The sequence below is a fragment of the Kitasatospora sp. NPDC041917 genome (assembly GCF_055589745.1).
Genome location: NZ_JBVJBI010000030.1, coordinates 1 through 105,451, shown reverse-complemented (window position 1 = coordinate 105,451; position 105,451 = coordinate 1). Strand labels below are relative to the sequence as shown.

89 protein-coding genes, 1 rRNA gene and 6 pseudogenes are annotated in these 105,451 nt (G+C 74.8%); 57 read left to right on the top strand and 39 right to left on the bottom strand.

The features are described from left to right. Positions 1-67 (top strand): 5S ribosomal RNA (gene rrf, locus ACZ6EM_RS29415); the annotation flags it as partial. Positions 68-161: 94 nt separating this feature from the next. On the opposite strand, the gene pcp is transcribed toward rrf, so the two are convergent. The 5 genes from pcp to ACZ6EM_RS29390 all read right to left on the bottom strand — a co-directional run bounded on the left by pcp (position 162) and on the right by ACZ6EM_RS29390 (position 5,919). Continuing rightward, positions 162-845, bottom strand: a complete 684-nt coding sequence (gene pcp / locus ACZ6EM_RS29410; RefSeq protein WP_401047451.1) for a pyroglutamyl-peptidase I — start codon at positions 843-845, stop codon at positions 162-164. 154 nt (positions 846-999) lie between these two features. After that, positions 1,000-2,193, bottom strand: a complete 1,194-nt coding sequence (locus tag ACZ6EM_RS29405; RefSeq protein ID WP_465773627.1) for an alpha-hydroxy-acid oxidizing protein — start codon at positions 2,191-2,193, stop codon at positions 1,000-1,002. 168 nt (positions 2,194-2,361) lie between these two features. Next, positions 2,362-3,591 carry an MFS transporter gene (locus tag ACZ6EM_RS29400; RefSeq protein WP_465773626.1) on the bottom strand — a complete coding sequence of 410 codons (1,230 nt, stop codon included), beginning with the start codon at positions 3,589-3,591 and terminating at the stop codon, positions 2,362-2,364. 84 nt (positions 3,592-3,675) lie between these two features. Further along, positions 3,676-4,527 carry a MerR family transcriptional regulator gene (locus ACZ6EM_RS29395; protein WP_465773625.1) on the bottom strand — a complete coding sequence of 284 codons (852 nt, stop codon included), beginning with the start codon at positions 4,525-4,527 and terminating at the stop codon, positions 3,676-3,678. A 75-nt stretch (positions 4,528-4,602) separates the two neighbouring features. Beyond that, positions 4,603-5,919, bottom strand: coding sequence for an alpha/beta fold hydrolase (locus tag ACZ6EM_RS29390; protein ID WP_465773624.1), 1,317 nt, complete (start codon positions 5,917-5,919; stop codon positions 4,603-4,605). Between ACZ6EM_RS29390 and ACZ6EM_RS29385 the strand changes: the two are divergent. From ACZ6EM_RS29385 to ACZ6EM_RS29350, 8 genes and pseudogenes are all read left to right on the top strand, one after another. Next, positions 5,900-6,199, top strand: a pseudogene (locus ACZ6EM_RS29385) (HD domain-containing protein); the annotation flags it as partial. The gene ACZ6EM_RS29390 and the pseudogene ACZ6EM_RS29385 sit on opposite strands and share 20 nt — an antisense overlap. 121 nt (positions 6,200-6,320) lie before the next feature. After that, a complete protein-coding gene (locus ACZ6EM_RS29380) occupies positions 6,321-7,886 on the top strand; it encodes a DUF2079 domain-containing protein (protein WP_465773623.1) in 1,566 nt (521 codons plus the stop codon). A gap of 98 nt (positions 7,887-7,984) precedes the next feature. After that, positions 7,985-8,437 (top strand): GntR family transcriptional regulator, encoded by a 453-nt coding sequence (locus tag ACZ6EM_RS29375; protein WP_401047443.1) that lies wholly within the window; start codon positions 7,985-7,987, stop codon positions 8,435-8,437. A gap of 43 nt (positions 8,438-8,480) precedes the next feature. After that, positions 8,481-9,395, top strand: a complete 915-nt coding sequence (locus ACZ6EM_RS29370) for an ABC transporter ATP-binding protein (RefSeq protein WP_401047445.1) — start codon at positions 8,481-8,483, stop codon at positions 9,393-9,395. Continuing rightward, positions 9,392-10,387, top strand: coding sequence for a hypothetical protein (locus ACZ6EM_RS29365; RefSeq protein ID WP_401047448.1), 996 nt, complete (start codon positions 9,392-9,394; stop codon positions 10,385-10,387). The genes ACZ6EM_RS29370 and ACZ6EM_RS29365 overlap by 4 nt, the downstream gene beginning before the upstream one ends. A 30-nt stretch (positions 10,388-10,417) precedes the next feature. Beyond that, positions 10,418-10,864, top strand: a pseudogene (locus ACZ6EM_RS29360) (IS5 family transposase); the annotation flags it as partial. A gap of 145 nt (positions 10,865-11,009) precedes the next feature. After that, positions 11,010-18,575, top strand: a complete 7,566-nt coding sequence (locus ACZ6EM_RS29355; RefSeq protein ID WP_465773622.1) for a LamG-like jellyroll fold domain-containing protein — start codon at positions 11,010-11,012, stop codon at positions 18,573-18,575. A 240-nt stretch (positions 18,576-18,815) separates the two neighbouring features. After that, a complete protein-coding gene (locus ACZ6EM_RS29350; protein WP_401055114.1) occupies positions 18,816-18,947 on the top strand; it encodes a hypothetical protein in 132 nt (43 codons plus the stop codon). Positions 18,948-18,954: 7 nt separating this feature from the next. Here the strand turns inward: ACZ6EM_RS29350 and ACZ6EM_RS29345 are convergent. Continuing rightward, positions 18,955-19,050 (bottom strand): annotated as a pseudogene (locus ACZ6EM_RS29345) (IS5/IS1182 family transposase); the annotation flags it as partial. A 93-nt stretch (positions 19,051-19,143) separates the two neighbouring features. Beyond that, the gene (locus ACZ6EM_RS29340) at positions 19,144-19,419 is read right to left on the bottom strand and encodes an HNH endonuclease (protein WP_465773621.1); all 276 of its coding nucleotides are present in this window, start codon (positions 19,417-19,419) and stop codon (positions 19,144-19,146) included. Here ACZ6EM_RS29340 and ACZ6EM_RS29335 point away from each other — a divergent pair. Continuing rightward, positions 19,420-20,080: pseudogene (locus tag ACZ6EM_RS29335) on the top strand (C-terminal helicase domain-containing protein); the annotation flags it as partial. A gap of 93 nt (positions 20,081-20,173) precedes the next feature. On the opposite strand, the gene ACZ6EM_RS29330 reads toward ACZ6EM_RS29335, so the two are convergent. Further along, on the bottom strand, positions 20,174-20,830 hold the full coding sequence (locus tag ACZ6EM_RS29330) for a response regulator transcription factor (RefSeq protein ID WP_380551303.1): 657 nt from the start codon (positions 20,828-20,830) through the stop codon (positions 20,174-20,176). Beyond that, positions 20,818-22,200 carry a sensor histidine kinase gene (locus ACZ6EM_RS29325; RefSeq protein ID WP_465773620.1) on the bottom strand — a complete coding sequence of 461 codons (1,383 nt, stop codon included), beginning with the start codon at positions 22,198-22,200 and terminating at the stop codon, positions 20,818-20,820. The genes ACZ6EM_RS29330 and ACZ6EM_RS29325 overlap by 13 nt, the downstream gene beginning before the upstream one ends. Positions 22,201-22,357: 157 nt before the next feature. On the opposite strand from ACZ6EM_RS29325, the gene ACZ6EM_RS29320 reads away from it, so the two are divergent. Beyond that, on the top strand, positions 22,358-23,383 hold the full coding sequence (locus tag ACZ6EM_RS29320) for a hypothetical protein (RefSeq protein ID WP_401053864.1): 1,026 nt from the start codon (positions 22,358-22,360) through the stop codon (positions 23,381-23,383). 166 nt (positions 23,384-23,549) lie between these two features. On the opposite strand, the gene ACZ6EM_RS29315 is transcribed toward ACZ6EM_RS29320, so the two are convergent. From ACZ6EM_RS29315 to ACZ6EM_RS29305, 3 genes are all read right to left on the bottom strand, one after another. Continuing rightward, positions 23,550-24,302: an FAD:protein FMN transferase gene (locus ACZ6EM_RS29315; RefSeq protein ID WP_465773629.1), complete on the bottom strand. Its 753-nt coding sequence runs from the start codon at positions 24,300-24,302 to the stop codon at positions 23,550-23,552. Positions 24,303-24,333: 31 nt separating this feature from the next. Continuing rightward, positions 24,334-24,852, bottom strand: a complete 519-nt coding sequence (locus ACZ6EM_RS29310) for an FMN-binding protein (RefSeq protein WP_401053862.1) — start codon at positions 24,850-24,852, stop codon at positions 24,334-24,336. Positions 24,853-24,925: 73 nt separating this feature from the next. Next, positions 24,926-26,305, bottom strand: a complete 1,380-nt coding sequence (locus ACZ6EM_RS29305) for a ferredoxin reductase family protein (protein ID WP_465773619.1) — start codon at positions 26,303-26,305, stop codon at positions 24,926-24,928. A gap of 228 nt (positions 26,306-26,533) precedes the next feature. Here ACZ6EM_RS29305 and ACZ6EM_RS29300 point away from each other — a divergent pair, with 228 nt between their 5' ends. Both ACZ6EM_RS29300 and ACZ6EM_RS29295 read left to right on the top strand, forming a co-directional pair. Then, entirely contained in the window at positions 26,534-27,250 is a 717-nt protein-coding gene (locus tag ACZ6EM_RS29300) for a response regulator transcription factor (protein ID WP_401043526.1), read from the top strand. Continuing rightward, a complete protein-coding gene (locus ACZ6EM_RS29295; RefSeq protein WP_465773617.1) occupies positions 27,247-28,728 on the top strand; it encodes a sensor histidine kinase in 1,482 nt (493 codons plus the stop codon). Before ACZ6EM_RS29300 ends, ACZ6EM_RS29295 begins: the two co-directional genes overlap by 4 nt. Here ACZ6EM_RS29295 and ACZ6EM_RS29290 read toward each other — a convergent pair. Beyond that, positions 28,709-29,764, bottom strand: coding sequence for a GlxA family transcriptional regulator (locus ACZ6EM_RS29290; RefSeq protein WP_465773616.1), 1,056 nt, complete (start codon positions 29,762-29,764; stop codon positions 28,709-28,711). The two genes, ACZ6EM_RS29295 and ACZ6EM_RS29290, sit on opposite strands and share 20 nt — an antisense overlap. Before the next feature lie 152 nt (positions 29,765-29,916). Between ACZ6EM_RS29290 and ACZ6EM_RS29285 the strand changes: the two genes are divergently transcribed. Together ACZ6EM_RS29285 and uppS are read left to right on the top strand one after the other, a co-directional pair. Further along, positions 29,917-30,507 carry a cysteine hydrolase family protein gene (locus tag ACZ6EM_RS29285; protein WP_465773615.1) on the top strand — a complete coding sequence of 197 codons (591 nt, stop codon included), beginning with the start codon at positions 29,917-29,919 and terminating at the stop codon, positions 30,505-30,507. 215 nt (positions 30,508-30,722) lie between these two features. Continuing rightward, on the top strand, positions 30,723-32,579 hold the full coding sequence (gene uppS, locus ACZ6EM_RS29280; RefSeq protein WP_465773614.1) for a polyprenyl diphosphate synthase: 1,857 nt from the start codon (positions 30,723-30,725) through the stop codon (positions 32,577-32,579). On the opposite strand, the gene ACZ6EM_RS29275 is transcribed toward uppS, so the two are convergent. Further along, the gene (locus ACZ6EM_RS29275; protein WP_401043539.1) at positions 32,518-33,204 is read right to left on the bottom strand and encodes a hypothetical protein; all 687 of its coding nucleotides are present in this window, start codon (positions 33,202-33,204) and stop codon (positions 32,518-32,520) included. The genes uppS and ACZ6EM_RS29275 overlap by 62 nt on opposite strands. A gap of 380 nt (positions 33,205-33,584) precedes the next feature. Between ACZ6EM_RS29275 and ACZ6EM_RS29270 the strand changes: the two genes are divergently transcribed. The 4 genes from ACZ6EM_RS29270 to ACZ6EM_RS29255 are packed head-to-tail and all read left to right on the top strand — an operon-like array spanning position 33,585 to position 36,191. Next, entirely contained in the window at positions 33,585-34,364 is a 780-nt protein-coding gene (locus ACZ6EM_RS29270; RefSeq protein WP_465773613.1) for a DUF2071 domain-containing protein, read from the top strand. Continuing rightward, positions 34,361-35,218: a class I SAM-dependent methyltransferase gene (locus ACZ6EM_RS29265; RefSeq protein WP_465773612.1), complete on the top strand. Its 858-nt coding sequence runs from the start codon at positions 34,361-34,363 to the stop codon at positions 35,216-35,218. The genes ACZ6EM_RS29270 and ACZ6EM_RS29265 overlap by 4 nt, the downstream gene beginning before the upstream one ends. After that, complete coding sequence (locus ACZ6EM_RS29260; RefSeq protein ID WP_380551336.1) at positions 35,215-35,637, top strand: hypothetical protein; 423 nt, start codon at positions 35,215-35,217, stop codon at positions 35,635-35,637. The genes ACZ6EM_RS29265 and ACZ6EM_RS29260 overlap by 4 nt, the downstream gene beginning before the upstream one ends. Before the next feature lie 47 nt (positions 35,638-35,684). After that, entirely contained in the window at positions 35,685-36,191 is a 507-nt protein-coding gene (locus ACZ6EM_RS29255; RefSeq protein ID WP_401043547.1) for a hypothetical protein, read from the top strand. A gap of 128 nt (positions 36,192-36,319) precedes the next feature. Here the strand turns inward: ACZ6EM_RS29255 and ACZ6EM_RS29250 are convergent, their stop codons facing one another. After that, a complete protein-coding gene (locus ACZ6EM_RS29250) occupies positions 36,320-37,084 on the bottom strand; it encodes an alpha/beta hydrolase (RefSeq protein WP_359910819.1) in 765 nt (254 codons plus the stop codon). 201 nt (positions 37,085-37,285) lie between these two features. Here ACZ6EM_RS29250 and ACZ6EM_RS29245 point away from each other — a divergent pair, with 201 nt between their 5' ends. Further along, positions 37,286-38,092 carry a mechanosensitive ion channel family protein gene (locus ACZ6EM_RS29245; RefSeq protein ID WP_401043553.1) on the top strand — a complete coding sequence of 269 codons (807 nt, stop codon included), beginning with the start codon at positions 37,286-37,288 and terminating at the stop codon, positions 38,090-38,092. A 40-nt stretch (positions 38,093-38,132) separates the two neighbouring features. On the opposite strand, the gene ACZ6EM_RS29240 is transcribed toward ACZ6EM_RS29245, so the two are convergent. Further along, a complete protein-coding gene (locus ACZ6EM_RS29240; RefSeq protein WP_359910813.1) occupies positions 38,133-38,486 on the bottom strand; it encodes a DUF6401 family natural product biosynthesis protein in 354 nt (117 codons plus the stop codon). A gap of 163 nt (positions 38,487-38,649) precedes the next feature. Here ACZ6EM_RS29240 and ACZ6EM_RS29235 point away from each other — a divergent pair, with 163 nt between their 5' ends. The 3 genes from ACZ6EM_RS29235 (at position 38,650) to ACZ6EM_RS29225 (ending at position 41,478) form a co-directional block, all read left to right on the top strand. After that, on the top strand, positions 38,650-39,576 hold the full coding sequence (locus tag ACZ6EM_RS29235) for an LLM class F420-dependent oxidoreductase (RefSeq protein ID WP_401043555.1): 927 nt from the start codon (positions 38,650-38,652) through the stop codon (positions 39,574-39,576). A gap of 102 nt (positions 39,577-39,678) precedes the next feature. Next, on the top strand, positions 39,679-40,389 hold the full coding sequence (locus ACZ6EM_RS29230) for an AAA family ATPase (protein ID WP_452179282.1): 711 nt from the start codon (positions 39,679-39,681) through the stop codon (positions 40,387-40,389). A gap of 93 nt (positions 40,390-40,482) precedes the next feature. After that, entirely contained in the window at positions 40,483-41,478 is a 996-nt protein-coding gene (locus ACZ6EM_RS29225) for a zinc metalloprotease (RefSeq protein WP_452191303.1), read from the top strand. A 31-nt stretch (positions 41,479-41,509) separates the two neighbouring features. On the opposite strand, the gene ACZ6EM_RS29220 is transcribed toward ACZ6EM_RS29225, so the two are convergent. After that, positions 41,510-41,893, bottom strand: coding sequence for a hypothetical protein (locus tag ACZ6EM_RS29220; protein ID WP_452180802.1), 384 nt, complete (start codon positions 41,891-41,893; stop codon positions 41,510-41,512). A 147-nt stretch (positions 41,894-42,040) separates the two neighbouring features. Here ACZ6EM_RS29220 and ACZ6EM_RS29215 point away from each other — a divergent pair, with 147 nt between their 5' ends. Both ACZ6EM_RS29215 and ACZ6EM_RS29210 read left to right on the top strand, forming a co-directional pair. After that, positions 42,041-42,502, top strand: coding sequence for a universal stress protein (locus ACZ6EM_RS29215; RefSeq protein WP_359900206.1), 462 nt, complete (start codon positions 42,041-42,043; stop codon positions 42,500-42,502). A gap of 51 nt (positions 42,503-42,553) precedes the next feature. Next, on the top strand, positions 42,554-43,402 hold the full coding sequence (locus ACZ6EM_RS29210) for a DNA-formamidopyrimidine glycosylase family protein (protein ID WP_380553355.1): 849 nt from the start codon (positions 42,554-42,556) through the stop codon (positions 43,400-43,402). On the opposite strand, the gene ACZ6EM_RS29205 is transcribed toward ACZ6EM_RS29210, so the two are convergent. The 3 genes from ACZ6EM_RS29205 to ACZ6EM_RS29195 all read right to left on the bottom strand — a co-directional run bounded on the left by ACZ6EM_RS29205 (position 43,350) and on the right by ACZ6EM_RS29195 (position 45,936). Then, positions 43,350-43,985 carry a nucleoside/nucleotide kinase family protein gene (locus tag ACZ6EM_RS29205; RefSeq protein ID WP_452190402.1) on the bottom strand — a complete coding sequence of 212 codons (636 nt, stop codon included), beginning with the start codon at positions 43,983-43,985 and terminating at the stop codon, positions 43,350-43,352. The genes ACZ6EM_RS29210 and ACZ6EM_RS29205 overlap by 53 nt on opposite strands. A gap of 86 nt (positions 43,986-44,071) precedes the next feature. Beyond that, positions 44,072-45,409: an outer membrane protein assembly factor BamB family protein gene (locus ACZ6EM_RS29200; RefSeq protein ID WP_465773611.1), complete on the bottom strand. Its 1,338-nt coding sequence runs from the start codon at positions 45,407-45,409 to the stop codon at positions 44,072-44,074. A 200-nt stretch (positions 45,410-45,609) separates the two neighbouring features. Then, entirely contained in the window at positions 45,610-45,936 is a 327-nt protein-coding gene (locus tag ACZ6EM_RS29195) for a DUF4326 domain-containing protein (protein ID WP_387693495.1), read from the bottom strand. Between the two features lie 94 nt (positions 45,937-46,030). On the opposite strand from ACZ6EM_RS29195, the gene ACZ6EM_RS29190 reads away from it, so the two are divergent. The 7 genes from ACZ6EM_RS29190 to ACZ6EM_RS29160 all read left to right on the top strand — a co-directional run bounded on the left by ACZ6EM_RS29190 (position 46,031) and on the right by ACZ6EM_RS29160 (position 55,005). Beyond that, positions 46,031-48,562: a SpoIIE family protein phosphatase gene (locus tag ACZ6EM_RS29190; protein WP_465773610.1), complete on the top strand. Its 2,532-nt coding sequence runs from the start codon at positions 46,031-46,033 to the stop codon at positions 48,560-48,562. Positions 48,563-48,694: 132 nt separating this feature from the next. Continuing rightward, complete coding sequence (locus ACZ6EM_RS29185; RefSeq protein ID WP_465773609.1) at positions 48,695-50,362, top strand: sensor histidine kinase; 1,668 nt, start codon at positions 48,695-48,697, stop codon at positions 50,360-50,362. 148 nt (positions 50,363-50,510) lie between these two features. Beyond that, positions 50,511-51,179, top strand: a complete 669-nt coding sequence (locus ACZ6EM_RS29180; protein ID WP_465773628.1) for a response regulator transcription factor — start codon at positions 50,511-50,513, stop codon at positions 51,177-51,179. A gap of 556 nt (positions 51,180-51,735) precedes the next feature. Beyond that, entirely contained in the window at positions 51,736-52,491 is a 756-nt protein-coding gene (locus ACZ6EM_RS29175; RefSeq protein ID WP_401050148.1) for a transglycosylase family protein, read from the top strand. Between the two features lie 220 nt (positions 52,492-52,711). Continuing rightward, on the top strand, positions 52,712-53,389 hold the full coding sequence (locus tag ACZ6EM_RS29170) for a class I SAM-dependent methyltransferase (RefSeq protein ID WP_465773608.1): 678 nt from the start codon (positions 52,712-52,714) through the stop codon (positions 53,387-53,389). 140 nt (positions 53,390-53,529) lie between these two features. Then, a complete protein-coding gene (locus ACZ6EM_RS29165; protein ID WP_380547030.1) occupies positions 53,530-54,285 on the top strand; it encodes an SDR family NAD(P)-dependent oxidoreductase in 756 nt (251 codons plus the stop codon). 114 nt (positions 54,286-54,399) lie between these two features. Next, a complete protein-coding gene (locus ACZ6EM_RS29160; protein WP_452179331.1) occupies positions 54,400-55,005 on the top strand; it encodes a TIGR03086 family metal-binding protein in 606 nt (201 codons plus the stop codon). A 73-nt stretch (positions 55,006-55,078) separates the two neighbouring features. Here the strand turns inward: ACZ6EM_RS29160 and ACZ6EM_RS29155 are convergent, their stop codons facing one another. From ACZ6EM_RS29155 to ACZ6EM_RS29145, 3 genes are all read right to left on the bottom strand, one after another. Continuing rightward, positions 55,079-56,245, bottom strand: coding sequence for an alpha/beta hydrolase (locus tag ACZ6EM_RS29155; protein ID WP_465773607.1), 1,167 nt, complete (start codon positions 56,243-56,245; stop codon positions 55,079-55,081). A 128-nt stretch (positions 56,246-56,373) separates the two neighbouring features. Then, positions 56,374-56,841, bottom strand: coding sequence for a (2Fe-2S)-binding protein (locus tag ACZ6EM_RS29150; protein WP_359900229.1), 468 nt, complete (start codon positions 56,839-56,841; stop codon positions 56,374-56,376). 44 nt (positions 56,842-56,885) lie between these two features. Continuing rightward, the gene (locus ACZ6EM_RS29145) at positions 56,886-58,895 is read right to left on the bottom strand and encodes a xanthine dehydrogenase family protein molybdopterin-binding subunit (protein ID WP_465773606.1); all 2,010 of its coding nucleotides are present in this window, start codon (positions 58,893-58,895) and stop codon (positions 56,886-56,888) included. Positions 58,896-59,798: 903 nt separating this feature from the next. Here ACZ6EM_RS29145 and ACZ6EM_RS29140 point away from each other — a divergent pair. From ACZ6EM_RS29140 to ACZ6EM_RS29125, 4 genes are all read left to right on the top strand, one after another. Then, the gene (locus ACZ6EM_RS29140; RefSeq protein ID WP_465773605.1) at positions 59,799-61,073 is read left to right on the top strand and encodes an MFS transporter; all 1,275 of its coding nucleotides are present in this window, start codon (positions 59,799-59,801) and stop codon (positions 61,071-61,073) included. A 161-nt stretch (positions 61,074-61,234) separates the two neighbouring features. Beyond that, complete coding sequence (locus ACZ6EM_RS29135; protein ID WP_465773604.1) at positions 61,235-62,041, top strand: Mut7-C RNAse domain-containing protein; 807 nt, start codon at positions 61,235-61,237, stop codon at positions 62,039-62,041. A 95-nt stretch (positions 62,042-62,136) separates the two neighbouring features. Further along, positions 62,137-62,262, top strand: a complete 126-nt coding sequence (locus ACZ6EM_RS29130) for a hypothetical protein (RefSeq protein WP_452179337.1) — start codon at positions 62,137-62,139, stop codon at positions 62,260-62,262. Beyond that, a complete protein-coding gene (locus ACZ6EM_RS29125; RefSeq protein ID WP_465773603.1) occupies positions 62,259-64,136 on the top strand; it encodes a CocE/NonD family hydrolase in 1,878 nt (625 codons plus the stop codon). The genes ACZ6EM_RS29130 and ACZ6EM_RS29125 overlap by 4 nt, the downstream gene beginning before the upstream one ends. Before the next feature lie 82 nt (positions 64,137-64,218). Here ACZ6EM_RS29125 and ACZ6EM_RS29120 read toward each other — a convergent pair whose 3' ends face one another. Further along, positions 64,219-65,295, bottom strand: coding sequence for a restriction endonuclease (locus ACZ6EM_RS29120; RefSeq protein WP_380547047.1), 1,077 nt, complete (start codon positions 65,293-65,295; stop codon positions 64,219-64,221). A gap of 316 nt (positions 65,296-65,611) precedes the next feature. Between ACZ6EM_RS29120 and ACZ6EM_RS29115 the strand changes: the two genes are divergently transcribed. Further along, a complete protein-coding gene (locus tag ACZ6EM_RS29115) occupies positions 65,612-66,112 on the top strand; it encodes an inorganic diphosphatase (RefSeq protein WP_359900243.1) in 501 nt (166 codons plus the stop codon). 52 nt (positions 66,113-66,164) lie between these two features. Here the strand turns inward: ACZ6EM_RS29115 and ACZ6EM_RS29110 are convergent, their stop codons facing one another. Then, positions 66,165-67,424, bottom strand: a complete 1,260-nt coding sequence (locus tag ACZ6EM_RS29110; protein WP_465773602.1) for a pyroglutamyl peptidase — start codon at positions 67,422-67,424, stop codon at positions 66,165-66,167. Positions 67,425-67,707: 283 nt separating this feature from the next. Between ACZ6EM_RS29110 and ACZ6EM_RS29105 the strand changes: the two are divergent. After that, positions 67,708-68,259: pseudogene (locus ACZ6EM_RS29105) on the top strand (TerD family protein); the annotation flags it as partial. Between the two features lie 643 nt (positions 68,260-68,902). Beyond that, positions 68,903-69,517, top strand: a complete 615-nt coding sequence (locus ACZ6EM_RS29100) for an SUKH-4 family immunity protein (protein WP_465773601.1) — start codon at positions 68,903-68,905, stop codon at positions 69,515-69,517. Between the two features lie 110 nt (positions 69,518-69,627). On the opposite strand, the gene ACZ6EM_RS29095 is transcribed toward ACZ6EM_RS29100, so the two are convergent. Continuing rightward, positions 69,628-70,263, bottom strand: coding sequence for a TetR/AcrR family transcriptional regulator (locus tag ACZ6EM_RS29095; protein WP_401052402.1), 636 nt, complete (start codon positions 70,261-70,263; stop codon positions 69,628-69,630). A gap of 117 nt (positions 70,264-70,380) precedes the next feature. Between ACZ6EM_RS29095 and ACZ6EM_RS29090 the strand changes: the two genes are divergently transcribed. Next, positions 70,381-71,418 carry an aldo/keto reductase gene (locus tag ACZ6EM_RS29090; RefSeq protein WP_401052404.1) on the top strand — a complete coding sequence of 346 codons (1,038 nt, stop codon included), beginning with the start codon at positions 70,381-70,383 and terminating at the stop codon, positions 71,416-71,418. Positions 71,419-71,586: 168 nt separating this feature from the next. Here the strand turns inward: ACZ6EM_RS29090 and ACZ6EM_RS29085 are convergent, their stop codons facing one another. Further along, positions 71,587-72,561 carry an NAD-dependent epimerase/dehydratase family protein gene (locus tag ACZ6EM_RS29085; protein ID WP_465773600.1) on the bottom strand — a complete coding sequence of 325 codons (975 nt, stop codon included), beginning with the start codon at positions 72,559-72,561 and terminating at the stop codon, positions 71,587-71,589. Positions 72,562-73,050: 489 nt separating this feature from the next. On the opposite strand from ACZ6EM_RS29085, the gene ACZ6EM_RS29080 reads away from it, so the two are divergent. The 7 genes from ACZ6EM_RS29080 (at position 73,051) to ACZ6EM_RS29050 (ending at position 82,092) form a co-directional block, all read left to right on the top strand. Beyond that, the gene (locus ACZ6EM_RS29080) at positions 73,051-75,714 is read left to right on the top strand and encodes an SdrD B-like domain-containing protein (RefSeq protein ID WP_465773599.1); all 2,664 of its coding nucleotides are present in this window, start codon (positions 73,051-73,053) and stop codon (positions 75,712-75,714) included. A 118-nt stretch (positions 75,715-75,832) separates the two neighbouring features. Continuing rightward, a complete protein-coding gene (locus ACZ6EM_RS29075) occupies positions 75,833-76,642 on the top strand; it encodes a hypothetical protein (protein WP_465773598.1) in 810 nt (269 codons plus the stop codon). A 193-nt stretch (positions 76,643-76,835) separates the two neighbouring features. Next, complete coding sequence (locus tag ACZ6EM_RS29070; RefSeq protein WP_401051175.1) at positions 76,836-77,726, top strand: ABC transporter substrate-binding protein; 891 nt, start codon at positions 76,836-76,838, stop codon at positions 77,724-77,726. 31 nt (positions 77,727-77,757) lie between these two features. Next, positions 77,758-78,777: an amino acid ABC transporter permease gene (locus ACZ6EM_RS29065; protein WP_465773597.1), complete on the top strand. Its 1,020-nt coding sequence runs from the start codon at positions 77,758-77,760 to the stop codon at positions 78,775-78,777. Then, positions 78,774-79,574: an amino acid ABC transporter ATP-binding protein gene (locus ACZ6EM_RS29060; RefSeq protein WP_387693519.1), complete on the top strand. Its 801-nt coding sequence runs from the start codon at positions 78,774-78,776 to the stop codon at positions 79,572-79,574. The genes ACZ6EM_RS29065 and ACZ6EM_RS29060 overlap by 4 nt, the downstream gene beginning before the upstream one ends. A 29-nt stretch (positions 79,575-79,603) precedes the next feature. After that, the gene (locus ACZ6EM_RS29055) at positions 79,604-81,232 is read left to right on the top strand and encodes an N-acyl-D-amino-acid deacylase family protein (protein WP_401051168.1); all 1,629 of its coding nucleotides are present in this window, start codon (positions 79,604-79,606) and stop codon (positions 81,230-81,232) included. Beyond that, positions 81,229-82,092 carry a serine hydrolase gene (locus ACZ6EM_RS29050; RefSeq protein WP_465773596.1) on the top strand — a complete coding sequence of 288 codons (864 nt, stop codon included), beginning with the start codon at positions 81,229-81,231 and terminating at the stop codon, positions 82,090-82,092. The genes ACZ6EM_RS29055 and ACZ6EM_RS29050 overlap by 4 nt, the downstream gene beginning before the upstream one ends. Positions 82,093-82,176: 84 nt before the next feature. On the opposite strand, the gene ACZ6EM_RS29045 is transcribed toward ACZ6EM_RS29050, so the two are convergent. From ACZ6EM_RS29045 to lysA, 3 genes are all read right to left on the bottom strand, one after another. Next, positions 82,177-82,350, bottom strand: coding sequence for a hypothetical protein (locus tag ACZ6EM_RS29045; RefSeq protein ID WP_465773595.1), 174 nt, complete (start codon positions 82,348-82,350; stop codon positions 82,177-82,179). A 113-nt stretch (positions 82,351-82,463) separates the two neighbouring features. Next, a complete protein-coding gene (locus tag ACZ6EM_RS29040; protein WP_401052081.1) occupies positions 82,464-83,390 on the bottom strand; it encodes a LysR family transcriptional regulator in 927 nt (308 codons plus the stop codon). Positions 83,391-83,399: 9 nt separating this feature from the next. After that, positions 83,400-84,746, bottom strand: a complete 1,347-nt coding sequence (lysA, locus tag ACZ6EM_RS29035) for a diaminopimelate decarboxylase (RefSeq protein ID WP_465773594.1) — start codon at positions 84,744-84,746, stop codon at positions 83,400-83,402. Between the two features lie 180 nt (positions 84,747-84,926). On the opposite strand from lysA, the gene ACZ6EM_RS29030 reads away from it, so the two are divergent. The 3 genes from ACZ6EM_RS29030 (at position 84,927) to ACZ6EM_RS29020 (ending at position 87,696) form a co-directional block, all read left to right on the top strand. Next, entirely contained in the window at positions 84,927-85,598 is a 672-nt protein-coding gene (locus ACZ6EM_RS29030) for a GntR family transcriptional regulator (protein WP_387693525.1), read from the top strand. Positions 85,599-85,702: 104 nt separating this feature from the next. Further along, a complete protein-coding gene (locus tag ACZ6EM_RS29025) occupies positions 85,703-86,962 on the top strand; it encodes an MFS transporter (protein WP_465773593.1) in 1,260 nt (419 codons plus the stop codon). 164 nt (positions 86,963-87,126) lie between these two features. Then, complete coding sequence (locus ACZ6EM_RS29020) at positions 87,127-87,696, top strand: Uma2 family endonuclease (protein WP_401052071.1); 570 nt, start codon at positions 87,127-87,129, stop codon at positions 87,694-87,696. 7 nt (positions 87,697-87,703) lie between these two features. Here ACZ6EM_RS29020 and ACZ6EM_RS29015 read toward each other — a convergent pair whose 3' ends face one another. After that, the gene (locus tag ACZ6EM_RS29015; RefSeq protein WP_465773592.1) at positions 87,704-89,770 is read right to left on the bottom strand and encodes an MDR family MFS transporter; all 2,067 of its coding nucleotides are present in this window, start codon (positions 89,768-89,770) and stop codon (positions 87,704-87,706) included. Between the two features lie 256 nt (positions 89,771-90,026). Between ACZ6EM_RS29015 and ACZ6EM_RS29010 the strand changes: the two genes are divergently transcribed. Together ACZ6EM_RS29010 and ACZ6EM_RS29005 are read left to right on the top strand one after the other, a co-directional pair. Next, positions 90,027-91,532, top strand: coding sequence for an MFS transporter (locus ACZ6EM_RS29010; RefSeq protein ID WP_465773591.1), 1,506 nt, complete (start codon positions 90,027-90,029; stop codon positions 91,530-91,532). After that, positions 91,529-92,170: a maleylpyruvate isomerase N-terminal domain-containing protein gene (locus ACZ6EM_RS29005; RefSeq protein ID WP_465773590.1), complete on the top strand. Its 642-nt coding sequence runs from the start codon at positions 91,529-91,531 to the stop codon at positions 92,168-92,170. Before ACZ6EM_RS29010 ends, ACZ6EM_RS29005 begins: the two co-directional genes overlap by 4 nt. An 88-nt stretch (positions 92,171-92,258) precedes the next feature. On the opposite strand, the gene ACZ6EM_RS29000 is transcribed toward ACZ6EM_RS29005, so the two are convergent. Continuing rightward, positions 92,259-93,155: an ABC-2 transporter permease gene (locus ACZ6EM_RS29000; RefSeq protein ID WP_465773589.1), complete on the bottom strand. Its 897-nt coding sequence runs from the start codon at positions 93,153-93,155 to the stop codon at positions 92,259-92,261. Then, positions 93,152-94,075 (bottom strand): ATP-binding cassette domain-containing protein, encoded by a 924-nt coding sequence (locus ACZ6EM_RS28995; protein WP_401049629.1) that lies wholly within the window; start codon positions 94,073-94,075, stop codon positions 93,152-93,154. The genes ACZ6EM_RS29000 and ACZ6EM_RS28995 overlap by 4 nt, the downstream gene beginning before the upstream one ends. 126 nt (positions 94,076-94,201) lie before the next feature. Here ACZ6EM_RS28995 and ACZ6EM_RS28990 point away from each other — a divergent pair, with 126 nt between their 5' ends. After that, positions 94,202-95,419, top strand: a complete 1,218-nt coding sequence (locus tag ACZ6EM_RS28990) for a sensor histidine kinase (protein ID WP_465773588.1) — start codon at positions 94,202-94,204, stop codon at positions 95,417-95,419. Positions 95,420-95,469: 50 nt separating this feature from the next. Further along, positions 95,470-96,111 carry a response regulator gene (locus ACZ6EM_RS28985; protein WP_401053574.1) on the top strand — a complete coding sequence of 214 codons (642 nt, stop codon included), beginning with the start codon at positions 95,470-95,472 and terminating at the stop codon, positions 96,109-96,111. Between the two features lie 111 nt (positions 96,112-96,222). Here the strand turns inward: ACZ6EM_RS28985 and ACZ6EM_RS28980 are convergent, their stop codons facing one another. Beyond that, positions 96,223-97,062, bottom strand: a complete 840-nt coding sequence (locus ACZ6EM_RS28980; protein ID WP_401053571.1) for an SAM-dependent methyltransferase — start codon at positions 97,060-97,062, stop codon at positions 96,223-96,225. A gap of 169 nt (positions 97,063-97,231) precedes the next feature. Continuing rightward, entirely contained in the window at positions 97,232-97,981 is a 750-nt protein-coding gene (locus tag ACZ6EM_RS28975) for a hypothetical protein (RefSeq protein ID WP_465773587.1), read from the bottom strand. A 504-nt stretch (positions 97,982-98,485) separates the two neighbouring features. On the opposite strand from ACZ6EM_RS28975, the gene ACZ6EM_RS28970 reads away from it, so the two are divergent. Then, positions 98,486-101,284, top strand: a complete 2,799-nt coding sequence (locus ACZ6EM_RS28970; protein ID WP_465773586.1) for a hypothetical protein — start codon at positions 98,486-98,488, stop codon at positions 101,282-101,284. A gap of 105 nt (positions 101,285-101,389) precedes the next feature. Here the strand turns inward: ACZ6EM_RS28970 and ACZ6EM_RS28965 are convergent, their stop codons facing one another. Further along, entirely contained in the window at positions 101,390-102,403 is a 1,014-nt protein-coding gene (locus tag ACZ6EM_RS28965; RefSeq protein WP_465773585.1) for a DUF1648 domain-containing protein, read from the bottom strand. Further along, positions 102,400-102,747 carry a GntR family transcriptional regulator gene (locus tag ACZ6EM_RS28960; protein ID WP_401054991.1) on the bottom strand — a complete coding sequence of 116 codons (348 nt, stop codon included), beginning with the start codon at positions 102,745-102,747 and terminating at the stop codon, positions 102,400-102,402. The genes ACZ6EM_RS28965 and ACZ6EM_RS28960 overlap by 4 nt, the downstream gene beginning before the upstream one ends. Before the next feature lie 522 nt (positions 102,748-103,269). On the opposite strand from ACZ6EM_RS28960, the gene ACZ6EM_RS28955 reads away from it, so the two are divergent. Together ACZ6EM_RS28955 and ACZ6EM_RS28950 are read left to right on the top strand one after the other, a co-directional pair. After that, a complete protein-coding gene (locus tag ACZ6EM_RS28955) occupies positions 103,270-103,746 on the top strand; it encodes a hypothetical protein (RefSeq protein WP_465773584.1) in 477 nt (158 codons plus the stop codon). A 358-nt stretch (positions 103,747-104,104) separates the two neighbouring features. Next, complete coding sequence (locus ACZ6EM_RS28950) at positions 104,105-104,413, top strand: hypothetical protein (RefSeq protein ID WP_401055902.1); 309 nt, start codon at positions 104,105-104,107, stop codon at positions 104,411-104,413. 3 nt (positions 104,414-104,416) lie between these two features. On the opposite strand, the gene ACZ6EM_RS28945 is transcribed toward ACZ6EM_RS28950, so the two are convergent. Together ACZ6EM_RS28945 and ACZ6EM_RS28940 are read right to left on the bottom strand one after the other, a co-directional pair. Beyond that, entirely contained in the window at positions 104,417-104,863 is a 447-nt protein-coding gene (locus ACZ6EM_RS28945; RefSeq protein WP_465773583.1) for a phage tail protein, read from the bottom strand. A gap of 123 nt (positions 104,864-104,986) precedes the next feature. Further along, positions 104,987-105,451, bottom strand: a pseudogene (locus ACZ6EM_RS28940) (IS5 family transposase); the annotation flags it as partial.

Below are 105,451 nucleotides of genomic sequence, written 5' to 3'. Positions count from 1 at the left end.
AGCTAAGCCTTACAGCGCCGATGGTACTGCAGGGGGGACCCTGTGGGAGAGTAGGACGCCGCCGAACAATTCTTCAGAAGAACCCCCATCCGGGACCCGGATGGGGGTTCTTCGCGTTTCCGGAAGTCTCCGGAAGTCTCCGGAACTCAGTTTCCGGGGAATCAGTTGCTCCGGCGGGACAGCCAGCTTCTTCGGCGCGGTGCCGCCACTGTGCCGACGGGCGGCAGGTGGAGGGTGGCCACGGCGCTGCGGATCAGGATGCGGACCCCCTCGGCGGCCGTCTCGGCCGACATCGAGGCGCTCTGCTCCCGGCCGGAGGCCTGGCTCGGCAGGTACGGAAGGCGCGCGAACCCGCCGCGCAGCTCCGGGCGTTCGGTGGCGATCAGGTGCGCCAGCCCGTAGAAGACGTGGTTGCAGAGGTGGGTGCCGGCGGTGTGCGAGACGGTGGCCGGGATCCCGGCCTGCTGGACCGCCTCCACGCAGGCCTTCACCGGCAGGGAGGAGAAGTACGCGGCCGGGCCGTCCGGTACGACCGGCTGGTCGAGCGGCTGGTTGCCCTTCCGGTCGGCTGTCCGGACGGCGTCGTCGAGGTTGATCGCCACCCGCTCGACCGTGAGGTCCGGCCGGTTGCCGCCCTGGCCGGTGGCGATGACCAGGTCCGGCTCGAACCGGGCCACCGCCCGGCGCAGTTCGGCGATCGAGTCGCCGAACGCCCAGGGCAGCCCGGCGAACTCCAGGGCCACCCCGGCCGGCGGACCGGCGGCGACCAGTCGGCCCGCCTCCAGGGACGAGTTCAGGGGATCGCGGCCGAACGGTTCGAAGGCGGTCAGCAGGACGCGGATGATGGCGGACCTCCGAGCGTGCGGGAACGTACGGACCCGATTTGTGCCGTTCGAGCGTAGGGCCGTCCCGAATGTCCCGGCAAGCCCCGCCGCTTTCCGGCGGACACGATGACCTGATTCCTCGTCGTGACCTGACTTCTCGTGACCTGAATTCTCGTCATGTGTGGCGCAGTGCGCCGTCCGCGCGGAGGGAGGCGAGGGTGGGGTAGCCGTCGACGGCCATCAGGAGGTCGGCCTCGGCGAGCAGGGAGCGCAGTACGTGGACGATGCCGTCGGTGCCCTCCAGGGCCAGGCCGTAGGCGTACGGGCGGCCGACGCCGACGGCGGTGGCGCCGAGGGCGAGGGCCTTGACGACGTCGGTGCCCGAGCGGACGCCTGAGTCGAAGAGGACGGGCAGGCCCTCGGCGGCTTCGACGACGCCGGGGAGGGCGTCGAGGGCGGCGAGTCCGCCGTTGGCCTGGCGGCCGCCGTGGTTGGAGCAGTAGATGCCGTCGACGCCGCCGTCCCTGGCGCGGCGGACGTCCTCGGGGTGGCAGATGCCCTTGAGGAGGATCGGCAGGTCGGTGAGCGAGCGCAGCCAGGGCAGGTCGTCCCAGGTCAGCGGGTTACCGAAGACGCCGGCCCACTCCAGGACGGTCGCCTGCGGGTCCTCCTCCGGGGCCTTGGCGAGGCGGGCGCGGAACACCGGGTCGGAGGTGTAGTTGGCCAGGCAGTGGCCGCGCAGCTGGGGGAAGTTGGCGGTCGCCAGGTCACGCGGGCGCCAGCCGGTGACCCAGGTGTCCAGGGTGACGACGATGCCCCGGTAGCCGGCGGCCTGCGCCCGGTGCACCAGGCTCTCGGCGAGCGCCCGGTCGGTGGGGGTGTAGAGCTGGAAGAAGCCGGGAGTGTCGCCGAACTCGGCGGCCACCCGCTCCAGCGGGTCGACCGTCAGCGTGGAGGCGACCATCGGCACACCGGTCCGGGCGGCGGCCCGGGCGGTGGCCAGGTCCCCGTGACCGTCCTGGGCGCACAGGCCGATCACCCCGATCGGAGCCATGAACAGCGGGGTCGGCAGCCGCATCCCGAACAGGTCCACCGAGAGGTCCCGTGTGCGCGCGCCGACCATCATCCGCGGCACCAGGCCCCACCGGCCGAAGGCGGCGACGTTCGCCCGCTGGGTGGACTCGTCGCCCGCCCCGCCCGCCACGTAGGAGAGCACGGAGGGCGCCAGCGCCGTGCTCGCCCGCGCCTCCAGGTCGGCGAAGGCCATCGGCATCGTCGGCAGCACGCCGCCGAGCCCGCGCAGATAGATCTCGTTCTGGTAGTCGCCGAACCGCCCCTGGAACGCCGGATCCATCCGCTGGCTGTCCATCCGTCGGCCGTCCTCTCGCCCTCGGCCGCCCGGGACCGTCCCGGCCGGCGGTGCCGTCCGCGGCTCCGTCGTACGGACGGACGGGCTGACGGCACCCCGGCATTCTCACCGCGGACGGAGCGGACGGCCAGGGCCCGGCCGGGGGTGTGTGTCACCGCGTCGGCCGTCTCACGGCGTCGGTTCGGGACGGACCCGGTGGCCGTACCGCCACACGGCGGCCGCGGCGAGCAGGGCGACCGTCCCGCCGAGCAGCATGACCGTGCCGGGCGAGGAGTGGTCCACCGCCAGGCCGCCGGCCAGCGCGCCGATCGAGAAGGCGGCCTGGAACGCCGAGGTGAAGACCACGCCGGCACCCTCCGGGGCGTGCGGGGCCGCGGCGAGGAACCAGCTGAGCGCGCAGACCGGGACGGCCCCGTAGGCCGTGCCCCAGAGCGCCAGCAGGACGGCGGCGCCCGGACCACCGGTGCCCAGCAGCGGCAGCAGCAGCGCCGCGGCGGCGAGCAGGACGGCCGCCGTGCCGAACACCGGACGCAGTGCCCCGGCCGCCCGGCCCCCGGCCAGGACGTTGCCGAGCAGTCCGGCGGCGCCGTAGAGGAGTAGCAGGGCGGTGATCAGGCCGGGGCCGGCGTGGGTGGTGCCGGCGAGGAACGGGGTGACGTAGGTGTAGCTGCCGAAGTGGGCCGGCACGATCAGGAAGGTCACCAGGACGCCGGTCCGGGTGCCCCGGCCGGCCAGCAGACCGCGCAGCACTCCCAGCCCGGTGACGGTGAGCGGGGGCAGCGGTGGCAGCGACCGCAGGAGGGCGGCCAGGGCGAGCAGGGTCAGCGCGGCCATCGCGAGGAAGGCCGTCCGCCAGCCGGCCAGGGAGGCGAGGAACACCCCCGCCGGGACGCCGAGCACCGAGCCGAGCGGGACGGCGGAGAAGATCACCGTGTTGGCCCGGGCCCGCCGGTCCTCCGGGACGAGGCGCGGGGCGAGCCCGGAACCGATCGACCAGAACGCCCCGATGACCAGGCCGAGGACGATCCGGGCGGCCAGTACCGCCCAGTAGGCGGGGGCGAAGGCGTTGAGCAGGTCCGCCAGGGTCAGCACCAGCAGCAGCGCGCAGAGCATGGTCCGCCGGTCCGCGCGCCGGGTCATGACGGTCACCAGGGGCGCGGCCACCGCGGCGACGATGCCCGGCAGGGTCATCATCAGCCCGGCCGTGCCGTCGGAGATCCGGAAGGTGGCGCCGATCGGGGTCAGCAGGCCGATCGGGAGGATCTCGGTGGTGACGATGGAGAACACGCCGGTCGTCACGGCGAGGACGGCGAGGGTGCCGCCGTCCCGGGGGCGCGGGCCCGGGGCGGTCGCGCCCGGGGTGGTCGGGGCTGGAGGGAGAGTGGTGCCGGTCGGCATGCCGGAGGTCCCGTCGCTGGGTGGTGGGTTCGTGACCCGAAGTCCAGCAGTACGAACGGGGGTTGGGCTGGCGTGAATCCGACGTCAACGCTTCCGTGCCGGGTCCGCGGCCCGGCCTTCCTCGGCGGCGGGGGGTTCTTCGGCGGCCCGTCCTTCCTCGGCGAGATGGTGGCCTTCGGCAGGACTGTGGCCTTCGGCGAGGCGGCGCTCTTCGGCGAGGCGGCGCTGCTTGGCGCGGTGGGCGAGCACGCCGAGGATGCGCTGCCAGGTCGGCGAGGCCTCGGCGAGCCGGGAGAAGATCACCGCCTGCTTGCCGGGCCGGCTGCTGTCCCGTCCGTGGGCGGCCTCCCAGGCGTCCAGGTCGTCGATCAGCCGGTCTACACGGGGGTCGTCCGGTTCCCAGTCGAGCGACTGGTCGCAGAGCAGGAACAGCCGCATCGTCTCGGCGTCGTCGAAGCTGGCGTTCTTCTCCCGGATGCCCCGGCGCATGGCCTCCGGGTCCAGGGCCTGGTGCAGGATCCAGGTGTCCCGTTCGAGCAGCACCGACCGCTCGCTGACCCCGAGCGCGCGCATCCGGTCCAGGATGGCGACCACCTCGGGCGGCAGTGCGAGCCGCTCGCCGCTCGCCAGGTCGGCGATCCGGCGGCGGTGCTCGGCGAGTTGGTCGATCCGGTGCCGCAGTTCGGCGTCGAGGTCGGTGATGGCGGCGGCGAACTCCTCCGGCTGCGCGTGCAGCAGCGCGTCGATCCGGGCCAGCGGCACCCCGGCGTCGGCGAGCGTCCTGATCCGGATGAGGTCCACCGCGGCCTGGGCGCTGTACCGGCGGTAGCCGGAGCGGTCGCGCTCGGGCTCGGGCAGCAGCCCGACCTGGTGGTAGTGGCGGACGGTGCGCACGGTCACGCCCGCGGTCGCGGCGAGTTGACCGATCGTCAGCACCGTCCGGCTCCGGTTCCGTTGAGGATTTGTGGCTGTGGCTGTGGCTGTGGCCGTGGCCGTGGCCGTGGCCGAAGTCTAGGCGCGGCCCGCCCGGTCCACGACATCGCGGATCGCCTGGACCACGACATCGGTCCGCTCGAAGACGAACTGGCTGTGGCCGGTGTCGGCGAGGAGGCGCTGCTCGCCGTTGGAGACCCTGGCCACCATGTCCGCGTACAGCCGCGTCTTGCCGTCGTGCATCGCCTGGAGGAGCTCCTCCGACATCAGCGCCTGCTGGCCGGGGTCGACGCCCAGCGGGGTGAGCGCGATCAGCGGGACGTCGGGGAGGTCCGCCCCGGCCCGCAGTTCGACGGCCAGCTCGGGCATCGAGGCGCGTTCGGCGATGCCGGCGTGGATCCAGCGCTCGCTCACGTGGTACTCGGTCACCGCGTCGCGGACGTCCGCCGGGTAGTCCACGAGCAGGTCCTCGCACAGCTGCCGGATGGCGGGGAGCGCCTGCCGCAGCTGCTCCTCGGTGGGCGACAGTTGTTGGGTGGCGGCCAGGCTCGCCTCGGCGGGCATGTAGTCGTCCCAGTCCCGGTGGAAGGCGTCCAGCCAGACCAGTCCGGCCACGTCCTGCGGGTACTGCTGGGCGAACCCGTGGGCGTACGCGCCGCCGAGCGAGTGCGCGACCAGGACGTACGGGCCGGGAACGCCCTGGGCGCACAGCAGTTCGCGCAGTTCGGCCGCGACCTCGGCGGCGGTGCGGGGCAGCGCGGCCTCGTCGCTGAAGCCGGTGCCGCCGCGGTCGTACACCACGGCGGTCGTGAACTGCGCGACCCCCTGCTGGACACCGAAGTAGTCCAGGCCGATGGCGCTGGCGCCGGGCAGGAGGACGACGGCGGGGCCGCCCGTTCCCTGGCGGTGCAGGTAGAGGCGGCGGCCGTCGACCTCCTGGAAACCGCCGACCGGGGGGTGGAGCGGGGCGGTGGAAGTGCTCTCGTTCGTCATGCGGCAAGCCTCCAACCCTGACGTAGCGTCAAGGTCAAGCGTTCGTCGCGGGGAGTCTGTCGGGTGCTCGGGTGCTCGGGTGCTCGGGTGCTCGGGTGCTCGGGTGGGCAGGTGCTCGGGTGGGCAGGTGCTCGGGTGCTCAGTTGGGCCGCTGGTCGTGGTGAAGCGGTTGCGGTACTCGGTGGGCGTGGTGCCCAGCCGGCGGGCGAAGGCGCGGCGCAGGGTCTCGTCGCTGCCCAGGCCGCTGAGCCGGGCGGCGGCGGTGATGCTGTGGCCGTCGAGGAGCAGCTGTCGGGCGCGGTCGAGGCGGACCCGCTCGACCCAGCGGGCCGGCGTGGTGTGCAGCTCGGCCTGGAAGAGCCGGGTCAGGTGGCGGGTGCTGACGGCGGTGGTGGCGGCCATCGCGGCGCCGGATATCGCCCTGGTCACCCGGGGCGTGGAGCTGGACGTGCTGGGGGTCGGCTACCACGCGATCTCCGCCGGGCAGCGGGCCGCTGTGGTCGCGGCGCATCCGCGGCCCGACTTCAAGAACCGCATCCTGGCCGCGTTCACCGAGGGTGTCGAAGGTCGCCCGGAAACGACCTTCGGCAACGTCAAGGCGGATGTGCTCGCCCACTTCGTGCCGGGCTTCGAGCGCGGCGACTTCGTGGAGGTGGTCAGGGGCTCCGAGTGGGCGGAGTGAGCCGGATCGGGGGTTCGGAGGGCAGCCCGAAGGCCCGGTCGGCGTCGGCTGGCCGGGTTTGACGGCGGGTCCGGCTTCCACCACCCTTCCACTAATCAAATAGTGAAAGGGTACTTTGCCGATGCCCGCTTCCGTCTCCCCGCCGCGAGCCCTGCTGTCCGCAGCCTCCGCGTCCCCCGTTCCCTCCGCTGCTTCCACCCCTTCCTCCCCTTCGGCCGCGACCACCTCGGCCCCGACCACCTCGGCCGCGACCACCTCGGCCGCGCCCTCCGCGCCCTCCGCCCGGTTCACGACCCTGCTGGCCCTGCTCACCCGCCGCCCCGCCGCGCTCGCCTGGGGCCTGGCGGCCGGGTTCGCCGCGCTCTACATCTGCGTCGCCGTCAACCGGCACCGGCGCGGCCTCACCAAGGCCTACGACCTGGGCATCTTCGAGCAGGCCGTCCGGGCGTACGCCCACGGGCAGGCGCCGATCGTGCCGCTCAAGGGGCCCGGCTACCACCTGCTCGGGGACCACTTCCACCCGCTGATCGCCGTCCTCGCCCCCGCCTACCGGGCCTTCCCGAGCCCGCTCACCCTCGTCGCCGCCCAGGCGCTGCTGATGGCGCTGGCCGTCGTCCCGCTGACCCGCTGGGCCCACGAGGTGGCCGGGGCGAGGGCGGCGCTGGTCGTCGGCTGCGCCACCGGGGCGTCCTGGGGGATCGTCCGGGCGGTGGCCGACGACTTCCACGAGATCGCCTTCGCCGTCCCGCTGCTCGCCTTCGCCGCCACCGCACTCGGCCGGCGCCGCCCGCTCGCCGCCGCGCTCTGGTCGCTGCCGCTGCTGCTGGTCAAGGAGGACCTGGGGCTGACGGTGGCCGCCGTCGGCGTCCTGATCGCCTGGCAGGCCCGGCGGGAGCGGCGCCGCAGCCCGCTGCCCGGGCTCGCCCTCGCCGTCGTCGGCCTCGCCGCGACCGTGCTCACCGTGCTCGTCGTGCTGCCGGCCTTCAACCCGAACGGGGGCTTCGACTACTGGCAGCAACTGGACGGCGGCGGGCAGGGCGGGCAGGCCTCGCTCCGGGCGCTGCCGCTGCGGCTCGGTTGGCCGCCGGTCAAGTGGCTGCTGCTGTTCCTGCTCGCCGCCACCGCCGGCTTCGCCGGTGTGCGTTCGCCGCTCCTCCTGCTCTGCGTGCCCACCCTCGCCTGGCGGCTGCTCTCGGCCAACCCGCACTACTGGGGCGTCAGTTACCACTACAGTGCGGTGCTGATGCCGATCGCGCTGGCGGCCCTGGTCGACGTCCTGCGGCGTTGCGACACCCGCCGCGTCCGCCGCGCGCTCGCCGTCAGCGCCCTGGTGACCGCCGTGACGCTGCCGCTCTACCCGCTGCACGAGGTGGTGATGCCCGAGGCCTGGCGCACCTCGCCCCGGCTCACCGAGACCCGGGCGATGCTCCACCGGATACCCGACGGCGCCGCCGTGGCCGCCTCCAACCGGCTGGCGGCGCAGCTCACCGACCGGGCCGAGGTCACCCTGGTCTGCCGGGCGCCGGTGGGCCCCGGACCGCAGTGGGTGGCCGTCGACCTGCGCGACCCGAGCGTGCAGGCCCCGTGCGCCACCGCCGACACCGCCCGGATGCTGACCCTCTACCGGGAACGCGGCTACCGTCCGCTGGTCGAGCAGGACGGCCTGCTCCTGCTGCAACGTCCCTGAAGGACCTCCGCCAGGACACCCTCCGGGGGTCCGGCTTGACCCGCGTGCCGCCGTGGGCCACTATTCCGCTATTGAACTAGTGAAAGGCCGAAACGCCGGTGATCGAGTACCGCATTGAGCGGCGCAGCGGCGTCTCCACGTACCAGCAGATCGTGCAGCAGACCAAGCAGGCCCTGCGACTCGGACTGCTCCAGCCCGGAGACAAACTGCCGACCGCCCGTGAGGTGGTCGAACTGACCGCGATCAACCCGAACACCGTGCTGAAGGCCTATCGCGAACTCGAACGCGAAGGGCTGGTCGAACCCCGCCCGGGTCTCGGCACCTTCGTCCGGCGCTCGCTCGCCCGGCCGGAGGCGGCCGCGGACGGGCCGCTGCGCGCGGACCTGGTCGGGTGGGTGGACCGGGCCCGGGGGGCCGGCCTGGAGCGCGAGGACATCGCCGCGCTGATGGCCTCCGTCCTGGAGCAGCGCCTCGACACCGGGGTCTCCGGCTCCGACGCCGGGGCCTCCGGCTCCGACAACAAGGCCTCCGGCTCCGACACCGGGGTCTGAGGACCCCTCGGCAACACCGAACAGAGAACAGTGGGGGGACCGGGTGGACGACCCGACGACCACGGCGCCCGCGTCGGCGCCGGCCCTGGAGGCCGAAGGCCTCGGCAGGAGGTACCGAGGCGGCTGGGCCCTGCGGGGCTGCGACCTCACCGTCCCGGCCGGGCGGATCTGCGGAGTGGTGGGCCCCAACGGCGCGGGCAAGAGCACCCTGCTCTCCCTCGCCGCCGGCCAACTCGCGCCCACCGAGGGCGGACTGCGGGTGCTGGGCGCCACCGCCGGTGATCCCGGGCTGCGCGCCCGGATCGCCTACGTGCCGCAGGACAAGCCGCTCTACCCGGGCCTCACCGTCGCCGAGACGCTGCGGATGGGCCGCGAGCTCAACCCGGTATGGGACGAGGACGGGGCCCAACAGATCGTCGACCAGGGCGAGTTGAACCCCAACGCGCGGATCGGCTCGCTCTCCGGCGGCCAGCGCACCCGGGTCTGCCTCGCCCTCGCCCTCGGCAAGCTCCCCGATCTGCTGCTGCTCGACGAGCCGATGGCCGACCTCGACCCGCTCGCCCGGCACCAGCTGATGGGCGCCCTGATGTCGTCCGCCGCCGAGCGCGGCACCAGCATCGTGCTGTCCTCGCACATCCTCCCCGAGCTGGACGGCGTCATCGACCACCTGCTCCTCGTCCAGCGCGGACGCGTCCGGCTGGCCGGCGACCTGGAGGAGATCCTCGACGGGCACCGGCTGCTCACCGGCCCGGCCGCCCAGGAGTCCTCCCTGGACGCCGAGTCGGTGGTCGAGCAGCGCGTCAGCGGCCGTCGGGCCATCGCCCTGGTCCGCACCGACGAGCCGGTGGACGGCGAGTGGGAGAGCGAGCGTCCGAGCCTGGAGGACCTGCTGCTCGGCTACCTCCGCGGACCCGCCGAACCGGCCGACCGCAAGGAACCGAACGAGGTGGCCGCATGAGCACGACCGTCCTGCCCGACCGCACCACCGCTCCCACGGCCTCCACCAAGCCCGCCCTGCGCGGAATCCTCTGGCTGGTGCTGCGCCAGAACCGGCTCCTCCTCTGGACCCTGGGCATCCTGCTGGTCCTGGCGGTGGCCGACCTCCTGTGGATCCACGTCGCCAGCAGCCGGATCGTGAGCGAGCTGCACCGGACCGACTGCTACTACCCCGAGACCTGGGACCGGCGCGAGTGCTGGAACCGCCTGGAGCCGATCGACCGCCCGAACTTCTGGTACCTCCAGGTCCTCCAGCCCGCCGTCACCGCGGTCCCGCTGCTGACCGGCATGTTCGTCGGCGCCCCGCTGCTGGCCCAGGAGTACGAGCGCGGCACCATCCGCCTGATCCGGGCCCAGTCCGTCAGCCCGGTCCGCTGGCTGGCCGTCCGCCTCGCCGTTCCCGGCCTCGCCGTCCTGGCCGCCGCCGGCGTGCTCGCCTCCCTGATGACCTGGGTGTGGTGGACGGACATCGTGCACGGCCCGGCCGCCTTCGACCCGCCGTTCCAGTTCTTCACCTACCCGGTCCTCGGCCTCGCCCCGATCGCCTGGTCCCTGTTCGCCCTGACCCTCGGCGTCCTGGTCGGCCAACTCGTCCGCCGCACCCTGCCCGCGATGTTCCTCACCGGCGCCCTCGTCGCCGCCGCCCACGGCCTCGTCCTCTGGGCCCGCCCCCACTTCTACCCGGCCGTGGAACAGATCGCCGCCGTGGGCACCCCCCAACCCACCAACGCCTGGCTCCTCGGCCGTGGCATCGTCCTGCCCGACGGCACCCACGCCAGCACCGACTCCTGCCTCTTCTCCGCCCGCGCCCCCGGCTGCGACGAGGCCATCGCCTCCTGGGCCCGCTTCCACCCGGCCGACCACCTCGTCCCCATCCAACTCGTCGAGGCCGGCATCCTCCTGGCGCTCACCCTGCTCCTGCTGCTCACCGTCTTCCGCCGCATCCGCGCCTAGGAGCCGTCCGGCGGATCATGTGACTGTCGCTTGATCTGCTCGTTGTTCCGGGTGGGGCGGGGAGAACGTGGTGATCTGTCGGATGCCGAGTGGGAACGGCTGCGGCCGTTCTTGCCGGTGAGCAACGGCAGGTACGGGCGGTGGCGTGATCATCGGCAGGTGATCGACGGGATTGTGCACCGGGTGCGGACCGGGGTGCAGTGGCGTGACCTGCCGGAGCGGTTCGGTCCGTGGAAGACGGTCTATGAGCGCCATCGGTTGCGGTCGTCGGACGGCACCTGGGAGCGGTTACTGCAGCAGGTCCGGGCTGCGGCCGACGCGGCGGGCGAGATCGACTGGGACGTCTCGGTGGACTCCACCATCGTGCGCGCGCATCAGCACGCCGCAGGCGCCCGGACCGGGAACTGCTGCCACCGCGACGGGGGTCGAGGGGTGACCGTCCGCCGCGAGCCGAGGCGTCGTGGCCCGCAGAACGGCCGGTGTCCGTGGGTGGGCGAGTTTCGGCCTCGCGCTGGCTGGGAAGCACCTTGTCCGCTGATTACGTCAAGTGAAAGCGTGGACACGTTTCGTGTCGATCGTGCTCGTCGGTTTCCGGCAGGCACCCGCCTACGAGGTGGCAGGTTTGACGGAGATTCAGCACCTGGTGAAGGTCTACAGCGACCGCGCCTACGTGCACACCACGACCGTGCGGCACCAGGGCAGCACGGTCGCGTTCGCGATGGACGACCAGCGGCGCATCGTCTACACGGTCCTGGACCTGTCGCAGCACGACGAGGCGCGCGGGGAGGCGGACGCGGCGTACTGGTCGGAGAACCCGCTGCCGCTGCGCTTCCCGGCCGAGCTGGCCCGGGTGGGTTACGCGGTGGCCGGCGCGGTGCGGATGCCCGCGGTGAAGCGCGGCGGGCGGGTCGAGGCGGATCCGGCGGAACGGCTCGGCGAGGACGAGTTGGACCCGTTCCTGTCCAGTACGGCCCGGCTCGGCGCGGCCGCCCCCTTCCAGGTGGTCTCCGACGGCACCCATGTGTACGTGCTGCGGCAGTCGGTCCGGGCCGACGACGCGGACGCGGTCTTCCGGCTCGCCGACGGCACCGGCTCCTCGGGCGACGCGGCGCGCACCGACTACCTCAGCCGGGGCGGCGCGGGCAAGGTCGCGGTGGTCGACGCCACCCTGCTCTGCGACCGGTTCGTGCTGGTCGGCGGTGAGTTGAAGCCGGTGCTGGAGGTCCGCTACCGGCGCAGCCGGCACAAGGGCCGCCCGGACTCCGCGAAGGACAGCCTCGGCACCCGGGACATGGAGGGCCGGGCGTTCATCGAGCCGACCCAGGAGCTGGATTTCGTCCGCAACCTCTCCCGCGGCCGGTTCACCGCCCTGCTGGTGCCCACCGCCGTGCACGGCCGGGAGCGCTGGCAGATCTTCGCGCACAACGACGCCACCGCCCGGATCGACGGCTTCAGCGTCGAGCGCAGCCGCGACGGCCTGTTCAACACCCAGGGCTCGCAGGCCTGGACCAGTCCCGACGAGCGCTACCGCGAGGCCGTCTACGAAGCCGCCCCCGGCACCTGCCCGTTCACCGGCCGACCGCTGGTCCCGGCGGTGAGCGAGAGCGGCCACGCCGAGACGGCGCTGCGCTTCGACGGTGTCGACGACGTGGCCGAGCTGCCCGCCAACGCCCTCCAACTCGCCGATCAGGACTTCACGGTGGAGTTCTGGGCCCGGCGCACCGCGACCGGCGGCCGGGAGGACTTCCTGATCGGGCACGGCGCGGCGGCCGGCGCCCGGCTGCGCAGCCTGCACATCGGCTTCCGCTCGGACGACACCTTCGCCTTCGCCTTCTACGCCGACGACCTGAACATCGGCCAGCGCACCACCGACACCGACTGGCACCACTGGGCCTGTGTCTTCGTCCGCGCCACCCGTGAGCAGATCGTCTACCGCGACGGTGTCGAACTCGGCCGCCGCACCACCGACATGCCGTACGGCGGACTCGGCCCGCTGACCCTGGGGCGCGCCCTCGGTTCGTTCGGCCGCGCCGAACTGGACGAGGTCCGGATCTGGAGCCGCCCCCGCAGCGGCGAGGAGATCGCCGCCGACGGCGGTCGCCGTCTGGTCGGCAACGAGCCCGGGCTGGCCGTCTACTACCGCTTCGACGAGGGCTCCGGCGACACGCTGTACGACCAGACGGACAACGCCCGCAACGCCGTCCTGCGCGGCGGGCCGGCCTGGATCACCTCCGAGGCGCCGATCGGCGACAACCCGGGGGTGCGCCGCGACAGTTTCGCGTTCACCGGGCGCAAGGTCGTCTCCGGCCTCTCGGCCGTCCTGCACCACCAGCAGGAGGCCGCACCGGCCGGGTACGACGGCGCGGCCAAGCCCGTCAAGCGCCAGGCCCGGGTGCTGCTCGCCTGCGCCACCGGCGGGCCCGACCCGGTGAGCGGCAAGGCCACCGACGACGCCTACGTCGCGACCCTCGACCTGGGCGTCGGAGGGGACGGCCGGCTGGCCGAGGTCCCGGACCGGCTGGCCCTGCCGGTGCTCGCCGCCCCCGAGTCCAGCGGCACCGTGGACGCGGTCGGCGCACTGGACGCCGAGGTGGCCCGGCTGGCCCGGGACGTGACCGACTCCGAGGCGGAGATCGCCCGCCTCCAGCAGGAGACCGCCGGAATCCCGGAGCTGGCGCGCCGGCGCGCCGAACTGCGGGCCGGCCAGGAGGACGACGTCACCGCCTGGCGCTACCGGCTGCGGTTCAAGCTGCCCAAGGACGGCCGGGACCAGTACCTCGCGGTGGAGGGCGACCGCAAGGACGCGGCGGCCCCGCTGGTGCGCACCGCCAACCGGGCGGCCGCCACCGCGCTGTGGACCTTCGAGCCCACCGGCACCAGCCTCAACGGCATCGCCTGCTATTTCCTGCGCAACGTCGGCTCCGGCCTGGACATGAACCTCTCCGGCGGGAAGACCGACAATGACACCCCGCTGATCCAGTACCGCCGCGAGGCCGACAACGACGCCACCCACTTCGCGCTGGACAGCTGGAACGGCTACGGCTTGGTGGTCCGCCGCAGCGGCAAGGTGGTCTGCGCCCGGGACAGCCAGGGCGACCGCATCGTGCAGTTCGACTACGGGACGGTCAACGCCTCCGGTGAGGGCATCGTCGTCCTGGAGAAGGACGGCGCCTCCGGCAAGCCGGGCGCGAGCGCCGCCCAGCGGAACCAGCAGATCCTGGACATCGACAACCAGCTGCTGACGCTCTCCACCAAGCAGGACGCGCTCGCCCGCTACCGCCGCGACCTGCCGGCCCGGCAGGCCCTGCTGGCCGCCAAGCGCGAGGAGCTGGGCCGGCTCACCGGCGGGGTGCGCGGCTCGGACGACATCGCGCTGCCCGTGCCCCAGCTCTCGGTGGACCGCACCGGGCTGGGCAGCTCCGGCGCGCTGCTCGCCTTCGCCCGGGGCGCCGACCGGCCGTTCCTGCTGGACAGCGCCACCGGCAGCCTGGTGCTCTACTTCCGGGGCGCCAACGGCCAGTTCTTCGCCGGCTACTACGACACCCAGGTGCTGCGCTCCTCCCGGCGGCTGACATCCGGCGGCAAGGCGGCCGTCTTCACCGCCCGTGACGCCGCCACCGACCTGGCGGCGGTGGAGATCACCGTCGAGGCCGGGGACAACCCGGCCCAGGTCAAGCTGACCATCCGCCGGGACGGGCAGAGCGAGCAGTGGTCCCACCTGCCAGGCCGGGCCGAGGACTTCGCCGCCGTGGTCAACGGTGCGGCCGAGCAGCCGGTGCCGATCGGCACCGTGCTGCGGATCGACGGCGGCGTGGTGGAGTTCACCGAGGGCACCCTCGCCCGGCTCGCCGGCCCCGGTTTCGTCACCGTCGGCGGCCACGGCTTCCGCTTCGAGGGCGACCACCCCGCCGGCAGCAAGTCGCTGAAGCTGGGCGCGGGAGCGGACCCGACGGTGCTGAAGCCGGGCATGAGCGTGCAGCGGGTGCGCTACGACCAGCGCTGGGCCACCGCCTCCGAGCCCGGTGTGGCGCTCTCGGCCGGTTCCCGGCTGGTCACCGTCGACCCCGGCGGCCTCGCCGAGATCCCGTCCGGCACCGCGGACGGCCTGCTGCGCGGCCACGGCGGCCGCTGGCGCGCCGACATGCCCGGCCGCGCCTACGCCTTCGACGGGCAGGGGCGCTTCCTGGCGCTGCCCGCCGAGCAGTTGCCGCGGGCCGCCACCCCCGGCGACCTCACCGTGGAGGCCTGGGTCAACCCCGAGCGGGTCGAGGGCCCGGTGCGGCTGGTGCACGCCAACGCCGGCGACAGCCCGTACGGCCTGGGGCTGCTCGGCGGCCCCGCCGCCTCGGCGCTGGCCTACGACGGGGTGAGCGCGGCCGCCGTGGTGCCCGGTGCGTTCGGCTTCGGGGACGGCGACTTCACCGTCGAGTTCTGGGCCCGCCGCACCGCCGTCGACGAGCGCGACCACTTCGTCCTCGGGCACAGTGGCGACCAGGGCCGTGCCGGTGAGAGCCTGCACATCGGCTTCCGCTCGAACGGCAAGTTCACCTTCGCCTTCTACGGCGACGACCTGGACACCACCCAGCGTTTCGGCGACACCCAGTGGCACCACTGGGCCTGCGTCTTCGAGCGCGGCACCAGCCAGCAGGTGATCTACCGGGACGGGCAGGAGATCGCCCGCCGCACCGCGAGCGCCCCCTACCGGGGCCAGGGCAGGTTCTCCCTGGCGCAGGTGCCCTTCCTGCCCGCCGGGTTCGCCTCCGCCCAGATCGACGAGGTCCGGCTCTGGTCCAGCGCGCGCGGCGGCGACGACGTGCGCGCCACGATGAAGCGCCGGCTCACCGGCGGCGAGGCCGGACTGCTCGGCTACTGGGTCTACTCCGCCCCGGCCGCCGGTGCGCAGCCCGTGCTGACCGACCGCTCCGCCAACAAGCGGCACGCCGAACTGCGCGGCAAGCCGGGCCCGGTGTCCGCGCTGTCGCCGATCGAGGGCGGCCGCTACCGGGCGGTCGCCACCGTCGGCGACCGCCGGGTGGTCAGCCGGGAGACCTTCCCGCTGAGCGAGTGGAGCCACTTCGCCGCCGCCTACCAGCAGTCCTGGGCCGTCCGGTTGGACGGCGAGGCCTACCTGGAGGTCGCCGACGACGACGCCCTCGACATCGCCGACGACCTGACGCTGGAGGTCTTCGCCCGCCTCGACCGGCTCGGCGAGACCCAGGGCCTGCTCTCCAAGGGCCGCACCGCCGACGGCGCGGGCGGCAGCGTGCCGTACCGGCTGGCGGTGCTGCCGGACGGCCGGCTGGAGTTCGCCTTCGAGGAGCCCGACGGCCGGGCCGTGCGCTTCACCTCCACCGAGGGCGTCAAGGCCGGGACGTTCCACCGGATCGCGGTGGTCCGCAAGAGCGGTCGCTCGATGCAGGAGCAGAAGGGCACCCGTCAGATCACCGCGGCCGGGGCCGACGGCAAGCCGGTCACCCAGAGCGTGGAGCTGGTCGAGTCGGTCTCGGTCCGCGAATGGCAGGACATCCGCTTCCACCTGGACGGCCGGGAGATCGGCACGGCCCGCTACGAGGGCCCCGGCCCGCGCGGCAACGACGCGCCGCTGGAACTGGGCCGGGCCCGCGACGGCTCCGTCGTGCAGCGGCTGACCGGCGTGCTCGCCGAGGTGCGGATCTGGGGCTCCGCCCGGGACGCCGCCCGGCTCGGCACCGCCGTCACCGCCCGCGACCGGGGTCTGACCGCGCACTGGCGGTTCGAGGAGAACGCGGGCGGCACGGCGGCCGACGCCACCGGCTCGCACCCCGCCCGGCTGCGCGGCGCCCGCTGGGTCCGCAACCCCGACCCGCGCGGCAGCGTCTTCCGGCTCTACCGCAACGGCGTCGCCGTGGCCTGCGACCCGGCGGGCACCCCCGGCGCCCCCGACAGCGCGGCCTTCGCCGACGCCGGCGACGCCCAGCTGACCCTGGGCGCGGTGATCAAGGGCGGCAAGGCCGCGGAGTCGCTGAACGGCGTGCTGGAGGAGGTGCGGATCTGGCGCACCGCCCGCACCCACGAGCAGCTGCTCGACAACCTGTTCACCCGGCTCAAGGGCGAGAAGGAGGACCTGGTCGCCTACTGGCCGTTCGACCGGGACTCCACCGAGCCGGACGTCGCCCAGGTCCGCGACGACGGCCTGCGCGGCAACCACCTGCGCCTGGGCGCCGAGGCCACCCGCCCGCGCACCGTCCTGTCCAGCGCGCCGGTCTCCACCGACACCGCGCAGGTCCGCTCGGCGCTGGCCGGGATGCGCACCCCCTTCCACGAGACGGTCTCCGCCGCCCCGGCCGTGGCCGAGTACGCCGACATGCAGTACGGCGCCCGCGGCGAGGCGTTCGGCGTCCTCAAGCGCGCCTACAGCTACCTGCGCGACGGGCGCTGGCACCTCGTCACCGGCTACAAGGTCGGCGAGCTGGTCAGCGAATGGGTCAGCCAGATCCAGTTCGACCCGCAGCTCATCGGCTATGTGGAAGGCGCCCCGCCGGTCCCCTCGGAGAACCTGACCGCCGGGCTCACCGACCCCGGCAGCGACACCTTCGAGGGCGCCTCCTCCGTCCAGCTCACCGAGGCCGAGCAGGTGGTGCGCTCGCTGTCCTCCGCCAAGGAGCGCAGCGTCGACGCCGCCTTCGGCTTCGCCCTGTCCAACGAGGTGGACGTCGACGTCTGGATGATCACCGCCCCGCTCGGCTTCGGCATCGCCAAGTCCATCGCCAAGGGCGGCGTCTCCGCCAGCGTGCGCGGCAACCTGGAGTTCTCCAACAGCTGGGCGGAGGAGACCTCCGTCTCCCAGGGCGAGAACACCGCCCGCACCACCAAGGTCTCCCTCACCGGCCACTGGGAGGACCCGGGCCGCCTGCTCAACCCCGCCACCGGCCGCCGCTACGTCCCGGCCAACACCGGCTTCGCCGTCGTGCAGTCCCAGACCGCCGACGTCTTCGCCCTGCGGCTGGCCCACAGCGGGGCCCTGGTCGCCTACCGCATCCAGCCCAACCCCGACATCCCCAAGGACTGGAACGTCATCCCGTTCCCGATCAACCCCCGCTACACCAAGCAGGGCACCCTGGACGGCACCGTCGGATTCGACGAGCGCGGCAAGGTCGCCGACCCCGACTACCAGGGCACCCGCGAGCGTGGCGAGTACAGCTACTTCAAGCCCCGCGAGGCCTACGCGATCAAGCGCCGCATCCAGCGCGACCAGCAGCGCCTGCACAGCTACTACGACACCGTCTCCACCGAGACCCACGCCCCCGACCCCACCGCCCAACGGGCCGGGCGGGTGCTCGGCGGCGCGATCGGCACCGACGCCGCCCCGGCCAAGGAGCGGGGGACCACCGACAGCGCCACCGGTCAGGGCTTCTCCCGCCGGGACCTGGTCAACACCTACGTGTGGACCGCCGCCGGCGGGTTCTTCGCCGAGACCACCGAGACCACTGACGTGGTCAGCGAGACGACCTCCGGCTCCTACTCGCTGTCCGGCTCGGTCGGCACCTCGATCGGCACGTCCTTCCAGATCGCCGGCATCGGCATCGGCGCCCAGCTGGACGCCTCCGTCGGCGGCGGGATGACCGCCACCCGCGCCCGCGGCAAGGAGGCCACCCGCTCCTTCGGACTGAACGTGGAGGTCAACCCCGCCCGCAACCTCCAGCGCTACGACCAGGCGCGCAAGCCCGTCTTCGACCAGGACGGCCAACCCGTCAACGTGCCCGGCAAGGTCGACGCCTACCGCTTCCTCAGCTTCTACCTCGGCGAGGACAGCGAGCACTTCGACACCTTCTTCCACAAGGTCGTCGACCCCACCTGGCTCGCCAACGGCAACGACCCCAACGCGGCGGCCCTGCGCCAGGCCCGCCAGTCCGACCGCAAGCCCCCGTGCTGGCGGGTGCTGCACCGCGTCACCTTCGTCAGCCGGGTGCTGCCCGCCGTCCCGCCGGCCGGCGCGCCGCCCCTGGAGAAGGCCATGCGCCGGCTCGACGTGGAGAGCAACTACGAGCTCATCCGCCGCCTCGACCCGTACGTGAAGGGCGCCGCCACCGGCCTGCCCGAACTCGCCGAGGCCACCCGCACCGCCCTCGCCGCCCAACTGCCGGAGCTGCTCCCGCACGCGGCCGACGTGACCGGCTTCCTCGCGCAGTACTACGGCGTGGACGCCTGACCCACCCCGTCCGATGGGGCGGCGGGCGGGGCGACCCGTCCCGCACGCCGCCCCACCGGCGGGACTTGGTCGATGTCCCCGCTGATCGCCGAGGAGCTCGCCGCAGAGGTCCTCGGCGGCCCGCCCAGTCCGTGGCTGGCACCCTGACGGCCGGAGCGCGACCCGATCTCCGACTGGTCGACCGAGGAGGCCGTCGAGGAGGCGGCGGCCCATATCGAGGCCCTCGCCGCGGAGTCGCGGATGCGCCCGCCGCTGACCGGCGACTGGCCGACGGCCCTCGCGGAGCTGTGCCTCCAGCGGATGGAGCGGCCGGAGCCGACAGCCGCTGACGTGGTCGATCGGGCCCTGGAGTACCGCCCCTTCGCGTTGTGAGAAGGCATCAAGCTCGCAGCCAGCTGACAACTGCTGCCGTGGTGACGGTGCCAAGGAAGACGTAGCCGCGCTTGTCGTACCGCGTGGCCACCGCGCGGAAGTTGTCGGGTAGCCGGGCCACGTTGCCGTGGCCCGGCCCCCTCAGAACCGGGCATGCCTGTTTCCAGGCACCGCGGCTCAAGCAAGCCCAATGGCTTCACAGGCTCTGCTGTTGATCCCGTCTGCCATCGCTCGCGTGGTGCTGGCGATGGCACTCGGAGTGGACGAGGCGAAGGTTCTTGCTCTCATCAGATCCGCCGTTTCGCCGGTAGGTGAAGTGGTGCTTGTGCAGCCTCTTCTTCATGGCGTCGAACCACTCAATCCACTCGCGCGGACTGTCCGGTTCGTATTCCGCCCCAGCGATGAGGGCCTGACCGCAGAGCGGGCAGGAACCCTTCTGACGTGCCGCCAGGACCAGACTGATCTTGTCCATAAGGCGGTCGCCCCGGCGTACCTGCGCCGCAACCAGCGGGACGTGCTGACCGAACTGCCCGAGGTGGTGCACGTGGACGAGTGGGAGGAGTTCTCGCCCGCCGACCTCGCCGCCTACCGCTCGGCCGTCGCGGCGGGCAGCTTCCCGGCGATGCGCCGGGCCGGGTACGCGGACCCGGCGCAGTCGGCGAAGCTGCGCCGGCTGCTGGAGATCGTCCGCGAGGCGGCGGACAGCGGGCTGAAGGTGGTGGTCTTCTCGTTCTTCCGGGACGTCCTGGCGGCTGTGCAGGCGGCCCTGGAGCAGCGGGCGTTCGGGCCGGTCGACGGCTCGCTGGACTCGGTGCGGCGGCAGGACGTGGTGGACGGGTTCGCCGCCGCGCCCGGGCACGCGGTGCTGCTCTGCCAGATCCAGGCCGGGGGCGTGGGGCTCAACATCCAGGCCGCCTCGGTGGTGATCCTCTGCGAGCCGCAGGTCAAACCGACCCTGGAGGAGCAGGCGGTGGCCCGGGCGCACCGGATGGGGCAGGTCCGCCGGGTACGGGTGCACCGGCTGCTGGCCGTGGACAGCGTCGACCCCGGAGGCGGTGGACGTGTCGGAGCAGTCGCTGGCGGCGCTGATCGTCGAGGAGGAGCAGTTGCGGCTGGCGGTCTCCGACCGATGAGCGACGAGCGACGAGCGACGAGCGACGAGCGACGAACGACGAACGACGAACGACGAGCGATGAGCGACGAACGGGGCGCGGGACGGCGGGCGGTCAGTCGTCCGCGAGTGCGCGCAGGTAGGTGAGGACGGCGCGCACCCGGCGGTGTCCGGTGTCGGGGGTGGGCATGCCGAGCTTGCCGAAGATGCTGCCGATGTGCTTGTTCACCGAACTCTCGGCGAGGAAGAGGAGCCGGGCGATGGTCGGGTTGTTGTGGCCCTCGGCCATCAGGGCGAGCACCTCCCGTTCGCGCGCGGTGAGGGCGGCCAGCGGGTCGGGGCCGGTGCGGTGGGCCATCAGCTGGGAGATGACCTCCGGGTCCATCGCGGTGCCGCCCTCGGCGACCCGCCGCAGCGCCTGGAGGAACTCCTCGGCGCGGCCGACCCGGTCCTTGAGCAGGTAGCCGACGCCGGTGGCGCTCTGGGCGAGCAGCTCGGCGGCGTAGGCGCGTTCGACGTACTGGGAGAGGATCAGGACGGGCAGTGCGGGCAGTCGGCGGCGGGCCTCGACGGCGGCGCGCAGTCCCTCGTCGCGGAAGTCCGGCGGCAGCCGGACGTCGACCACGGCGACGTCGGGGCGGTGGTCGAGCAGGGCGGGCAGCAGGTCGTCGCCGTGCTCGACGGTCGCGCACACCTCGTGTCCCTCGCTGTGCAGCAGCAGGACGAGGCCTTCGCGGAGCAGGGCGTTGTCCTCGGCGATCAGGATCCGCACGGGATCTCCACTTCCAGGATGGTCGGGCCCCCGGGCGGGCTGGACAGGCGGGTGGTGCCGTCGAAGGCGGCGACCCTGCGGCGCAGGCCGGGCAGGCCGCTTCCGGCGCCCTCGACGGCGCCGCCCCGGCCGTCGTCCTCGACCCGGACGGCGATGGCGACCGCGGTGATCCGCAGCCGGACCAGGGCGCTGCGGGCTCCGCTGTGCCGGGCGACGTTGGCGAGCGCCTCGGAGACCACGAAGTAGGCCGCGGCCTCGGCGGCGGCCGGTGCGCGCGGTGGCGGGTCGGCCGGGGAGGGGATGCCCCGGCCGTCCCCGGTGTCCGGCTCGCCCCGGCCGTCCCCGGTGTCCGGCTCGACCCGGGTGGGCACGGCGCAGCGGGCGGCGAGTGACCGTACGGCCTCGGCGAGACCGCGGTCGGCGAGCAGCGGCGGGTGGATGCCGCGCACCAGGGCGCGCAGCGACTCCAGGGCCTGCTCGGCGACGAGTTGGGTGGAGTCCACCAACGCGGCCGCCTGCTCGGGACGTTGGTCCAGCGCGCGGCGGATCATGCCGAGCCGGAGCGAGACGGCCACCAGGTTGGCCTGGGCGCCGTCGTGCAGGTCCCGTTCGATCCGGCGCAGTTCGGCGGCATGGGCGTCCAGCGCCTCGGACCGGGTGGTGGTCAGTTCCTGGACGCGCCGGGCCAGCGACGGGCGGGGCCGGGCGACCAGCAGCCGGCGGGAGGCCCGGGCGTGCAGGTCGGCGGCGGGCGCCAGCACGGCCAGGGCGACCACCGCGTAGCCGACCCCGCCGACCGCCGCCGCGACGGCCACCGGCCAGGAGTCGACGGTCAGCAGGATGATGCTCCCGCGCTCGTCCGGCAGGAGCCGCCACCACACCGGCGCCGTCAGCCAGTTGACGGCGTGGCTGCACAGGGTGAGGGCGGCGGCCGACAGGGCCGTCCCGGCGGTGGCGTGGGCGAGCAGCCACACCAGGTCCTTGCGGACGGCCGGGTCGCGCAGGGACACCCGGTCGCGGTACGGGGTGCGCGGCCGGTCGCCGCCCAGCCACCGGCCGGCCCGCCGGCGGTGGAACTCGGCGAACCGGCGCAGCAGTCGCAGGGCCGGCGGCAGGAGCGGCAGGCCCGGGCCGACCGGGCAGAGGGCGAGGACGACGAGCAGCAGGCAGAGCCCGACCAGCGCGACCGCCCCGGTGCCGAGGCAGAGCAGGAGGTGGCCGGCGGCGGCGGGGGAGCGGCGCACCGCGGACCGGGCGGCGGAGCGCAGATCCGCGCGGGTCGTCCGGCGGGTGGCCGAACGGATGGCGGAGCGGACGGGCGACCGGACGGCCGACCGGACCGTGGACGCGGCAATCCTGGGCGCCCGCACGATGGTTCAGTCCTCCGAGCGTCCGAGCCGACTGTTCGATCACCCTAACACCGGCCCCGGAACCGGCCCGGAGGCCGTCACGGGGCGCGGCTCTTCCGCCGCCGTGCCGGACACCTCCACAATGGGGCGGGTCGATCGCGGAAGTGGGGGAACCGGGGTGGAGTGGCTGCTGGGGATCGGTGGGGCCCTGCTGCTCGGGGTGGTGACCAATCTGGTGTACGACTTCGCCAAGTTCGGCGGCTCACGGCTCGGTTCGCGGGTGCCGGTGCCGCGGGTCCGGCGGGCGAGCCTGACGGCGGCGGCCCGGGCGCACGACGTGCGGGCGGACGGGCTGGCGCCGCTGATCACCTGGTCGGCGACCCGGCCGCTGGCGCCGAGCACGCTGGTGACGGCGCACCGCGGGCGGGTCGAGCGCCCGCACGTGCTGGACGCGGCCGGGTGGGCCGAGGAGGTGGCGCGCCGGAGGGCGGCCGGTGCGGCGGGCCGCACCGCGTACATCTCGCGGCTGACGGTCGATCACGGCGAGCACGGTGGTGCGCGGGTCTGCGAGGTGGACATCGCGGAGAGCGACTACGCGGAGTGCATGGCCACCACCGGGATGGGCCGGGAGGACCCGGAGGCGGCCCGGCTGCTGCGCGAGGCGCTGGACCAGGGCCTGACGAGCTTCGTGGCCGTCGCGCCGCCCACGATGGTCAGCGCCTGCGTCGCGGTGCGGGACCGGCTGGGCCGGCTGCTGCTGCTCCGACGCTCGCTGGCGGTCCACACCTTCCCGGCGCAGTGGACGGTCGGGATCAACGAGACGATGAAGTACCGCGACGAGCCGGGCGCCGCCGAGGACTTCTACGGGCTGGTCCGGCGGGCGCTGGAGGAGGAGCTGGGGCTGCTGCCGGACGACGTCGGGCCGACCGTGATCACCTGGCTGGGCTGGAGCGAGCCGGCCTCCTGCTACACGCTGGTGGCCACCGTCCGGTCCCGGCTGGACGCGGCCGAGATCGACCGCCGTCGCGAGGCCTGCCACAGCACCTTCGAGCACGACATGGCCGTCTGGGTGCCGTTCACCCGCCGGACGGTCTCCGAGCTGATCGAGGGCGGCACCTGCCCGGACGGTTCGCGGCGCTGGTCGTACCTCGCGCCGCTGGTGGCCTGGGAGGCCTGGCGGGCGGCGCAGCAGGAGCGGGCGTAGGCCGGAACTCGCCTCCCCGGGACGGGCGTTCCGCGCGGAGTGGGCGCAGTTCCGCGCGGAGTGGGCGCAGTTCCGCGCGGAGTGGGCGCAGTTCCGCGCGGAGTGGGCGCCGTTTCGCGCGGGGAAGCGCGGCCCACGAGGAACCCGTGTGCCGGGCCCGGCCCGGTCAGCCGACGGCGGTGCGCCAGTCCGCCGGCCCGCTCGCCGGGAGGTGCCCGGGCAGGCCCGGGGTCCAGCGCTTCGAGCCGTCCGGCAGCACGGCCAGGGCCTCGATGCCGGGTCGGCGGGCGGCCCAGGCGAGGGCGCGGTCCGGGCCCATGGCGAAGGCGGCGGTGGCCCAGGCGTCGGTGCGGGCGATGCCGGTGCCCGGGGCGCCGACCAGGGTGAGCGAGGCCAGGGCGCAGGCCGGGCGGCCGGTGTGCGGGTCGAGGATGTGCGCGCCGCGCTCGGCGGTGCCGGAGGTGGCCACGGCCAGGTCGTGGCCGGCCAGGACGGCGGCCAGCAGACCCGGTCGCCGGGGGTCGGCGATGCCGATCCGCCACGGTCCGCCGGCGCTCTGCACGTCTCCGCCGCCGCTGACGCAGTACTGCCGGGAGCCGGAGGAGCGCAGCAGGTCGGCCGCCTGCTCGACCGCCCAGCCCTTGACCCAGCCGCTGGGGTCGAGCCGGCCGCCCGGTCGCTCGGTGAAGTAGCCGTCGGTCTCGGCGGCCACCTCCCGGCAGGCGGCCAGCACGGTGTGGACCTCCGGATCGCAGTCGTCCAGGGCGAGTTCGCCCCGGTCGAGGCGGCTGATGTCGCTGTCCGGCCGGTACGTCGAGAACACCGCGTCGATCCGGTGCAGCCGCTCCGCGATCCGTTCCAGCACGGCCGGGGTCCCGGGGGCGGGGTCGCGGACGGTGACCGAGAAGACGGTGCCCATCACGGGCTCGGCGTGGCGCAGCACGGGCGCCTCAGCCCTTGGCCCGGTCGAGGGCGCTCTGCAGGGAGCGGACGTAGCCGTCGCTGGTGTACGTCGCGCCGCTGACCACGTCGATCCGGGCGCTCTGCGCGGCTATCGCCTCCTGGTTGAGGACCGGCAGCGCGGAGGTGTTGATCTCGCGGTCGCGCCGTTCGGCGCTCGGGTACGTGACCACGTCGACGGCGGTGATCCTGCTGCCGGCCAGGGTGATCTGGACCTGCACCGGGCCGTAGCGGGTGTTGACGGTGTCCCCGCTGACCTTCCGGGGGGCGCCCGCGGCGGGTGCGGACGCGGACGCGGAGGCGGGTGCGGAGACGGAGGGCGCCGGGGCGTTCGACGGTGCCGAGCCCTCGGACCCGGTGCCGGAGTCGGCGGCGGTGCCCTGGCCGGTGCCGGTGCCCGGCCCCGAGCCGATCACCGGGGCGGGCCCGGCGGCCTCGTGCGGTTTGAGGGACAGCAGCAGGACCACCCCGGCCGCGGTGGCGGCGCTGGTGACGACGGCTCGGCGCATGGAATGGACGCTCCTCGGGTGCTCGGGGGCGAGCCGAACGGGCTCAGAACGAAAAGCTTCGGAAGGAAAGGCTTCAGAAGGAAAAGCTCTCGTGGTGGATGCGCCCCGGCCGCACCCCCGCCGCCCGCAGCGCGCGGACGGCCTCCTCGGTCAGGGCGTCCGGGCCGCACAGGTAGACCTCGTGCTCGGCGAGGTCCGGGACCAGCCGGGCCAGCGCGGCCCCGAGGTCGCCGACCTGCTCGCGCGGGCCGAGCAACTCGTGCACCGCCGCGCCGCGCCGCCGGGCGACCTCGGCCAGCTCCGCCCGGAACAGCACGTCCTGCGGCCGCCGGGCCCGCTGGATCAGCGTCAGCTCGCCCGGCAGGGTTTCGAAGAGGGCGCGCAGCGGGGTGATCCCCACCCCGGCGCCGAGCAGCAGCACCCGGCGCTGCCGCAGCCCCCGCCCGGTGAACGCCCCGTACGGGCCCTCGGCGCGCACCCGGGTTCCCGGGCGCAGGGCGGCCACCGCGGCGCTGTGCCCGCCGAGGTCCTTGACGGTGAAGCGCAGGAAGTGCGGGTGCGGCGGCGCGGACAGCGAGTACGGGTTGGCGGCCCAGCGCAGCCCGGGCGCCTGGAACTGGAGCCGGAAGAACTGGCCGGGCTCGGCGCGGAGTTCGTCCAGCCGCCGCCCGCGCAGGAACAGTGACACCACCCCGGGGCCCTCCGGCCGTACCTCGGTGACGGTCAGGCCGTGCCGCCGGTCGAGCAGCCACGGGCGCAGCAGCCGGTACCAGCCGAGCAGCGCCGCGGTGCCGAAGTAGAGCGCGTACCAGGCCGCCCGGCCGGGGCCGCCGCCCAGGTCGGCGCCGGTCGCCAGCTGGTGGGCGAAGGCCAGCGCCACCGCGAGGTAGGTCGCCAGGTGCAGGTAGTACCAGGCCTCGTACGGGAGACGGCGGCGTGCGATCCGGGCGGAGACGGCGCCGGTGCCGAGCAGCAGAAGGGTGCCCAGGGTGGCCTTGAGCATCTCGGGGTAGTGGAAGACGATCTCGACGCCCTCACCGATCGGCCCGCGTCCGTCGGTCAGCGCGTAGCCCTGGACGACCGTCAGCACGTGCACCGTGACCAGGGCCACCGTCCAGCGCCCGCCGAAGGCGTGCCAGCGTGCCAGCCGGTCGGCACCGATCCCGCGCTCCACCGGCGGCAGCCGGGCCATCAGCAGGAGCAGCACCGGCGCGGCACCGCCGGCCAGCAGCCCGGTGATCCGGCCTGCGCCGGTCAGCCAGCCGTCCGTGCCGACCACGGCCGGGGTGCCCGTCCACCACAGCGCGAGCACGCCGAGCACGCCCGCGGCGATCAGGCCGAGCGCCGCGCGCGGGTCGAGGGCGAACGGCGGACGCGGCGCCGCCCGGTGGCCCGGGCGGTCGGGTGCCCGCCGGGGCCCGGGCCGCGGCTTCGGGGCGGCGGCAGTGGTCATCGGATCCTCCTCGGAGCCCGGCGGCGAGTGCCGCCGAGGCCGCCAACGATCGCACCGCAAGCTCTGAGCGGGCTCTGAACCGGGCCGGTCCCGGGGCCCGCCGGTGAGGGGATCAGGGCAGGTCAGGGTGGGCGTGTCTGCTCACGAACCGTTCTCCGGGGTCTCACCGGTTTCTCATCGGGACCGGCCAGGATGACCACTGCGCAGCACCCGACGCGAGGAGCCCCCATGGACGAGACCGCCGACCGCCCGGACTGGCGGGTCCTGGTCGTCGACGACGAGCCGGACCTGGTCGAGGTGGTATGCGGAGCCGTCCGCTACGAGGGCTGGCAGGCACGCGGCGCGACCACCGGCCTGGCCGCCGTCGAGACCGCCGCGGCCTGGCGGCCGCACGCCGTGGTGCTCGACGTGATGCTGCCCGACCTCGACGGCCTGGAGGTGCTGCGCCGTATCCACGCCGAGCAGCCCGAGGTGCGGGTGCTCTTCCTGACCGCCCGGGACGCCGTCGAGGAACGGATCGCCGGCATCGCGGCCGGCGGCGACGACTACGTGACCAAACCGTTCAGCCTGGCCGAGGTGGTGGTCCGGCTGCGCGGCCTGCTGCGCCGGGCAGCTCCGGCCGCCGCGGCCGGGCAGCCGCCGCCGCACGCGCTGGTGCTCGGCGACCTCGTGCTGGACGACCGGGCCCGCGAGGTCACCCGGGGCGGGGAGACGGTCGAGCTCAGCCCGACCGAGTACGCGCTGCTCGCCCACCTGATGCGTCACCCCCGGCAGGTGCTCAGCAAGGCGCAGATCCTGGACGCCGTCTGGTCGTACGACTTCGGCGGGCAGGCGCACATCGTGGAGCTGTACATCAGCTACCTGCGCAAGAAGGTGGACGCGGGCCGCAGTCCGATGATCCACACGGTGCGCGGCGCGGGGTACCTGATCAAGGCCGCGACATGACGCGGGGCAGCCGGTTCCGCGGCGCGAGGTCGCACGTCGCCCGGCTGGTGCCCCGAACCCTGCGCGCCCGGCTGACCGCCGGCCTGCTGGTGCTGCTCGTCGCCACCTGTGCCGCCGTCGGTTTCGCCACCACCACCGCACTGCGCCACTTCCTGGTCGACCGCCTGGACCAGCAGCTCGCCGAGACCGGCGGCCGCTACGCCGCGAGCCTGGAGCACACCGGCCACGGCGCAGGCCCCGACACCCGGGCCCAGACCCCCGGCACCCTCGGCGTACGGCTGCTGGGCGGGCGGGTCACCGCCGCGGGCGTGGTCGACGGGGACGCCGACGACGTGGACGACCCCGGGAACGAGGACGACCGGGTCGCCTTCACCCCCGAGCAGCAGCACGCGCTGGCCGCCCTGCCCGTCGACGGCCCGGCCCGAACCCTCGACCTCGGCCGGGCCCTCGGTCACTACCGGGTCCGCGCGGTCGCCGGGCGGGACGGCGACGTGCTGGTCAGCGGCCTACCGCTGCACCCGGCCGAGGACACCGTCGAGCGGCTGGAGACACTGGAGCTCACCGTCTTCGCGATCGCCGCCACCGCGGCGGGCGCGGCCGGGGCCGCCTGGGTGGGTTTCTCGCTGCGCCCGCTGCGGCGGGTGGTGGGCACGGCCGAGCGGGTCAGCGCGCTGCCGCTCGCCAGCGGCGAGGTGATGCTCGCCGAACGCGTGCCGGACGACGACCCGCGCACCGAGGTCGGCCGGGTCGGCGCGGCGCTCAACCGGATGCTCGGGCATGTCGGCGACGCGCTGGCGCGCCGGCACGCGGTGGAGGAGCGGTTGCGGGGCTTCGCCGCCGACGCCAGCCACGAGCTGCGCACTCCGGTCGCGGCGGTCCGCGGCCACGCCGAGCTGGCGCTGCGCCACCCCGGGCCGGTCCCGGCGCCGGTCCGGCACTCGCTGGAGCGGATCGACGCCGAGGCGCTGCGGATGGGGGCGATCGTCGAGGACCTGCTGCTGCTCGCCCGGCTGGACGCCGGCCGCCCGCTGGCCGAGGAGGAGGTGGACCTGACCCGGATCGCCCTCGACGCGGTGGCCGACGCCCGCGCCGCCGGGCCGGACCACCGCTGGCGGCTCGCCCTGCCCGAGGAGCCGGTGCTGGTGCGCGGCGACGAGCACCGGTTGAGCCAGGTGGTGGCGAATCTGCTGGCCAACGCCCGGACCCACACCCCGCCCGGCAGCGAGGTCCGGCTCTGCCTCGAACGGCCGGACAGCCAGGTGGAGTTGAGCGTCACGGACGACGGCCCGGGGATCGCGCCGGAGCTGGTCGACCGGGTCTTCGAGCGCTTCGTCCGGGGTGACCGGGCCCGCTCCCGCGCCACCGGCTCGACCGGGCTCGGCCTGGCGATCGTCCGGGCCGTGGTCGGGGCGCACGGCGGCACGGTGGCGGTGGCGAGCCGGCCCGGCCGCACCGTGTTCACCGTCCGGCTGCCCTGACGGCCGTCGCCGTCGCTGCGGTCGGTGCTGTTGCTGTCGTTGTCGCTGTCGTACGGAAGCGCTGCCGGTAGTCGGTCGGCGTGGTGCCGAGGCGGCGGCGGAAGGCGCGCACCAGGGTGTCGACGGTGCCGAAGCCGCAGGTGGTGGCGATGCGGTCGAGCGTCGCGTCGGTGGACTCCAGCCGGTGGCGGGCGAGTTCGACCCGGGCGGACTCGACGTAGGCGCTCGGGGTGGTGCCCAGCTCGGTCTTGAAGATCCGGGTCAACTGCCGTTCGCCGACGTGGGCGTGGGCCGCGAGGTCCGGGACGGTGAGCGGCCCGGCGAGATTGCGCAGGATGTGGTGGCGCAGCTCCTCGATCCGCCGGGTGGTCGAGACGGGCTCCAGCGGGACGCTGAACTGGCTCTGGCCGCTGGGGCGTTTGAGGTACATGACGAGCTGGCGGGCGACCCGCAGGGCCAGCTCCTCGCCGAAGTCCTCGGCGACCAACGCGAGCGACAGGTCCAGGCAGGCGCTGATGCCCGCACCCGTCCAGACCTCGCCCTCGCGGATGAAGATCGGGTCCGGATCGACCTCGACCTCCGGGTGCTCCTCGGCGAGCTGGCCGGCCGTGGACCAGTGGGTGGTGGCGCGCCGCCCGTCCAGCAGCCCGGCGGCGGCGAGCAGGTGCGCGCCGACGCAGACGCTGGCCACCCGGCGCGAGCGGGCGGCCAGCGTGCGGACCCGGTCGACCACCGCCGGGTCGGCGAGCGCGCGGACCCGGCGGTGGTCGTCCACCTCGACCGAGCCCGGCACCAGCAGGGTGTCGATCCGGCTCCGGGCGGCCTCGTCGAAGGTGAGGTCGGGCAGGATGCGCACGCCCGCCGCGGTGGTGACCGGCTCCGCCGTCTCGGCGGCGAGGACGACCCGGTAGCCGGTCGCGTCGCCGGTCTCCCGGCGGACCAGCGAGAACACCTCGGGCGGGCCGGTCACGTCGAGCAGGTCGACGCCCTCGAACAGCACGATGACGATCAGCCGTTGCGCAGCGGGTGCGGGCACCGCTTCCCTCCTCGTCGTTCCTGCTCGATGTCGGAATCTGCAGGTTAGCCGACATTGCCGACACCCGAGCGCCGCCCGTAGCGTTTTCAGGGCCGGCCGCACCCGCAGTGGCCCGCGAGATCCCCGACTCCCGACCGTGAAGGCGGTACCCCGTGCCCACCACGACCCTGCGCACCCTCAACGGCCTCGACGAGAAGCCCGCCGTGCTCGGCGACTCGACCCTGATCATGATCGACTACCAGAACACCTATGTGCGCGGCGTGATGGAACTGGCGGGCTGGCAGGAGGCGCTGGACGCCGGCGCCGACCTGCTCGCCCGGGCCCGGGAGGCCGGCGCGACCGTGATCCACGTGATCAACGACGGTGGCGAGGGCACCCCGTACGACATCCGGGCCGAGATCGGGCGGATCCACCCGAGCGTGGCCCCGGCCGAGGGCGAGCGGGTGGTGGTCAAGCAGGCCCCGGACGCCTTCGTCGGCACCGACCTGGGAGAACTGCTCGACGCGGCCGGCCACCGGGACGTCGTCGTCGCCGGATTCATGACCCACATGTGCGTCGCCTTCACCACGGCCGGCGCCTTCCTGCGCGGCAACCGCCCGACCGTCGTGGCCGCCGCCTGCGCCACTCGCCCGCTGGAGTCGGGCGGCACCGGGCTGACGGCCGCCCAGGTCCACCGCGCCGCGCTGGCGACGATCGGCGACCTGTACGGCGTGGTGGTGGAGTCCCCGGCCGACCTCGGCTGAGCCCGGGCGGGATCCGGGGCGGATGCGGCGCGGGCCCTCGGCGGGCCCGGGCGGAACCTCGGCCGGACCGCCTCGCCCGCCCGCCCGCTGAAGCGGTCCGCCGAGGCGGTCAGCCGTGCGGTCCGGGGCGCCGACGGCGCCCGCAAACGCCACCGATCCGCCCCCGCCTCGTTGACCAGTCCGCGCACGGTGTCGGCGGAGGGCGGGGAACGGGCATGGCGGGGAACGGGGCGGCGGCCGTGGGCGGCCCGCCGGAGCTGGCGGAGTCGTACCGGGTCTGCGAGCAGGAGGTGGCCGGCCACCAGGCCTCGCTGCGGGCGATCAGCGACACACTGCCGCCCGAGGTGCGGCCGTACTTCCACGCCGTCAACGGCTTCGCCTCCCGGTCCGACCGGATCGCCGACGACGCCGGCGCCCCTGACGCCGGCGCCCGTGACACCGACATCCCTGATGCCGGCGCCCCTGACGCCGGTGCCCGCAACGGCCGGGCCCAGGCCGCCCCCGCCGAGCGGCTGCGTCGGTTCGCCCGCTGGCGGGCCGAGACCCTGGCCGAGCTGGCGGCCGGCCGCAGCGAGCACCCGCTGCGTCGGGCCTTCGTGGACACCGTGCGTCGGTGGGAGCTGGACCCGGCGCTGGTCGAGGAGTTCCTGGACGCCACCAGGGCCGACGGGGCCCACCCACCGGCCTTCGAGAACCGTGCGGACCAGCGCCGCCACCTGCGCGGCGTCGCGGGGACGGTCACCGAGCTGTGGGCCCCGCTGCTGGGGGCGCGGGGCCCACGGGCGGCGGACGCGCTGTCCGCGCTGGGGGAGGCCTGCCAGCTGGCCGACATCCTGGAGGACCTCCCGCTCGACCTCGCGGCCGGCCGCTGCTACCTGCCGCAGGAGGAGCTGCGCCGGCTCGGTCTGACCGTCGCCGACCTCGGCCGACCCGATCCCGGGGGACGCCACCGGGCCGCCCTGGACACGCTGGTCGAGGGTCAGCAGGCGCAGCTGCACCGGCTGTTGGAGCAGGCCCTGCCCGTCACCTGGCTCGCCGCCCCCGGCTGCCGCCCGTTCCTGCACACCCTGCTGCTCGGCGCCCAGCTGCAGTACGACGAAGTGACCCTGGCGCGCTCGCGCGTCCTGTCCGAGGGCCTCACTCCGCTGAGCTCCGACGGTGCCACTCCCTGCCGTCGCGCCCGGCCCGCGCTCGCCGAGGGGGCGCCCGCCCACGTCGCCGTGATCATGGACGGCAACCGCCGCTGGGCCGAGGCCCGCCGACTGCCCGCCCGGCACGGCCACCAGGCGGGGCAGCGGGCCGCCCTGCGCCTGGTCAACGCGGCGCTGCGGCTGGGCATCCGCCACCTGAGCCTGTACGCGTTCTCCACCGAGAACTGGGACCGCCCGCCCGAGGAGCTGACCGCGCTGTTCGACTCGTTGGCCGACGGCCTCACCCGCGGTGCGGAGGGCCTGCACGCGCTCGGGGTGCGGATCCGGTGGTGCGGCCGGCGGGACCGGGTGGACGAGTCGCTGGCCTCCGCGATCGCGCTGGTGGAGAGCATGACGTCCAACAACGGCACGCTGACCCTGACGGTCTGCGTGGACTACGGCGGACGGGAGGAACTGGCCGCCGCGGCCCGGGGCCTGGCCGCCGAGGCGGTGGCCGGGGGGATCCGTCCGGAGGCGATCGGCCCGGCCGACCTCGCCCGGCACCTGTACCTTCCGGACCTCCCGGACGTCGACCTGCTGATCCGCACCTCGGGGGAGCAGCGGATCAGCAACTTCCTGCCCTGGCAACTCGCCTATGCCGAGCTGCTGTTCGACCCCACGCCGTGGCCCGACTACGACCTGGCCCGGCTGCGCGGTGCCGTCCGCGCCTACGCGGCCCGCGAGCGCCGCTTCGGCGGGGGCGTGCCCGCCCAGTCCCGGCAGTCGCAGCAACCCGGGCAGCCGCAGCCGCAGCCGCAGCCGTCGGGGCCGTCCGCGCCGTCCCAACGGTCCCAGCAGTCCCAGCAGTCCCGGAAGCCCCCTACGAGTGCTGCTCCTGCGCCGCCGCCGGGGGAGGAGGGGTGTACGTTCCCTGGGCCGTGACGTACGCCAGCACCGTGTCCACGGTCACGGGGTGCGTGCCGAAGTTCGCGGTGTACGCGTCCACCGCCTCCTGGGTGGGGCGCAGCGGCACCCCGGTGAGCCGGACCTTGATCGGGTGCCCGGCCGGTACCGGATCGGCGGTCAGCTTGCCCTCCGTGAGGCCGCAGCGAAAGGCCGAGCGGTGCCCCATCTCCGCCCCGCCGACCTCGCACCGGCCGGAACCCAGGCCGTCCTTGATCGCGCCGGCCAGGTTCACCACCCGGTAGTCGCCCCGGGAGGTGCGGACGGACACCCCGCCGTCCAGTGCCCCGTCGCCGTGCGCCTTCGGCGGGTTCGCGAGGGACGGGTCGCCCACGGCCGAGCGGATCGGCAGGTGGACGGCCGGGCCGTGGCGGTCCATCACCATGCGGGCCGGGGCGACGACGTCCACCATCGCGTGGAAGCGGTCCAGCTGGGCCTGCGCCTCCGGGGTCCAGCGCACCTCGACCCAGCCGTTGGAGAGCGTTCCCAGGTTTCCGGAGCGGTCGGCGCCGCCGTCAACGGCACCGGCCGCCGTCCCGGTGAGCCACCCCAGGAGCGGGGCGCCCAGCGCCGCGCCCAGCAGCGAACGCCGCGTCGTGCTCATCGTCCCGAACCGTCCTTCCCGGGCCGTCCAGCACGGCCATGGGACGGATCATCCGTCCACCGACCGTCTCCGAGGCCATTCCGGAGAACGAAACCACTCGCACGGGGGGAGCGGGACGCAGCCACGGGTAGTCCGTTCGGGAACATGAGCCCCCCGGGACGGCTGCCCGCCGGGTGTCCGGTCCGGCAGCCGGGCACTCCGTGCGGTCCCGGCCGTTCGCGTACCCCCGCCGTACCGGCTCCCACCCCGAGTTGAACGTGTTCAAAGTCGTGCGCCATGATGAGGGCGCGCGAGGACACCCCACCGCGGCCTGCGGCGGAAGGCGGTCCCGTGCTGCCCCGTCACGCTCCGAACCCCCGTACCCGACCCCGGAGTCGACCGTGCGACACCTGCTGCAACGCCACCCCTTCGCGATGCGCACCCACTTCGCGCACTCGCTCGTCCTCACCTACGCCCTGCCGCCCCGGCTGCTCGCCCCGCTGGTGCCGCCCGGCCTCGCCCTCGACACCTACACCGACCCCGACGGCACCGAGCACGGCTTCGTCGCCGCCGCCGTCGTGGACACCCGGGCACTGCGCCCGGCCGCGCTGCCCGCCCGCCTCGGCCGGGACTTCATCCTGACCGGCTACCGGGTCTTCACCCGCTTCCCGACCCCCGGCGGCCGCACCATGCGCGGCCTGCGCATCCTGCGCTCGGACACCGACAGCCGGATGATGGCGCTCGGCGGCAACGCCTTCTCCCGCTACCACTACCGGCACGCCCGGATCGGCACCCGGGTGGTCGGCGACACCCTGGAGTTCAAGGTGGTCAGCGGCGACGGCCGCGCCGACCTGCACGTGCGCGCCGACCTCGGCGGCGCCCCCGCCGCCCTCCCGCCGGGCAGCCCGTTCGCGGACACCCGGGCCGCGCGGCGCTTCGCCGGCCCGCTGCCCTACACCTTCGAGTACGAGCCGCAGACCCGCTCGATGATCGTGGTCAAGGCCACCCGCGCCCACTGGGACCCGGTCCCGGTGGCCGTCGAGGTGCCCCGGCTCACCTTCTTCGACCACGGCCCGCTGGCCGGCAGCCGACCCCTGCTCGCCAACGCCTTCCACGTCGCCGGCCTCGACTACGGCTGGCACGCCGGAGAGCGCCGCCACCTCACCGGAGCCGCCCGATGACCGCCCCCGCCCCGGCCGGGCCCGGCCCGTCCGCCGCCCGCCCGTCCGCCGCCCGCCCGCTCGCCGCCTGCTCCGCCGCCCTGTGCCCGTCCACGGCCCGGACCGACGGCCCCCGCCCGTCCGGTGTGCGCGAGGTCGTCCGCTACAACTGGCCGATGTACGCCGCCGGCGCGCTCACCGTCGCCGTCGGCGGGGCGCTGGCCGGCCGACGGCCGGGCCCCGCCGCCGTGCTCGCCCGGGCGGTCGCCGCCACCGCCGCCGGATACCTCGCCGTCAGCACCCTCGCCACCTGGTGCGTCTACGACCGCTCCGCACTCCACCGCTACGACTGGCTGCCGGAGCTGCTGCCCGACGGCCCCGGCGACCACCTGGTGATCAGCACCGGCCTGGACGAGGCCAGCCGCCCGATCGCCGCCCGCCACCCCGGTGCCCGCGGACGGCTCGCCGACCTGTACGACCCCGCGCTGACCACGAGCGGCTCGATCCGCCGCGCCCGCCGCCACGCCCCGCCCGCCCCCGGCGGCATCCCGGCCCGCCCGGACGCCCTGCCCGCCGCGACCGGCGCCCTGGACACCGTGTTCGCCGTCTTCGCCGCCCACGAGCTGCGCCGGCCCGCCGACCGCACCGCCCTGTTCGCCGAGGCCGCCCGCAGCCTGCGCCCCGGCGGCACCCTGCTGCTGGTCGAGCACCTGCGGGACGCCGCCAACACCGCCGTCTACGGTCCCGGCGCCTGGCACTTCCTGCCCCGCGCCACCTGGCTGCGGCACGCCGCCGAGGCGGGCCTGCACCCGGCCGCCGAGCGCCGGATCGCCGGCCTGGTCACCGCCTTCGCCTTCCGGAAGGCCGCGTCATGACCGGGCTGGTCACCCTGGAGGCCCAGCTGCGCCTGGTCGGTGCCGCCCTCGTGACCCTCGGCCTGGTCCACGCGGTGCTGCCCCGCGCCATCGGCTGGCCCGCCGACCTGTCCGGCACCACCCTGCTGACCCGGCAGGTCTCCTACGCCCACCTCTTCTTCATCGGCCTCGCCTGCGCCCTGCTCGGCCTGCTCCCGCTCTGCCTGGCCCCCGACCTGCTGGCGGGCGGCCGGCTCGGCACCGCCCTGCTGGCGGGCCAGACCCTCTTCTGGGGCCTGCGCTGGCTCTTCGAGTTCGCCTACTTCTCGCCCCGGCTGTGGCGCGGAGACCGCCTGCGCACCGTCGCCCACCTCGGTCTCTGCGTGCTGTGGACCTGGGTGACGGCGGTCTTCGCCGGAGCCCTCTGGCACACGGTCTAGGATCAGTCGCGACCCCAGGAGCCCACACACCCCTCAAGGATCATGCGGTGACCGTTGCTTTCCCCCGTGCTCGCGCCGTGCGGTCGGCCCTGTCGGCCGGCGCCGTCCTGCTGGCGGCCACCTCCTGCTCCGGTTCGTCCGACGCGGCGCTGACCAGCGCCCAGGCCAAGCAGAAGACCGACCAGTACTTCTCCGAGACCTTCCTCGCCTTCCCCAAGCCGATCTCGCCGGTGGTCGACCGCGACGGCGAGGAGAAGTGCTTCAAGAAGGGCGCCCCCTCGGAGCCGGACGGCCGGGTCAAGGCCGTCACCTACCGCTTCCTGCGGGACATTCCGGCCGATCACCACGACACGATCTTCGACGCCTTCCGCGGCCACCTCGTCGTGGCCGGGTTCCGGGTCACCGACAGCAGGCCCGGTGTGATCGTCCTCACCAACCCGGACAACGGCTTCAAGGCCTCCGTCTCGGACGGCGACAACTGGCCGGCCACGCTGAAGGTCGGTTTCGAGTCCCCCTGCGTCTCGCCCGACGGGGCCAAGGCGGCCACCGGCTGAGCACGCCGGCACCTCCCCGCCCGGTGCGGACCGCCTTCGCGGGCCGCACCGGCCGCCGGCCCGGACGGGCAGCCCGCACCTCCGGCCCGGACGGGCGCCCGGTACCGCCGCTCCGGGGGCCCGTCCCGTCAGACGTTCGCCGGCAGGGCCGGTGCGCGGCGCGGCTGGGGCGGCAGGGCGAGGGTGAGGGCCTCGCGGGAGGCGGTCGGGAGGGCGAGGGCGGAGGCGGTCTCGGCGGGGAGCGGCTGGAGGCCGAGCAGGGCGGTGGTCAGCCGGGTGGTGGCGCGGTGCCAGTCGGGGATCCGCCGGAGCATGGCGTGGCCGCTGCCGGTGACGGTGTATCCGCAGACCCTGGCGCCCGCGGCGCGGCTGCGGGCGGCGAAGGCGCGGGTGTCGGCGGGCGGGGTGACGGTGTCGCGGTCGCCGTGCAGCATCAGCACGTCGCGTCCGGCGAGCTGCTCGCACGGGTCCTCGGCCGGGCACCACGGTGCGAGGGCGACCAGGCCGGTGACGGACGGGTGCCCGCCGGCCCGGAGCGCGGCGCGCCCGCCCATCGAGTGGCCGACCAGCACCGTCGGCACCGGCCCGAGCAGCGCGGTCAGTTCGTCGAGCGCGGCGGTCGCGTCCTGTGCGGCATCGGCCCGTTCGCCGTTCCAGCCGCGGTGGCGGTAGCGGACGGTCCCGATGGCGACGCCGGCGTCCGCGGTCGCCCTGGTGAGCCCGCGCAGGAAGCCGTGCATCCGCAGCAGCGGGAGGTTGAGGCGTCCGGGCCGGGAGAAGTTGTGCTCCTCGCCGCCGTGCAGCACCAGGACGGCGGCCCGGGCCGCGTCCGGCCGGACCTGCCAGTGCAGCGCCCGGTGGCCCACCGCGCGCTCCGCCGCCGTACCGCTCACTGCCGCACCGTCCCGTCCGTCCCGCCCGTGGCCCGTCTCCCCCGGACCGCCACTGTACGCGTGCGGACGGCCGGACCGTTCACCCGAGGGAACCATCCCGGACACCGGGCGCGCGCGGCCGGAGCGGGCGCCTGCTATTCACGAAGGGTGGGGGGCCGCAAGCGCCCGCTCGTGGCGCCGTGTCACCGAGTGGAGGACTCCGTGGCTCAGCAGCTCGCTCTGTCCGTCGACTTCGGGTCGGGCTTCACCCAGGCCTGGTCCAAGATCGCCAAGGTCGTCCCGCAGTTCATCGCCTTCCTGGTGATCCTGTTCATCGGCTGGATCGTGGCCAAGGCCATCGCCAAGGTCCTCGACCGGGTGATGCGCAGGCTCGGCTCGGAACGGGTCGCCGAGCGGTCGGGGATGGCCGCCCGGCTGGCCGGCTCCACGTACGACATGACCGGCATCGTCTGCAAGGTCGTCTACTACATCGTCCTGCTGATGGCCCTGCAGCTGGCGTTCGGAGTCTTCGGCCCGAACCCGATCAGCGTGATGATCCACAGCATCGTCGCCTGGCTGCCCAGGGCCGTCGTCGCCGTCGTGATCCTGGTGGTCGCGATGGCCATCGCCAACGGCGTGCGGGACATCGTGGGCAACTCGCTGTCCGGCGCCTCGTACGGCCGGGTGGTCGCCACCACGGTCTGGGCGTTCATCGTCGGCCTCGGTGTGATCGCCGCGCTGGGCCAGGTCGGGATCGCCACCGCGATCACGACCCCGGTGCTGATCGCCGTGCTCGCCACCATCGCCGGCGTGCTGGTGGTCGGCGTCGGCGGCGGCCTGATCCTGCCGATGCGCCAGCGCTGGGAGCGGTGGCTGGACGGTGCCGAACGGGAGACCGCCCGGCTGCGCGGCAGCGCCTACCAGGCCGGCCGCTCCGACGCGCTGTCCAACCAGCCGGTCCGGCCGACCACCCAGACCGGTCCGGGCACCCCGCCCGCGCCGGGCATCGAGGGCGACCAGAACCGGTAGCCGCCACCACCGCCGGTCGCCGGGCAGGGCCTGCCGGGGCTCAGACCTCCAGCAGGCCCTGCTCGCGCACCAGCCAGCAGATCGCGGTGAGCCGCATGACGGCGTAGTCGTAGCCGACCGGCTCCCGCCAGCCGATCTCGTCGAGCGCGTCGACGAAGCCCAGCGCGTAGTCCGACAACTCCTCACGGTCCAGGGGCCGGGGCGCCAGCTCCGGTCCCTGCGCGTACAGCAGCTCCCGCAGCATCGCCGCGTGCTGGTCGACCGCCGCGACGAAACCGGGCTCGAAGGCGAACTCGGCCAGGCGGGGCGTGAAGGCCGTCACGATGCCGGGCAGCGGACAGCCGGCCGGCTCGTCGGGGGAGCGCCGGAAGGAATCGTCGGAGGTGGCGAACATCCGTCCACGTTAGGCGAGCCCCGGAGCCGGAACGGACGCCCGTGACGGTTCCGTGCTGAGACCTTGGCCACCCGGCCCGCGCCACCGCCCGCCGCGGCGACGGTCCATGTCCCGTCCGGTTCGCTCTGCCGATCACGGGGTGCTCCGTACCAGAATGGCCGGCATGGATCTCCGCATCTTCACCGAACCCCAGCAGGGCGCGAGCTACGACACCCTCCTCAAGGTGGCCCGCACCGCCGAGGAGCTCGGGGCCTTCAGCGCCTTCTTCCGCTCCGACCACTACCTGAAGATGGGCGACGTCGACGGCCTGCCCGGGCCCACCGACGCCTGGATCACCCTGGCCGGCCTCGCCCGCGACACCAGCACCATCCGCCTGGGCACGCTGATGACCGCCGCCACCTTCCGGCTGCCGGGCGTCACCGCGATCCAGGTCGCCCAGGTGGACGCGATGAGCGGCGGCCGGGTCGAGTTCGGCCTCGGCGCAGGCTGGTACGAGGCCGAGCACACCGCGTACGGCATCCCCTTCCCGAAGGAGAAGTTCGGTCGGCTGGAGGAGCAGCTGGCGATCATCACCGGGCTGTGGCGGACCAAGCTCGGCGACACCTTCGACTTCGCGGGCGAGTACTACACGCTGACCGACTCGCCCGCGCTGCCCAAGCCCGTCCAGGAGCACGTCCCGGTGCTGGTCGGCGGGCACGGCCCCCGGCGGACCCCGGCCCTGGCCGCCCGCTTCGCCGACGAGTTCAACCTGCCGTTCGCCTCGGTGGACGACACCGCCGCCCAGTTCGGCCGGGTCCGCGCCGCCGTCGAGCGGGCCGGGCGCGCGGCCGACGACCTGGTCTACTCCAGCGCCCTGGTCGCCTGCGTCGGCCGGGACGACGCCGAGGTCGCCCGCCGGGCCGCCGTGATCGGCCGCGACGTCGACGAGCTCAAGGAGAACGGGCTGGCCGGCACCCCGGACGAGGTCGCCGAGAAGATCGGCCGGTACGCGGCCGTCGGCAGCGAGCGGATCTACCTCCAGATCCTCGACCTGGACGACCTCGACCACCTGGAGCTGATCGCCTCCCGGATCGCCCCGCAGCTCGCCTGAGGCGCGCCCGGGGCCCGTCGGCGGTCCGAACGCCCGGCGGCCCGGACCCGGCCGGGGTCGTCCGTACCCGCCCCGACCTCCGCCCTTTACTCGTTCTTGGGAATGCGCCATGCTCCTTGGAAGGGAACGGCGGGGGGAGACCGGGTGGGCGGGACGAGAACGGTGCGGACGGCGGCGGCGCCGAGGGTGCCGCCGCCGCGCACCGCCGGGGAGCGCGTCGTCCTGCCCGCGCCGCACGACCCGCCCGCCCGGCACGAGCTGCGCGGGCCCGGGCCGGCGGTCCTGCGCTACCCCGCCGGGGACCTGCTGGTCGTCACCGGCCTGCCCGGCAGCGGCAAGAGCACCCTGATGCGCCGCTGCGTCCGCGCCCCGCTGATCGACTCCCAGCTGGTCCGCGAGGAGTACGCGGCCAGGCTGCCCGGCCGCCTGCCGTACGCGCTCTACCGCCCGCTGGCCCGGCTCGCCCACTACCGGCGGCTGCGCCGCGCCGTCCTGGACGGCGGGCCGCTCGCCGTGCACGACTGCGGCACCCAGCCCTGGGTGCGGGCCTGGCTGGTCCGCGCCGCCGCCCGGCAGGGCCGCCGGGTGCACCTGCTGCTGCTCGACGCCGACCCGGCCGAGGCCCTGGACGGGCAGCGGCGGCGCCGGCGCGGCGTCTCGCGCTACGCCTTCGCCCGGCACCTGGCCGCGGTCGCCCGGCTGCGCCACCGGATCCTGGAGGCCGGCCGGCTGCCGGCCGGCTGTGCGTCGGCCGTGGTACTCGACCGGGCCGCCGCGCGCGCCCTGCGGGAGATCGACTTCACGGCGTCGTAGTCTCGGCGAGTCCGCGCCGGGCGCCGGCGGGTCCGGCCGGAGCAGGCCCGGCACGCGGCCGAGACCACGTCAACTCCCCCGTCAGGAGCGCTGATGCGCCGTACTGCCCGGGTGCGCTCGCGTGCCCCCCGCCTGTTCCCCTGCGCCGCCGCGCTGGTCGCCGCGGCCGGCCTGAGCCAGTTCGCGGCTCCGGCCGCACACCGCGCCGCCGCGGCTCCGGCCGCCGCGGTGGCCGGGTGCGCGGACGGCGGCGCCGATGCGGCCGGGGCGGCCGGTGCCGCCGCCCGGCGGCCCGCCGGCAGTCGGCCGGGCGGGGACCCGAACGCGGTCGGCGCCGGGCAGGCCCGGGCGATGCAGGCCGACCTCGACCGGCGGCTCGCCGAACTGGGCGCCGGCCGGCGCCGCGCCGCCGCCCCGACCACCGTCCCGGTGTTCTTCCACGTGATCCACGACGGCGCCGCCGGACGGCTGGACCAGGCCGCCGTCACCGGCCAGATCGACCACCTCAACGAGAGCTACGGCGGCCGGGGGCAGGGCAACGCCGCGAGCCCGTTCCACTTCGAGCTGGTCGGCGCCGACTGGACCGACAACGCGTCCTGGTACACCGGCATGACCCCGGGCTCGCCGGCCGAGCAGGACATGAAGACCGCCCTGCGCAAGGGCGACCAGGGCGCCCTCAACCTCTACACGGCCCGTCTCGGCGACTCCCTGCTCGGCTGGTCGACGTTCCCGGACGCGTACCGGACGAACCCGACCGACGACGGTGTGGTGGTGCTCGACGCCTCCCTGCCCGGCGGCGCCGCCACCCACTACGACGAGGGCGACACCGCGACCCACGAGATCGGCCACTGGCTCGGCCTCTTCCACACCTTCCAGGGCGGCTGCCGGGCCCCGGGCGACTACGTGGACGACACCCCGCCCGAGCGCACCGGCGCCTCCGGCTGCCCCGAGGGCCGCGACACCTGCGCCGGCCCCGGGCTCGACCCGATCCACAACTTCATGGACTACAGCTACGACTCCTGCATGACCGGGTTCACCCGGGGGCAGGTCCAGCGGATGGCCAACGCCTGGGCTGCCTACCGGAGTTGAGCGGCGGCGGCGCGGCAGGACGGCACGGGGCTCAGCAGAACACCACGAGGTAGAGCAGCGTCCGGCCGCCGGAGGCGCGGAACTCGTAGGCCAGGTGGTCCAGCTCGCAGGCCTCCCGCCAGGCGGCCGGACGCTCCTCGGGGGTGAGCAGGGCGGGCACGAAGACGCCCGGGGAGACCTCCTCCAGCTCGCCCCGCAGACCCAGCGTCATCTCGTCCGCGCCGACCGCCAGCCGCTTCGCCAGCCGCGGGGCCACCGGGCCGCGGGCCAGCCGCCAGTAGCGCCCCCCGGCGTCCACGAAGCCGCCCGACGCGAGCGGGTCGTCGAGATTCCGGCCCTGGCGCTCCTCCTTCGGCGGCAGGGCGGACAGGACGTCGGCGAAGCCGCCCGTGCGGCGGCGGGGCTTGCTCGGCATCCGGGCATCCTCCCAGGCCTGGAACCCCGGCTGCGATCGAATTGAATGCGGTGGGTCGCTTTCGGCGTGGCAATACCGAGCGTTTGTCCGATTTGATCTATGTTCGGAGGGTCGGGACCGATCAGGAGCAACCGAAGGAGCAAGGCCATGAGTGCCAATCCCCGGATCGTCGTCGGCGTGGACGGCTCGCCCGCCTCGGAGCAGGCGCTGCGCTGGGCGATCGACTACGCGCGGGCCGTCGGCGGGACGGTCCACGCGATCGCCGCCTGGGAGTACCCGGCCTTCTACGGGTGGGCCGGGCAGGGCGTGCCGACCGTCGAGGCCTTCAACCCCGAGGAGCTCGCCGGGAAGACCCTCAGCGAGACCATCGCCAAGGTGGCCGGCGACGACGCCGGCGTGGCGATCGCCGAGAGCGTGATGCCCGGCAACGCCGCCCAGGCGCTGCTGGAGGCCGCCAAGGGCGCCGCGCTGCTCGTCGTCGGCAGCCGCGGCCTGGGCGGCTTCTCCGGCGTGCTGCTCGGCTCGGTCAGCCGCCACCTCACCGAGCACGCGCCCTGCCCGGTGGTCGTGGTGCGCGAGGGCCAGGCCGCCCCGGGGCAGTCGGCGTAACGCACCGGGGCCGGTGTCCCGCCGGGCCGCCGCGCGGACCAGAATGGAGACATGCCAGAAGGTGACTCCGTCTACCGCGTGGCGGCCCACTTGCGCGAGGCCCTCGCCGGACAGCCGCTGACCAGCGCCGACCTGCGGGTGCCCGCGCACGCCACCGCCGACCTCACCGGCCGCCGGGTGCTGGAGGTCGCCCCGCGCGGCAAGCACCTGCTCACCCGCTTCGAAGGCGGCCTCACCCTGCACACCCACCTGCGGATGGACGGCCGCTGGGAGGTCTACCGCCCCGGCGAGCGGTGGACCGGCGGCCCCGACCGGCAGATCCGCGCCGTCCTCGGCACCGACCGGGGCACCGCCGTCGGCTACCGGCTGCCCGTCGTCGAACTGCTGCGCACCGCCGACGAACGGCGGATCGTCGGCCACCTCGGCCCCGACCTGCTCGGCCCCGACTGGGACGCGGTCGAGGCCGTCCGCCGGCTCCTCGCCCACCCGGGCCGCCCGGTCGTCGAGGCCCTGCTCGACCAGCGCAACCTCGCCGGGATCGGCAACGTCTACGCCAACGAGCTGTGCTTCGTCGCGGGCGTCACCCCCTGGACCGAGGTCGGCGAACTCCCGCACCCCGACCGGCTGGTGGAGCGCGCCCGGCAGATGCTGGAGGCCAACAAGCTGCGCCCCGGCCACATCACCACCGGCGACACCCGGCCCGGCTACCAGCACTGGGTGTACGGCCGCGCCGGACGGCCCTGCCCGCGCTGCGTGACCCCCGTGGTCGCCGGCCGCCAGGGCTCGCCGCCGCGCGACCGGGCGGTCTTCTGGTGCCCCTACTGCCAGCGCGGCCCGGCCCCGGAGGTCACGGCCGCTCGACCAGCGCGGGGTGGCGCGGGTCGTCCACCCGGACGGTGACGTCGGCGGCCTCGGCGGGGACGGTCTGCGCCTCGTAGCGGGCGAAGGCGGGCAGCGTCCACTGCTGATCGGCCGGGGTGCGGCGGGCCAGCGCGGCCGGACCGAGCGCCAGGTGGACGGACAGCTCCAGCGGCAGCCAGCGGCCGAGCAGCAGGGCGCCGTCCAGCAACAGCACGCCGCCGGGCGGGAGTTCGGTGTACGGGGCGCGGGTCGAGCGGTCGGTGACCGGGTCGCGCAGCGAGGGCAGGACACGGCCGCTGCCGCCCGGCTCCAAGGGGTCGAGCACCTCGCGCGCCAGGGCGCCGTCGTCCAGCCAGAGGTCGTGGAAGGCGTCCGCGTCCTGGTGGCCGTACTCCAGCCGGATCGAGGCCGGACGCAGGAAGCCGGAGGCCGAGACCCGCAGCGTCGGGTGGCCGCGCAGCCGCAGCGGCTCCACCAGCGCGTCGGCCAGCGCCTCGGGGCGGGCCGCCGCCGCGCCGTCCACGGCCACCCGCAGGCGCCGGTCGCGGGCCTCGGGCAGGGCGGCGATGCGGTCGGCGAGCAGCTCGGCCAGCTTCTCGGGGGAGATCGGGCGTACCTGCATCGGGCCCTCCTGCCGGGTCGTCGGGACGGGTCGTCGGGACGTTCAGTGTCGTCGGGACGTCGGGACGGTCGGTGTCGTCGGGACGTTCAGTTCAGCGGAAGGGCGTGCAGGACGTCGTCGTGGCCCGCGTAGAGGCGGGTTCCGTCGTACTGGTGGGTCGCGTCGGTGGCGAGGGTCCAGACGTCCTTGCCCGGACCGGAGTCGTGGAAGGTCCACCCCAGCTCGCCGGTCGCCGGGTAGATCGCGCTGACCCCGCCGACCGACGTCCCCGGGACGAACAGCGTGCCGTTGGCGACCAGCGGACGGCTGCGGCGGTCCAGCGGGAACGGCAGCCGGCAGGACCACAGCTCGGCGCCGGAGGACGCGTCGAGGCAGCTGACGACGCCCTGGTCCCACGGGATGTACACCCGGGTGTTGTGCGCGACGGGCGGCAGCGCCCGCCAGGACTCGCCCCGGTGGGGCGAGTGGGTCCAGCCCGGCTTGCCGGTGGGGAGCAGCATGCGCACGCCGCCGTTGCCGTCGGGGACGTAGACGCACGTCGAGCCGGTGACGCACCAGCGCAGGTCCTCCTCGCCGGGGGCGGTCCACAGCTCGCGGCCGGTGACGGCGTCCCGGGCCACCACCTCGGTGCGGCCGTCGACGAATCGGATGCAGGCGAGGAGGCTGCCCCCGCCGAAGGTGGCGGGCGTGACGGGCTGCTCCGTCCGCTCGGTGCGGACGGACCAGAGCAGGGCGCGGTCGATGACCCGCAGGGCGAAGAGGCGGTTGCCCGTCGAACTGCCGTCGGCCCGCGGGCGGCCCCAGGAGTAGCCGTAGAGGATGCCGGGGTCGCGGTCGTAGCCGGCGAGGTGGACCTGCCCCTGCAGTTCGTCGGGCAGCGGCAGGCTCCAGTCGGCGGTGGGGTCGGTGAAGTGGCGGGCTTCGAGGTGGCCCTGGTAGGTGGCGGTGAAGAGGTGGTCGGGCCCGACCACCACCGTGCCGAGCATGTCGAGGTCGCTGGGCCAGCTGCGGTTGGCCGGTGGGTCGAAGACCAGCAGCCGGGCGGCGGTGCCCTTCGCCGGATCGAGGACCTGCAGACCCTTCCGGGAGAGGAAGACGGGGCGGCGGGGCGGGTCGGTCAGCCGCTCCGGGGTCATCGCCTCCGGTCCGCGGTAGGTCCAGAGCGGCGTCGGGCCGGACAGCGCGGTCGGCGGCGGCCCGGTCGGCCCCGGCGAGGGACGGGCCCCACCGCCACCCGAACGGCCGAGCGCCCAGGCGGCCCCGCCCGCCGCGAGCGCCCCGGCCCCGAGCAGCAGCCGGCGCCGGCTCGGCCCGGTGCGCTCCCCGCCACCCGCGATCACGTCCTCGGTGGCCCCGCCGCCGCCCGTCTCCTCGTCCCACTGCCACGACGTTCCGCGCGCGGGCCCCCCGGACGACGACTGCATACGGCTCTCGCTTCCCCACCGGCGGCCCCACGCCGCCACCCGTCCGGAGAATATCGAACAGTCCCCGAACCGTCCGAAACCGCCGCAACGCTCGTACGAGGGCTGGTACCAGGCCGTGCCACACAGCGTGAGGCCCGCCCAGCAGCCCGGGGGAGGTACGCCGTGACGGTGGACCTCTCCGGACTCCGAGCCGCCCGGCCTCAGTTCGGCGGGTGGTCCGCGAGGTCGGCGAGGACGTCGGCGTGGCAGGGGAGCGGGGCGCACCAGCAGCCGAGGCGGTGGCCGCGCAGGGGCGGGACGAGGGCGAGCAGGTCCGGGCGGGCGAGCAGGTGCTCGCGGTACTTGACGACCATCTCCTCGCGGGTGAGGCCGGGGCCCGGACGGTACGGGCAGTGCAGCGGGGACTCGGCGAGGTGCCAGCCGCCGCGGTGCATCGCGCGGCCGACGTAGACGACGTCCGCGTACCCGGGGTCGTCGCGGTGGCCCTTGAGGTTGACCACGGTGGTGCGGCGGGATCGGCTCGGCATGCCGTCCATGCTGGTGCACTCCGCGCCCCGGGGCAGCCCGGGGCCGGTGCGGGCTCGCCTTGACACGGTTGCGGGCCGGGCGTAGCAAAAGAGCATGCGCCATCCGCACGCGACCGGTGGGGCCCCTGGTACGCGGCCCGGTCCGGACCGGCCGCCGGAGCCCGGGGCCGGCGCGGAGGCGGACCGGGCGTTCCCGCCGTCCGTCCGGGACCCGGCCCCGCAGACGGACCAGCGGCGGGACGAGCTCCTCGCCGAGGCGGTGCGCCGGGCGCTGGGGACGACCGGGGTGTACGGAGTGATGGTGTACCTGCGCTCGCGGGACCGCCGCTCGCTGGTGCTGCGCACGATCGCGGGCGTGCCGCTGGCGGTGATGAGCCCGTTCCGGCGGGTGGCCGCCGCCGGCCCGCTGCCGGTCGCGGTCTGCTTCCGGACCGGGCACGTGATCACCCTGACCGACACCGAGGACACCATGCGGCGCTTCCCGCAGCTCGCGGTCGGCCTGCCGTACGACGTCGCCTCCGTCTGCGTGCCGGTGGCGCACGGCGAGGAGCGCTTCGGCGTGCTGAGCGGGCTGTGGCCCACCTCGGACGACGGGCTTCCGGAGCCGGCCGCCCGGCAGCTGGCCGAAGCGGCCGCCCGACTGGGCGAGCAGCTGGCCGAGCTGGCCGGGACCGGGCAGTCGGTGGAGCCGGGCGGCGAGGTGGCCGTGGTGGAGCTGCCGCCGCCGTCGTCGGTACCGACCACCCGGGTCGGGCTGTTCGACTGGGACGTGGCCACCGGGGCGCTCGCCGCCGACGAGCAGTTCCGGGAGATCTTCGGTTTCGGGCCGGGCGAGTTCGACGGCACGGTGGCCGCGCTGAACCGCCGGGTCGCCCCCGGTGACCTGCCGGCGTTCCGGGCCGCCGCCCGCGTCGCGCTGGAGCGCGGCGAGGTGCTGGCCGCCCGGGTCCGGGTGCTCGGGCCGGAGGGCCTGCCGTACCCGGTGGAGCTGTGGGCCCGGGTGCCCGTGGCGATCTCCGACGGCCGGACCCACCTGGTCGGCGCGGTGCTGGACGTGCGCGACCTGACCGCCGCCGCGGCCGCCGTCGAGCGGCTGCAGGAGGGCGTGCTCTCGCTCGACCCCGACGGCCGGATCGGCTACGCCAACCGCGCCACCGAACCGCTGCTCCGGGCCCGCCGCGAGGACCTGCTCGGCCGCCACCCCTGGGACGTGCTGCCCTGGCTCGCCGACCCGGTCTACGAGAACCGCTACCGCGCCGCCCTGTTCTCCCAGCGGCCCACCGCCTTCCTGGCCGCCCGCCCGCCGGACGGCTGGCTCGCCTTCTCGCTCTACCCGGACCCGCACGGCGTCACCGCCCGGGTGGTCGCGGCCGAGCCGCCGCCGGGCGCCGCCGAACCGCCCGCCACCCCGCCGCCCGCCGGCCGCACCGGGGTCGGCGGCACCCACCACCTGCTCCAGCTGGCCAGCGCCCTCACCGAGGCGGTCACCGTGCGGGACGTCTGCCGGGCGGTGGCCGAGGAGGTCCTGCCGTCCTTCGGCGGCCAGGAGCTCGCCATCTACGCGGTGCGCGACCAGCAGCTGCACCTGCTCTCCCAGGCCGGCTACCCCGACGGCTTCCTGGAGGCCTTCGAGGGCACCCCGATCGACGCCCGGGTGCCCGGCGCGGAGACGCTCAGCACCGGCACCCCGGTCTTCTTCGAGTCGGTGCGCGAACTCGCCGCCACCTACCCCGGCCTGGCCCTGGACGAGATGGGCGCCTGGGCCTTCCTGCCGCTGATCGCCTCCGGCCGTCCGGTCGGCACCTGCATCATCGGCTTCGACCGGCCGCGCCCGTTCACCGTGGAGGAGCGTGGCCTGCTCACCGCGCTCGGCGGCTTCATCGCCCAGGCCCTGGAGCGCGCCCGGCTGTACGACGCCGAGTTCGTGCTGGCCCGCGGCCTGCAGCAGGCACTGCTCCCGCACCGGCTGCCCGAGGTGCCCGGCATCCGGATCACCGCCCGCTACCTGCCCGGCACCCAGGGCATGGAGATCGGCGGCGACTGGTACGACGCGATCGTCACCGGCGGGGACGTCACCCTGGTGATCGGCGACGTCGAGGGCCACAGCGTCGGCGCGGCCGCCACGATGGGGCAGCTGCGCAGCGCCGTGCGCGCCTTCGCCTCCGGCGGCGACCCGCCCGACGCGGTGCTCGCCCGCACCAACCGGCTGCTGCTCGACCTCGACCCCGGGCTGCTCGCCAGCTGCTGCCTGGTCCGGCTGACCCCGGCCGTCGGACTCGCCCGGATCGCCCGGGCCGGACACCTCCCGCCGGTGCTGCGTCACCCCGGCGGGCGGGCCGAGGCGCTGTACGTCCCGGGCGGTCCGCTGCTCGGGGTGGACGACCTGGCCGAATACCCGGTCAGCGACCTGCGGCTGGGCAGCGGGGCGGTGCTCGCCCTCTACACCGACGGACTGGTCGAGGACCCCGCGGTGGCGATCGACCGGGGCGTGGACCGGCTGCGGGCGGCGCTGGCCCGGGCCGCGGCGGGGGAGGGGCTGGAGCAGGCGGCCGAGCGGCTGCTGCGCGAGGTCGGGTCGACCCGCCGGGTGGACGACGTGGCGCTGCTGCTCACGGCCTTCGGCTGAGCGGCCGGCGGGCGGGTGGTCCGGTGGGTGGTCCGGCGGGCGGTCCGCCGGGCCGACCAGGCGACTTTCGTCGGCGGGGGCCGCGACGAAGGAGGACGGCGGGCGCCCCGGCCGGACCGATAGCCTCGGCGCGTGGAAGCGATCGCGCGGGCCTGGAACACGGTGGTACGGACGGCGCTGCCGGGGCCCTGGCGGCCCCGGCGGGTGGTGGGCGAGGCGGTGGCCGCCCTGCTGATGGGCGGGTTCGCCGCGCTGTTGGAGCTGCTCGCCAACACCGGCCTGGCACTGCCCCTCGGCCTCGCCGTCGCGGTGCTGTGGGTGCTGCGCAAGGGTCTGCCGGCCACCGTGCTGCTCGCCGCCGCGGCCCTGGCCGGCTGGTCGATCGGACCGATGCCGCTGCTGGTGTGCGCGGGCTGGACGGCCGGCGCGCGGATCCGCCGGGTCTGGTCGCTGGTCGGCGCCTTCGTCGTGGGCTGGGTGCTGTTCACGGTGACGGGTGCGGTGAAGGACGTCGCCTCGCTCTCGCCGAAGCTGGTGCTGTCGCTGTCGCTCGGCTTCTTCCTCGTGATCGCCGTCCTGCCGGCGCTCTACGGCCGCTACCGGGCGCAGCGCCGCGCCCTGCTGGACGCGCTGCGCGAGCGCAACGAGCAGCTGCTGCGCGAGCGGGTCATGGTGGTGCACCAGGCGCGGCTGCGCGAGCGGCACCGGATCGCCCAGGACATGCACGACAGCCTGGGCCACCAGCTGGCGCTGATCTCGGTGCACTCCGGTGCGCTGGAGGTGGACCGGACGCTCACCGACCGGCAGCGCGAGGCGGTCGGGGTGCTGCGGCAGGCGGCGGTCGCGGCGATGCGCGAGCTGCGCGAGGTGGTCGGGGTGCTGCACGACGAGTCGACGGCGCTGCCGCCCACCGCCGGGACGGCCGCCGCCGGCCCGCTGGCCCGGGGCGGGGTGGACGGGATCGGCGGCCTGGTGGAGTCCTCCCGGGCGGCCGGGGCGGAGGTCGACCTCACCCTGGAGGGCGGGCGGCGTCCGTTGTCGGCGGCCGTCGACCACGCGGCGTACCGGATCGTGCAGGAGGCGCTCACCAACGCGCACAAGCACGCCCCGGGCGCGCCGATCGCCGTCGCGCTGCGGTACGAGCCGGACGCGCTGGTGGTGGAGGTGAGCAACACCCGCGCGCCGGAGCTCGTGGGCGCACGCGGCGGCGGGGGCGCGGCGGTCAGCGGCGGTCAGGGGCTGACCGGCCTGCGGGAGCGCGCGAGGCTGGTCGGCGGCATGGTGCACGCCGGGCCCACGCCGGAGCAGGGCTTCCGGTTGGCGGCCGTGCTCCCGTACGAGGGAGCGGAACAGGACGCGGCGGCGGCGACGGGCGGGGCCGAGGACTGGATGCTGGACGGCCCGCCGCCCGTCGAGGAGCCGGAGCGCGGGCGGCGCAGCCCGGCGATGGGCTGCGCGCTCGGGGTGGTCGCGGTCGCGCTGATCGTGCTCGGCCTGGTGGTCTGGGGCGTGATCGCCTTCGTCCGGGGCACCAACGACGCGACCGTGCAGAAGCCGATGTACGACCAGATCAGGGTCGGCACCGCCGAGGCCGAGGTGCTGCAGACGCTGCCGCGCGGCAACAACTTCTTCACCGACACCTATAAGGGGACGGGGCCCGAGGTGCCGGCGGGCGCGCACTGCCGCTGGTTCGTCCTGAACGGTGCGCCCGGCGCTGGCTGGAACGAGGAGCACGTGGCGCGATTCTGCTTCCGGGACGGGGCGTTGGTGGAGAAGCAGGAGTACGTCGCCAGGGGCTGAGTGCCCCCGTGCGCGGGCGGGTGCCCCGGCGGGGTGGGCCGGGCCGGTTTCGGAGCACGGTGGTCCGGATCGGGGTGGTTCGGAGCGGTCCCGCCGGGATGTGAGGATGGTGCCGCAGCCGAAGCACTGTTCGAGGGGAATGACCAGCGTGATCCGAGTTCTCGTCGCCGACGACGAGCCGCTGATCCGGGCCGGGATCAGGATGATCCTCGGCTCCGCCGCCGACATCGAGGTGGTCGCGGAGGCCGTCGACGGGCGCGAGGCGCTGGAGCTCGCGCGGGCGCACCGGGTGGACGTGGTGCTGCTGGACATTCAGATGCCGGTGATGGACGGGCTGACGGCGCTCGGGGAGCTGGCGAGGGTCGCCCCCGGCGCGCGGGCCCTGATCCTCACCACCTTCGGAGAGCGCGAGAACGTCCTGCGCGCCGTGACCGAGGGCGGTGCCGGCTTCCTGCTCAAGGACACCGCGCCGAACGAGCTGATCCAGGCCGTCCGGGCGGCGGCGGGCGGCAACGCCTTCCTCTCGCCGGCCGCCACCCGGCACATCGTCGACTCGCTGGCCTCCGGCCGCAGTGCCTCGCTGGCCGCCCGCGCGGTGGCGGCGCGGCGCCGGCTGGAGGTGCTCACCCCGCGCGAGCTGGAGGTGTTGGCGCTGCTCGGAGAGGGTCTGTCCAATGCCGACGCGGGGGCGCGGATCCACATGAGCGAGGCGACGGTGAAGACCTACGTCAGCCGGATCCTGGCCAAGCTGGGCTGCGAGAACCGGGTCCAGGCGGCGTTGTTGGCCCGGGACGCGGAGCTCGACGGCCGTCACTGAGAGTCCCTTTTCGATCGCGGTGCGTGTCGGGCGTGACGGATGCCACTCGGCGGCGGCGCGGAACCGGGAACTCCGGACCGGATGGTGACGGTGCGTCAGCCGACGATTCCTCCGCGTGGATGGCGTGTGAGCTTTCTCGGAGGGATAGGTGTGAGCGAGGGCACGGATTTCGATCATTCGATCTTGAAAATTCGGTCAAAAGCATTCAAATCAGGCGCAACTTCTTGATCAATACCGCCGGTAACAGTCAACTGACCTGCGACGTCCAAGAATTGCTTGCTGCGTCCGGGTGATGCCCCCTAGCTTCATTGGCGGCGCAACGAGCGCCACCCGGGTCCACCCCGACGCACTGCCCGCCGACTGACCAGCGGCGCGAGGGCGGTGCCCGCCGACGAGGCCGGCTCCAACAGGCCGTCGGCGTGCGGAGGTGACCGGGGCGGCACGGCACGTCCGACACGTGTCCGGCCGCCCGTCGAGTGAGGTGAGCGAAAAACTGCCGGCCCATGTCCCGGGCCTGGTTCCGCATGCCCACCCGGGACTTGTCGAGAGGACCTGTATGAATCCCCGTCACGAGACCGCCGCTGCCACCGACACCACCGCCACCCCCAAGCGCCACCGCGTTCGGATGGCGATCGTCGCGGGCGCCGCCGTCGCGGCCCTGCCGGTGGCCGGCCTCGTCACGGCCACCTCGGCCTCCGCCGCTACCGCCTCCACCTGGGACGCCGTCGCCCAGTGCGAGAGCGGCGGGAACTGGAGCATCAGCACCGGCAACGGCTTCCACGGCGGACTGCAGTTCTCCCCGTCCACCTGGGCCGCGTACGGCGGGACCGCGTACGCCTCCCAGGCCAACAAGGCGAGCAGGGCGCAGCAGATCGCCGTCGCGGAGAAGGTCCTCGCCTCGCAGGGCCCGGGCGCCTGGCCCGTCTGCTCGCAGAAGGCGGGCCTGGGCAGGGGCGGCGCCCCGGCCGCCGTCGACACCTCGGGCGGCGCGGAGGCCAAGCCGGCCGCGAAGGCGGCCAAGCCCGCCAAGCCCGCCGCCGCGCCCGCGGCCAAGCCCGCCAAGCCCGCCGCCCCCAAGGCCGCCGCCGCGCAGCAGGCGCCCCAGGGGCAGCCCTCGGCCAAGCCCGCGCAGTCCGCGCCGGTCGCGCCGAAGAACACCGCCGCGGGCGGCTACACCGTCAGGAGCGGTGACACCCTGAGCGAGATCGCGGCCACGTTCGGAACCGACACGGACAGCCTCTACCGGAAGAACGTGCGCACCATCGGTGGCGACCCGGACCTGATCTTCCCGGGCCAGACGCTGACGGTCTGACCCTTCGACGGGAGGCCGCCCGGCGGGGAGCCGCCCGACGGAGCCTTGCCGACCGGCCGGAGCGGCCGCCCTGGACGGGGTGGCCGCTCCGGCCGGTTCCGGTGCGTTCGCGGGCCGTTAACGGCCCGTTACGGGCCGCTGCGGGCCCTGGCAGGCCCTTGCGGGGCCCCGTCCTCCGCGTGCGGTCGGCCGTCGCGCCCCTCGCCGGTAGGGTCGGCCGATGGTCCGACTGATCGACGACAGTGAGCTCACCGCCTCCCCGGTGGTGGCCAACAGCACGATGAACCGCGAGCGCGGGCTCACCGGGGTGAACAGCTACGCCCGCGAGCTCGGTTTCGACCCGCTCGCCTGGCTGGCGGAGCACGGGGGTGCGACGCCGGGATGGCTGGACCTGTGCAGCGGTGAGGGCCGGGCGCTGCTGGCGGCGGCCCGGAGCCGGACCCCGGGGGCGGTCGTGGAGCTGACCGGTGTGGACCTGGTCGGCCCGCCGGCAGCGCCGCCGGACCTGGCGGAGCTGCCGCACCTGCGCCTGGTCACGGCGGCGGTGGCGGACTGGGAGCCGGAACGGTCCTACGACCTGATCACCTGTGTGCACGGGCTGCACTACCTCGGCGACCAGCTCGGTGCGATCACCCGCGCCGCCTCCTGGCTGACCCCGGACGGCCGGTTCGCCGCGCACTTCGACCCGGAGTCGGTGCGCCGCCCGGACGGCTCCGGCGCGGCCCGCGCGGTGGTGGCGGCGCTGCGGGCGGCCGGCTTCGAGTACCGGGCGCGCCGGCACCTGCTGGTCCTGGACGGCGGGCGGGAGGTCGCGCTGCCCTTCGCCTACGCCGGAGCCGACCCGGCGGCCGGGCCCAACGGGACGGGTCAGCCGGCGGTCGGGTCGTACTACCACTAGTGGGCGTGTGCGCCGGGGTGCGGGGGTGCCGCACGGCATTGTTGAACGTTGAACGCAACGTCCGAATACCGCCGGAGGTTTGAAGCCCGTCGGACCAGGATCGAGTCATGTCCGAGATCGGAACGAGGAGTTCTGGAGATATGACGATGAACGGTGCGATGGTGCTCGACGGCAAGGTGGCCCTGGTGACCGGTGGCAGCCGGGGGATCGGGGCGGCGGTCGCCCTGCGGCTGGCCGAGGACGGCGCCGACGTGGTGGTGACCTACCAGGGCGGTGCGGAGCGGGCCGAGGAGATCGCCGCGAAGATCACCGCGATGGGGCGGACCGGCTGGGCCGTACGGGCGGACAGCGCCGACCCGCAGGCGGTGGAGGGCGTGGTCGAGGCCGTCGTCGAGCGGTTCGGGAAGCTGGACGTCCTGGTGAACAACGCGGGGGTCGGCGTCCTCGGCCCGATCGGCGACCTCACCCTGGCGGACGTCGACCGGGTGCTGGAGGTGAACGTCCGGGCACCCTTCCTCTACGCCCGGGCGGCCTCCGCGCACCTGGCCGAGGGCGGACGGATCGTCACCGTCGGCAGCTGCATCGCCCAGCGCGTCGCCTTCCCCGGCGCCACGCTGTACGCGACCAGCAAGGCCGCGCTGATCGGCCTGACCAAGGCGCTGGCCCGGGAGCTCGGGCCGCGCGGGATCACCGCCAACCTGGTCCACCCGGGGCCGATCGACACCGACATGAACCCGGTCGACGGCCCGTCGGCGGAGTTCCAGAGCGGGCTCACCGCGCTCGGCCGCTTCGGCACCGGCGCGGACGTGGCCGCCGCCGTCGCCTACCTGGTGGGCGAGGACGGCCGGTACGTCACCGGCGCCGAACTGGCGGTGGACGGCGGCTTCGCCGCCTGACGCGCGGGGCCCGGCGGGCACGGTGTCGTGCCGGGCGGTTGTCGGCGCCCGCGCTTACGATCGCCCGGCACGACCCGTGCTCCCGTACCGGGACCCCGTACCGAGAGGTGTGCCATGACCGCAGCGGAAGACCCGATCGGGCTGCTCGCCCGGGCCCTCGCGCAGACCGCCGGGCTGATCGACGGCACCGGCGTCGAGCTGGCCGGCCACCCGACGCCCTGCCGCTCCTGGGACGTCGGCGACCTGATCAGCCACCTCCTGCACGACCTGCGGCAGTTCACCGTACGGGCGAAGGGCGGGCAGCCGGACTGGTCGCAGCCCTTCGAACGGGTCGAGGAGGACTGGCTGCACGCCTTCGAGGCCGGGGCGGAGGAACTGGTCGACGCCTGGCGCGCGGCCGGCGACCTCGGCGGCACCCTGGAGGTCCCCGGCTTCGGCGCCCTGCCGGCCCGCTTCCCGGTCGACCAGCAGACCGCCGAATTCGCCGTCCACGGCTGGGACCTGGCCCACGCCACCGGCCAGTCCACCGAGGGCCTGGACCACGAGGTCGCGCTCGCCGCGCTCGCCTGGGCCGGTGGTGCGCTCAAGCCCGAGTACCGCGGCGCGGAGGAGGAGCGGCACGCCTTCGGCCCCGCCGTCGCCGTCCCCGACGACGCCCCGGCGTACGACCGGCTCGCCGCCTTCTTCGGCCGCGACCCGGCGGCGGGCCTGATGAGTTAGGCAGGGCCTGCCCGCGGACCCCCGGCCGCGGGGAGCCGCGCACCCCGGCGCCGCGCCCCGGGGCCGGCGGTTCCTACGGGTGGCTCCAGCGGAACTCGATCTCCGGGTGGCGCGGCGACGGGCCGTCGAGGAGCGGGGAGGGACGGTCGCGCAGGAAGCGGTCGGCGAAGGCCCGGACGTAGGTGCGGGTGAGCGCGGTGGCGCGGGCCGGGGGCAGGGTGCCGAGCAGGGCGGTGACGACCTCGGCGGGGAGGTGGTCCGGGAGGTTGCCCGGGGCGGCGGCGTGCGGCAGGTCGGTGAAGCTGAGGTGGCCGGCGCCCAGGGTGCGCAGTTGGCGGCCCCAGGCACGGTGGTGCTCGCGCCAGCGCTGCCAGGTGTCGTGGTCGTCGAGCGAGGTGAGCAGCAGGAACGGGCGGTCCAGCCCGAGCTCCGGGACGGGCGAGCCGAACAGGCCGCCGTCGAGGTCGAGGCCGATCCGCAGGCGCCGGTCCTGACGGAGCGCCTCGGCGGCCGCGGCTCCGCCCATGGAGTGGCCGAGCACGCCGATCCGCTCCTCGTCGATCCGGAACGGCAGCCGGCGGCCGGTCAGTTCACCGATGACGAAGCGCAGGTCGCCGACCCGCGCGGCGATCTCCTGGCGCTCGGCGGCGTCCCAGTCCGGCGGGTCCTCCGGCAGGACGCTGAGCACCAGCCGGCCGTCCGGGAACTCGACGGCGGCCGCGTCGTAGGTGTGGTCGACGGCCGCGACGAGGTAGCCGTGCGCGGCCAACTCCTCGGCCAGCGCGGTGCAGTTGCTGCGCCCGCCCTTGCGGCCGTGCCCGAGCAGCAGCAGGGGGAGCGGGCCGGGGTGGGCGGGTGCGCCGGCGCGGGCGGTGGGGCGGACCAGGGCGAGGGTGCCCGGGTCCAGCGGCAGGCTCCGCTCGATCACGGCCGCGACCCGGGGGGTGGTGTAGGGCGCGCGGGGCCGGCCGGCGGTGCCGCGCGCCGGGTACCAGAACTGCACCATCAACTCGCGCGGGCCGGGGGTGGGTGCGAACGGGTCGGGTCGGTCGTGGTCCACCAGGTGCAGGCTCGTGGTGCCGACCGGCCGGTCGACGGTGGGCGCGGGCAGGTCGACGGTGCGCCGCGGTGCGGGCAGGTCGACGGTGCGCGGCGGGGCGGCCAGGGCGGCCCCGGCGGGCAGCAGGGCGGCGGACCCGCCCAGGCCCGCGAGGGCGAGCAGTGAACGGCGCCTGATCATGCGTCATCCTTGCCGGCTCGGCGACTGGGTCCGGCAAGCCTAGGTGGTCCGGACCGGCCGGGCCAGGGGCCGCGGGGTGCCGATCGGCCCAGGGCGGCCGAGGGCGGTTCAAGCCGACTCGGGGCGGCTCAGGGCTTGGCGGCCTGCCGCGCGGCGGCCTGCTTGATCGCCTCGCGGATGCGCGGGTAGGTGCCGCAGCGGCAGACGTTCTGGATCCGGTCGATGTCCGCGTCCGTCGGGTTCGGGGTTCGGCGCAGCAGGGCGACGGCGGTCATGATCTGGCCGGGCTGGCAGAAGCCGCACTGGGCGACGTCGCAGGCGAGCCAGGCCTCCTGGACGGGGTGGAGGACCTCACCGTCGGCCAGGCCCTCGATGGTGGTGACGGTGTGGCCCTCGCAGTCCTTGACGGACCGGGTGCAGGGCTGGAACTCCTCGCCGTCCAGGTGGCTGGTGCAGGCGCGGCAGACGCCCACCCCGCAGCCGTACTTGGGGCCGGTGACGCCGAGCTTGTCGCGCAGGACCCAGAGCAGCGGCATGTCGTCCGGGGCCTCGACGCTGACGGGCCGCCCGTTGAGGACGAAGGTGTGGGTGGGCATGGGGAGTCGGTATTCCTCAGCAGGTGGTCGGATGGTGCCGGTGGTCAGAAGGCGATCGGGAAGGAGCGGGGGCTGGTGCCGGTCGCGCGGGCGTAGGCGTTGGCGACGGCGGCCGAGGCGGCCGGGACGCCCAGCTCGCCCGCGCCGCCGGGCGGTCCGCTCGGCGGCATCAGGTGGACCTCGACCACCGGCGGGGTGTGCCGCTGCCGGGCGTAGTGGAAGTCGCTGTAACTTCCTTCCCGGAAGGCCCCGTTGTCCAGGTGGTTGCCGGCCTGGAGGATCACCGAGATGCCGTCGACCAGCGCGCCGGTCAGTTGGGCCTCCAGGCCCCTGGGGTTGATCACCCGGCCGACGTCGGCGACGACGACGGCCTTGGTCACCCGGGGGTTGGCGCGGTCGGTGGCGTCCAGCTCGACCAGGTACCCGGCGCTGGCGCTGTGCTCGTCGTGGTAGCCGATGCCCTGGGCCTGGCCGGGAGGCATCGGGCGGCCCCAGTTGCCGCGCTTGGCGAGCTCGTCCAGCACCGCCCGCCCGGCGGCGCTGCGCATCCGGTCGCGGCGGAAGCCCAGCTCGTCCTGGCCCATCCGGCGGGCGAGTTCGTCCATCATGATCTCGTCGGTGACCCGGACGGTGCCCGAGTAGACCGAGCGCCAGCTTCCGGTGTTCAGCTCCAGCGGCACCTCGGCGAGCAGCTGGGTGGGCACTCCGACGTCGTACGGGATCTTCTCGGTGAGCAGGAAGAACAGTTCGGAGGCGGTGAGCCCGGCCAGCGGGAGGTTGTAGCCGGCGGCGGTGAGCATGTCGCCGAGGCCGTGCCCGAGGTCGGTCCGGACGCCGGCCACGTGGTGCTCCCAGCTGAACACCTGGCCGAGGCCGTAGGTGGCCCGGATGACGTGGTGGCTGGCCGGGCGCACCCGGCCGTGGCGCATGTCGTCGTTGCGCGTCCACATCAGCTTGACCGGGCGGCCGGCGGCCTTGGAGACCTGGGCGGCCTCCAGGGCGGCGTCGAAGAAGAGCCGGCGGCCGAACGAGCCGCCGCCGCGCACCACGTGGACGGTGACGGCGTTCTCCGGCAGGCCGAGTTCGGCGGCGATGGTGCCCTGGGCGAGGATCGGGCTCTGCGAGGCGAACCAGAGCTCGGCGCGGTTCGGCCGGACGTCGGCGACGGCGGTGAGCACCTCCATCGGGGCGTGGTTGACGAAGGCGAAGTCGAACTCCGCCTGCACCCGGTGGGAGAGCAGCGGCGGCGGGAGCGAGGGCAGGTGGGCGGCGCGCAGCCGGGACCGGACGTCGGCGTCGGACAGGCCCGCGACCGGGCCCGGGTTCCAGGTGGTGCGCAGCGCGTCGCGGGCCTTGAGCGCCTGGTCGAAGGTCTCGGCGAGGACGGCGACGCCGGTCGGGATCCGCACCACGCCGAGCACCCCGGGCATGGCGCGGGCGGCGGAGGCGTCCAGGGATTTGAGGGTGCCGTTGACGGTGGTCGGCCGGGCGACCACGGTGGGCACAGCGCCCGGGATCTGGAGGTCCCCGGCGTACGTGGCGCGGCCGGTGACGATGTCGCGGGCGTCGATCCGGCCGGTCGGCCGGCCCACCAGGCGCAGTTGGTCGGCGGTCTTGGGGACGGACGGGACGGCGGGTACGGCGACGGTGGCCGCCGCGGCGGCGAGGTCGCCGTAGCCGAGGCGGCGGCCGTCGGGGGCGAGGACGGCGGAGTCGGCGGTGCGCAGGGTGGTCGCCGGAACGTTCCAGCGCTTGGCGGCGGCGGTCACCAGCCGGGCGCGGGCGGCGGCGGCCGCGGCGCGCACCGGGTCGTACAGCGAGCGGATCGAATTGGAGCCGCCGGTCAGCTGGTTGAAGAGCAGCTCGGGGCGGGAGTCGCTGAGCGGGACGTCGACGTCGGAGAGGCGGGCGTCGAGCTCCTCGGCGACGATCATGGCGATCGAGGTGGTGAGGCCCTGGCCGACCTCCAGCCGGGGCAGGTGCAGCGCGGCCCGGCCGGCGGGGGTGACTTCGAGGACCAGCAGGTGCGCGGTCGGCAGACCGGCGATGATCATCGCGTCGCCGAGATCGACGATGTCGGGGATGCCGGGCAGGCCGATCAGCTGATGGGGGAGGGCGGTCTCCCGGACGGGTACGGCGGCCGAGGCGGGCCGCGGGACGGGGGTCGGGGCGGCGGCCCGTGCGGGGGCGGGCGCGGCCGCGTCGAGGCCGGGGCCGGCGGCGATGGTGAGGGTGGGCGCGGCCAGCAGGTAGGTGAGGAAGCGCCGGCGGCGGGTGGCGCCCTTCGGTGCCGCGGTGTCCGGGGCGGTCGGGGCGGCGGCGGTGTCCGGGCCGCCGGGGAGGGCGCGGGTGTGCGGGTGGTCGGTGCCGCCGGGTCGGCTGGGGGAGTCCGAGGGGGCGGTGGAGGTGCTGATGGGGGGGCCACCCTTCGAGCCGGGGACGGCGACGGGAACGGGCGGGCGGCGTGGCCCCGGCCCGGTGCCGGATCGCGAACGCCGTTGAGCATAAAAGGGCGCTACTGACGGGTCAACACGGTCAAAGTTGGCCCCTGGTCTGCCCGATCGCGGTTTCGCGGCGGGCGGCCGGAGTGGATTCGGAGCGGGTACGGACGGCGCTTCGGAGGCGCGGGCGAGGCCGGGGCGAGCTCGCCCGGAAGGGCTCGGAGGCGCCAACTGGCGCCTCTCGCACGCGGGTTCAGGGGTCGGTCGGCGGTGCGGCGGCGCGACGGATTGGCCCAGGGAATTCCTTGATCACTGGACCGTTCCACTGGGCCGGTTTTTCCCTAGAGTGGGGGCGTGCCGGCACCGGCGGTCGCGGAGATCGGCTCCGCGCGCCGCCCGTCCGGCGGTCGCGGGCAGGGGTGACGGTCCGTGAAGACGTTTACGCAGGTGGACGCGTGTGGGTGACCGCCCGGATGCGTCCGGCGGGTGACACCCGCGCACCAGAGAAGGAGGAGCATGCCGACCGACCGAGCCGCCCGTTGGGACGCCCTGCCGCCCGCCGGGCCCCAGCGGACCCTCGCGGCCGCCCAGTTGGCCGCCGCCGTGGGCGACGGCGCGTACTACACCTGCTCCGCGCTCTACTTCACCCGGGTCGTCGGGATGTCGCCGACCGCCCTCGGGCTCGGCCTCACCCTCGCCTGGGCACTCGGCTCCGTCGCCGGCGTCCCGCTCGGCCACCTCGCCGACCGGCGCGGCCCGCGCCGCACCTCGGTGGCGCTCGCACTCGGCACGGCGGCCGTGGTCGCCGCCTTCCTGGTGATCCGCTCCTACCCGCTGTTCCTGCTCGCGGTCTGCCTCTACGCCACCGCGCAGTCCGGCCTGACCGCCGCCCGCCAGGCGCTGGTCGCCGCCCTGGTGCCGCCCGCGCAGCGCACCTCCCTGCTCGCCCACATCCAGTCGACCCTCAACGGCGGACTGGCCGTTGGCGCGGCGATCGGCGGCATCGCGCTCAGCGTCGGCACCCGCGCCGCCTACCTTTCGGCCTTCGCCGTCACCGCGTTCGGCTTCCTGCTCAGCGCGCTGGTCCTGCGGCGGCTGCCCGAGGCCCCGGCCCCGGCGGGGCCGTCGGACGCCGGGCCGCGGCTCGCCGTGCTGCGCGACCGCCGGTACGCCGCCGTCACCGCGGTCAACGCCGTCCTGCTGCTGCGGATGCCCCTGCTCAGCCTGATCATCCCGCTCTGGATCGCCGCGCGCGCCCCCGGGATCGGCTGGCTCGGCTCGGCGCTGTTCGTGCTCAACACCCTCGCGGTGCTGGCCTTCCAGGTCCGGGCGGCACGCGGCATCACCGGACTGGACCCGGCCGCCCGGGCGGTCCGCTCCGCCGGGCTGCTGCTGCTCGGCTCCTGCGCCGTCTTCGGGCTGTCCGCGCTGGACGTGCCGGTCTGGGCGGTGGGCGCGCTGCTGGTCGCCGCCTCCGTCCTGCAGGTGGCCGGGGAGATGAAGCAGTCGGCCGGCAGCTGGCAGATCGCCTTCGACCTCGCCCCGGCCGGGCGGATCGGCCAGTACCAGGGCTTCTTCGGCACCGGCGTCGCCGTCGCCCGCACCCTCGGGCCGCTGCTGCTCACCACGCTGCTGCTGGACGGGGGCCTGGCCGGCTGGCTGGTCCTCGGCGGGGTGTTCCTCGCGGCGGGGTACGTGATGGGGCCGGTCGCCCGCTGGGCGGCGCGGGACCGCGGCCCCGCGGTGCCACCGCCGTCGCCGGTGGCCGCGGGCGCGTCGCCGGGGGCCTGAGCGCGAACGCCGCGGTGGCGGCCCGGCCGGGGACGTCGCGCCGGGGCCCGACCCGGAAGGCCGCGACGGCGGGCCCGACCCGGGAGGTCATGAAGGCGGGCCCGGGGAGCGGGCCGGAAACCCGGTGGCCCCGGCCCGCCGCCCGCTGGCATGCTGGCCGCGTGGACCGACCTCAGATCCGGCTCGACTTCGCCCCCGAGCTGCACCTCTTCGTCTCCGCGCCCCGGCGGGCCGGCCGCACCGCGCTGCGCACCGACGGCAGCTCGACCCTCGGCCACGTCGTCGAGTCGTTGGGCGTCCCGCTCACCGAGGTCGGCGGCCTGCTGGTGGACGGTCGGGCCGTGCCCGACACCCACGTGCCGGCCGACGGCGAGGAGATCGCCGTCCTGGCCGTGGCCAGGCCGCAGCCCGTGCCCGGCCCGGCGCGCTTCCTGCTGGACGTCCACCTCGGCACCCTCGCCCGGCGGCTGCGCCTGCTCGGCGTCGACGCCGCGTACGAGAACCCCGACATCGGCGACGCCGCCCTGGCCGCCCGCTCGGCGGCCGAACAGCGGATCATGCTCTCCCGCGACCGCGGACTGCTGCGCCGGCGCGAACTGTGGGCCGGCGCCTACGTCTACAGCCACCGTCCCGCCGAGCAACTGCGCGACGTGCTCTCCCGCTTCGCGCCGCCGCTCGCCCCCTGGAGCCGCTGCACCACCTGCAACGGCACCCTGCACCCAGCCACCAAGACCTCGGTGCGCGAGCAGCTGCGGGACGGTACCGAGCGCTCCTACGACGCCTTCGCCCAGTGCGCCGACTGCGGCCAGGCCTACTGGCGCGGCGCCCACCACGCCCGGCTGGAGTCGATCGTCACCGAGGCGGTGCGCGACTTCGGCGACGGCCGGGCCGGCGGACACGCCCAGGCCTCCGGACACGTCCAGGACTCCGGGGAGGGTCAGGGCCGCATCGGGGTCGTCTCGGGGTAGGGCGCTCTGGTGGACGGCCGGGCGCGCGTGGTCCCATCGACGGTGGGGGACGGGACCACGCTACTCGCTCGTACGAGAGAGGCCAGGTCGTCGCAATGAGCAATCAGGCAGGTCGGCAGCCCTTCCACAGCGCGGACGTCGGGGACGCCGCCGTGGTGACGGTCCCGGACGGCGCCGAGGTACGCCCGGAGGAAGGCCCCCGGAAGGCGATCGTCCGATGAGGCGGGGGATACCGCGCCGCCCGCTGGCGGCGCTGGTCGCGGCTGCCGCCGCACTCGGACTCTCGGTCGTCCCGGCGGCCGCCGCCGGGCCCGACGCGGGGGCCGGCGGGCCCGCCGAGCCGCATCTGCGGTCGCGCTACGTGACCATGCCGGACGGGGTCCGCCTCGCCGTCGACGTCTACCTGCCCGAGGGCACCCGGGCCGGCGCCCACCTGCCCACCATCCTGGTCACCCAGCGCTACTGGCGGGCCCGGGTCCGGGCCGGCCAACCCGGTGGCACCAGCGGCGAGGCCGAGCGGTGGACCGCCCGCGGCTACGCCTTCGTGACCGCCGACCTGCGCGGCACCGGAGCCTCCTTCGGCACCCTCACCTCCGAACTCGGCGCCGACGTGACCGCCGACAGCGGCCCGCTCAGCGACTGGATCGCCGCCCAGCCCTGGTCCAACGGCCGGGTCGGCACCACCGGCATCTCCTACGGCGGCGACACCGCGATGCTCGCCACCTCCCTCGGCAACCACCACATCACCGCCGCCGCCCCCATCTCCTACGACTTCGACCCGTACGAGGACCTGGTGCGCCCCGGTGGCGTGCTCATCGAACCGCGGATCGCCCAGTACGCGCTGCTGCTGCGCATCCTCGACGGGGCCGGCGGCACCACCTGCGAGACCGACGAGCAGACCCGCAGGCTCTGCGCGGACGTCGGCCTCACCGGCTTCCAGCCCCGGCCGGTCGACGGGCCCGACGGCCCGGCCCTGCTCGCCGCCGCGCGCGCCGAGCACACGAACAACGCCAACCTCGTCGAGATGGCGCACGCCGGCGTCCACCGCGACTACCGGGACGGCCCGAAGAGCTGGACGGTCGGCAGCGTCGGCGAGCGGACCGACGCCGTCGAGGCCGGCCGGGTGCCCGTCCTCACCCGCGCCGGCTGGCTCGACGCGGGCACCGCCAACGGGGTGCTCTCCCAGTTCACCGGCCTGTCCAACACCCAGGACGACTGGATCGGCCCGTGGAACCACGGCGCCGGCTGGCTCGCCGACCCGTTCCAGCCCGCCCGCCCGCTCACCGCGCGGGAACACGAGGAGAACGACCGGCGCGTGGTCGACTTCTTCGACCGCTACGTCCGGGGGAACGCCCGCCCCGACGGCCGCCGGCAGGTGCACTACTACACCTTCAACGAGGGCGTCTGGCGCACCACCACCCGCTGGCCGGTGCCCGGCACCCGCACCCAGCGGTTCCCCCTCGGCGCGGGCGGCACCCTCGGCGGCCTGGCGGACGACCGCCGCGGCGGCTCCGACCTGCTGCGCCTCGACCCGACCGCGGGTACCGGCCCGCTGGACCGCTGGAACACCAACCTCAGCGGAGACGAGGTCAGTTACCCCGACCGCGCCGCCGTCGACGCCAAACTGCTCAGCTACACCACCGCACCGCTGACCGCCGCCACCCGGGTCACCGGCAACGGCAAGGTCACCCTCGACGTCACCGGACTGGCCGGCTCGGCGCGCGGCGCCCTGCACGTCTACCTGGAGGACGTCTCCCCGGACGGCCGGGTCACCTATCTGACGGAGGGTCAACTGGCCCTGACCGAACGGGTGGTGGCCGACCGCGACGACAACCCGGACTGGCGCCGGCTGCGCACCCCGCGCAGCTACGCGGCCGAGGACGCCGAGGACTTCCCGCAGGGCCGCACCCAACGCGTCACCATCGACCTCCAGCCCGTCTCGGTGCTGTTCCGGCCCGGCGACCGGATCAGGCTCACCGTCGCCGCCGCCAATCCCGACTCCTTCCAGCTCCTCCCCGCCGACGGGCAGGCGGGCTACCGGATCGGCTGGGGCGGCGACCGGGGGTCGGTGCTGGAACTGCCGGTCGTGCGCTGAGAGTTGCGCTGAGATTTGCGCTGAGAGTTGCGCCGAGAGTCGAACTGCGGGGCACCCGGTGGCGGCCGGGTGCCCCGCCCCGTCACGCGTCCACGACCTCCAGCCCGTACGCGGTCACGGCCTGGCGCAGCCCACCCGGGTACCCGGCGAGCGCCGGGGTGAACTCCCAGTCCCCGGAGGGATCGCGGTCGAACCGGCCGAGCCGCATCGCGGTGTTGGTCTCCGCGCCGTCCGCCAGGTGCACCACGGCCGCGTCCTGCCCGGAACCCGCCTCCAGGATCAGCGCCGGCCCGGCGAATCCGCCCATGGTGGCCCCGGGGTGGTTCTCGGTGTCGGCGGCGGCGATGACGACCAGCCGGTCGACCTCGGCGGGCAGCGCGTCGAAGTCGACCATCAGGCAGGCGTTCGCGTCGCCGTAGCCGGTCACCAGCCGCACCGAACCGTCGGGCGTCGAGCCGTTGTTGTAGAAGACCAGGTGGTCGTCGGAGAGCGCCGCGTTGCCCGTGCAGACGAGCGCGGCGATGTCGTACTCCTCCTCCCCGGTCCAGTGCAGGAGCAGCCGGGAGGGCTCGGTGGCCACCTCGATCGCGGGCAGGTCGTCCAGGGCGCCGGCCGTGGCGGAGGCCTCGTCCTGGGCGTCCGCGAACACCTCGTCGAAGCCGTGGTGCCTGAGCAGCCCGACCAGTTCGGAGCCGTTGATCAGGCTGATCGGCTTGCCCGCGACGAACTGGTGCGAGCTGGGGCCGAACTTGCTGGTGGTGACCAGGACGGCCTTGGTCGCGTCCCGGTCGTGCCGCAGCGTCCCGTACAGGTCCCGTACCGCGGAGGGCGTCACCGTGTCCCGGTACCGCTTCACCTGCACGATGACGTTGCCGCCCCGGAACGGGTCCGGGTCGATGCCGCGGACGTCCACGCCGCCGTCCCGCGACCGGGCGGTGAGCTCGACCTTCATGCCCATCGCCTCCATCAGCCGGCCGATGAGGCCCTCGAACTCGACCGGGTCCATCGCCAGCAGGAGTTGGAGTTCGCGGACGCGCCTGGCCATCCGGCCGCGGTTGGCGTTGGTGTCGTCGCGGAGGTGACGGAACAGCGCGCGCTGGGCGCGGCGTTCGTCGGCGTCGGGGTTGCTGAGGCGGTGGAGCTTCCGGCTCCGGGACATGGGCGTGCCCCCTCTTGCGTGGTGACGGTTGTTGCAGGCGTCACCGTAGGGGAATCGTGGACGAAGAACTGTCGGGCCGTCGGTTCCGCCGCACAATCGAGACCTGGGCCGATGCGGGCCGCTGCGGCGGGTGCGGGTGCGGGTGCGGGTGCGGGTGCGGGCGCGGGTCGAGGGCCCGGGCGCGGGCGGCGCGGGTGCCCGTCCGGGTCGGGGGCGTTCGCGCCGGAGGGTGGCGGCGCCGGTCGAACGGCGGGGGTGCTTTCGATGGCCGTCCGGACGGCGGACAATTCCCCCAGGAGCCGAGGAGGAGGCCGCGGTGGAGTTCGAGGTGATGATCGAGATCCCGCAGGGGTCGCGGAACAAGTACGTGATGGACTTCGCGGCGGGCCGGATCCGCCTGGACCGCACCCTCTTCACGGCCACCCGCTACCCGGCCGACTACGGCTTCGTCGAGGGCACCCTCGGCGGCGACGGCGAACCGCTGGACGCCCTGGTGCTCGGCGGCGAGCCGGCCGTCCCCGGCTGCGTGCGGACCTGCCGGGCGGTGGCCATGTGGGTGATGCGCGACGAGCGCGGCCCGGACCAGAAGGTGCTCTGCGTCCCGGCCCGCGACCCGCGCTACGCGGACCTGCGGGACATCGACGACCTGCGCGGGTTCGACCTGCTGGAGATCACCCACTTCTTCCTGGTCTACAAGGACCTGGAGCGCGGCAAGTCCGTCGAGGGCTCGCACTGGGCGGGGCGCGACGCCGCCTACGCCGAGATCGCCGAGTCGCGCGCCCGCGCGGTGGGCACCCGCTTCGCCGACCCGGTCTGAACGGGCGTCCGGGGGCGGGCCGGTGCGCCGGCGCCCGCCCCCGGACGGTCCGTCAGAGCCGGGCGGCGCTCAGGATCGCCCGCACCTCGTCGCCGATCGCGGTCTCGTTGCGCTCGAACTCCGGTGCGGTGAGCAGGTTCGGGTCGGCCGGCAGGCCGGTCAGGACCGGGGTGTGCAGATGGCCGCCGGGCAGGCCCGGGGCCAGGATCGTGCGCAGCCGGTTGGAGCGGTAGGCGACTTCGTTGGAGAGGTACCCGCCGCCGCCACCGGAGACCGCGCGGGAGCCGGGGGTGGGGCCGTCCGGCCGGAACACGGGGGCGGTGGCGCCCGCCGGGATCTCGGTGACGAAGGTGTTGAGCAGCACCGGGTAGGGCTGCTGGACGGCCCTCATGGCGTCGGTCGGCAGGGTGGTGCGGACGAACTGCGGCCCGGGGGCCAGCCCCGGGGCGTCCACCGGGTGCTGGGTGGTGCCGCCGGAGAGCGCGGCGACGTTGTCGGTCGCCGGGTCGGCGGAGCGGGCGCGCCCGGCCCACTCCTCCAGGGTGAACTTGCCCGGGTAGCCCTGGCTGATGCTGGTGATCAGGTCGGCGGACTGCCGGCCCGGCCACAGGTGCGGGGCGAAGGCGCGCTCCACGATGCCCCCGTCGAAGTCCCCGTAGCGCACCGGCAGCACGACCGCCCGGACCTCCGCGGTGCTGCCGTCGGCGAGCGTGATCCGCTGCCCGTGCAACTGCAGGACGGCCGAGCCGGAGGGGTTGGCGCGGCGCGGTTCGGTGTCCAGGCCGAATGGGTCGAAGCCGCTGACGAAGATCCGCCGGACGCCGCGGGCGGAGTCGAAACCGTCGTCCAGACCGCGCGAGGCGTCCTCGAAACGGGACCGCAGCGCGGCGTGGTCGACGCCGAACCGGGGCTGCCAGCGGGCGAGCCGGACGGTCATGGCGAGCCTGGTCCAGTACAGCGGGCGGTCGTCCCGGGCGGGCAGTTCGCCGCTCGGCCGCCGGCCCTGGGCGCGGTCCAGGCCGGCCTGCCAGAGGGTCCGGCCCCAGGCGGTCACCACCCGCTCGGCCTGCCGGGCGTTGCGGGCCTCGCACAGGGCGGCGGGGAAGCCCCCGGGCAGCTCGCCCAGGCCGGAGCGCTCGGTGAAGCCGGCCGTGCGGGCGTCCTGGAGGCGGGCCTGCTCGGCGTCCAGCGGCACCGTGGCGGAGGTGCGGCAGCCGGCCGGGGCGGCCTCGGCGGCGGCCGGGGCCAGCAGGGCGGCGAGCGTTCCGGTGAGCGCGGCGGCCAGTCCGGCGGCGCGGCGTAGATATGTCATGTCCGCTGACAATAGGTCCGGACCTGACGGCCCGCCAGAGTGCCGACCCGGCGTCCCCCGCTGCCGGGCGCTCCGCCCGTCCGGGGAGAGGCCGCGCCCGTGCCCACCGCGCCCACCGCGGTGCCTCTCCGGCCGCCGCCGGGGCGCCCGGACGGTGTTCCGCCGCTGGTGGGGCGGCGTTCCGGCCTTGACGGAAAACTGATGGTTCGACCGGGAACCGAGGCAACTTCTACAGCGTTGTCGTGGTCGAACAGCGGTACTCGTACGGTGGTGGAGGAGTTCCATGAGCGTGGCCCTGACGAAGGGCGGCAACGTCTCCCTGGGCAAGCAGGCCCCCGGGCTGAGGGTGGTCCGGGTGGGCCTCGGCTGGACGGCCGGAGCCGGGTACGACCTGGACGCCAGCGCGCTGCTCTGCGGGACGGACGGGAAGGTCGCCTCGGACCAGCACTTCGTCTTCTTCAACAACCTGCAGAGCCCGGACGGCTCGGTCCGGCACCGGGGCGGGTCCGGCGGCGGCCCGGACCGCGAGCAGATCGAGGTCCGGCTCGCGGAGGTCTCCGCCGGGGTGGAGAAGATCGTCTTCGCGGTGGCGATCTACGACGCGGCCCAGCGGCGGCAGTCCTTCGGGCAGGTCCGCGGTGCCCACATCCGGGTCGCCGATCCGGACACCGGCGCCGAGGTGGCCCGGTACGACGTGGCGCCGGAGGCCGGCAGCGAGACGGCGATGGTGTTCGGCGAGCTGTACCGGCACGGCGCGGACTGGAAGTTCCGCGCGGTCGGGCAGGGGTACGCCGCGGGGCTCGCGGGCATCGCCGCCGACTTCGGCGTGGACGTCCTGCAGCCGGCGCCCGCCGCCGCGCCCGCCCCGGTGAAGCCGCCGGTAGCCCCGCCCGCGCCGCCCGTCGCGCCGCCCGTTCCGGTCGCGGCCGCGGTCCCGGCCGTGCTGCCCGCGGCCGTACCCGCCGTTCCGACGACCCCGCCAGGACCAGGGAGTTCCCCCGTGACGTGTTTCTTCGACCCCTCGCACGGCGCCGGCGCCACGGCGGTGTACTGGTCGCCGCAGTGGGGCGTGCCGCGCCGGATCGAGGCCTGCGTGGCCTGCGCCCAGCGGGTGCAGACCAACGTGCCGCCGTTCTACACCCCGCAGCCGGCCGGCTATCCGCAGCCGGTCCAGCAGCCGGTCCAGCAGGGCCAGCCGCAGGTGCCCGGCCAGCAGGCCCAGGGCGGGCGGCGCTTCGGCACCGGCGCGCTGATCGGCGCCGGCGCGGCCGGCCTGGTCGGCGGCGCGCTGCTGAACGAGGCCTTCGACGACGACCCGCAGGTCGTCGTCAACAACTACTACGAGGACGACGGCTTCTTCTAGGCCGTCGGGCCGGAGCCCCGGAAGGGCCGTCGGGGCGACCCCCGGCGGCCCTCGCCGTCGGAGCGGTGCGCTTGAATGGCGCCGGAGTACCGTTCCGACCGGGGGAGACGCACCGATGACCACGACCGACGCCGAGCTGACGGCCGCCGTCCGGAACCCCGAGGCGGCCTGGCTGGAGTCCTGCTTCGGCCCCGGCACGCTGTGGCGGCCCGAGCCCGCGGCGCTGCCCGAGCGGCTGACGTCGAAGGAGGCCCGGGCGTTCCTGACCGAGGTCGGCGTACCGGCCGTCGAACTGGAATTCCTCGGCTTCGACGCCGCGAAGCTGCCCGAGCGCGGGATGTGGGAGGCGGACCTGGACGAGCTGTTCGGCGAGCGCACACCGGACGACGACACCCCGCCGAGCAACTGGGGGTACTGCGTCGGCACGTTCGACGACCAGCACCTGATGGTGGCCGGCGACACCGGCGCCGTACGGATCTACGACCCGAACGGCTGGGACCACGGGAGCGGCTACGGCGGCCGGGCGGCCGACTCGCTGCCCGAGGTGATCGGCGCGCTGGGGCTGCTGGCCCGCCTGGAGGGCCGGATCCGAGGTGGGGACGCCGGGGCCGCGCTGGACGAGTTCGCCGCGCTGGTGGCCGCGGCGGGACAGGGGCCGGACGAGTCGGACCTCTGGGTGGGCCTGCTGGAGAACCTGCGCGAGGAGTACGAGGACCCGGACGAGGGCTGACGCCCCGGGCCCTTCTCGCCCCCTCCCGGCCCTTCCCGTGCCCACCCGGGCCCGACGGCCGCACAACGCTTCGGCGCTGTGCGGCCGTTCGCGTCCGGGGCGTACCGGCCCTACGCGTCCCGGCGCCGGTACGCCCCGGCCCGGGCCGCCGCCTCGGCGGCCTCCGCCGCACGGTCGGCGGACGCCTCGTCCAGCGGCTCCGCGGTGGTGAGCATCCGGTAGTAGAGCGGCGCCGAGACCGCCCGGACGACCTCGGACCCGTCGGTGTCCGGCGGGAGTTCGCCGCGCTCGACGGCCGCGGTGACGCACGGCGCCCACTCCTCGACCCGGCGCCGGTAGAAGTGCCGCAGGGCCTCGGCCGCGTCCGGGTCGCAGGTCGCCGCCACGATGACGGCGCGGAAGAGCGCGCCCTGCCGGGGGTCGGCCAGGGTGCGCTGGACGAGCCGGGCGTTGGCCCGCAGGTCCCCGGCGAGGGAGCCGCTGTCGGTGCGCGGCAGCGACTGCTCGGCCATCTCCGCGAGCAGGTCCGCGACCAGGGCGGTGGTGCTGCCCCAGCGGCGGTAGACGGTGGTGCGGCCGACCTCGGCCCGCTGGGCGATGTCGCCGAGGTCGAGGCCGCTGAAGCCGTGCTCGACCAGGGCGTCCTCGGCGGCGCGCAGGACGGCGGCGCGGACCCGGGCGGTCCGGCCGCCGGGGCGGACCGTGCCGGGCGTGGAGGGCTCGGGCGTGGAGGGCTCGACGGCCATTAACGGGATTCCTGTTCCATTAGAAGTGTGGGGTCTGCTAGGTTCAGAGCATCCTAACGGAACGGGAGTCCCATTAGAGGCTCCGAGGGGAGAACCGTCATGACCATCGCCACCGACATGGAGTACCGCAGGCTCGGCGCGTCCGGGCTCAAGGTGCCCGCGCTCAGTCTCGGCACCGGCACCTTCGGCGGCCGCGGCCCGCTGTTCGGCGCCTGGGGTACCACCGACGTCCAGGAGGCCCGTCGGCTGCTCGACATCGCCATCGACGCCGGCGTCACCCTCTTCGACACCGCCGACGTCTACTCCGACGGCGCCTCCGAGGAGGTGCTCGGCCAGGCGATCCGCGGCCGCCGCGACCAGGTGCTGATCTCCACCAAGGCCGGACTGCCCACCGGCGACGGCCCGCAGGATGCCGGAACCTCCCGCGCCCGGCTGGTGCGGAGCGTGGACGACGCGCTGCGCCGCCTCGGCACCGACCACCTGGACCTCTTCCAGCTGCACGCCTACGACGCCGGCACCCCGATCGAGGAGGTGCTCGCGACCCTGGAGGACCTGGTCCGGGCCGGCAAGATCCGCTACACCGGCGTCTCCAACTTCTCCGGCTGGCAGCTGATGAAGTCCCTCGCCCTCGCCGACCGGCACGGCCGCCCCCGGTACGCCGCCCACCAGGTCTACTACTCGCTCGTCGGCCGCGACTACGAGTGGGAGCTGATGCCGCTCGCCCGGGAGGAGGGCGTCGGGGCCCTGGTCTGGAGCCCGCTCGGCTGGGGCCGGCTCACCGGGAGGATCCGCCGCGGGCAGCCGCTCCCGGACGGCAGCCGGCTGCACGAGACCGCCGACTACGGCCCGCCGGTGGAGGACGAGCTGCTGTACCGGGTGGTCGACGCGCTGGACGAGGTCGCCGCCGAGACCGGCCGCACCGTCCCCCAGGTGGCGATCAACTGGCTGCTGCGCCGTCCGACCGTCTCCTCGGTCATCATCGGCGCCCGCAACGAGGAGCAGCTGCGCCAGAACCTCGGCGCGGTCGGCTGGGCGCTGACGGAGGACCAGGTGGCCCGGCTGGACGCGGCGAGCGCGCGCACCGCGCCGTACCCGTACTTCCCGTACCGCCGGCAGGAGGCCTTCGCCCGGCTCAACCCGCCCGTCGCGGGCTGACCGGTCTCGCGGGCCGAGCGGCGCGGGGGCGAAGCGGTGCGGAAGCGGCGCGTGGGCCCCGGCCCGGGAGATGTCCGGGCCGGGGCCGGACCGGCTGCTGCGGGGCGGCGGTCGGCCCCACGCCGGTGGCTGCGGTGGTGGCTGCGGCGGCGGTGGCGACGGTGGCCCTCAGGCCTGCCGCCGGTGCCAGGCGGCGAGGAGTTCGGCCTCCCGCTCCGGGGTCAGGGCGTCCGGCAGGGGCTCGAACGGCCGGATGTCGCGGGCGGTCTCGGCCACCGGGCGGAGGGTCAGGCCGATGGTGAGGGCGGCGGCCGGATCGGCGGTGCTGGTGGCGCGGATCTCCGGGGCGGCGGGCCACAGCGGCAGGGCACGCTCCGGGACGCCGGCGGCGCGCAGGAAGTCCTCGGACACCCAGGTGAGGGTGGTGCCGGGCGGGGCGACCGCGGCGGCGACGGCGTCCAGCAGGTCGCCCATGCCGAACGGCGGCGGCGTGGCGGCGTGGTAGGCGCCGCAGGCGCCCTGTGCGAGGAGGCCGAGCATCCAGGCGGTGAGGTCGCGGACGTCGACCACCTGGAGCGGCGCGTCCGGCCGGCCGGGGGCGAGCACCTCACCGCCCCGGGCGAGGCGCTGCACCCAGTGGTCGAAGCGGTGGGTGTAGTCGCGGGGGCCGATCACGTACGTCGGGCGGATCAGCAGCGTCTCCGGGCCGAAGGCCTCCCGGGCGGCACGCTCGCACTGGACCTTGAGGACGCCGTAGCTCTCGGCGGTGACCTCCGCGGCCTCCGGGCCGTCGGCGGGGAGCAGCGGGGAGTCCTCGGCGAAGCCCGGGGCGGCCGGGGCGTCGTACACCGAGAGCGAGGAGACCAGCAGGTAGCGCCCGGCCGCGCCGGGATCGAGAGCGGCTGCCAACTCCCGTACCTGGCGCGGGAAGTAGGCACAGAGGTCGACGGTGGCGTCCCAGCTGCGGCCGCGCAGCGCGGACAGGTCGGCGTCGCGGTCGGCGATCAGGTGGGTGGCGTCCGGGAGCAGCCCGGCGCCGGAACGGCCGCGGTGCAGCACCGTGACCTCGTGCCCGGCTGCCAGGGCCGCCTCGGCGAAGTGGAAACCGATGAAGCGGGTGCCGCCGATGACCAGAATGCGCATTCGGACATCGTGCCAGCCCGCCCCGCGCCGGGGCCAATCGGTGCGCGATCGTTGCTCACGTTGTGCTTGGGGTGGTTGGGTCGGGGCGGATGTGCGGGGTTCCGGCGGGAAGCGTGTTCGACGGTCAACGGCGTGGGAGGGCGACGATCGGCTGCTGCGAGGCGTGGTCGGACGGTCCCCGCTGGTCAGCCGGGTGCGGGCGAGGGCCGGCCGAACGGTCGTGACGGCCTCGTAACGCCTGATGACGGGTCAAAGTTCCCTGTTCCCCGGCGAACTTGTGTGAAGTCCCTTTAAGCTCCCGTTAACAATGGCGGCTTTCCGCCACTCTCGAACTCGCTCATGAGGTCGGGCGGCAGGCCCAACTTGACGATGAGAGCAGGGATGACGACGACAAGTGAACGAACCGCCGGTGCCGCGCGCGGCCCCGGCGGGCGGCGGACGGGCCCACCCGGCCGCCGTGCCGCGGGCCTTCGCACCGCGGGCGGCGCGGTGACGCTGGCCGTGCTGGCCGGATCCTGGTCCCTGGCGGCGGCCCCTCCGGCCTTCCCCCAGACCGGTGACGGCACGGTGGCGGTCCACGTGATCCGGGCCGTGGACACCGACGGTGTGTGGACGCCCGGGCTGGAATCGGGCATGGCGGGCGTGAAGGTGACGCTCACCGACGAGGCCGGGGCCTCCGTCGAGGGCACCACGGCGGCGGACGGCACGGTGACGCTGGCACCGGCCGCGAGCAAGCTGACCGGCGGCAAGTACCGGGTCCAGGTGGTGAATCCGAAGCCGGGCGTGCTCTACCCGGCCTTCGCCTCCCGCGAGGGCCTGGACGGCGGGGCGAACAAGCTGAGCTCCAACGAGGAGTTCGTCGACCTCTCCGGCGGCAAGAAGGTGGAGATCACCACCGGGCTCTGGAGCCCGGGTGACTACTGCCAGAAGAACGCGCCGCTGGTGTCGACCTGTCAGAACCCGCCCCGGGAGGGCGACGCCCAGCACACGCTGGTGTCCTTCCCGTACGAATCCCGCGGAACGGCCGGTACCGACTTCACCCTGACCGACGTGGCCACGGCCGGGCAGACCGGGAACCTGTACGGCATCGCCTGGAACAAGGCCGACCGGCGGGTGTTCTCCTCGGCCCAGGCCAAGCGGACCACCAGCTACGGCCCCGGCGGCCCGGGCGGGATCTACGTCACCGACTGGGCGACGAAGAAGACCACGCTGTTCGCCACCGTCCCGGACGCGGGCACCACCCCGCACAGCCCGGGCAACGACGACGACTTCCTGGCCGCGGCGGGCAAGGAGAGCCTCGGCGGCATCAAGATCACCGACGACGGCAAGGACCTCTTCGTCGTCAACCTGCACGACCGCAAGCTCTACCGCTACGACGCCACCGCGGCGACGGCGGCCACGCCCAAGGCCGCCTACGCCATCCCGGACCCGGGCTGCCCGGCGCCGGGGGACTGGCGTCCGTACGGCCTCGGCCTCCAGGACGGCGCCGGCTTCCTCGGCGGCGTCTGCTCGGGCGAGTCCACCGGCAAGGCCTCGGACCTGCGGGCCGTGGTGCTGCCGTTCGACCTGGCCACCGGCGCGTTCAAGTCGGCGGTGCTGAACCAGCCGCTCGACTACCCGCGCGGCAACACGGTCGGCACCCCGTGCCCCGGCTCCAGCTGGTTCCCGTGGCAGGACACCTTCCCGACCACCCAGAACGGCCATGCCTGCGGGGCCAACTACCTGGCCAACCCCGAGCCGGCGGTGGCCGAGATCGCGTTCGAGACCGACGGCTCGATGCTGCTCGCCTTCCGGGACCGCTTCGGCGACCAGTCGGCGGCCGGCCCGACGGCCGGCCAGGGCTCCATGGTCCTGCCCGGTGGTGACCTCCTCAAGGCCTGCCCGGTGAACGGCACCTACGTGCTGGACACCAACCTGGGCTGCGGGTCCACCACCCGGGGCCAGCGGTTCTTCGACAACAGCCGGATCGGCCACAACAACCCCGCCAACGCCGGGATGGCGTTCTCGAAGGTCGAGGACTCCATCGCGATCTCGGGCTACGACAGCGACAGCAAGGCCTTCGGCTACGGCAGCGCCTTCCAGAAGCGCGACGGCAAGGCGGACGGCGGCGTGCGGCTCAACACGGCCCCGGGCGTCCCGCCGTTCGGCAAGGGCGCCGCGATGGGCGACCTGGAGGTGCTCTGCGACCAGGCGCCGCTCCAGATCGGCAACCGGGTCTGGTACGACCCCGAGCGCAGCGGCCTCCAACTGCCGGGCCAGAAGCCGGTTCCGGGTGCCACCGTCCACCTGTACGACGAGACGGGGAAGCTCGTCGGTACGACGAAGACGACCAAGCGCGGCGAGTACTACTTCGACGACAGCAACGTCGAGGGCGGCCTCAAGCCGAGGACCAAGTACACGATCAAGCTCGACAACCCGGCGGACTACGCCAAGGACGGCCCCCTCTTCCAGTGGGTGCCGACCGACCACGACGTCGGTGACAACCACTTCATCGACTCCAAGGGCATCGTGCCGAAGGACGGCAGGTTCCCGGAGCGGGCGCTGACCACCGGTGGCCCCGGCGAGAACGACCACACCTACGACTTCGGCTTCCGGCTGCAGGAGGGTGCGCTGCGCCTGGTCAAGCACGACCAGGACGGCAAGCCGCTGGCCGGCGCCAAGTTCCAGCTGTGGCACGAGACCAACGGGACCGACGGGCTCCAGCCGACCGGCGACAAGCCCGACACCAAGGTCGGTGAGCCCTGCACGACCGGCGCCGACGGCATCTGCCAGGGCACCGGCGTGCCGGGGACGTACTACTGGCAGGAGCTGAGCCCGCCGGACGGCTACGCGGCGCCGGAGGTCACCGTCCTCGGCCCGCTGAAGCTGACCTCGGCGAACCTCGACGCCGGTGTGGAGGTGACGGCCGTCAACAAGCTGATCCCCACCCCGACGCCGACCCCGACACCCACCCCGACCGAGACGCCGACCCCGGCGCCGACGTCGGCGGCTCCGGTGCCCCCGGCCCCGGTGCCCCCGGCGTCCGGGCACCTGCCCAACACCGGTGCGGGTGAAGGGATGCCGATCGTGTTGACCAGCGCGGCGGCGCTGATCGCCCTCGGCACCGCCACGGTGCTGATGGCCCGCAGGCGCAAGGCCGCCCGGCGCGGCTAGCCCCGCGCGGGGTACGTGAAGGGGGCCCGGCAGCGGGCCCGATCGGGCGGGTTCGTGGGACCGTTGGTCCCCGGGCCCGCCCGACTGTCGTGTCCGACCGAGGAAAGGGAGCGGCTGCATGCCCCGCAGGACGAAGGCCGAAGGCCGCGGACCACGGCGGTCCCACTGGCTCAAGGCCCTGATCGCGATCGTGGTGTGCGGCGCCGCGGCGGGCGGCGTGGCCGTCTACCGGACGGTCTCCGACGAGGCCGTCGAACGCCCGGTGACCACCGACGAGGCCGGCCGGCTCGCCCTGTCGCGCCTGAACCTCTACCAGGCGAGCCCGGTGGCGGTGACGCTCACGGCCGAGGAGGGCGGGGGCGTCACCATCCGGGTCGACGGGGTCGTCGACTACCGCAACCACCGGGGGGTCGGCCGCTACCGGACCACCGGCGCGAGCGGACCGCTGGACCACGGCCTGATCGTCTGGGACACCGGCGGCCTCGGGCTGGCCCCCGACCGGGCCGGTACCGACACCACCACCGCCCCCGCCACCGATGCGCCGGCCTGGCAGCAGGCCGAGCGCATCCCGCGCCAGGGCTGGTCACCGCGGACCTACACGGCGGACCCGCTGGACGCCGGACTGAACCTGCTGGTCCAGCTCGGCGCGGACCGCCCCGACAACCCGCTGCTGCTCGCCCAGTCCGGGGCCCGCTGGCTGGGCCGGGACCGGATCGACGGCAAGGGCTACGACCGCTTCGCCGGTCCGCGCGCCCAGGGCTCCGCGCCCGACGGCGCCCGCTCGCCGCTGACCTACTGGGTCGACGGCGACGGCGGGCTGCGCAGGGTGACGATGCGGATGCCGGGGCTGGGCACCCCCACCACCGTCGAGCTCACCGGACGGCAGGCGGACGCCAAGCTGCCGGAGGCCCCGTGGCTCACCGGCTGACCCGGCTGACCGGCTGACGGCTGACCGGTCGACCCGGCTGGTGGGGCACGGTCGGGCACGGCCGGAAGTCCGCAGGACAGGGCGGTCAGCCGTACCAAAATCGTTGGTGAGGCAGCAATGGCTTCATCATCTTCCGTTCACCCGGACCCGGCTGCCAGCATCGGCGCACCGTCACCGCCCGAGGGAGTAGCCGATGAACCGCCCCCGTTCCCTGCGCTGTCTGGCCGCACTGTCCCTGGTCGTCCTGGCCGCCACCGCCTGCGGGCGCTCCGACCAGGGCGGCTCCCCGGCCGCCGGCGCGGCGCAGGCCGGACAGAACTCCGGGAAGAGCGCCGCCGAGCTGCTCCCGGCGAAGAACAAGCAGAGCGGCGTGCTCAGAGTGGCCACCTCCGTCGGCTACCCGCCGATGGAGATGTACAAGACCGGCACCACCGAGCTGACCGGGGTCGACCCGGACCTCGCCGCCGCCGTCGCCGGGAGGCTCGGGCTGAAGCTGGAGCTCGCCAACTCCTCCTTCGACGGCCTGATCCCCGGCCTCCAGGCCGGCCGCTACGACCTGGTGATGTCCTCCATGACGGACAGCGCGCAGCGCCGCCAGGCCGTCGACTTCGTCGACTACTTCCGCACCGGCGGAGTGATCATGACGAAGAAGGGCAACCCCGAGGGCATCAAGTCCATCGAGGACCTCTGCGGCAAGAAGGTGGTCCTCGCCAAGGGCAGCTCCAACCTGGAGATCGGCGAGCAGCAGAACGCCAAGTGCGCCACCAGGATGGCGATCTCGCAGAGCGAGGACGCCCCGACCGGGCTGCTCCAGCTGGACAGCGAGCGGGCCGTCGCCACGATCGTGGACTACCCGGTGGCGCAGATGTTCGTGCAGAACAGCGGCTCCTACGAGGTGCTGCCGGAGCAGTACGGCACGGCGCCGTGGGGCATCGCGGTCGCGAAGAAGGACGCCGGGCTGCGCGACGCGGTGCAGAAGGCGCTCCAGGAGCTGATCGAGAACGGTGAGTACCGCAAGGTGCTGGACACCTACCAGGTCGGCGGCAGCGCGGTGGAGCGCGCCACCGTCAACGCGGCGCAGTGAGAACGGCGGCACCGACGAGATGAGCACCGACATGAGAGACCCCGGGATCCCCGCCGACCCCGCGACGCCCGCGCCCGCCGAGCCCGCGACGCCCGCCCCGGTACCCCGAACGGCCGCCGCCGGCCCCGTCGACGACGACCTGGCCTTCGAAGTGACCGGCCGGCCCCGCCCGGCACGCTGGTTCGCCGTGCTGGCGGCCGCCTTCGTCGCCGTCTGGCTCGCCTGGACCGTCATCGTCAACCCCAACCTGCACTGGGACATCGTCGCCAAGTACCAGTTCGACGGCGTGATCCTGGAAGGACTCTGGGTGACCGTCCAACTCACCCTGATCTCCCAGGTGGTGGGCATCGTCATCGGTGTGGTGGCCGCGGTGATGCAGCTGTCCGACAGCCCGGTGCTGCGGACCACCGCCGGCGCGTACACCTGGTTCTTCCGCGGCACCCCGCTGCTGGTCCAGCTGATCTTCTGGTTCAACCTGGCGCTGCTCTTCCCGGAGATCAGCATCGGCATCCCGTTCGACGGGCCCAAGCTGGTCAGCTGGCAGTCCAACACCCTGATCACCGGCTTCGTGGCGGCGCTGCTCGGCCTGTCGATCAACGAGGGCGCCTACATGTCCGAGATCGTCCGGGCCGGCATCCAGAGCGTCGACCCCGGGCAGCGCGAGGCGGGCGCCTCGCTGGGCATGTCCAACCGGCAGATCCTCACCCGGGTGGTGCTGCCGCAGGCGATGCGGGTGATCATCCCGCCGTTCGGCAACCAGTTCATCTCGATGCTGAAGACCACCTCGCTGGTCTCCGTCATCGCCGGCGCCGACCTGATGACCGTCTCTCAGCACCTCTACCTCGCCAACTTCGAGGTGATCGCGCTGCTGATCGTCGCGTCCATCTGGTACCTGGTGCTCACCACCATCGCGAGCGTCGCCCAGCACGCGGTGGAGCGGAGGTTCAACCCGGCCGGCGCCCCGCCGGCGCTGCACCGCCGGGTGCTGGCCAACCTGCGCCCGGGGCGCGGCGGAGCGGGAAAGCGCGTGAAGAAGGGGGAGGTCAAGTGACGACCACGGACCTGGGGAAGCCGGCCGCCGAGGTGGTCCTGTCGGCCCGGAAGGTGCGCAAGCGGTTCGGGGACCTGGAGGTGCTGCGCGGCATCGACCTGGAGGTCCGGGCGGGGGAGGTGCTCTGCGTGATCGGCCCCTCCGGCTCCGGCAAGTCCACCCTGCTGCGCTGCTTCAACCACCTGGAGAAGATCGACGCCGGGCGGATCGAGGTGGACGGCGAACCGGTCGGCTACGAGCCGTACGGCGCCTCCGGCAGCAGGCTGCGCGAGCGCCGGCCGCGCGACATCCGCCACCAGCGCGAGCGGATCGGCATGGTCTTCCAGCGCTTCCACCTCTTCCCGCACCGCACCGCGCTCCAGAACGTCATGGAGGGCCCGATCGCGGTCAAGGGCCGCCCCCGCGGGGAGGCCGAGCGCCGGGCCCGCGAACTGCTCGCCCGGGTCGGCCTGGCCGACCGCGCCGACCACTACCCGGCCCAGCTCTCCGGCGGCCAGCAGCAGCGGGTGGCGATCGCCCGGGCGCTGGCCATGGAGCCGACCCTGATGCTCTTCGACGAGCCCACCTCCGCGCTCGACCCGGAGCTGGTCGGCGAGGTGCTCGGCGTGATGCGCGACCTCGCCCGCAGCGGCATGACGATGATCGTCGTCACCCACGAGATGGGCTTCGCCCGCGAGGTCGCCGACCGGGTCGTCTTCATGGACCAGGGTGCCGTCGTGGAGGCCGGCAGCCCGGCCGAGGTGTTCACCGCCCCGCGGCACGACCGCACCCGGGCCTTCCTCTCGACGGTGCTCTGATGGGAGCGATGGGACTGATGGGAGCGGACGTGACCACGACCCCGGTCGACCTGCTGCTGCGCGGCGCCACCCTGGTGGACGGCACCGGGGCGCCCGCCCGCCCGGCCGACCTCGCCGTCGCCGGCGGCCGGGTCACCGTACTGCCGCCCGGCACCGCCGTGACCGCGGCCGAGACCCTGGACGTCACCGGGCGGGTCGTCACCCCCGGCTTCATCGACGTCCACACCCACTCGGACGCGCTCGCCGCCCCCTTCGGCGGCGGCACCCACACCGACGGCGACGCCCTGGACGAACTGCGGCTGGCCCCGCTGCTCCAGGGCGTCACCACCGAGATCAGCGGCAACTGCGGGATCAGCCTGTTCCCGGCACTGCCCGGGCGGCTGCCCGAACTGGCCGAGCACCTGCGGGTCTCCTTCGGCCTCGGACCGGTGCTGCCCGCCGAGGACTTCGACGCCTTCGCCGCCGGCCAGCGGCCCGAACTGCGCCGCAACCACATCACCTCGCTGGTCGGCCACGGCACGCTGCGCGCCGGAGTGATGGGCTTCGAGGACCGCCCGCCCACCGACCAGGAGCTGGCCGCCATGTGCGGGCTGCTCGACCGGGCGCTGACCCAGGGCGCGGCCGGACTCTCCACCGGGCTGATCTACCCGCCCGGCGTCTACGCGGACACCGAGGAGATCGTGGCCCTGGCGAAGGTCGCCGCGCGGCACGGCAAGCCGTACGTGACGCACCTGCGCGACGAGATGTCCCAGGTGGAGAAGGCGCTGGAGGAGGCGCTGGAGATCGCGGTGCGCTCCGGCGCCCCGCTCCAGGTCTCCCACCACAAGACCGCCGGGCGGCACGCCTGGGGCGCCACCCTGCGGACCCTGCCGCGCCTGGAGCAGGCCCGCGCCGAGGGCGTGGACGTGCTCTGCGACGTCTACCCGTACACCGCCGGCAGCACCGTGCTGCACGCGATGCTGCCGCCGTGGACCAGCGAGGGCGGGCCGGCCGCGCTGCTGGAGCGGCTGCGCAGCAAGGAGGTGCGGGACCGGATCCGGGCGGACATCGCGCACGGCGTCGAGGGCTGGGAGAACACCGTCGGCAACGGCGGCTGGGACCTGATCTCGGTGGCCGCCGCGCCCGCCCGCCGTACGGCCGAGGGCCGCCGGATCGCCGACCTGGCCGCCGAGCGCGGCACCGACCCGGTGGACCTCGTCTGCGACCTGCTGCTGGAGGCGCAGGGCGAGGTGACCATCATCAGCCACTCGATGCGCGAGGACGACGTCCGCCGGGTGCTGGCCAGCCCGCTGTCGATGATCGGCTCGGACGGGGTGCCCAAACCCGGCCGCCCGCACCCCCGCTGGGCGGGCAGCTTCGCCCGGGTGCTCGGTCACTACGGGCGCGAACAGGGGCTGCTGCCGCTGGAGCTCGCGGTGCACAAGATGACCGGCCTGCCCGCCGAACGGTTCCGGCTGGCCGGGCGCGGCGTGGTCCGGGACGGTGCCGTCGCGGACCTGGTGGTGCTCGACCCGGCGGCCGTCCTGGACGGCGCGACCTTCGAGCGGCCGCTGCTGCCGCCGGTGGGCGTGGAGACCGTCGTGGTGGCCGGGCGGGTCGCGGTGCGCGGCGGCCGGCCGACCGCGATCCGGGCCGGAGAGGTGGTGCGGGTCCGATGAGCCTCGCCCAGGTGGCCGCCGCCGCACGCAGCTCCGCGGCCCTGCCGCTGACCCTCGCGGTGGCCGCCGTCGACGTGGACGCCGCCGAGGCGGACCGCGGAGTCGACGCCGGCGCGGTCGGGGTGGACGACACCGTCGTCCTGCCCGTCGCCAGCGCCTCCAAGCTGCTGCTGCTCGCCGAGGTCGCCCGGCGGCTGGAATCCGGGGAGCTGACGGCCGGACAGCCGGTGGAGATCCTCCCCGAGGACGTCACCGGCGGCACCGGCCTGCTCGGCCGGCTGAGCCGCCCCGACTGGACGGTGGAGGACCTGGCCTGGCTGACCGCCGCGGTCAGCGACAACACCGCCACCAACGCCCTGCTGCGGCTGGTCGGCCTGCCGGCCGCCGCCCGGCTGGCGCGCGAGCTCGGACTTGAACGGCTCACCCTGCACGACCGGGTGCGCGACGAGCGCGGGCCGGACGTCCCGCCGGTCTTCGCCACCGGCACCGCCCGCGACCTGGCCCGGCTGGTGGCCCTCGCGGTCCGGGGCACCATGGCCGGCCCGGCCGCCTCGGCCCGGCTGCTCGGCTGGATGCGCGCCAACACCGACCACGGCCTGGTGCCCGCGCTGATCGACCACGACCCGTTCGCCCCCGGCTTCCCCGCGGCGCTGCCCGGCCGCCTGCTGGTCGCCAACAAGACCGGCACGGACACCGGGGTACGGGCCGACGCGGGCGTCATCGTGGGCGCCCGCCGGGTGGCCTACGCGGTCGTCGCGCACTGGGACGTGGCGCTCGGGCCCAGCACCGAACGGGCCGCCGTGCACGCCATCCGGGACGTCGGCCGCGCCCTCGCGGCCTGGGCGCAGCGACCCGCCTGAGCCGGCCCGCCTGAGCCGAACCGCCTGAGCCGGCCCGCCTCAGACGGCCCGCCCGAGCCGAACCGCCTCAGCCGGCCGGTGGGCTCAACGGCCGGTCGGCTCCGAGCGGTTCGGCGTGTGTCCGCCCGCGGTGGAGTCCTCGGCCTCCTCGGCGACGACGGAGGTCGAGGCGTGCCGGTGGTGGGTCGTCGCCGCCGTCGCCGCGACGGACAGCAGGGCCGCGGCGGCGACCAGGAGCGCGGAGAACCGGCGGATCACGGGGGTCCCCCTCGGTGGACGGGTGCCGGCGGGTGCAGCATGGCACAGCCGCGGCCCGCCGCACAGAGCCGGGAGCCTGCGGGCCGTGGGGGAACTCAGTCCGTGCGGGGCGCTCAGGCGCCCCACCGCATGTCCAGCAGCGACCTGATCTCCCCGGCGGCGGAGCCGAGTTCGGCGAGGAAGGCGCGCAGCACCGGATTGCGGTTGGTGGGCCGGGTGGCCACCCCGATCCGGCGGTACAGCTGCGGATGGTCCAGCCGGCACACGTGCACCCCGGCGCTGTCGGCCAGGCCGAGCGCCGGGATCAGCGCGACGCCCATGCCGGCCCGTGCGAGGTTGATGGTCACCTGGTAGTGGTCGCTTCGGCAGCGCACCCGGGGACGGAACCCCTCGGCGGCGCAGGCGCGTTCGAGCACCGGCTCGCCGGTGCTGCCGCCGTGGGTGCCGATCCAGCTCTCGCCCTCCAGCTCGGCCAGCCGCACCACCGAGCGCCGCCCGAGCCGGTGCCGCAGCGGCACCACGACCACCTGCGGCTCGTCGAAGTACATCCGCACGTCCACCGCCGCCCGGCGGCACCACGGGTCCAGCGGGTGCTCGAAGACGACGGCCGCGTCCAGCCGGCCGGCCTCCAGGTCCGGGACCAGCTCGTGCGGCTGGCCCATGATGAGTTCCAGCTCCACCTGCGGGTGCCCGGCGGCGAACGCGGCCAGCGCCCGGGGCAGCAGGTCCAGCCCGGCGGAGGCGAAGAAGCCGATCCGCAGCACGCCGGCCGCGGCCTGGGCGTGCGCCCGCAGGTCGTCCTGGGCGACGGCCATCAGATCGGCGATCGCCTGGGCGTGCTCGGCCAGCCGGACACCCGCGGGCGTCAGGCGCAGGGACTGCGGGGCCCGTTCCACCAGCGCGACACCCAGCTCCTGCTCCAGACGGGCGAGCTGGTGCGAGATGGCGGACGGGCTCAGGTGCAGGGCCTGTGCCGCGGCCACGATGGTGCCCCGGCGGGCGATCTCCAGGAGGACGTGCAGTCGGGCGCTGTTCAGCATCGGCCCAGGTTAGGCCGTGTGCGCCGGGAGTGCGGCCGCCGGTTCCCCGGTCGGTCGCGCCGTCCCGTCGGCGGCGGTGTCCAGCCGGAGCAGGTCGTGCTCGGTCTCCCGGCGCACCACCACGCGGGCCTCGCCGTCGCGGACGAAGACCACGGCGGGCCGCGGCAGCTTGTTGTAGTTGGACGCCATGGCGTAGCCGTAGGCGCCGGTCACCGGGGTGGCCAGCAGGTCGCCGACCCGAAGGTCGACGGGGAGCGCGGCGTCGTCGATGATCACGTCGCCGCTCTCGCAGTGCTTGCCGACCAGCCGGGCGCGCCGCGGGCGGGGCGCCTCGGGGCAGCGCGGCAGGAAGGCCTCGTAGCGGGCGCCGTACAGCGCGGGGCGCAGGTTGTCGCTCATCCCGCCGTCCACGCTGACGTAGGTGCGCACGTCCTCGATCCGCTTGACGGTGCCGACCCGGTACAGGGTCAGCCCGGCCCGGGCGGCTATCGACCGGCCGGGCTCGACGCCCACCGGGCCGTTCCAGCCGGCGCCGCGCACCGCCGCGCGGACCCGTTCGGCCCAGTCCGCGAAGGAGGGGGCGCTCTGCCCGCCCAGGTACGCCACGCCCAGGCCGCCGCCGACGGTCAGCCGGCGCAGGCCGTGCTCCACCGCGAACCGGGCCACCGCGGCGGCGCCGTCGGCCAGCTCGGCCGGGTCCAGCACCTGGGACCCGACGTGGGCGTGGACGCCCTCCAGCCGTACGGCGGCGGAGGCCCCGGCCCGGCGCACCGCGGCCGCGGCGGCGCCGCCGGCCAGGCCGAAGCCGAACTTGGAGTCGTGGCCGCCGGTGCGGATGGCCTGGTGGGCGCCGGCCGCGACCCCGGGCGCCACCCGCAGCTGGATCCGGGCCGGGGGCAGGCCCTCCTCGTGGTGCAGCCGTTCGATCCGGTCCAGTTCGTCGAAGCTGTCCACCACGATGTGGCGCAGGCCGACGGTGAGCGCGGTGCGCAGCTCGGCCTCGTCCTTGTTGTTGCCGTGCAGCACGATCCGCTCCGGGTCTACCCCGGCGTACAGGGCGGTGCGCAGCTCGCCGCCGGAGGCGACGTCCAGCAGCAGGCCCTCCTCGGCGGCCAGGCGGGCCATCGCGGTGCACAGGAAGGCCTTGGAGGCGTAGGCGACGTTGCCCCGGCCGAAGGCGGCCACCGCCTCGCGGCAGCGGCGGCGCAGGTGCTCCTCGTCGTAGACGAACAGCGGCGTGCCGTACCGGCGGGCCGCCTCGTCCAGGAGCACCCCGCCGACGGACAGGCCCTCGGGGCGGAACTCGGCGGTGAGCGGCAGCAGGCCCGGGTCGACGGGCGACAGGGCTGGCGACACAGGGGACACGGCTTCCTCCCGAGGAGCTGGTTGGCCCCGCCCATCCTCGGTCCTGCGGAGGGGGTGAGAAAGCGCATTCTTCCGGCCCTGAGCAGTACGGAAACCGATGCTCCGTCCTGCGGACGGCCCTGTCCCAGGTGTTGCATCTAAGCTTGCATCTATGGTGCTACGGTGTGGTCCATGGCCGACACCCCGCCTCCCGCCCGCGTCCCGGTCCCCGCCCGCGTTCCGGCCGCGGACCGCGCGTACGAACTGACCAAGGACCTCATCCTCGGCGGCGGCCTCCCCGGCGGGACGCTGATCAGCGAGGGCGAGATCGCCGAGCGCACCTCGCTCAGCCGCACCCCGGTCCGGGAGGCCTTCCTGCGGCTCCAGGCCGAAGGACTGCTCCAGCTCTTCCCCAAGCGCGGAGCCGTCGTGGTGCCGGTCGGCCCCGGCGAGGCCGAGGACGTGCTGGAGCTGCGCGAGGCGCTGGAGAGCACCGCGGTACGCCGGATCACCCGCCGCGCCGAGCCGCTCGACGACCTGCTGCGGCAGCTGACCGACCTGATCGACCAGCAGCGCGAACCCGCCCGCCGGGCCGACCTCGGCGCCTTCGCCGACGCCGACGAGGCCTTCCACCGGGGCATCGTGACGGCCTCCGGCAACGCGCTCGCCGAGCGCTTCTACGAGACGCTGCGCGACCGCCAGCGGCGGATGGCCGTGCAACTGCTCCAGGTGCGGCCGGAGCGGCGGCCGCAGCGGCTGGCCGCGCTGGTCGAGGAGCACACCGCGCTGGTCGAGCGCATCGCGGCCCGCGACGCCGCCGGCTTCACCGAGGCGCTGCGCGCCCACCTGGACGCGCACCGCTGAGCCACTGCACCGCTGAGCCACTCCTCCCTCCTCCTCCCGCGCGGCGACGGCCGCGCACCCCGACGGACCGCCGGGACCACCATCCGACAAGGAGCAGCACCACCATGAGCACCACCCGGCCACCGTCCGCCGGTCCCGTCGCGCCCACCGGTCGGGGGAGGCCCTGGCTGGTCGCGGCCCTGGCCATGCTCTGCTGCGGCTGGGGCGGCAACCAGTTCACCCCGCTGCTGCTGATGTACCGCCACCTCGGCGGCTACTCCGAGGTCACCGTCGACGCCTTCCTGGGGGCCTACGTCCTCGGGCTGGTCCCCGGACTGCTGGTCGGCGGCGCGGCCTCGGACCGCTACGGGCGCCGTCCGCTGATGATCGGCGCGGTCGTCGCCTCGCTCGCCGCCAGCGGTGTGCTGTGCGGCGGCGTCACGGGTGAACTCCCCATCTACGCCGGGCGGTTCCTCACCGGCACAGCCGTCGGCATCGCGATGGCCGTCGGCACCAGCTGGGTCAAGGAGCTCTCCCAGGCCCCGCACGACCCGGCCGCCGACCAGGGCGCCGGAGCCCGCCGCGCCTCCCTCGCCCTCACCGTCGGCTTCGGCCTCGGCGCCGGCGTGGCCGGCGCGCTCGCCCAGTGGGGCCCCTGGCCGATGGTCACCCCGTACCTCGCCCACCTGCTGGTCACCCTGCCCGCGCTGTTCCTGCTCCCGAAGGCCGTCGAGACCCGGGCCCGCTCGGCCGCCGTCCGCAGCCTCTGGGCCGACCTCAAGGTCCCGGCGGCCGGGCACCGGCGCTTCCTGCGGGTGGTCCTGCCGATGGCCCCGTGGGTGTTCGGCTCGGCCGGCGTCGCGTACGCGGTGACCCCGCAGCTGGTCGGCGACCGGCTCGGCGACTGGTCGCTGGCCTACGCGACCCTGCTGACCGTCCTCACCCTCGGCACCGGCGCCCTGGTCCAGCCGCTCGCCAAGCGCCTGGACTCGCTGAACTCGGCGCGCGGCGTCGTCGTCTCCATGGTGCTGATGGCCTGCGGCATGGCCGTCTGCGCCGGCGACGCGGCGGTGCGCTCCCCGCTGCTCGGCCTCGGCGGGGCGGTCCTCCTCGGCGCCGCCTACGGCATCGGCGTCGTCTCCGGCCTGCTGGAGATCCAGCGCCTCGTCACCCCCGACGACCTGGCCGGCATCACCGGCGTCTACTACGCCCTCTGCTACTCCGGCTTCCTGCTGCCCGCCGTGCTCGCGGCGCTCTCCTCCGTGGCCTCCTACACCGTGATGCTCTCGGCGGTGACCGCCCTCGCCCTCGCCAGCCTCGCCGTGATCGCCTTCTCCTCCCGCCGCACCGCCCCCGCCCCGATCCCGGCGGAAGCCTCCCGCTGACCGTCGGTCTCGTGCCTCCCCGCCCGCTCCCGGGCGGGGAGGCAGAATGCTCTGCGAACCGGTCCTGTTGCGAGCGCGAACGGTCAGTGCGCGTCCAATGCCGGTCGACGAGCGGGGCGGCCGCATGATCCGGGGGAGAATCGCACGACGGAAGGAGACGCGTTGTGAGTACGGCACCCCAGGTCCCCGGTGACTACAGCACCGTCAGCGACCCCGAGCGGGCACTGAAGTACGCGATCCGGCACATCGCGGGCGACCGCACCGAGATCATCGAGGGAGTCATCACCCCCATGTCGCCGTCATGGGCGCACGAGTCCGCCGCCGAGATCGTCCGCCGCCAGCTCGGCCCCCGCATGGACCAGCTCGACCTGGTGTCCGGGTCCGGCAACCTCGACCTGCCGGGCAGCGAGAACTGGTACATCCCGGACCTGGCCGTCGTGCCGGCCGAACTCGCCCTGAAGACCGAAGGCGCACTGCTGCCCGACCAGACCTTCCTGATCGTCGAGGTCAGTTCACCGTCCAACGCGGAGACCGACCGCGTCGTCAAGCGCCGTCGTTACGGCCAGTACGGCGCTCCGCTCTACCTCCTGGTCGACCGCCAGAACCGCAGCTGCACCCTGTACAGCGAGCCGACCCGGCTCGGTTACGCCGCGGAGAGCGGCCCGTACCCGTTCGGCGCGCCCGTGCGCCTTCCGGCGCCCTTCGACCTCGACCTCGACACCACCCGCCTGTAGCCGTTCGTCAGACCCTGGCGTCGTCCTTGGGGCGGGCGTGGGCGGGGAGGCCGTTGGCGACGTCCTCGACCAGGAGGCGCCAGGCGATGGCGTCGGCGGCGGCGCGCAGTTGGGGGCTGCGGGGGCGGCCGGCGTCGGCGTCGAGGCGGGCGTTGAGCCAGCCGGACCAGGCGTGGGCGAGGGTGCGGACCTCGTGGGTGCCGGCCTCGGTGGGGGAGAGGGCGTCGCCCTCGCGCAGGAGGTAGCCCTCGGCGGCCATCCGGTCGAAGACCGGCTCCAGGACCTCGGGCGGCACCCGCTTGCGGGCGGCGATGAGGTCGAGCGAGGCGTGGCCGACGGCCCTGGTGTGGCCGGCCACCTCCATCAGCGCCCAGGCCCCGGCCAGGTCCACCCGGGCGCCGGCGCCGGCGACGATCGTCCGGACGGCGTCGAGGTCCACCCCGCGCACGATCCGGCAGACCGAGTACTCCAGGTGCGGGTCGGAGTCGGCGGTGGTCGGCTGGGCGAAGGCCTCGCCCATGTCGGTGGAGCCCGCCCGGGCGGTGTCGCGCAGCTGCACCTGTTTGAGGAAGAGTGCCACCACGAAGCCGGCCACGGCCACCGGGATGGTCCACAGGTACACGGTGTGCAGGGCGTCGGAGTAGGCCTGGACGATCGGCGCGGCCTGGTCGGCGGGCAGCTGGTGCAGGCCCTGCGGGCTCTGCGCGGCCTGGCTGAGCACGGCCGGGTCGGCGCCGGTCAGCCGGGCGGCGGTGGCGATCCCGTCGGCGAGTTCGGTCTGCAGGCTGTTGGCGTAGATGGTGCCGAACACCGCGGTGCCGAAGGAGCTGCCGATGGTGCGGAAGAAGGTCACCCCGGAGGTGGCCGTGCCGAGGTCGGCGTAGTCGACGGTGTTCTGCACGGCGATGGTGAGCACCTGCATGCTCAGCCCGATGCCGACGCCGAGCACGAACATGTAGAGCGAGGCCAGTGCGGAGCCGGTGTCGGGCTCCAGCCGGGACAGCAGGTAGAGGCCGAGCGCCATCACCGCCGTGCCGACGATCGGGAACACCCGGTACTTCCCGGTCTTGCTGACCGCGTTGCCGCTGGCGATCGAGGCGATCAGCAGACCGATCACCATCGGCAGCGTCCGCACGCCGGAGACGGTCGCCGAGTCGCCGTCCACGTACTGGAGGAAGGTCGGCAGGAAGGTCAGCGCGCCGAGCATGGCGAAGCCGACGATGAAGCTGAGCACCGAGCAGACCGTGAACACCGGGTTGCGGAACAGCCGCATCGGCAGCATCGGTTCGACGGCCCGGGTCTCCACCCAGCAGAACAGGCCGAGCGCCAGCGCGCCGCCGACGAACAGGCCGATGATCACCCCGGAGCTCCAGGCGTACTGGTTGCCGCCCCAACTGGTCGCCAGGATCAGCGCGCCGGCGCCGACCGCGACCAGCACGATGCCCAGGTAGTCGACGACCGGGCGGGTCGCCGAGCGGACCGAGGGGATGGTCCGGGCGGCCAGGGCGACCACCACGACCGCGATCGGCACGTTGACGTAGAACGCCCAGCGCCAGGACAGGTGGTCGGTGAACAGCCCGCCCAGCAGCGGCCCGATCACCGTGGCCACGCCGAACACCGCACCGATCGCGCCCTGGTACTTGCCGCGCTCGCGCAGCGGGATGACGTCCGCGATCAGCGCCATGGAGGTGACCATCAGGCCGCCCGCGCCGAAGCCCTGCACGGCGCGCCAGGCGATCAGCAGGGTCATGTCGGTGGCCAGGCCGCACAGGAACGAGCCGCCGACGAAGACGATCGCCGAGACCTGGAACAGCAGCTTGCGCCCGTACAGGTCGCCGAACTTGCCGGCCAGCACGGTGGCCACCGTCTCGGCCAGCAGGTAGGACGTCACCACCCAGGACATGTGCGCGGCCCCGCCGAGGTCCGCGACGATGGTGGGCAGGGCGGTGCCGACGATGGTCTGGTCGAGGGCGGCCAGCAGCATGCCGAGCACGATGGTGGCGAAGACGACGTTCCGCTGCCGGACGTCCAGCACCGGAGGGGCGGAGGGCGGGGTCTCGGTGGCGACGGTCATGCCGTCAGCCTCCGGGGTGCGGGCGGCGGTCGCGATCCGGTTCGGCCGTTCGGGTGAGGACGGGCGGCGGCGGCCCGGGCGGCGCCCCGAGTGCCGGCCCGAGCGGTGGCCCGGGTGGCGGCCCCGGGAGGCCCGGGCGACGATGGGCCGAACGAAGCCGACCGAGGCCGACCGAGGCCGACCGACGACGGGCCGAACGAAGCCGACCGGCGATCATCCACCGACCCGGACGCCCCGGCCCCGGGAAGAGGCTCCCATGAACGCCGACCCCCCGCGCAGCAGCGTGCACCCGCCCCGGCCCGGCGCCACCGCCGTGGGCGTCCGGGCCGCCACCCGGCGCTGGCGGGCGCTCGCCGTCTGCCTGGTCGCCGGCTTCATGACCCTGCTGGACGTCAGCATCGTCAACGTCGCCCTGCCGACGGTACGGGCCGGGCTGCACATGTCCGACAGCGGCCTGCAGTGGGTGCTCAGCGGCTACGCGCTGGCCTTCGGCCTGGTGCTGGTGCCCGCCGGGCGGCTCGGCGACGCGCGCAGCCGACGAGCCGTCTTCCTCGCCGGGCTGGCACTGTTCACCGTGGCCAGCGCGCTCGCCGGGGCGGCGCAGAGCCAGGAGTGGCTGGTGCTGGCCCGGCTGTTCCAGGGCGCGGCCGGCGGGGTGCTGGTGCCGCAGGTGTCCGGCTTCATCCAGGTGCTGTTCCAGGGCGCCGAGCGCGGCCGGGCCTTCGGCGCGCTCGGTGCCACCATCGGGCTGTCCACCGCGGTGGGGCCGCTGCTCGGCGGGCTGCTGATCCACCTGGTCGGCCCGCAGGACGGCTGGCGCTGGGTGTTCCTGGTCAACCTGCCGATCGGCGTCGCCGTGCTGCCGATCGCCCGCCGGCTGCTCCCGGCGCCCCCGCCCGCCGACCAGCGGGCCGGGCACCGGGACTTCGACCCGGTCGGCGTGCTGCTGCTCGGCGCCGGGACGGTCGCGCTGCTGCTGCCGTTCGTCCAGGCGCAGCAGTGGCACGGCTCGGCCCGCTGGCTGCTGCTGCCGCTGGCGGCGGTGCTGCTCGCGGCCTTCGTCGGCTGGGAACTGCACTACGGGCGGCGGCGCGAACCGCTGGTGAGCATGGCGCTGTTCGCGGTGCGGCCGTACGCGGCGGGCACGCTGCTGTCGCTGGTGTACTTCGCCGGGTTCACCGCGATCTTCTTCATCTTCACGCTCTACCTCCAGGCGGGCCTGCACTACTCGGCGCTGACGGCGGGCCTGGCGATCACGCCGTTCGCGGTCGGCTCGGGGGTGTCCGCGGCGGTGGGCGGGCGCCTGGTGAGCCGGCTGGGGCGGCGGCTGGTGGTGGCCGGACTGGTGCTGGTGCTGGCCGGGCTGCTGGCCTCGGCGCTGGCGGTGCAGCTGTGGTCGGGGCCCCGGGTGGGCTGGACGACGGCGCTGCCGCTGCTGGTCGCCGGGGTGGGCAGTGGGCTGGTGATCGCCCCGAACCAGACGCTGACCCTCCAGCAGGTGCCGGTGGCCCGGGCGGGCAGCGCGGGCGGGGTGATGCAGACCGCGCAGCGGGTCGGCTCGGCGGTGGGCATCGCCGTCGTCGGCTCGGTGTTCTTCGCCCACGCGGCCGGCCCCCGCCCGGACTGGGCGCTGGCCTTCCAGCTGGGCGTGACGGTCGCGGCCGGGCTGGTGCTGACGGCGCTGCTGGTGGCGGTCGCCGACATGGCCTCGGGCCGGGGCGGCTTCCGGGCCGCCGGGCCGCGAGTGGGGAACGGGCCGTGACGGGCGCCCGGAGGGACTTCCTGGCCGCCGCCGGTACGGCCGAGGAACTCCTGCGCCGCCCGGAGGTGGCCCGGGCCTGGCAGCGGCCGAGCGCGCTGGCGCGGTGGAGCGTCGGCGGACTGGCCGGGCACCTGGCCTACCAGGTCCTCTGCCTGCCGGAGCTGCTGGCCGCCGCCGTGCCGGCCGAGCCGGTGGTCGGCCTGCTGGAGCACTACGCCCGCTCGGCCTGGGTCGGCGCCGCGCTCGACGCGGACGCCAACGTGCGGATCCGGGAGGGCAGCGAGGCCTTCGCGGCCGACGGTGCGGCCGCGCTGCACCGCCGGCTGGCCGCCGTGCTGCCGGAGCTCGCGGGCACGCTCGCGGCGGCGGACGGCACCCGGCCGGTCCGGCTGCCGTTCTGGGGCCCGTGGTCGCTCACCCTGGACGACCTGCTGGCCACCCGGACGATGGAACTGGCCGTCCACGGCGACGACCTGGCGGTCAGCGTCGGAGTGCCGGGCCCCGAACTGCCGCCGGAGGCCTTCGAGTCCGTCGTCGTCCTGCTGACCCGGCTGGCCGCCCGGCGGCACGGCCGGGCGGCGGTGCTGCGGGCGCTCAGCCGGGCCGAGCGGGCGCCGGGGAGCATCGCGGCGTTCTGAGCGCCCCCGCTCGGGGCCTTCCGGTGCGGGGCTCTCCGCTGCGGGCCCGTCCCCTGCGGGCCTTCCGCTGCGGGCGCTCTCCCGGCGGTCAGTGGTCCCGGCGGCGGACCGCGGCCGCGGCGACCGCCACCGAGGCCAGCGACCACACCGCGAAGGTGACCCAGGCGCCCGTGACGGTGGCCGGGTACTCGGACGGGCGCATTCCCGCCAGCGTGGTCCGGGCCAGCCGCTGCCAGGCGGGCATCGGCAGGGCGTGCAGCAGGTCGGCGCTCCAGCGGTAGCGCTCGGTGACCAGCGAGGGGAGGAAGAACAGCACCACGACGGTGCCCACCACGGCGCCCGCGCTGTGCCGGATCAGGGTGCCGAGGCCGAGCCCGACCAGGGCGCAGACCGGGCCGAACAGCACCGCCGCCGCGACGTACCGCAGCGCGGCCGGGTCGGTGACGGACTGTCCGATGCCGGTCCCGGCCAGGATCGCCTGGCTCCCGCCGAAGGAGACGCCGACGGTGAGCACCCCGTAGCCGAACAGCACGGCGGCCAGCACACAGGCCTTGGCGAGGATCACCGCCCGGCGGTCGGGCACGGCCGCCAGGGTGGTGCGGATCAGCCCGGTCGCGTACTCGCCCGCGATGACGATCGCGCCGAGGCCGCCCGCGACCAGCATCAGGATGTCGGCGGAGACGAGGTTGAAGGCGTCGTTCAGCGCGGTCTGCGCCATGACCGCCGGATCGCCTTCGCCCGGCGTCCAGTGGTCGCGGGTGTACACCGCGGACTTGAGGTTGGCGGCGATGCTCGCCAGGGCGCCGAGGCCGAGCACCCAGGGGATCGAGCGCAGTGACCAGAACTTGATCCACTCGGCGGCCAGCAGGTCGCCGAAGCGGGCGCGCGGCTCGGTGGCGGTGCGGGTGGGCAGGGCGGCGGCGCGGGCGGGCTCGGTGGCGGCGCCGGTGGGCTCGGTGGCGGTGCGGGTGGGCAGGGTGTTCATCGGGGCTCTCCGGCGAGGTATTCGACGCTGTCGGCGGTCAGGTCCATGAACGCCTCCTCCAGGGAGGCGCCCCGGGTGGTCAGGGCGTGCAGCAACAGGCGCTGTTCCAGGGCGAGTTCGCCGATCCGGGTGGCGTCCAGGCCGCTCACTGCGAGGGTGCCGTCCGGGCCGGGCCGCACGGCCGCGCCCGCCGCCGTCAACACGGCCGCCAGCCGGTCGGGTTCGGCGGACCGGACGGTGACGGCGGCCCGGCCGGCCCGGGCGGCGAACCCGGTGAGGCTCTCATCGGCGAGCAGCCGCCCGCGTCCGATCACCACCAGGTGGTCGGCGGTGTGCTCCATCTCGGCCATCATGTGGCTGGAGACGAAGACCGTGCGGCCCTCGTCCGCGAGCCGCCGGAACAGTCCGCGCACCCAGAGCACGCCCTCCGGGTCCAGCCCGTTCAGCGGCTCGTCGAACAGCAGCACCGGCGGGTCGCCGAGCAGCGCCCCGGCGATGCCCAGGCGCTGGCGCATCCCCAGCGAGTAGCCGCCGATCCGCCGCCCGGCCGCCGCGGCGAGCCCGACCTCCTCCAGCACCTGCTCGACCCGCGCGGCCGGGATCGCGTTGGCGCGGGCCAGCGCCCGCAGGTGGGCCCGGCCGGTGCGCCCGCCGTGCGCGTCGCCCGCGTCGAGCAGCGCACCGGCGTGCCGCAGGCCGCGCGGCCTGCCGCGGAACGGGCGGCCGTCGACGGTGGCGGTGCCGGAGGTGGGGTCGCCCAGGCCGAGGACCAGTCGCAGGGTGGTGGACTTCCCCGCGCCGTTGGGGCCGAGGAAGCCGGTGACCAGGCCCGGCCGGACGGTGAAGGAGAGGCGGTCGACGGCGGTGCGGACGTGCCGGCCGCGGCCGTAGCGCTTCGTCAGTTCGGTAACTTCGATCATGGGGTCCACGGTGCCCGGGGGAACCGGTCGGGCGCATCGGACCGGCGTCGACACCGCAGGTCACCCGCGGTCGTACAACCAGGGCTGGATGACGGCGGGCGGCGCCCGTCGCTACGATCTTGAACCATGTCCACGACCCCCTCCCCGCCGCTGTTCCGGCGCGTCCCGCCCGAGGTCTGGGTCGGTCTCGCCTGGTGCGCGGCCGCCGGCTACCCCGCCGTACGGCTCGGCGGCGCCGCCGCGCAGCACCCCGGCGCCGCCGCGCACGGCGGCTGGGCGTTCACCCTGGCCGACACGGTGCTGGCCTTCGCGGGCGCGGCGCTGGTGCGGCGGCTGCCGGTGCTCTCGGTCGCCCTGCTGCTGGTCGCCGCGTTCACCGAGACCGACGGCTGGGCCGGCGGCGCCCAGGTGCCGCCCGGTGCGCTGCTCGCCGTGGACACCGCGCTCTGCCTGATCACCGCCGACCGGCCCCGGCGCAGCTCCCGGGCGGCGTTCGCGCTGGTCATGGTCTTCCTGGTGCTGCACATCGGCCTGGTGCGCGGCAGCACGGTGGGCATCTTCACCGGCACCCACATCGGCTCGGCCGACGGCGCCGCGCTGCTCGCGCTGGTCGCCTGGCTGGTCGGCCGCTCGGTGCGGCAGAACCGGGAGCACGCCGAGGCGCTCAGCGCCCGGGCGGCCGACGAGGCGGTCACCGCCGAACGGCTGCGGATCGCCCGCGAGATGCACGACACCGTCGCGCACAGCCTCGGCATCGTCGCCCTCCAGGCCGGGGCGGCCCGCCGGGTGATCGACCGTCGGCCGGAGCGGGCCGCGCAGGCGCTGGGCGAGATCGAGGCCGCCGGGCGGGAGACCCTGGCCGCGCTGCGCCGGATGCTGGTCGTGCTGCGGCGGGCCGACGGCGAGGCCTCGGCGACGCTGTCGCAGGGCCTGGCCGACCTCGACCGGCTGGCCGGGGCTACCACGGCGGCGGGGGTGCGGGTGGAGGTCCGGCGGCACGGCGAGCCGGGGCCGCTGCCGCCGGAGGTCGACCTGGCGGCCTTCCGGATCGTCCAGGAATCGGTCACCAACGTGGTGCGGCACGCGGACGTGGACGCCTGCGTGGTGGCGGTGGACCACCGCACGGCGGGGGAGCTGTCCGTCGAGGTCACCGACCGGGGGCGGGGCCGGGGCCGGGCGCCCGGGGCCGGGTTCGGGCTGGCCGGGCTGCGGGAGCGGGCCGTCCTGCTGCGCGGGGAGTTCGAGGCCGGGCCGCTGCCCGGCGGCGGCTTCCGGGTGGCCGCCCGGCTGCCGGTGCCGGTACCGGTCTCCGGGCCGGTCCCGGTCGAGGGGGCGGGCGCGTGATCCGGGTGGTGCTGGCGGACGACCAGCCGTTGGTGCGTGCCGCGCTGGAGATGGTGATCGCGGAGACGGACGACGTCGAGGTGGTGGGCGAGGCGGGCACCGGGGCGGAGGCCGTCCGGCTGGCCGCCGAACTGCGGCCGGACGTCGTGGTGATGGACATCCGGATGCCCGGCATGGACGGCATCGAGGCCACCCGGCTGGTGACCGCCGACGGCGGGCCGACCCGGGTGGTGGTGCTCACCACCTTCGACGAGGACGAGCACGTGTACGCGGCGCTGCACGCGGGGGCGTCCGGCTTCCTGGTCAAGGACATGGCGCTGGACGACATCCTCGGCGCGGTGCGGGTGGTCGCCGCCGGGGACGCGCTGATCGCGCCGGGCGTCACCCGGCGGCTGATCGGGGCGTTCATCGCCGGCCGCCCGCAGTGGCCCGGGGGCGGTGGGCACGCCCCTGCCGCCGCCGCCGCGGTGGCGGCCGAGCGGCGGCTGGCGGCGATCACCGGGCGCGAGCGGGAGATCCTCACCCTGGTCGGCCGGGGTCTGTCCAACACCGAGATCGCCGCCGAACTGGTGCTCAGCATCGCGACCGTCAAGACCTACATGACACGGCTGCTGGCCAAGCTCGACGCCCGGGACCGGGTGCAGCTGGTCATCCTGGCCTACGAGGCGGGCCTGGTCTCCGTGTCCGCTTGAACGGGCCTGCTGGAACGGGCGTGCTTTTCACGGGCCTGCTTGAACGGGCCCGGCCGGTCGGCCGGGCCCATCGCAGAAACGATTCGGCACTCGATCACGAGGAGCCGGAACTCAGCGCTTGACCGCCACGCCCGCGTACATCGCGATGTCCCGGTCGCGGACGGGCGGGGCGTCGGCGTCCGGCCGCCAGTTGTGCACCAGCGTGACGCCCGGGTCGAGCAGCTCGTAGCCCTCGAAGAACGCCTCGGCCTCGGCCTTGTCGCGGATCTGGAGCGGGATGCCGCGCGCGTTGTACTCGCGGCCGACACCACCCACGCCCACCGGGTCGGTGTCACCCGTGAAGACCGTCAGGGCGAGGAAGCTGCCGGGGGCCAGGGCGTCCATGAAGCGGCGCACGATGCCCTGCGGGTCGTCCTCGTCCAGCACGAAGTGGACGATCGCGATCAGCGACAGCGCCACCGGCTGCGAGAAGTCGAGCACCTCGCGCAGCCGGGGGTTGTTGATGATCGACTCCGGGTCGCGGAAGTCGGCGTCCACGTAACAGGTGCGGCCCTCGGGCGTGCTGTCCATCAGGGCCCGCGCGTGGGTCAGCACGATCGGGTCGTTGTCCACGTACCCGACCCGGGCCTCGGGGGTGATCGCCTGGGCGACCTCGTGCAGGTTCGGCGAGGTCGGGATGCCGGTGCCGATGTCGAGGAACTGCCGCACGCCGTACTGCTCGGCGAGTCGGCGCACCGAGCGCTGCATGAAGTCGCGGGTGGTGCGCATCGAGATCGGCAGCGACGGCCAGGCCTGCACCGAGGCGTGCGCCGCGACCCGGTCCGCCTCGAAGTTGGTCTTGCCGCCGATGAGGTAGTCGTAGACCCGGGCGGAGTGCGGAACGTCCATCCGCAGGTCCACCGATGGGTAATCCTCGTGCGGACCGTGCTCCGCCCGGATCTCGTTCGCCATGCTCGTTCTCCCGTTGCTGGGCGTCCGTCAGCGACCGCCGAGGTGGCGGCCCATGGTGCGCATGGTAACGGTCGACCGGTGCGGCGGAATGACGGGCCCTCAGGCCCGCACCTCCGGGTGCCTCAGGCCCCGCGCCTCCGGGTGCTTCGGGCCCGTGCCTCCAGGTGCCTCAGGCCCGCGCCTCCGGGTGCCTCGGGTCGAGCGCGGCGGCGCCCGGCTGACGGGGGACGGCGGCGGACCCGGCGTCGCCCCGGCCGTGCGCCGCCAGTTCGAGCGCGGCGCCGATCCACGCGATGCCGAAGGCCCACGTCGCCAGCCACTCGCACAGGTACAGCGGCCGCACCGACCAGCCCGAGCCGAGGCCCGTCACCCCGGCCAGGACGGAGAGCGCCAGGGCGACCGGGATCACCACCCCGGCCACCAGGTAGGCCGTGCTCACCCGGGCCGGCTGGGTGGAGCGGGGATTGCGGAAGGAGTGGAGGCAGAACATCGCCAGCATGACGAACAGCAGGCCGGCGAAGACCAGGTGGAACACTCCGACGGTGCGCTGGACGCCGGAGGCGCCCGCCGGGGCCGTCGGGCACAGCGCGACCCCGACCGCGAAGAACCCGGCGGCCGTGCTCCAGCGGTCGTCCCGGCGGTCGAAGCGGTAGCAGATCAGGAACACCCCGAGGGCGCACAGTCCGCCGACGAGGAGGTTCCGGGTGTCGGTGTAGTAGGCGGCGCTCATCGAGCCCGGCCAGAAGTCGTCGGTGCCGCGCCCCGTCACCTCGGCGGCCAGCCAGTTGCCGAACGGCAGGGCCGGCGGCAGCAGGACGCCGATCAGGCCGACGCCGAGGCGAAGGATCGCGATGGTTCGAACGTCCTGGATGCTCCGCCGGACACCGGGGGAGTTCTGCGTGCGCGAGTCGTGCGTCACGGACGCCTCCTTGCCTTTCCACGGGCTCCTCGGCCCGCTGTTCCTCCGGTCGCGGGGGACGGGGTGGGGCGGCGTCGGACGGGCGCCGCCACACACCTGAGCGACCGTCACCTTGTGTACCCGCATCGGCGTTCGAAGCACCACTGATGTGAGCGGTTTACGCCCTCAATGACCGTCCGGAGAACCTCGGGTCACCATCCACCACGGCCGTGACGGCTCCACCGGTTCAACTCCCCCCCCGGAGGGCCGGGCAGGCGGCTGCCACCAGCCCAATCGTCACCGACCGAGCGGGAATTGATTCGTGCTGTTCCCTTCCGATCGGCGATCGGATCTGACAGCATCGTCCGCTGTCCGCTGTCCGCTGTCCGCTGTCCGCTGTCCGCTGTCCGCTGTCCGCTGTCCGGTCGCCGGAGCCCCGTGCACCGGTGACCCGTGCGCCGCCGTGCGCCGTGTCCACCCCGGCCGATCGGCGGCCGCCGTCCCGCTGCGCCTCGTGGAGGAACCGTGACCACCAGGGCCGACCCCGCCGGGACCGCCCTCCGTCCGGCCCGCTGGGTCCGCACCCGGCTGCGCGCCAGCCCCTCGGCGGCCCTGCTGACGGCCGCCCTCGCCTTCGTCACCGTCCTGCTGACCGTGGCCGTCCCCCGCGTCACGGACCGGAACGCTGACGCGGCGCTGCGGGACTTCGTGCGCCAGAAGGGCATCCACGCGACCAGCCTGCACTTCGCCTCCAAGGCCCGCCCGACGGACACCGCCGCCGCCCTCGACGCCGTCGACCGGGACATCGTCGCGCGCGTCGGCGCGACGGTGGCGCTGGCACCGGAACGCCTGGCGCACGGCACCAGGACCGAGACCAACCCCGTGTACAACCCGGGCTACCACCGGGTGAGCCAGGACATCCCGCCCAGGATCCTGCTGATCCGGCTGCAGGGCCTCGCCGACCGGGTCACCCTGACCGAGGGCAGCTGGCCCGGCCCCGCCGCGGCCGGCGCCCCGGTGCCGACGGTGGTGAGCCGGGCGGCCGCCGAGGCGATCGGCATCAAGGTCGGAGACGTCCTCGACAACGGCAGCAGCGGCCCCGACCGCCGACGGACCACCGTGGTGACCGGCATCTACCGGCAGAACGACCCGTCGGACCCGTTCTGGGTCGGCATCGGCTGCCCGAACCGCCCCTGCCTGGGGCTCGACCCGGAGCACGGCAACTGGCAGGAGGTCACCGGCTTCGTCGACGACGGCAGCGTGGGCGCGCTGACCACCTGGAGCCCGTCCGTCCAGAACTTCTGGCGGGTTTCCGTCGACCCCGCCCCGCTGCGCGCCGACCGTCTGGAACGGACCCGCGCCGCCGTCGCGCCCCTCCTGGCCGGGCCGGAGGCCGACGCCCTGGTCACCGCGACCGGGCGCGCCGACCTGCGGGTCGTCTCGACGCTGCCCGTGGTCCTCACCTGGGCGGCCGAGCGCTACCGGGCCGCGATGGCGCTGGGCGCGGTCGGCCCGGCCGGCGTCGCGGGCGTCGCCGCCGTGGTGCTCTGCCTGGCCGCCGCGCTCGGCACCGACCGGCGCGCCGCCGAACTGCGGCTGCTCCGGGCCCGTGGCTGCTCGCGCGGCGGGGTGCTGCTGCGGCTGCTCGGCGAGAGCGCGGTGACGGTCCTGCCCGCCGCGGTACTCGGAGCGGTGCTCGCCCTGGTGCTGCTGCCCACCCCCCGGTGGGGCTTCGCGGTGGCGGCCGGCCTGGTCGCCACCCTGTTCGCCCTGCTCGCCTTCCCGGTGCGTGCCGCCCTGCTCCGGACGCACCCCCGGCGGACCGGGCCGTGGCGCCGGCTGATCGGCGAAGTCGCGCTGCTGGCCGTCACCGCGGTGGCGGTGGCCGAGGTCCGCCGGCGCGGCGTCGGCCACCCCGGCCGGGGAGCGGATCCGCTGCTGGTGGCCGCGCCGCTGCTGCTCGCCGTCGCCGGCGGGCTGCTGCTGGCACGGATCGAGCCTGTGGTGATCGGCCGACTGGCCGCCCTGGCCCGCCGGGGCCGCGGCCTGATCGGCTTCCTCGGCCTCTCCCGGGCCTCCCGCGACCACTCCGGCCGGCGCCGGCCCTCCGCGCTGCCGCTGCTCGCCCTGCTGATCGCCGTCACCGCGACCGGCTTCGGCGCCACCCTGCTCGACGCGGTGGACCGCGGCAGGCTGAGCGCCGCGCGCCTCGCGACCGGCGGCGACGTCGCCGTCTCCGTGCCGGGCTACGCGACCCTGCCGGAACCGTTCCTCAAGGCCGCGGGCGACCTTCCGCAGGCCCGGGGCGCGACGGCGGTCCGGGTGGACCCCCGGGCGCTGTTCGTCGGCGCCGACGCGAACAACTACACCAAGGTGACCCTGGTGGTCGCCGAGCCGACCGCGTACGCCGAGATCGCCCGCACCCTCGGGGCCGGCGAGTTCGACCCGGCGAAGCTCGCCGGCACCCCCGGTGGCCCGGACACCCCGGTGCCCGCGCTGTTCAGCCGCGACCTGGCCGCGCGGCTGGGCGCCGGCGCACCGACGGTGCACCTGTCCACCGCGAGCGAGCTGCGTACCACCGTCGCCGGGATCGTCACCGCGACCCCGGCGCTGCCGGAGCCGGCCCTGCCCTTCGTCGTGGTGCCCAGCGGTCCCGCGGTGGAACGCCTGCCGGAGCTCGGCCGGTGGACCGGGTGGCTGGCCGTGGGCGACGGCCTCGACCCCGGGCGGATCAGGTCGCTCCTCCTGGAACGCGGCCTGGTCGAGCCGACCGGCCTCGCCAGGCTCATCTCGGAGAACGCCGCGGCGGACGGCAAGGGCGACCACGGGCTGCCGCCCGCCTACGCGGTGGGCGGCAGCCGCGAGTACGCCGCGCAGCTCGCCGACGACCCGCTGCAGCAGGCCGCCGGACGGCTGTTCTGGTACGCGGCGCCCGCCAGTGCCGGATTCGCCGTCCTCGCGGTCCTGCTGACGCTGCTGCGCGCCGCGCCCGACCGGACGGCGGTGCTCGCCCGGCTGCGCACCATGGGCCTGCGACCCCGTCAGGGGCTGGCGCTGATCGTCGCCGAGGCACTGCCGCGGACGCTGGCGGCGGCCGTCGGCGGTGCGGTGGTCGCGGCGGTGGCGGCCGTCCTGCTCGGGCCGGCCTTCGACCTCTCCACCCTGATCGGCGCCAAGGCCGGCGACGGCCTGGGCCCGGCGGTGCTGCCGGTGCTGCTGCCGACGGCGGGACTGGCGCTCGTGGCCTGCCTCGGGGTGGTGCTGGAGACGCTGGTCGCGGGACGACGGCAGATCGCCACCGAACTGCGCGCGGGGGAGTCCTGACGGCGGCGGAAGCGGTGCGAGCGGTGCAGGCCGTGCGAGCGGTGCAAGCGGTGGGGCGGTCCGGCCGTGGTGGCCGAACCGCCCCTTCGCCTCCGCCGAACCGGTTCAGCCGGCCGGCTGCCCGGCGCGCGCGATCAGCGCGTTGAGCAGGGCCGCCCCGCGCTCGGCGTCGTCGACGCTGACCGCGAAGTCCGTGCCCTGACGGGTGCGGACCACCAGGCAGACGCCCCCGCGCAGCATCACGGTGGTGCCGAGCCGGTTCATCCGGTAGCCCCAGCCGCCCGCCTGCGCGGCGGTGCGCTGCTCGGCGCGGGCGGATTCGAGCTCGGCGGGGGACCAGTGGCGCACGGGCCGGCCGAACGGGCCGAATCCGACGGTCAGGCCGCCGGCGGTCACCCGCGCCCGCACCGAGGAGCAGGCGAGGCACGCGAGGGAGACGACGGCGAACGGCACCACCAGCGCCCAGTCCAGCTCGGCGACCCCGCTCGCGGCGGCCAGCACCCCCGCCACCGTCACCAGCGCGAACACCGCGGCGGCCAGCTGCAACCACGGGTTGGCGGCCCGGGAGAGCCAGACGAACCGCTCGCCCGCGGGCATCTCCAGCGGATCCGCCCCGGCCGCCGGGAGCCGCTCGGGCCGGCCGCCGAAGCGGCGGCCGGCCAGCAGGGCCAGCAGCCCGGCGAGGCCGGTGGCCAGCAGGATCAGGACCACCTCGACGCCCATCGGTGCGGCGTCCTGCCAGCGGGCGCGGTCGAGGTTGGCGTGCACGATCGAGGTCTGCGCCCCCGTCAGCAGCACCCCGCCGGCCGCCAGCGTGGCCGCCGCCGCCCCGGGCGACCGGTCGGCCCAGTACCGCCGCACGGCCACCGAGGTGAGCACCAGGACCGCCCAGAACGCGGCCGGGAACAGTGCGGCCGCCGTCAGCGACATCGAGCCGTTCGGCTCCCGCCCGCCCCAGTGGGTGGCCAGCGGGTCCGGCAGCCGGTGGCGCGCCACCAGCGGCAGGGCGATCAGCAGTGCCAGCACGCCGACGGACCAGGCCGCCGCGGCCCAGAGGGCACCGCGAGCCGCCGGTCGCTCCGCCGCGGTCGCTTCCTTCGTTGTGCCGTCGTCCGTCACGACATCCCCCTGATCATGTCCACGAGATCGTTCCTGCTGTAGCCGAACCGGGCCGCGTCCTCGACCAACTGCCGTACGCGGTCGACCAGTTCGGATCGGGTGTCGGCGCCGGTCGCGATCGTGATGCCGCGGCCCCGGCGGAACTCCAGCACCCCCTCGTCGCGTAGCGTCCGCAGCCCGCGCAGGACGGTGTTGGTGTTCACCCCCAGCGCCCGGGAGAGCTCCCGGGCCGGGGGCAGTTTGTCCCCGGGGGTGCACTCGCCCTCGGCGACGGCCCGTCTGATCGCGCCGGCGACCTGTTCGTGCAGCGGTCGGGTGTCCCCGATGTCCAGCTTCAGCAACATAGTGCTACTGACGATAGCACCATCCCTGTCTTGTGCCACTGCCACTGCCACTGGCACTGCCACGGGCCTCGGGGCGGTGCTCCCCGCCCGCAGCCACCTCCGCCCGTCGGCTACCCCCGCTCGTCCTCGATCAGGCCGAACTCCGAGGCCCTGCCGTTCCGACAGCACAACGCCCCGGTACGGGCTCGGGGAAGTCCGTACCGGGGCGGATGGGGTGCCAGGGGATCTTCTACCAGTAGATCACTACGTACCCGTTACCACCGTCACCTCCGGTGGGGTTTGGACGGAGGGGGACGTCGCCTTCACTCTGCCAGGCGCGGGACTTCCGCATGGGTTCGGCTGTGTACCGCGCAACAGTGTTACCGGACGGTCCCACCACTGCGAGGCTCTCCGGAACGAGGTTCCCGCCGCTGACGATCTTTTTAAGAGTGTCAAAAAATGACACTAACGACATGGCCCTTACGCCGTACCACCCACTCCACCACCCTGCGTGACCACAGACCCCACCCCCAGGAGACCCCAGTGACCACCCCCTCCCGAGCCCCCTGGATACCCGGAGGCGGCACCGCACTGGAGTGGGGCCTGCGCCACCCCTGCCCGGTCGGCGTTGGCCCCGGCGGCCACCGTGGCGACGGGGGGAAGGTGTGGTGCCTGTGGTGCGGCGACCGCTACGCCGGGCGCCCTGCCCAGGTCGGCGACGACCACCTTCACCGCGACGACGCCCACCACGCCGCCAGGCTTCACGCCGACGACCACGAAGCCGACTTCCGCCGGTTCATCACCGGCGAGCGCACCAGGGAGGCCCGTGAGAAGTCCGGGTGGACCACCCGTGTGTACGACCTGGTCGCGGCGGCCACCCTGCCCGCCTCCGAGGGCGGGGTCTGGTGGGACGGCACCGGCTACCGCCTCGTCCCCGCCGGGGCCGGATCGGTGCCAAGGGCCGCCCCGTGCGCCGCAAGGTCGTGGAGCTGGTCATCGCCGCCGGATTCCTGCACCTAGATGAACACGGTGACGTGGTGGCCACCACCGACGGCCGCGCCATGCTCGCCATCCGGCGGCACCACCTCGCCGACCTCGCCGAGCCCTGGCCCGCCCGCCATGAGCCCCAGGCCCTGCCCCCGCTGCCGGTGGCCAGGAAGCCGCCCGCCGCCGTGAGGCAGCCCGCCAGCTCCGCGCGGAGCTGGAGCGCCAGGCCGCCCAGAGCCGCGCCGAGTTCCTGCGGCGTCGTGAGGAAGCCGAGCAGCAGCACCAGGCCGAACTGGCAGCCAAGCGACAGCGCCGCGCCGACGAACAGGCCGAGCGCGTCCGCGCCGAGCGGGCCCGCACCGGGGCAGACATCCACCTCACCTGGTCCGCGGTGGCCGCCGGCCGCTGGACCGTCACCGGTGCCGGCCACGACCGCCGGCTGGACGTCGTCCTCAACGACCGCGACTTCGCGGAGGACATGTACGAGATCCGGGAGAACGGACACTTCATCTCCCGCCATACCTACGAGCACCAGGCCGAGGCCGCCGTGCGGCAGCTGCTCGCCGACGGAGTCGAGATCGGGCAGCGGACACCAAGCCCCACCCCTGCGGCCTCCACCCCGCTATGCTCCACCGGCCCCGCTGGAGCTATCGGTCGGAGGGCTTGTCGTCGTGATTCCCGCAGGGAAGGGCGCGCCTGACGGTCACGCAGTGTCCAGCTCGAAGCTCTCCACCGCCAAGACCAACTCCTCGATGGCAACCTCGGTGGCGGTGCCGCTGAGCGATGGTGCCGAGTACTGCTTGGGCCAGGCGTTGGTGAACTTCCACCGCAACGCCGGTTTGCCGGCCTCGTCGTTGAGCACGATGTGGCCGGTGCGGCGAACCACAGTGCCCTCCAGGACGGCCCGCCGCCAGTCCCACAGCTCGCGGTTGGTGGTGAAGCCGCGCTTGAGCGTGATGTCACCGGACTTCTTCAGCCCTGGGAGCTTGATCACCGAGAAGTCCATGTTGCCCTCGCGGTACTCGATCACGTCCTGCTCGGTGTTGGCTCCGCGGCACTCGGCGAAGCCATGTGAGCCCGCCAGGCCGTCGATGTCCAGCGTGAAATTGAACGCAGCGAATGGATCAACCCGCTGTCCGGTTTGTGCCATAGCCGTTCCTCTCTGTGCCTTCCAGGGGACTGGGGGCAGCCCCTTGCACTCAAAACGGCAGATATGCCAACTCGAAACGGGTGTATGGGAAGGAAAAGAACTAGGCCGCGTATTCGGTCGTGATCAATGGGTTCGGGTGAGGTCCTTGATCCAGATCATTGCGCCGCGGAGGTGAAGGCCGGCGAGGTAGCTTTCCGGGCTCTTGTCATACCGGGTCGCGATGCCTCGCCAGGCCTTCAGCTTGTTGATCAGGCGCTCGACGGTGTTCCGCTCCTTGAGAGCTCGGCGTCGTGGCTGACGGGCCGGCCGCCCCGGCTGCCCTTCTTCTTCCGGTTGGCGACCTGGTCCTTCTTCTCCGGGATGACCGCCTTGATGCGGCGTTTGCGCAGGTGGGAACGGTTGCCGCGGGACGAGTAGGCCTTGTCCCCGGCGACCGCGCCGGGCCGGGTGCGGGGACGGCCGACGGGTCCGCGGACCCGGACCTTCTCCAGCACGGGGATGAACCGCGGGCTGTCCGCGGCCTGGCCCTCGGTCAGGATGAACACCAGCGGGCGGCACTTCCGCTCACCGGCAACGTGGATCTTGCTG

Bases quoted from the DNA above. Each gene is read 5' to 3' on its own strand.
- ACZ6EM_RS29405 (WP_465773627.1), bottom strand. From the start codon at position 2,193: ATGGACAGCCAGCGGATGGATCCGGCGTTCCAGGGGCGGTTCGGCGAC.
- ACZ6EM_RS29400 (WP_465773626.1), bottom strand. From the start codon at position 3,591: ATGCCGACCGGCACCACTCTCCCTCCAGCCCCGACCACCCCGGGCGCG.
- ACZ6EM_RS29390 (WP_465773624.1), bottom strand. From the start codon at position 5,919: ATGGCCGCCACCACCGCCGTCAGCACCCGCCACCTGACCCGGCTCTTC.
- ACZ6EM_RS29380 (WP_465773623.1), top strand. From the start codon at position 6,321: ATGCCCGCTTCCGTCTCCCCGCCGCGAGCCCTGCTGTCCGCAGCCTCC.
- ACZ6EM_RS29365 (WP_401047448.1), top strand. From the start codon at position 9,392: ATGAGCACGACCGTCCTGCCCGACCGCACCACCGCTCCCACGGCCTCC.
- ACZ6EM_RS29350 (WP_401055114.1), top strand. From the start codon at position 18,816: ATGCGCCCGCCGCTGACCGGCGACTGGCCGACGGCCCTCGCGGAGCTG.
- ACZ6EM_RS29340 (WP_465773621.1), bottom strand. From the start codon at position 19,419: ATGGACAAGATCAGTCTGGTCCTGGCGGCACGTCAGAAGGGTTCCTGC.
- ACZ6EM_RS29315 (WP_465773629.1), bottom strand. From the start codon at position 24,302: ATGGGCACCGTCTTCTCGGTCACCGTCCGCGACCCCGCCCCCGGGACC.
- ACZ6EM_RS29310 (WP_401053862.1), bottom strand. From the start codon at position 24,852: ATGCGCCGAGCCGTCGTCACCAGCGCCGCCACCGCGGCCGGGGTGGTC.
- ACZ6EM_RS29305 (WP_465773619.1), bottom strand. From the start codon at position 26,305: ATGACCACTGCCGCCGCCCCGAAGCCGCGGCCCGGGCCCCGGCGGGCA.
- ACZ6EM_RS29300 (WP_401043526.1), top strand. From the start codon at position 26,534: ATGGACGAGACCGCCGACCGCCCGGACTGGCGGGTCCTGGTCGTCGAC.
- ACZ6EM_RS29295 (WP_465773617.1), top strand. From the start codon at position 27,247: ATGACGCGGGGCAGCCGGTTCCGCGGCGCGAGGTCGCACGTCGCCCGG.
- uppS (WP_465773614.1), top strand. From the start codon at position 30,723: ATGGCGGGGAACGGGGCGGCGGCCGTGGGCGGCCCGCCGGAGCTGGCG.
- ACZ6EM_RS29275 (WP_401043539.1), bottom strand. From the start codon at position 33,204: ATGAGCACGACGCGGCGTTCGCTGCTGGGCGCGGCGCTGGGCGCCCCG.
- ACZ6EM_RS29265 (WP_465773612.1), top strand. From the start codon at position 34,361: ATGACCGCCCCCGCCCCGGCCGGGCCCGGCCCGTCCGCCGCCCGCCCG.
- ACZ6EM_RS29260 (WP_380551336.1), top strand. From the start codon at position 35,215: ATGACCGGGCTGGTCACCCTGGAGGCCCAGCTGCGCCTGGTCGGTGCC.
- ACZ6EM_RS29240 (WP_359910813.1), bottom strand. From the start codon at position 38,486: ATGTTCGCCACCTCCGACGATTCCTTCCGGCGCTCCCCCGACGAGCCG.
- ACZ6EM_RS29235 (WP_401043555.1), top strand. From the start codon at position 38,650: ATGGATCTCCGCATCTTCACCGAACCCCAGCAGGGCGCGAGCTACGAC.
- ACZ6EM_RS29230 (WP_452179282.1), top strand. From the start codon at position 39,679: ATGCGCCATGCTCCTTGGAAGGGAACGGCGGGGGGAGACCGGGTGGGC.
- ACZ6EM_RS29225 (WP_452191303.1), top strand. From the start codon at position 40,483: ATGCGCCGTACTGCCCGGGTGCGCTCGCGTGCCCCCCGCCTGTTCCCC.
- ACZ6EM_RS29220 (WP_452180802.1), bottom strand. From the start codon at position 41,893: ATGCCGAGCAAGCCCCGCCGCCGCACGGGCGGCTTCGCCGACGTCCTG.
- ACZ6EM_RS29215 (WP_359900206.1), top strand. From the start codon at position 42,041: ATGAGTGCCAATCCCCGGATCGTCGTCGGCGTGGACGGCTCGCCCGCC.
- ACZ6EM_RS29210 (WP_380553355.1), top strand. From the start codon at position 42,554: ATGCCAGAAGGTGACTCCGTCTACCGCGTGGCGGCCCACTTGCGCGAG.
- ACZ6EM_RS29205 (WP_452190402.1), bottom strand. From the start codon at position 43,985: ATGCAGGTACGCCCGATCTCCCCCGAGAAGCTGGCCGAGCTGCTCGCC.
- ACZ6EM_RS29200 (WP_465773611.1), bottom strand. From the start codon at position 45,409: ATGCAGTCGTCGTCCGGGGGGCCCGCGCGCGGAACGTCGTGGCAGTGG.
- ACZ6EM_RS29195 (WP_387693495.1), bottom strand. From the start codon at position 45,936: ATGCCGAGCCGATCCCGCCGCACCACCGTGGTCAACCTCAAGGGCCAC.
- ACZ6EM_RS29190 (WP_465773610.1), top strand. From the start codon at position 46,031: ATGCGCCATCCGCACGCGACCGGTGGGGCCCCTGGTACGCGGCCCGGT.
- ACZ6EM_RS29175 (WP_401050148.1), top strand. From the start codon at position 51,736: ATGAATCCCCGTCACGAGACCGCCGCTGCCACCGACACCACCGCCACC.
- ACZ6EM_RS29170 (WP_465773608.1), top strand. From the start codon at position 52,712: ATGGTCCGACTGATCGACGACAGTGAGCTCACCGCCTCCCCGGTGGTG.
- ACZ6EM_RS29165 (WP_380547030.1), top strand. From the start codon at position 53,530: ATGACGATGAACGGTGCGATGGTGCTCGACGGCAAGGTGGCCCTGGTG.
- ACZ6EM_RS29160 (WP_452179331.1), top strand. From the start codon at position 54,400: ATGACCGCAGCGGAAGACCCGATCGGGCTGCTCGCCCGGGCCCTCGCG.
- ACZ6EM_RS29155 (WP_465773607.1), bottom strand. From the start codon at position 56,245: ATGATCAGGCGCCGTTCACTGCTCGCCCTCGCGGGCCTGGGCGGGTCC.
- ACZ6EM_RS29150 (WP_359900229.1), bottom strand. From the start codon at position 56,841: ATGCCCACCCACACCTTCGTCCTCAACGGGCGGCCCGTCAGCGTCGAG.
- ACZ6EM_RS29145 (WP_465773606.1), bottom strand. From the start codon at position 58,895: ATGATCATCGCCGGTCTGCCGACCGCGCACCTGCTGGTCCTCGAAGTC.
- ACZ6EM_RS29140 (WP_465773605.1), top strand. From the start codon at position 59,799: ATGCCGACCGACCGAGCCGCCCGTTGGGACGCCCTGCCGCCCGCCGGG.
- ACZ6EM_RS29130 (WP_452179337.1), top strand. From the start codon at position 62,137: ATGAGCAATCAGGCAGGTCGGCAGCCCTTCCACAGCGCGGACGTCGGG.
- ACZ6EM_RS29125 (WP_465773603.1), top strand. From the start codon at position 62,259: ATGAGGCGGGGGATACCGCGCCGCCCGCTGGCGGCGCTGGTCGCGGCT.
- ACZ6EM_RS29120 (WP_380547047.1), bottom strand. From the start codon at position 65,295: ATGTCCCGGAGCCGGAAGCTCCACCGCCTCAGCAACCCCGACGCCGAC.
- ACZ6EM_RS29110 (WP_465773602.1), bottom strand. From the start codon at position 67,424: ATGACATATCTACGCCGCGCCGCCGGACTGGCCGCCGCGCTCACCGGA.
- ACZ6EM_RS29100 (WP_465773601.1), top strand. From the start codon at position 68,903: ATGACCACGACCGACGCCGAGCTGACGGCCGCCGTCCGGAACCCCGAG.
- ACZ6EM_RS29095 (WP_401052402.1), bottom strand. From the start codon at position 70,263: ATGGCCGTCGAGCCCTCCACGCCCGAGCCCTCCACGCCCGGCACGGTC.
- ACZ6EM_RS29090 (WP_401052404.1), top strand. From the start codon at position 70,381: ATGGAGTACCGCAGGCTCGGCGCGTCCGGGCTCAAGGTGCCCGCGCTC.
- ACZ6EM_RS29085 (WP_465773600.1), bottom strand. From the start codon at position 72,561: ATGCGCATTCTGGTCATCGGCGGCACCCGCTTCATCGGTTTCCACTTC.
- ACZ6EM_RS29075 (WP_465773598.1), top strand. From the start codon at position 75,833: ATGCCCCGCAGGACGAAGGCCGAAGGCCGCGGACCACGGCGGTCCCAC.
- ACZ6EM_RS29070 (WP_401051175.1), top strand. From the start codon at position 76,836: ATGAACCGCCCCCGTTCCCTGCGCTGTCTGGCCGCACTGTCCCTGGTC.
- ACZ6EM_RS29065 (WP_465773597.1), top strand. From the start codon at position 77,758: ATGAGAGACCCCGGGATCCCCGCCGACCCCGCGACGCCCGCGCCCGCC.
- ACZ6EM_RS29050 (WP_465773596.1), top strand. From the start codon at position 81,229: ATGAGCCTCGCCCAGGTGGCCGCCGCCGCACGCAGCTCCGCGGCCCTG.
- ACZ6EM_RS29040 (WP_401052081.1), bottom strand. From the start codon at position 83,390: ATGCTGAACAGCGCCCGACTGCACGTCCTCCTGGAGATCGCCCGCCGG.
- ACZ6EM_RS29030 (WP_387693525.1), top strand. From the start codon at position 84,927: ATGGCCGACACCCCGCCTCCCGCCCGCGTCCCGGTCCCCGCCCGCGTT.
- ACZ6EM_RS29025 (WP_465773593.1), top strand. From the start codon at position 85,703: ATGAGCACCACCCGGCCACCGTCCGCCGGTCCCGTCGCGCCCACCGGT.
- ACZ6EM_RS29015 (WP_465773592.1), bottom strand. From the start codon at position 89,770: ATGACCGTCGCCACCGAGACCCCGCCCTCCGCCCCTCCGGTGCTGGAC.
- ACZ6EM_RS29010 (WP_465773591.1), top strand. From the start codon at position 90,027: ATGAACGCCGACCCCCCGCGCAGCAGCGTGCACCCGCCCCGGCCCGGC.
- ACZ6EM_RS29000 (WP_465773589.1), bottom strand. From the start codon at position 93,155: ATGAACACCCTGCCCACCCGCACCGCCACCGAGCCCACCGGCGCCGCC.
- ACZ6EM_RS28995 (WP_401049629.1), bottom strand. From the start codon at position 94,075: ATGATCGAAGTTACCGAACTGACGAAGCGCTACGGCCGCGGCCGGCAC.
- ACZ6EM_RS28990 (WP_465773588.1), top strand. From the start codon at position 94,202: ATGTCCACGACCCCCTCCCCGCCGCTGTTCCGGCGCGTCCCGCCCGAG.
- ACZ6EM_RS28985 (WP_401053574.1), top strand. From the start codon at position 95,470: ATGGTGATCGCGGAGACGGACGACGTCGAGGTGGTGGGCGAGGCGGGC.
- ACZ6EM_RS28980 (WP_401053571.1), bottom strand. From the start codon at position 97,062: ATGGCGAACGAGATCCGGGCGGAGCACGGTCCGCACGAGGATTACCCA.
- ACZ6EM_RS28960 (WP_401054991.1), bottom strand. From the start codon at position 102,747: ATGTTGCTGAAGCTGGACATCGGGGACACCCGACCGCTGCACGAACAG.
- ACZ6EM_RS28945 (WP_465773583.1), bottom strand. From the start codon at position 104,863: ATGGCACAAACCGGACAGCGGGTTGATCCATTCGCTGCGTTCAATTTC.